General features: G+C 71.5%; 103 protein-coding genes and 3 tRNA genes (1 of these 106 cut by a window edge). 45 read left to right on the forward strand and 61 right to left on the reverse strand.

Translation table 11 applies throughout. The annotated features are described in order from the left end of the window. Positions 1–127: 127 nt before the first annotated feature. Positions 128–631: an SseB family protein gene (locus tag AB0424_RS07485; protein WP_017240309.1), complete on the reverse strand. Its 504-nt coding sequence runs from the start codon at positions 629–631 to the stop codon at positions 128–130. 189 nt (positions 632–820) lie between these two features. Here AB0424_RS07485 and AB0424_RS07490 point away from each other — a divergent pair, with 189 nt between their 5' ends. The 3 genes from AB0424_RS07490 (at position 821) to AB0424_RS07500 (ending at position 4508) form a co-directional block, all read left to right on the forward strand. Further along, positions 821–2650, forward strand: a complete 1830-nt coding sequence (locus AB0424_RS07490; protein WP_366302889.1) for an acyl-CoA dehydrogenase — start codon at positions 821–823, stop codon at positions 2648–2650. A 146-nt stretch (positions 2651–2796) separates the two neighbouring features. Continuing rightward, the gene (locus AB0424_RS07495) at positions 2797–4104 is read left to right on the forward strand and encodes a M18 family aminopeptidase (protein WP_366302891.1); all 1308 of its coding nucleotides are present in this window, start codon (positions 2797–2799) and stop codon (positions 4102–4104) included. 59 nt (positions 4105–4163) lie between these two features. After that, a complete protein-coding gene (locus tag AB0424_RS07500; protein WP_366302893.1) occupies positions 4164–4508 on the forward strand; it encodes a hypothetical protein in 345 nt (114 codons plus the stop codon). Between the two features lie 27 nt (positions 4509–4535). On the opposite strand, the gene AB0424_RS07505 is transcribed toward AB0424_RS07500, so the two are convergent. Further along, entirely contained in the window at positions 4536–6335 is a 1800-nt protein-coding gene (locus AB0424_RS07505) for an NHL domain-containing thioredoxin family protein (RefSeq protein ID WP_366302895.1), read from the reverse strand. Between the two features lie 116 nt (positions 6336–6451). On the opposite strand from AB0424_RS07505, the gene AB0424_RS07510 reads away from it, so the two are divergent. Both AB0424_RS07510 and AB0424_RS07515 read left to right on the forward strand, forming a co-directional pair. Beyond that, positions 6452–6937, forward strand: coding sequence for an LURP-one-related family protein (locus tag AB0424_RS07510; RefSeq protein ID WP_366302897.1), 486 nt, complete (start codon positions 6452–6454; stop codon positions 6935–6937). A 137-nt stretch (positions 6938–7074) separates the two neighbouring features. Continuing rightward, positions 7075–7683, forward strand: coding sequence for a hypothetical protein (locus AB0424_RS07515; RefSeq protein ID WP_366302899.1), 609 nt, complete (start codon positions 7075–7077; stop codon positions 7681–7683). Positions 7684–7736: 53 nt separating this feature from the next. Here the strand turns inward: AB0424_RS07515 and AB0424_RS07520 are convergent, their stop codons facing one another. Continuing rightward, positions 7737–8540 carry a carbon-nitrogen family hydrolase gene (locus tag AB0424_RS07520; protein WP_366302900.1) on the reverse strand — a complete coding sequence of 268 codons (804 nt, stop codon included), beginning with the start codon at positions 8538–8540 and terminating at the stop codon, positions 7737–7739. Between the two features lie 155 nt (positions 8541–8695). Here AB0424_RS07520 and AB0424_RS07525 point away from each other — a divergent pair, with 155 nt between their 5' ends. Continuing rightward, entirely contained in the window at positions 8696–9523 is an 828-nt protein-coding gene (locus AB0424_RS07525) for a maleylpyruvate isomerase family mycothiol-dependent enzyme (protein WP_366302902.1), read from the forward strand. A gap of 5 nt (positions 9524–9528) precedes the next feature. Here AB0424_RS07525 and AB0424_RS07530 read toward each other — a convergent pair whose 3' ends face one another. The 5 genes from AB0424_RS07530 to pdhA (AB0424_RS07550) all read right to left on the reverse strand — a co-directional run bounded on the left by AB0424_RS07530 (position 9529) and on the right by pdhA (AB0424_RS07550) (position 15214). After that, a complete protein-coding gene (locus AB0424_RS07530; RefSeq protein ID WP_366302904.1) occupies positions 9529–10839 on the reverse strand; it encodes an MFS transporter in 1311 nt (436 codons plus the stop codon). Continuing rightward, the gene (locus AB0424_RS07535; protein WP_366302906.1) at positions 10836–11501 is read right to left on the reverse strand and encodes a GntR family transcriptional regulator; all 666 of its coding nucleotides are present in this window, start codon (positions 11499–11501) and stop codon (positions 10836–10838) included. Before AB0424_RS07535 ends, AB0424_RS07530 begins: the two co-directional genes overlap by 4 nt. Positions 11502–11596: 95 nt before the next feature. Further along, a complete protein-coding gene (locus tag AB0424_RS07540; protein ID WP_366303366.1) occupies positions 11597–13006 on the reverse strand; it encodes a dihydrolipoamide acetyltransferase family protein in 1410 nt (469 codons plus the stop codon). A gap of 31 nt (positions 13007–13037) precedes the next feature. Further along, positions 13038–14018, reverse strand: a complete 981-nt coding sequence (locus AB0424_RS07545; protein WP_366302908.1) for an alpha-ketoacid dehydrogenase subunit beta — start codon at positions 14016–14018, stop codon at positions 13038–13040. 2 nt (positions 14019–14020) lie between these two features. Next, a complete protein-coding gene (pdhA, locus tag AB0424_RS07550) occupies positions 14021–15214 on the reverse strand; it encodes a pyruvate dehydrogenase (acetyl-transferring) E1 component subunit alpha (RefSeq protein WP_366302910.1) in 1194 nt (397 codons plus the stop codon). Between the two features lie 343 nt (positions 15215–15557). On the opposite strand from pdhA (AB0424_RS07550), the gene AB0424_RS07555 reads away from it, so the two are divergent. The 3 genes from AB0424_RS07555 to AB0424_RS07565 all read left to right on the forward strand — a co-directional run bounded on the left by AB0424_RS07555 (position 15558) and on the right by AB0424_RS07565 (position 17881). Then, the gene (locus AB0424_RS07555; protein WP_366302912.1) at positions 15558–16217 is read left to right on the forward strand and encodes a response regulator transcription factor; all 660 of its coding nucleotides are present in this window, start codon (positions 15558–15560) and stop codon (positions 16215–16217) included. Positions 16218–16324: 107 nt separating this feature from the next. Further along, positions 16325–16777, forward strand: coding sequence for a pyridoxamine 5'-phosphate oxidase family protein (locus AB0424_RS07560; protein ID WP_366302914.1), 453 nt, complete (start codon positions 16325–16327; stop codon positions 16775–16777). Between the two features lie 108 nt (positions 16778–16885). Next, on the forward strand, positions 16886–17881 hold the full coding sequence (locus tag AB0424_RS07565; RefSeq protein ID WP_366303368.1) for a phosphotransferase: 996 nt from the start codon (positions 16886–16888) through the stop codon (positions 17879–17881). A gap of 25 nt (positions 17882–17906) precedes the next feature. Here AB0424_RS07565 and AB0424_RS07570 read toward each other — a convergent pair whose 3' ends face one another. Continuing rightward, positions 17907–19514, reverse strand: coding sequence for a protein kinase (locus tag AB0424_RS07570; RefSeq protein WP_366302916.1), 1608 nt, complete (start codon positions 19512–19514; stop codon positions 17907–17909). 275 nt (positions 19515–19789) lie between these two features. On the opposite strand from AB0424_RS07570, the gene AB0424_RS07575 reads away from it, so the two are divergent. The 6 genes from AB0424_RS07575 to AB0424_RS07600 all read left to right on the forward strand — a co-directional run bounded on the left by AB0424_RS07575 (position 19790) and on the right by AB0424_RS07600 (position 27516). After that, a complete protein-coding gene (locus AB0424_RS07575; protein WP_366302918.1) occupies positions 19790–21460 on the forward strand; it encodes a protein kinase in 1671 nt (556 codons plus the stop codon). Positions 21461–21595: 135 nt separating this feature from the next. Continuing rightward, the gene (locus AB0424_RS07580) at positions 21596–22366 is read left to right on the forward strand and encodes a hypothetical protein (protein ID WP_366302920.1); all 771 of its coding nucleotides are present in this window, start codon (positions 21596–21598) and stop codon (positions 22364–22366) included. A 95-nt stretch (positions 22367–22461) separates the two neighbouring features. After that, positions 22462–23175, forward strand: coding sequence for a PadR family transcriptional regulator (locus tag AB0424_RS07585; protein WP_366302922.1), 714 nt, complete (start codon positions 22462–22464; stop codon positions 23173–23175). Positions 23176–23274: 99 nt separating this feature from the next. After that, positions 23275–24009, forward strand: coding sequence for an ABC transporter ATP-binding protein (locus tag AB0424_RS07590; protein ID WP_366302923.1), 735 nt, complete (start codon positions 23275–23277; stop codon positions 24007–24009). Further along, positions 24006–26870 (forward strand): ABC transporter permease, encoded by a 2865-nt coding sequence (locus AB0424_RS07595; RefSeq protein WP_366302925.1) that lies wholly within the window; start codon positions 24006–24008, stop codon positions 26868–26870. Before AB0424_RS07590 ends, AB0424_RS07595 begins: the two co-directional genes overlap by 4 nt. Positions 26871–26967: 97 nt before the next feature. Then, positions 26968–27516 (forward strand): bacterial proteasome activator family protein, encoded by a 549-nt coding sequence (locus AB0424_RS07600; protein ID WP_017240334.1) that lies wholly within the window; start codon positions 26968–26970, stop codon positions 27514–27516. Between the two features lie 109 nt (positions 27517–27625). Here the strand turns inward: AB0424_RS07600 and AB0424_RS07605 are convergent, their stop codons facing one another. The 7 genes from AB0424_RS07605 to pdhA (AB0424_RS07635) all read right to left on the reverse strand — a co-directional run bounded on the left by AB0424_RS07605 (position 27626) and on the right by pdhA (AB0424_RS07635) (position 35890). Next, complete coding sequence (locus AB0424_RS07605) at positions 27626–28612, reverse strand: NAD(P)H-quinone oxidoreductase (RefSeq protein ID WP_366302927.1); 987 nt, start codon at positions 28610–28612, stop codon at positions 27626–27628. 39 nt (positions 28613–28651) lie between these two features. Beyond that, entirely contained in the window at positions 28652–29740 is a 1089-nt protein-coding gene (locus AB0424_RS07610) for a potassium channel family protein (protein WP_366302928.1), read from the reverse strand. Then, a complete protein-coding gene (locus AB0424_RS07615; RefSeq protein ID WP_366302929.1) occupies positions 29737–31335 on the reverse strand; it encodes a molybdopterin molybdotransferase MoeA in 1599 nt (532 codons plus the stop codon). Before AB0424_RS07615 ends, AB0424_RS07610 begins: the two co-directional genes overlap by 4 nt. Continuing rightward, entirely contained in the window at positions 31332–32186 is an 855-nt protein-coding gene (locus AB0424_RS07620) for an NTP transferase domain-containing protein (RefSeq protein WP_366302931.1), read from the reverse strand. Before AB0424_RS07620 ends, AB0424_RS07615 begins: the two co-directional genes overlap by 4 nt. 97 nt (positions 32187–32283) lie before the next feature. Next, the gene (locus tag AB0424_RS07625; RefSeq protein WP_366302932.1) at positions 32284–33672 is read right to left on the reverse strand and encodes a dihydrolipoamide acetyltransferase family protein; all 1389 of its coding nucleotides are present in this window, start codon (positions 33670–33672) and stop codon (positions 32284–32286) included. Then, positions 33672–34724 (reverse strand): alpha-ketoacid dehydrogenase subunit beta, encoded by a 1053-nt coding sequence (locus AB0424_RS07630; protein ID WP_366302933.1) that lies wholly within the window; start codon positions 34722–34724, stop codon positions 33672–33674. The genes AB0424_RS07625 and AB0424_RS07630 overlap by 1 nt, the downstream gene beginning before the upstream one ends. After that, positions 34724–35890, reverse strand: a complete 1167-nt coding sequence (gene pdhA / locus AB0424_RS07635) for a pyruvate dehydrogenase (acetyl-transferring) E1 component subunit alpha (RefSeq protein WP_366303370.1) — start codon at positions 35888–35890, stop codon at positions 34724–34726. Before pdhA (AB0424_RS07635) ends, AB0424_RS07630 begins: the two co-directional genes overlap by 1 nt. A 327-nt stretch (positions 35891–36217) precedes the next feature. On the opposite strand from pdhA (AB0424_RS07635), the gene AB0424_RS07640 reads away from it, so the two are divergent. After that, positions 36218–36691, forward strand: a complete 474-nt coding sequence (locus tag AB0424_RS07640) for an Lrp/AsnC family transcriptional regulator (protein WP_366303372.1) — start codon at positions 36218–36220, stop codon at positions 36689–36691. A 230-nt stretch (positions 36692–36921) separates the two neighbouring features. Here AB0424_RS07640 and AB0424_RS07645 read toward each other — a convergent pair whose 3' ends face one another. Together AB0424_RS07645 and AB0424_RS07650 are read right to left on the reverse strand one after the other, a co-directional pair. Then, a complete protein-coding gene (locus tag AB0424_RS07645; protein WP_366302935.1) occupies positions 36922–37515 on the reverse strand; it encodes a TetR/AcrR family transcriptional regulator in 594 nt (197 codons plus the stop codon). Next, positions 37512–39122: a 3-hydroxyacyl-CoA dehydrogenase gene (locus tag AB0424_RS07650; protein ID WP_366302937.1), complete on the reverse strand. Its 1611-nt coding sequence runs from the start codon at positions 39120–39122 to the stop codon at positions 37512–37514. The genes AB0424_RS07645 and AB0424_RS07650 overlap by 4 nt, the downstream gene beginning before the upstream one ends. Positions 39123–39246: 124 nt before the next feature. Between AB0424_RS07650 and paaN the strand changes: the two genes are divergently transcribed. Continuing rightward, the gene (gene paaN / locus AB0424_RS07655) at positions 39247–40944 is read left to right on the forward strand and encodes a phenylacetic acid degradation protein PaaN (RefSeq protein WP_366302939.1); all 1698 of its coding nucleotides are present in this window, start codon (positions 39247–39249) and stop codon (positions 40942–40944) included. Positions 40945–40984: 40 nt separating this feature from the next. Here paaN and AB0424_RS07660 read toward each other — a convergent pair whose 3' ends face one another. Genes AB0424_RS07660 through AB0424_RS07670 form a run of 3 tightly spaced genes read right to left on the reverse strand, consistent with a single transcriptional unit; the run spans position 40985 to position 43820 of the window. After that, positions 40985–41686: a TrmH family RNA methyltransferase gene (locus tag AB0424_RS07660; RefSeq protein ID WP_366302941.1), complete on the reverse strand. Its 702-nt coding sequence runs from the start codon at positions 41684–41686 to the stop codon at positions 40985–40987. After that, positions 41683–42996 carry an HTTM domain-containing protein gene (locus tag AB0424_RS07665; RefSeq protein WP_366303374.1) on the reverse strand — a complete coding sequence of 438 codons (1314 nt, stop codon included), beginning with the start codon at positions 42994–42996 and terminating at the stop codon, positions 41683–41685. The genes AB0424_RS07660 and AB0424_RS07665 overlap by 4 nt, the downstream gene beginning before the upstream one ends. 56 nt (positions 42997–43052) lie before the next feature. Then, positions 43053–43820 carry a DUF5819 family protein gene (locus tag AB0424_RS07670; RefSeq protein ID WP_366302943.1) on the reverse strand — a complete coding sequence of 256 codons (768 nt, stop codon included), beginning with the start codon at positions 43818–43820 and terminating at the stop codon, positions 43053–43055. 112 nt (positions 43821–43932) lie between these two features. On the opposite strand from AB0424_RS07670, the gene paaA reads away from it, so the two are divergent. The 6 genes from paaA to AB0424_RS07700 all read left to right on the forward strand — a co-directional run bounded on the left by paaA (position 43933) and on the right by AB0424_RS07700 (position 48869). Further along, entirely contained in the window at positions 43933–44949 is a 1017-nt protein-coding gene (gene paaA / locus AB0424_RS07675) for a 1,2-phenylacetyl-CoA epoxidase subunit PaaA (protein WP_366302945.1), read from the forward strand. After that, a complete protein-coding gene (paaB, locus tag AB0424_RS07680) occupies positions 44946–45233 on the forward strand; it encodes a 1,2-phenylacetyl-CoA epoxidase subunit PaaB (RefSeq protein ID WP_366302946.1) in 288 nt (95 codons plus the stop codon). The genes paaA and paaB overlap by 4 nt, the downstream gene beginning before the upstream one ends. Further along, the gene (gene paaC, locus AB0424_RS07685; RefSeq protein ID WP_366302948.1) at positions 45230–45967 is read left to right on the forward strand and encodes a 1,2-phenylacetyl-CoA epoxidase subunit PaaC; all 738 of its coding nucleotides are present in this window, start codon (positions 45230–45232) and stop codon (positions 45965–45967) included. The genes paaB and paaC overlap by 4 nt, the downstream gene beginning before the upstream one ends. Next, a complete protein-coding gene (paaD, locus tag AB0424_RS07690) occupies positions 45961–46458 on the forward strand; it encodes a 1,2-phenylacetyl-CoA epoxidase subunit PaaD (RefSeq protein WP_366302950.1) in 498 nt (165 codons plus the stop codon). The genes paaC and paaD overlap by 7 nt, the downstream gene beginning before the upstream one ends. Further along, the gene (locus AB0424_RS07695; RefSeq protein ID WP_366302952.1) at positions 46459–47547 is read left to right on the forward strand and encodes a 2Fe-2S iron-sulfur cluster-binding protein; all 1089 of its coding nucleotides are present in this window, start codon (positions 46459–46461) and stop codon (positions 47545–47547) included. A gap of 188 nt (positions 47548–47735) precedes the next feature. Continuing rightward, complete coding sequence (locus AB0424_RS07700) at positions 47736–48869, forward strand: acyl-CoA dehydrogenase family protein (protein WP_366302954.1); 1134 nt, start codon at positions 47736–47738, stop codon at positions 48867–48869. Between the two features lie 43 nt (positions 48870–48912). Here the strand turns inward: AB0424_RS07700 and AB0424_RS07705 are convergent, their stop codons facing one another. From AB0424_RS07705 to AB0424_RS07720, 4 genes are all read right to left on the reverse strand, one after another. Next, positions 48913–49257, reverse strand: a complete 345-nt coding sequence (locus AB0424_RS07705; RefSeq protein WP_366302956.1) for a rhodanese-like domain-containing protein — start codon at positions 49255–49257, stop codon at positions 48913–48915. 54 nt (positions 49258–49311) lie between these two features. After that, a complete protein-coding gene (locus tag AB0424_RS07710) occupies positions 49312–50130 on the reverse strand; it encodes a hypothetical protein (protein WP_366302958.1) in 819 nt (272 codons plus the stop codon). A gap of 72 nt (positions 50131–50202) precedes the next feature. Further along, the gene (locus tag AB0424_RS07715; protein WP_366302960.1) at positions 50203–51675 is read right to left on the reverse strand and encodes a DUF2252 domain-containing protein; all 1473 of its coding nucleotides are present in this window, start codon (positions 51673–51675) and stop codon (positions 50203–50205) included. Positions 51676–51818: 143 nt separating this feature from the next. Next, the gene (locus AB0424_RS07720; RefSeq protein ID WP_366302962.1) at positions 51819–52904 is read right to left on the reverse strand and encodes a hypothetical protein; all 1086 of its coding nucleotides are present in this window, start codon (positions 52902–52904) and stop codon (positions 51819–51821) included. Between the two features lie 102 nt (positions 52905–53006). Here AB0424_RS07720 and AB0424_RS07725 point away from each other — a divergent pair, with 102 nt between their 5' ends. After that, positions 53007–53474 carry a MarR family transcriptional regulator gene (locus AB0424_RS07725; RefSeq protein WP_366302964.1) on the forward strand — a complete coding sequence of 156 codons (468 nt, stop codon included), beginning with the start codon at positions 53007–53009 and terminating at the stop codon, positions 53472–53474. A 188-nt stretch (positions 53475–53662) separates the two neighbouring features. Here the strand turns inward: AB0424_RS07725 and AB0424_RS07730 are convergent, their stop codons facing one another. The 4 genes from AB0424_RS07730 to AB0424_RS07745 all read right to left on the reverse strand — a co-directional run bounded on the left by AB0424_RS07730 (position 53663) and on the right by AB0424_RS07745 (position 57250). Beyond that, the gene (locus AB0424_RS07730; RefSeq protein WP_366302966.1) at positions 53663–54322 is read right to left on the reverse strand and encodes a response regulator transcription factor; all 660 of its coding nucleotides are present in this window, start codon (positions 54320–54322) and stop codon (positions 53663–53665) included. A gap of 38 nt (positions 54323–54360) precedes the next feature. After that, positions 54361–56145 (reverse strand): histidine kinase, encoded by a 1785-nt coding sequence (locus tag AB0424_RS07735; RefSeq protein ID WP_366303376.1) that lies wholly within the window; start codon positions 56143–56145, stop codon positions 54361–54363. Between the two features lie 170 nt (positions 56146–56315). Further along, the gene (locus AB0424_RS07740) at positions 56316–57020 is read right to left on the reverse strand and encodes a 4'-phosphopantetheinyl transferase superfamily protein (RefSeq protein ID WP_366302968.1); all 705 of its coding nucleotides are present in this window, start codon (positions 57018–57020) and stop codon (positions 56316–56318) included. Positions 57021–57163: 143 nt separating this feature from the next. Then, positions 57164–57250: transfer RNA gene (locus AB0424_RS07745), tRNA-Leu, on the reverse strand. Positions 57251–57693: 443 nt separating this feature from the next. Between AB0424_RS07745 and AB0424_RS07750 the strand changes: the two genes are divergently transcribed. The 6 genes from AB0424_RS07750 to pknB all read left to right on the forward strand — a co-directional run bounded on the left by AB0424_RS07750 (position 57694) and on the right by pknB (position 65826). Then, complete coding sequence (locus AB0424_RS07750; RefSeq protein WP_366302969.1) at positions 57694–58536, forward strand: DUF3662 and FHA domain-containing protein; 843 nt, start codon at positions 57694–57696, stop codon at positions 58534–58536. A gap of 10 nt (positions 58537–58546) precedes the next feature. Further along, positions 58547–59068 (forward strand): FHA domain-containing protein, encoded by a 522-nt coding sequence (locus AB0424_RS07755; protein ID WP_366302971.1) that lies wholly within the window; start codon positions 58547–58549, stop codon positions 59066–59068. Between the two features lie 170 nt (positions 59069–59238). Next, entirely contained in the window at positions 59239–60717 is a 1479-nt protein-coding gene (locus AB0424_RS07760; RefSeq protein WP_366302972.1) for a Stp1/IreP family PP2C-type Ser/Thr phosphatase, read from the forward strand. Positions 60718–60743: 26 nt separating this feature from the next. Next, positions 60744–62186, forward strand: a complete 1443-nt coding sequence (locus AB0424_RS07765) for an FtsW/RodA/SpoVE family cell cycle protein (protein ID WP_366302974.1) — start codon at positions 60744–60746, stop codon at positions 62184–62186. After that, positions 62183–63649, forward strand: a complete 1467-nt coding sequence (locus tag AB0424_RS07770) for a penicillin-binding protein 2 (RefSeq protein WP_366302976.1) — start codon at positions 62183–62185, stop codon at positions 63647–63649. The genes AB0424_RS07765 and AB0424_RS07770 overlap by 4 nt, the downstream gene beginning before the upstream one ends. 155 nt (positions 63650–63804) lie before the next feature. Continuing rightward, complete coding sequence (pknB, locus tag AB0424_RS07775) at positions 63805–65826, forward strand: Stk1 family PASTA domain-containing Ser/Thr kinase (protein ID WP_366302977.1); 2022 nt, start codon at positions 63805–63807, stop codon at positions 65824–65826. Between the two features lie 109 nt (positions 65827–65935). Here pknB and AB0424_RS07780 read toward each other — a convergent pair whose 3' ends face one another. From AB0424_RS07780 to AB0424_RS07805, 6 genes are all read right to left on the reverse strand, one after another. Continuing rightward, on the reverse strand, positions 65936–66613 hold the full coding sequence (locus tag AB0424_RS07780) for a class E sortase (RefSeq protein ID WP_366302978.1): 678 nt from the start codon (positions 66611–66613) through the stop codon (positions 65936–65938). 37 nt (positions 66614–66650) lie between these two features. Beyond that, positions 66651–68015, reverse strand: a complete 1365-nt coding sequence (locus tag AB0424_RS07785; protein WP_366302980.1) for a class E sortase — start codon at positions 68013–68015, stop codon at positions 66651–66653. After that, positions 68012–68650, reverse strand: coding sequence for an aminodeoxychorismate/anthranilate synthase component II (locus tag AB0424_RS07790; protein WP_266967044.1), 639 nt, complete (start codon positions 68648–68650; stop codon positions 68012–68014). Before AB0424_RS07790 ends, AB0424_RS07785 begins: the two co-directional genes overlap by 4 nt. After that, the gene (locus AB0424_RS07795) at positions 68647–68808 is read right to left on the reverse strand and encodes a hypothetical protein (RefSeq protein ID WP_366302982.1); all 162 of its coding nucleotides are present in this window, start codon (positions 68806–68808) and stop codon (positions 68647–68649) included. The genes AB0424_RS07790 and AB0424_RS07795 overlap by 4 nt, the downstream gene beginning before the upstream one ends. A gap of 64 nt (positions 68809–68872) precedes the next feature. Next, the gene (locus AB0424_RS07800; protein ID WP_366302984.1) at positions 68873–69568 is read right to left on the reverse strand and encodes a class E sortase; all 696 of its coding nucleotides are present in this window, start codon (positions 69566–69568) and stop codon (positions 68873–68875) included. A 22-nt stretch (positions 69569–69590) separates the two neighbouring features. Then, positions 69591–70358, reverse strand: coding sequence for a DUF881 domain-containing protein (locus tag AB0424_RS07805; protein ID WP_366302986.1), 768 nt, complete (start codon positions 70356–70358; stop codon positions 69591–69593). Between the two features lie 140 nt (positions 70359–70498). On the opposite strand from AB0424_RS07805, the gene crgA reads away from it, so the two are divergent. Continuing rightward, positions 70499–70750, forward strand: a complete 252-nt coding sequence (crgA, locus tag AB0424_RS07810; RefSeq protein WP_366302988.1) for a cell division protein CrgA — start codon at positions 70499–70501, stop codon at positions 70748–70750. A 303-nt stretch (positions 70751–71053) separates the two neighbouring features. Here crgA and AB0424_RS07815 read toward each other — a convergent pair whose 3' ends face one another. Further along, the gene (locus AB0424_RS07815) at positions 71054–71938 is read right to left on the reverse strand and encodes a rhomboid family intramembrane serine protease (protein WP_366302990.1); all 885 of its coding nucleotides are present in this window, start codon (positions 71936–71938) and stop codon (positions 71054–71056) included. Positions 71939–71960: 22 nt separating this feature from the next. Then, complete coding sequence (locus tag AB0424_RS07820; RefSeq protein ID WP_366302992.1) at positions 71961–72488, reverse strand: peptidylprolyl isomerase; 528 nt, start codon at positions 72486–72488, stop codon at positions 71961–71963. Between the two features lie 227 nt (positions 72489–72715). Here AB0424_RS07820 and AB0424_RS07825 point away from each other — a divergent pair, with 227 nt between their 5' ends. Then, complete coding sequence (locus tag AB0424_RS07825) at positions 72716–73423, forward strand: DUF5324 family protein (RefSeq protein WP_366302994.1); 708 nt, start codon at positions 72716–72718, stop codon at positions 73421–73423. Positions 73424–73788: 365 nt separating this feature from the next. Here the strand turns inward: AB0424_RS07825 and AB0424_RS07830 are convergent, their stop codons facing one another. The 3 genes from AB0424_RS07830 to AB0424_RS07840 form a co-directional block, all read right to left on the reverse strand. Next, positions 73789–74172, reverse strand: coding sequence for a DUF6344 domain-containing protein (locus AB0424_RS07830; protein ID WP_366302996.1), 384 nt, complete (start codon positions 74170–74172; stop codon positions 73789–73791). Between the two features lie 232 nt (positions 74173–74404). Continuing rightward, complete coding sequence (locus AB0424_RS07835) at positions 74405–75505, reverse strand: acyltransferase (RefSeq protein ID WP_366303378.1); 1101 nt, start codon at positions 75503–75505, stop codon at positions 74405–74407. Between the two features lie 215 nt (positions 75506–75720). Next, a tRNA-Ala gene (locus AB0424_RS07840) sits at positions 75721–75793 on the reverse strand. 129 nt (positions 75794–75922) lie between these two features. Between AB0424_RS07840 and AB0424_RS07845 the strand changes: the two genes are divergently transcribed. Both AB0424_RS07845 and AB0424_RS07850 read left to right on the forward strand, forming a co-directional pair. After that, the gene (locus AB0424_RS07845; RefSeq protein WP_366302998.1) at positions 75923–76471 is read left to right on the forward strand and encodes a DNA-binding protein; all 549 of its coding nucleotides are present in this window, start codon (positions 75923–75925) and stop codon (positions 76469–76471) included. 64 nt (positions 76472–76535) lie between these two features. Further along, entirely contained in the window at positions 76536–77918 is a 1383-nt protein-coding gene (locus AB0424_RS07850; protein ID WP_366303000.1) for a protein kinase, read from the forward strand. Between the two features lie 148 nt (positions 77919–78066). On the opposite strand, the gene AB0424_RS07855 is transcribed toward AB0424_RS07850, so the two are convergent. The 11 genes from AB0424_RS07855 to dnaA form a co-directional block, all read right to left on the reverse strand. Beyond that, entirely contained in the window at positions 78067–79359 is a 1293-nt protein-coding gene (locus tag AB0424_RS07855; protein WP_366303001.1) for a hypothetical protein, read from the reverse strand. Between the two features lie 106 nt (positions 79360–79465). Continuing rightward, the gene (locus AB0424_RS07860; RefSeq protein WP_003958712.1) at positions 79466–79600 is read right to left on the reverse strand and encodes a DLW-39 family protein; all 135 of its coding nucleotides are present in this window, start codon (positions 79598–79600) and stop codon (positions 79466–79468) included. 168 nt (positions 79601–79768) lie between these two features. Further along, a tRNA-Ile gene (locus AB0424_RS07865) sits at positions 79769–79842 on the reverse strand. 99 nt (positions 79843–79941) lie between these two features. Beyond that, positions 79942–80511, reverse strand: a complete 570-nt coding sequence (locus tag AB0424_RS07870; protein WP_366303002.1) for a DUF3566 domain-containing protein — start codon at positions 80509–80511, stop codon at positions 79942–79944. Positions 80512–80617: 106 nt separating this feature from the next. Then, entirely contained in the window at positions 80618–83248 is a 2631-nt protein-coding gene (gene gyrA, locus AB0424_RS07875; protein ID WP_366303004.1) for a DNA gyrase subunit A, read from the reverse strand. A 41-nt stretch (positions 83249–83289) separates the two neighbouring features. Beyond that, entirely contained in the window at positions 83290–85320 is a 2031-nt protein-coding gene (gene gyrB / locus AB0424_RS07880) for a DNA topoisomerase (ATP-hydrolyzing) subunit B (protein WP_366303006.1), read from the reverse strand. Between the two features lie 472 nt (positions 85321–85792). Next, on the reverse strand, positions 85793–86371 hold the full coding sequence (locus tag AB0424_RS07885; protein ID WP_366303008.1) for a DciA family protein: 579 nt from the start codon (positions 86369–86371) through the stop codon (positions 85793–85795). Then, positions 86368–87489: a DNA replication/repair protein RecF gene (gene recF / locus AB0424_RS07890; RefSeq protein WP_366303009.1), complete on the reverse strand. Its 1122-nt coding sequence runs from the start codon at positions 87487–87489 to the stop codon at positions 86368–86370. The genes AB0424_RS07885 and recF overlap by 4 nt, the downstream gene beginning before the upstream one ends. 60 nt (positions 87490–87549) lie before the next feature. Then, complete coding sequence (gene gnd / locus AB0424_RS07895) at positions 87550–88428, reverse strand: phosphogluconate dehydrogenase (NAD(+)-dependent, decarboxylating) (protein WP_366303011.1); 879 nt, start codon at positions 88426–88428, stop codon at positions 87550–87552. 110 nt (positions 88429–88538) lie between these two features. Continuing rightward, positions 88539–89669: a DNA polymerase III subunit beta gene (gene dnaN, locus AB0424_RS07900; protein WP_366303013.1), complete on the reverse strand. Its 1131-nt coding sequence runs from the start codon at positions 89667–89669 to the stop codon at positions 88539–88541. A 942-nt stretch (positions 89670–90611) separates the two neighbouring features. Beyond that, complete coding sequence (dnaA, locus tag AB0424_RS07905) at positions 90612–92387, reverse strand: chromosomal replication initiator protein DnaA (protein ID WP_366303015.1); 1776 nt, start codon at positions 92385–92387, stop codon at positions 90612–90614. A 396-nt stretch (positions 92388–92783) separates the two neighbouring features. Between dnaA and rpmH the strand changes: the two genes are divergently transcribed. The 9 genes from rpmH (at position 92784) to AB0424_RS07950 (ending at position 99506) form a co-directional block, all read left to right on the forward strand. Further along, complete coding sequence (gene rpmH / locus AB0424_RS07910) at positions 92784–92921, forward strand: 50S ribosomal protein L34 (RefSeq protein WP_006381191.1); 138 nt, start codon at positions 92784–92786, stop codon at positions 92919–92921. 21 nt (positions 92922–92942) lie between these two features. Then, complete coding sequence (rnpA, locus tag AB0424_RS07915) at positions 92943–93314, forward strand: ribonuclease P protein component (protein WP_366303017.1); 372 nt, start codon at positions 92943–92945, stop codon at positions 93312–93314. Further along, on the forward strand, positions 93311–93637 hold the full coding sequence (gene yidD, locus AB0424_RS07920; RefSeq protein WP_015034858.1) for a membrane protein insertion efficiency factor YidD: 327 nt from the start codon (positions 93311–93313) through the stop codon (positions 93635–93637). Before rnpA ends, yidD begins: the two co-directional genes overlap by 4 nt. Positions 93638–93640: 3 nt before the next feature. Continuing rightward, positions 93641–94951 (forward strand): membrane protein insertase YidC, encoded by a 1311-nt coding sequence (gene yidC, locus AB0424_RS07925; RefSeq protein WP_366303018.1) that lies wholly within the window; start codon positions 93641–93643, stop codon positions 94949–94951. A 29-nt stretch (positions 94952–94980) separates the two neighbouring features. After that, positions 94981–95493, forward strand: a complete 513-nt coding sequence (locus AB0424_RS07930) for a R3H domain-containing nucleic acid-binding protein (RefSeq protein ID WP_366303020.1) — start codon at positions 94981–94983, stop codon at positions 95491–95493. 117 nt (positions 95494–95610) lie between these two features. Next, positions 95611–96327 (forward strand): 16S rRNA (guanine(527)-N(7))-methyltransferase RsmG, encoded by a 717-nt coding sequence (gene rsmG / locus AB0424_RS07935; RefSeq protein ID WP_366303021.1) that lies wholly within the window; start codon positions 95611–95613, stop codon positions 96325–96327. Positions 96328–96563: 236 nt separating this feature from the next. Further along, positions 96564–97640, forward strand: a complete 1077-nt coding sequence (locus AB0424_RS07940) for a ParA family protein (protein WP_366303023.1) — start codon at positions 96564–96566, stop codon at positions 97638–97640. Then, entirely contained in the window at positions 97637–98728 is a 1092-nt protein-coding gene (locus AB0424_RS07945) for a ParB/RepB/Spo0J family partition protein (RefSeq protein ID WP_366303024.1), read from the forward strand. The genes AB0424_RS07940 and AB0424_RS07945 overlap by 4 nt, the downstream gene beginning before the upstream one ends. Before the next feature lie 160 nt (positions 98729–98888). Then, on the forward strand, positions 98889–99506 hold the full coding sequence (locus AB0424_RS07950) for a GNAT family N-acetyltransferase (protein ID WP_366303026.1): 618 nt from the start codon (positions 98889–98891) through the stop codon (positions 99504–99506). A 124-nt stretch (positions 99507–99630) separates the two neighbouring features. On the opposite strand, the gene trxA is transcribed toward AB0424_RS07950, so the two are convergent. The 7 genes from trxA to AB0424_RS07985 all read right to left on the reverse strand — a co-directional run bounded on the left by trxA (position 99631) and on the right by AB0424_RS07985 (position 109421). Continuing rightward, the gene (gene trxA / locus AB0424_RS07955; RefSeq protein WP_366303027.1) at positions 99631–99963 is read right to left on the reverse strand and encodes a thioredoxin; all 333 of its coding nucleotides are present in this window, start codon (positions 99961–99963) and stop codon (positions 99631–99633) included. 47 nt (positions 99964–100010) lie between these two features. After that, entirely contained in the window at positions 100011–100976 is a 966-nt protein-coding gene (gene trxB, locus AB0424_RS07960) for a thioredoxin-disulfide reductase (protein WP_366303029.1), read from the reverse strand. 150 nt (positions 100977–101126) lie between these two features. Then, positions 101127–102071: a hypothetical protein gene (locus AB0424_RS07965; RefSeq protein WP_366303030.1), complete on the reverse strand. Its 945-nt coding sequence runs from the start codon at positions 102069–102071 to the stop codon at positions 101127–101129. After that, positions 102068–102778: an RNA polymerase sigma factor SigM gene (gene sigM, locus AB0424_RS07970; RefSeq protein WP_366303032.1), complete on the reverse strand. Its 711-nt coding sequence runs from the start codon at positions 102776–102778 to the stop codon at positions 102068–102070. Before sigM ends, AB0424_RS07965 begins: the two co-directional genes overlap by 4 nt. A gap of 109 nt (positions 102779–102887) precedes the next feature. Continuing rightward, a complete protein-coding gene (locus AB0424_RS07975) occupies positions 102888–104612 on the reverse strand; it encodes a serine/threonine protein kinase (RefSeq protein WP_366303033.1) in 1725 nt (574 codons plus the stop codon). Between the two features lie 117 nt (positions 104613–104729). Further along, complete coding sequence (gene murJ, locus AB0424_RS07980) at positions 104730–107015, reverse strand: murein biosynthesis integral membrane protein MurJ (protein WP_366303034.1); 2286 nt, start codon at positions 107013–107015, stop codon at positions 104730–104732. 45 nt (positions 107016–107060) lie between these two features. Continuing rightward, entirely contained in the window at positions 107061–109421 is a 2361-nt protein-coding gene (locus tag AB0424_RS07985) for a DUF6049 family protein (protein ID WP_366303036.1), read from the reverse strand. A 179-nt stretch (positions 109422–109600) separates the two neighbouring features. Here AB0424_RS07985 and AB0424_RS07990 point away from each other — a divergent pair, with 179 nt between their 5' ends. Beyond that, positions 109601–111067 carry a CCA tRNA nucleotidyltransferase gene (locus AB0424_RS07990; RefSeq protein WP_366303038.1) on the forward strand — a complete coding sequence of 489 codons (1467 nt, stop codon included), beginning with the start codon at positions 109601–109603 and terminating at the stop codon, positions 111065–111067. An 81-nt stretch (positions 111068–111148) separates the two neighbouring features. On the opposite strand, the gene AB0424_RS07995 is transcribed toward AB0424_RS07990, so the two are convergent. The 3 genes from AB0424_RS07995 to AB0424_RS08005 form a co-directional block, all read right to left on the reverse strand. After that, positions 111149–112408: an MFS transporter gene (locus tag AB0424_RS07995; protein WP_366303040.1), complete on the reverse strand. Its 1260-nt coding sequence runs from the start codon at positions 112406–112408 to the stop codon at positions 111149–111151. Between the two features lie 75 nt (positions 112409–112483). Next, positions 112484–113566, reverse strand: a complete 1083-nt coding sequence (locus AB0424_RS08000) for an inositol-3-phosphate synthase (protein WP_366303042.1) — start codon at positions 113564–113566, stop codon at positions 112484–112486. Between the two features lie 48 nt (positions 113567–113614). Continuing rightward, the gene (locus AB0424_RS08005) at positions 113615–114295 is read right to left on the reverse strand and encodes a helix-turn-helix transcriptional regulator (RefSeq protein WP_366303044.1); all 681 of its coding nucleotides are present in this window, start codon (positions 114293–114295) and stop codon (positions 113615–113617) included. A 369-nt stretch (positions 114296–114664) separates the two neighbouring features. On the opposite strand from AB0424_RS08005, the gene AB0424_RS08010 reads away from it, so the two are divergent. Then, positions 114665–115051: the beginning of a transglycosylase domain-containing protein gene (locus AB0424_RS08010; protein ID WP_366303045.1), read on the forward strand. 2349 nt of this gene lie beyond the right edge of the window; 387 of the gene's 2736 nt are visible here — the first part of the coding sequence; the start codon lies at positions 114665–114667; its stop codon lies beyond the right edge, outside the window.

Genomic DNA, 115051 nt, shown 5'->3' on the forward strand with positions numbered 1-115051 from the left:
CCCCGACCCCCACCCACTTTCGCCCCCCCCCCCCCCCCCCGGGGGGGGGCCCCCCCCCCCCCCCGGGCCCCCCCCCGCCCCCGCCCGACATCGACCCGGCATCGGCCCGACGCCCGTCCAGCCTCCGTCAGCCGTACATCCGCCGCATCGCGAAGTCGACCATCTGCTCCACGGCCTTCGCGTCGAAGACCATGCGGTGGTCGCCCTCCATGTCGAGGACGAAGCCGTAGCCGGTCGGCAGCAGGTCGATCACCTCGGCCCCGGTGATGACGAAGTACTTCGACTCCTTGCCCGCGTACCGCCGCAGCTCCTTGAGCGAGGTGAACATCGGGATCACCGGCTGCTGGGTGTTGTGCAGGGCCAGGAAGCCCGGGTTGTCGCCGCGCGGGCAGTAGACCTTGGAGGTGGCGAAGATCTGCTGGAAGTCCTCCGGCGCGAGCGTGCCGGTGGTGAAAGCCCGTACGGCGTCGGCGAGCGAGGGCGGCGACGGCTCCGGATAGAGCGGCGCCTGCTGCTGCCCGTACCCGCCGCCCGGCATGCCGGCCTGCATGCCGCCCTGCGGCGCGTACTGCCCCTGCGGCGGCGGTGCGTACTGCTGCTGGGCACCCGGATTCTGCTCGTAGCCGTACATGGGGCCAAGCCTATCGAGCCGGGCCGCGACCTCCGCCTGATGGGCCGGATCGACGTCGCGGACGTCACAGATGGCCGGATAGGGGTTGCTTCTTATTACCGGTGGGTAGCATCATCGGAGAGAGCGTGTTGCTACTCGCTGGTACGTGTACGAGGAACCTGCCTCCCCGAGCCTTACGGAGCCGTCGCCATGGGGCACTACAAGTCGAATCTCCGCGACATCGAGTTCAACCTCTTCGAGGTGCTCGGCCGCGACAAGGTGTACGGCACCGGTCCGTTCGAGGAGATGGACGTCGAGACCGCCAAGAGCATCCTCGACGAGATCCGCCGCCTCGCCGAGAACGAGCTCGCGGAGTCCTTCGCCGACGCCGACCGCAACCCGCCGGTCTTCGACCCCGAGACCAACACCGCCCCGGTACCGGCCTCCTTCAAGAAGTCCTACAAGGCGTTCATGGACTCCGAGTACTGGCGCCTCGGCATCCCCGAGGGCATCGGCGGCACCGTCTCCCCGCGCTCCCTCGTCTGGGCCTACGCCGAGCTGCTCCTCGGCTCGAACCCGGCCATCTGGATGTACTCCTCCGGCCCGGCCTTCGCCGGCGTCCTCTACAACGAGGGCAACGACGCCCAGAAGAAGATCGCCCAGATCGCGGTCGAGAAGCGCTGGGGCTCCACCATGGTCCTCACCGAGCCCGACGCCGGCTCGGACGTCGGCGCCGGCCGCACCAAGGCCGTCCAGCAGGAGGACGGCTCCTGGCACATCGAGGGCGTGAAGCGCTTCATCACCTCCGGTGAGCACGACATGGAGGAGAACATCCTCCACTACGTCCTCGCCCGCCCCGAGGGTGCCGGCCCCGGCACCAAGGGCCTCTCCCTCTTCCTCGTCCCCAAGTACGAGTTCGACTGGGAGACCGGCGAGCTGGGCGAGCGCAACGGCGTCTACGCCACCAACGTCGAGCACAAGATGGGCCTCAAGGCGTCCAACACGTGCGAGATGACCTTCGGCGACCGCCACCCCGCCAAGGGCTGGCTCATCGGCGACAAGCACGAGGGCATCCGCCAGATGTTCCTCATCATCGAGTTCGCCCGCATGATGGTCGGCACGAAGGCGATCTCCACCCTCTCCACGGGCTACCTCAACGCCCTGGAGTACGCCAAGGAGCGCGTCCAGGGCACCGACCTGGCCAACTTCATGGACAAGGCCGCGCCCAAGGTCACCATCACGCACCACCCCGACGTCCGCCGCTCGCTCATGACGCAGAAGGCGTACGCCGAGGGCATGCGCTCCCTCGTGCTCTACACGGCCTCCGTGCAGGACGAGATCGCGATCAAGGAAGCGGCCGGCGAGGACGTCAAGGCGCTCCACGGCCTGAACGACCTGCTGCTCCCGATCGTCAAGGGCTACGGCTCCGAGAAGGGCTACGAGCAGCTCGCGCAGTCGCTCCAGACCTTCGGCGGCTCCGGCTTCCTGCAGGAGTACCCGATCGAGCAGTACATCCGCGACGCCAAGATCGACACCCTCTACGAGGGCACCACCGCCATCCAGGGCCAGGACTTCTTCTTCCGGAAGATCGTCCGCGACCAGGGCGCCTCCCTGAACGCGCTGTCCGAGGAGATCAAGAAGTTCCTCGCGGTCGGCACCGGCGGCGAGGACCTGGCCGGCGCCCGCGACGCGCTCGCCAAGGCGGCCGTCGACCTGGAGGCCATCGTCGGCACGATGATCACCGACCTCACCGCCACCGGCGAGGACGTCAGGAACATCTACAAGGTCGGCCTGAACACCACCCGCCTGCTGCTCGCCTCCGGCGACGTCGTCGTCGGCTACCTGCTCCTCAAGGGCGCGTCCGTCGCCGCCGAGAAGCTGGCCGCCGGCGCCACGGGCAAGGACGTCGCCTTCTACCAGGGCAAGATCGCGGCCGCGAAGTTCTTCGCCGCCAACGTCCTGCCCGGCGTCTCCGCCGAGCGCGCTCTGGCCGAGGCCGTCGACGGCTCGGTGATGGACCTGGACGAGGCCGCGTTCTAAGCGACGCACCTGGTCCTTCCGGTACGGCCCGTCCCCGGGGAGGGGGGCGGGCCGTACTCTCTTTCCCGGTCAGCGGGTCGGCCCGCCCGGCCGTTCCATTTCCGGGGCCCCGACGTCGCTATCCGGGCCGTGCGTAAGGTGAACCCATGAGCAGCGCAGCTTCCCGTCCCACCGCCGGCCCCTTCGACCGCGGCCACACCGACGACCTGATGGCCTTCCTCGCCGCCTCGCCGACGCCGTACCACGCGGTCGCCACGGCCGCCGAGCGGCTGGAGAAGGCCGGCTTCCGGCGCGTCGAGGAGACCGCGTCCTGGGACGGGACGACCGGCGGGAAGTACGTGATCCGCGGCGGCGCGATCATCGCGTGGTTCGTGCCGGAGGGCGCCGCTCCGCACACCCCGTTCCGGATCGTCGGCGCCCACACCGACTCCCCGAACCTCCGCGTCAAGCCCCAGCCCGACATGGGCACCCAGGGCTGGCGCCAGGTCGCCGTCGAGATCTACGGCGGCCCGCTGCTCAACAGCTGGCTCGACCGCGACCTCGGCCTCGCCGGACGCCTCACCCTGCGCGACGGCTCCCAGAAGCTCGTGAACATCGACCGGCCCCTGCTGCGCGTCCCGCAGCTCGCCGTCCACCTGGACCGCGGGGTCAACGACGGCATGAAGCTGGAGCGCCAGCGCCACATGCAGCCCATCTGGGGACTCGGCGACGTCCACGAGGGCGACCTCATCGCCTTCGTCGCCGAGGAGGCCGGCCTCGACGCCGAGGACGTGACCGGCTGGGACCTCATGGTCAGCGCCATCGAGGCCCCCGCCTACCTGGGCCGCGACCGCGAACTCGTCGCCGGACCCCGCATGGACAACCTGATCTCGGTGCACGCCGCCGTCGCCGCGCTCGCCGCCGTCGCCGGCCGCGAGGACCTCCCCTACATCCCCGTCCTCGCCGCCTTCGACCACGAGGAGAACGGCTCCGAGGCCGACACCGGCGCCCAGGGCCCGCTCCTCGGCAACGTCCTGGAGCGCTCCGTCTACGCCCGCGGCGGCGCCTACGAGGACCGCGCACGCGCCCTCGCCGGCTCGATCTGCCTCTCCTCCGACGTCGGCCACGCCGTCCACCCCAACTACGCCGAGCGCCACGACCCGACGCACCACCCGCGCCCCAACGGCGGCCCGATCCTCAAGGTCAACGTCAACCAGCGCTACGCCACCGACGGCGCCGGCCGGGCCGTCTTCGCCGCCGCCTGCGAGAAGGCCGGCGTGCCGTGGCAGTCCTTCGTCTCGCACAACGACATGCCGTGCGGCACCACGATCGGCCCCATCACCGCCGCCCGCCACGGCATCAGGACCGTCGACATCGGCGTCGCCTGCCTGTCCATGCACAGCGCCCGTGAACTCTGCGGCGCCGAGGACCCCTACCTCCTCGCCAACGCCCTGGTCGCCTTCCTGGAGGGCTGACCGCCCGCGGGTCCGCCCGCGAAACATCGGCGAAAGCCCTCCCCTGACAGCCTCGCTCCATGCACCGTCACGAGGGCCCGCCCGCACGGAAGTTCGCCCCGCTCGCCACCGCCGCCGCGCTCCTCGCCGCGGCGGTGGCCTGGGGGCTCGTCGACCACTACGCCGACCGCCCCCCGTGGGGCACCGACATCGCCTACGAAGGCGGCTACGTGCAGGCCGCGCGCATCCGCGGCTTCGACGTGGACGGCTCGCGCACCAGGGCCCTGCTCTCCGGCGAGTGCGCCCTCATGGAACGCCAGGGCCTCGGCGGCGCCCGCGCCGCGCACGACCCGGCGGCCTGGGTCGCCGGCTGCCTGGACGGCGCCGCGGGGCGCCCGTCCAGGAACCAGGGGATCGTGCGCTAGCTCGCCCCTGACGCGTGCCGCGCGGCCTCAGCCGTCCATGCCCGCCAGGATCAGCGGCAGCCGGGCGACGCCCTCCGCCGTGACCTTCACCGGGACGCCCCAGTCCTGCTGGTGGACGTGGCAGGCCGGGTACTCGTTGGCCGGGTCGTCGTCGCAGGACGCCGCCATCGCCGAGACGTGCAGCACGCCCTCCGTCAGCTCCGGGTTCAGATCGAGCTCACGGAACAGGTCCGTGCCCGTGCCCTCGCCCGCGAGCAGCAGCTCCGGCGGGGTCGAGGAGACCAGCAGCCGGGTCGAGGGGCCGTAGCGCTCGTCGAGCTTCTGGCCCGTGGGCGCCTGGAAGACGACGTCCAGGCGCAGCCGGCCCGGGGCGACCTCGGTGGCCTCGCGGCGGGTGCGGTGCGCCACCGCGTCCACCCGGACGGCCTCCTCGGGCAGCCGCAGCCGGGTCAGCCGGTGCCGGGCGGACTCGACGACCACGATGTCGCCGTCGACGAGCACCGCGCCGCTCGGCTCGCGCAGGTCGGTGGCGAGCGTCGTGACCTCGCCCGTGGCGGGGTCGTAGCGGCGCAGGGCGTGGTTGTAGGTGTCGCTGACCGCGACCGACCCGTCCGGCAGCGCCGTCACGCCCAGCGGGTGCTGGAGGAGCGCCTGGGCGGCGTCGCCGTCGCGGTGCCCGAAGTCGAACAGGCCGGTGCCGACGGCGGTGTGCACCACGCCCTCCGTGTCGATCCAGCGCACCGCGCTCGTCTCGGAGTCGGCGATCCACAGCCGGTCCTCCGTCGCGGCGAGCCCGGAGGGCTGCGCGAACCACGCCTCGGCGGCGGGGCCGTCCACGAGCCCCTCGTTGGTGGTGCCCGCCGCGACCGCCACCGTCCGGGTCTCCGGGTCGTACGTCCACAGCTGGTGGACGCCCGCCATCGCGATCCACACCTTCCCCTGCCACCACGCCACGTCCCACGGCGACGACAGGTCCACCTCCAGGGCGGGCCCGGACGTGGGCGACCCCTGCCACCACTGCTTCCCGGTGCCCGCGACCAGCTCGATCGCCCCGGTCTCCGGGTCGTACGTGCGCAGGGCGTGGTTCACGGTGTCCGCGACGACGACCGTGCCGTCGGGCAGCAGGGCCAGCCCCTGCGGCTCCCGGAAGACCCCCTCGCCGATCCGCCGCAGCACGGTCTCGCCGTCCGGCGCCATCTCGACCAGCTGGTGCCGGGTCGTGTCGGAGACCAGGAGGTTGCCGTTGCCCAGCACCACGGCCTTGCCCGGGAACCGCAGGTCGGTCGCGACCGGCTCCGGCGCCACGTAGGGCCCGTCCCCCCGCCGCAGCGTCCCCTTCGCCTCGTGCTCGGCCTCCAGCTCCTCCACCAGCGTCCTGATCGCGTTGGCGTGCCCCTCGCCCGCGTGCTGCGCGACCACGTACCCCTCCGGGTCGATCACCACCAGCGTCGGCCACGCCCGCACCGCGTACTGCTTCCACGTCGCGAGCTCCGGGTCGTCCAGGACCGGGTGGTGCACCTCGTACCGCTCCACCGCGTCCACGACCGCCTGATGCTCCGCCTCATGCACGAACTTCGGCGAGTGCACCCCCACGATCACCAGCGTGTCCCGGTGCTTCTCCTCCAGATCCCGCAGTTCGTCGAGCACGTGCAGGCAGTTCACACAGCAGAAGGTCCAGAAGTCGAGAAGGACGATCTTTCCCCGCAGGTCGGCGAGGGACAGGTCGTCTCCGCCCGTGTTCAGCCAGCCGCCCCTGCCGATCAGCTCGGGGGCACGGACACGGGCACGGCGGGGCGCGGGGGTGGGCGCCGAAGAGGCATCGTTCATGCTTCAAGCTTGCCATCCGACCGTGAACGCCGGATCACACGCGTACGGCGGCGCCGGCCGGTGACGGGTGGGCGGCGGCGTGTGAGGAGGGGGGATCGTGGGGCAGGCATAGGGGTATGAAATATCTCGTACGGGACAGGATCTTCTCGATCGGTGACGACTACTGGATCGAGGACGAGGAGGGGCGGCACGCGTTTCTCGTCGACGGGAAGGCGATGCGGCTGCGGGACACGCTGGAGCTGAAGGATCCGGACGGGCAGGTCCTCGTGACCCTGCGGCAGAAGATGTTCAGCCTGCGGGACGCGATGACGATCGAGCGGGACGAGCGGCCCCTGGCGACGGTCCGGCGCAAGAGGCTGTCGCTGCTGCGGAACCACTACCGGGTGACGCTGGTGGAGGGGACCGAACTGGACGTCAGCGGGCGGATCCTCGACCGGGAGTTCACCGTCGAGTACGACGGGGAGCTGCTGGCGCACATCTCGCGGCGGTGGTTCCACGTCCGGGAGACGTACGCGGTGAACGTGCTCCGGGAGGACGCGGACGCCTCGCTGCTCGTCGCGGTGGCGGTGTGCGTGATCCGGATGGCGGAGCGGGAGGACTAGGGGGTCGACGGGGGGGGCGTCGGCTCCGGGCCCGTCCACGGGTCGTCACGCGGGGAGTTGTCGGTGGACCGGGTCGTGGGAGAGGCTGGTCCACCGCACAGGTCCCACCCCGGCCGATCGGTTCGCAGGAGCTGGAGATGCACACGCACGTCACGCCGTTCGACCTCCTCGCGTGGAAGGAGGGGCACCGGCACGACTACCGGGCCGGGTGGAGGGGGGTCTCGCCGGAGTTCGGCGAGATCACGCTGACCTGTCCCCTTCCCCGTACGTCGCCCGAGTCCCTGGTCTCGGAGGTGCGCGGCGGGCAGCTCCCGACGGCCTCGTTCGAGGCTCGGGGGGCGCACGTCGAGGGGATGCGGCTGCCGGGGCTGAACCGGTCGACGCTGCGGGTCGGCGACCGGATGGTGTACGTGACGCGGAACCGTTTCGGCGCCACGCTGGAGCAGCGCGCGCTGGGGATGCGGTACGCGGGCGACCGCTACCGGCTCTCGGCCCTCGACAAGCGCGGATACGTGCTGGGCCGCGCCGCGGACGACGAGGACCCGGGGGTCGCGATCGCCGTCCGCGAGACCGGGCGCGGCAAGGGGCGCAGGCTCTCCGTGCGCGTCGAAGGGCGGGCCGAGGGCGGGGACCTGGCCCTCGCGCTGATCTTCGCCGGCGTGGACCGCTCGGCCCTGACGCGGCTGGGCGCCGTGAGGGCCGGGCTGTCCCGCGTGACCCATTTCTGGACCGAGTCCCAGTACTGACCGTCCGGGGGGCCTGTCCCGGTCGTTCACCGGGTGTCCTGCGACGGACGGGTTCAGCCGCGGCGGGCCGGCGGTGTCGCGAGGCCCAGGACGCGGTCCTTGAGGGCGGGGAACTGCTCGCGGGTGGCGGTCACCTTGGCGGGGTCGAGGACGACGCGGAGGGTCTCCTCGTCGGGGCCGGCCTCGGCGAGGGTCTCGCCCCAGGGGTCGACGACGAGGGAGTGCCCGGCCTGCTCGACGCCGGCGTGGGTGCCGGCGGTGCCGCAGGCGAGGACGTACGCCTGGTTCTCGACCGCCCGGGCGCGGGCGAGGAGCGACCAGTGGGCGCGGCGGCGTGCGGGCCAGCCGGCGGGGACGACGAACGCCTGGGCACCGGCGTCGACGAGGCCGCGGAAGAGTTCGGGGAAGCGCAGGTCGTAGCAGGTGCCGACGCCGAGGGTGAGGTGCGGCAGGTCGACGGTGACGAGGTCCTCGCCGGCGGCCATCATGACGGCCTCGCCCTTGTCGAAGCCGAAGCGGTGGATCTTCCGGTAGGAGGCGACGAGTTCGCCGTCGGGGGAGAGGACGAGCGAGGTGTTGTAGAGCGCACCGCCCTCGGCTTCGACGAAGGAGCCGGCGTGCAGCCAGACTCCGGCGTCGCGGGCGGCGGCGGCCATCGCCCGGTGGGTGGGGCCGTTCAGCGGTTCGGACTCGGCGGCGAACTGCTCGTAGGCGAAGGCCCCCATGGGCCAGAGTTCCGGCAGGACGACGAGGTCGGCGCGGCCGGATTCCTCTCGTACGAGCCGGGCCACTCGGGCCCGCCGGGCGTCGACCGGTTCGTCCGGGTCTACCGCGATCTGGATCAGCGAGGCGCGCACACTACCACCGTCCTGGCATTCGAGCCGTCAACACCGGCCTACGATCGTCACACGAAAGCACTGCCGGGGTGCCTTCGGGCAGCGTAACTTAGCGTCCGAGCCTCCCACCCAGTCGTGTTTTCAGCCCGCGCACCGAAGAACCGCCGAGGGGTCCCGTGACCGTCCATCCCAGCCTCCAGAACTACTCCGATGCCTGGACGCACTCCATCGAGGCGATAGCCGAGCTGGTGCAGCCGCTCGTGGAGGGCGAATGGAACCGGCCAACACCCTGCCCCGGCTGGTCGGTGCGGGACATCGTCTCCCATGTCATCGGCATGGAGACCGAGATGCTGGGCGACCCGCGTCCGATCCATTCGCTGCCCCGGGATCTGTACCACGTACGCAGTGACTTCGCCCGCTACATGGAAGTCCAGGTCGATGTGCGGCGGCACCACACCGCCCCGGAGATGACCTCGGAGCTGGAGTACATCCTCATCCGTCGTGCGCGGCAGCTGCGCAACGAGAACCGCTCCCCCGAGCACCTGATCCGTGCCCCGCTGGGCGCCGAGCAGTCGCTGGAACTGGCCTACCGGACGCGTGCCTTCGACGTGTGGGTGCACGAGCAGGACCTGCGGGCGGCCCTGGGGGTCCCGGGCAACCTGGACTCGGCCGGCGCTCTCGTCGCCCGGGACGTGCTCCTGGAGGCGCTGCCCGACATGGTCGCGAAGGACGCGGGGGCGCCGTCGTCGTCGGCGGTGGTGCTGGACGTGAGCGGTCCGGTGGAGTTCCTGCGGACCGTGCGGGTGGACGCGCAGGGCCGGGGTTCGGTCGACGGCGCGCCTTCCCTGGGTCCCGCGGTGACGCTGGCGACGGACTGGGAAACGTTCGTGCGGCTGGCGTGCGGCCGGGTCCGGCCGTCCGACGTCGCCGACCGGGTCAAGACGGAGGGCGACGCGGACCTGGCGCGGGCGATCCTGGACAACTTCGCGGTGACGCCCCGGTAGGGGCGCTACGCGGGTACGTGGACGGCCTCCACGCGGCTGGCGACGAGCCGTTCGCGTTCCCTGCGGTGGGTGCGTGACTTGAGCCGCAGGATCTGCACGACGCCGACGGCTTCCAGGACGAAGACCGACGAGAACGCGATCCGGTAGTCGCCGCCGGTCGCGTCGAGCAGCACGCCGACGGCGAGCAGGGTCGTCATCGAGGCCACGAAACCACCCATGTTGACGATGCCGGAGGCGGTGCCCTGACGCTCCGGCGGGTTGGCCGGGCGGGCGAAGTCGAAGCCGATCATCGAGGCGGGTCCGCAGGCGCCGAGGACCAGGCAGAGGGTGACGAGCAGCCACATCGGCGCGTGGTCGCCGGGGTAGGCGAGGGTGGTGCCCCACAGCAGGGCGGTGGCCGCGACGGTGCCGAGGGCGAGCGGCGCGCGGGCCGTGTGGTGGCGGGCGATGATCTGCCCGTACGCGAGGCCGATGACCATGTTGGAGAGCACCACGAGGGTGAGCAGTCCGCCGGCCGTGGAGCGGGACAGGCCCTGGGCCTCGACAAGGTAGGGCAGGCCCCAGAGCAGCAGGAAGACCATGGCGGGGAACTGGGTGGTGAAGTGCACCCACATGCCGAGCCGGGTGCCGGGTTCTCGCCATGAGGCGGCGATCTGCCGGCGGACGAAGGCGGCTCCGGCGTGGGTGGCGGGTTCGGGCTCGTAGCCCTCGGGGTGGTCCTTGAGCAGGAGCAGCAGCAGGACGAGGACGACGACGCCGGCCAGGGAGCTGCCGACGAAGGTGGTGGTCCAGCCGAGGCCGTGCAGGGCGCGGGCGATGAAGACGGTGGAGACGAGGTTGCCGGCCATGCCGAAGAGGGCGGCGACCTGGCCGATGAGGGGGCCGCGGCGGGCGGGGAACCAGCGGCTGCCGAGCCGCAGGACGCTGATGAAGGTCATGGCGTCGCCGCAGCCGAGGAGGGCGCGGGAGGCGAGCGCGGTGCCGTACGAGGGGGAGAGTGCGAAGCCGAGCTGGCCGACGGTGAAGAGGACGACGCCGAGGGTGAGGACCTTCTTGGTGCCGAGCCGGTCGACCATGAGGCCGACGGGTATCTGCATGCCGGCGTAGACCAGCAGCTGGAGTATGGAGAAGGTGGAGAGCGCGGAGGCGTTGACGTCGAAGCGTTCGGCGGCGTCGAGGCCGGCGACGCCGAGGGACGTGCGGAAGATGACGGCGACGAAGTAGACGGCGACGCCGACGCCCCAGACGAGCGCGGCCCGGCGGCCGCCGGGGGGATCGCCGGGGAGGGTGACCGCGGAGCCGTAGGAGCGGTTCACCGGTCCTCACCCCGGACCAGGACCTTGACCCAGCTGAGGTGCTGGCGGACGCAGTGGGCGGCGCCCTCGACGTCGCCGGCGCGGATCCGGTCCAGGATCTCGGCGTGTTCGGTGATGTTCTTGGCGACGCGGTCGGGCTGGGACTGCATCACGGCGACGCCCATGCGGAGTTGGCGGTCGCGGAGCTGGTCGTAGAGCCGGGAGAGGATCTGGTTGCCGGCGTGGCGGACGATCTCGGCGTGGAAGCAGCGGTCGGTGACGGCGACCTCGGCGAGGTCGCCGGCCAGGGCGCGCCGCTTCTGCTCCTCCAGGAGCTCTTCGAGGCGGGTGATCAGCGAGGCCGGGGCGGGCACGGCCCGGCGGACGGCGAACTCCTCGACGAGGAGGCGGGTCTCGACGACGTCGGCGATCTCCTGGGCGGAGACGGCGAGGACGAGCGCGCCCTTCTTCGGGTAGAGCTTGAGCAGCCCTTCCATCTCCAGCTTGAGCAGCGCCTCGCGGACGGGGGTCCGGGAGACTCCGACGGCCTCGGCGAGTTCGCCCTCGGTGAGGAGGGTGCCTCCCTCGTAGCGCCGGTCGAGTACGGCCTGCTTGACGTGCATGTAGACGCGGTCGGCCGCGGGGGGCTGCTTCGTGGGCGCCGGGGCTGGGGCGGATGGCATGCGCACAGCATAGATACAACAGAGGTGCAACAAACGGCCCCGTCCACATCGTGGACGGGGCCGGATGTTTCACGTGAAACGGGCGAACCCGCTTACTACGCCCAGGTGATCAGCCGCTTCGGCTGCTCCAGGACCGCGGCGATGTCGGCCAGGAACTTGGAGCCCAGCTCGCCGTCGACCAGTCGGTGGTCGAAGGAGAGGGCCAGCGTGGTGACCTGGCGGGGCTTCACCTTGCCCTTGTGGACCCACGGCTGGAGCTTGATCGCACCGACCGCGAGGATCGCGGACTCGCCGGGGTTCAGGATGGGCGTACCGGTGTCGACGCCGAAGACGCCGACGTTGGTGATGGTGAAGGTGCCGCCCTGCATCGCCGCCGGCGTCGTCTTGCCCTCGCGGGCGGTGGCGACGAGCTCGCTCAGCGACTTCGAGAGCTCGGGCAGGGTCTGGGCGTGCGCGTCCTTGATGTTCGGCACGATCAGACCGCGCGGGGTGGCCGCGGCGATGCCCAGGTTCACGTAGTGCTTGAGGACGATCTCCTGTGCCGCCTCGTCCCAGGCGGCGTTGATCTCCGGGTTGCGCTTGGCCGCGACGAGCACGGCCTTGGCGATCAGGAGGAGCGGGTTGACCCGCAGGCCCGCCATGTCCTTGTCGGACTTGAGCTCCTCGACCAGCTTCATCGTGCGCGTGATGTCGAAGGTCACGAACTCGGTCACGTGCGGTGCGGTGAAGGCCGATCCGACCATCGCCGCCGCCGTGGCCTTCCGTACGCCCTTGATGGGCACACGGGTCTCCCGGGCGTCGGACGACACCACCGGGGTCGCCGTGGGCGCGGCGACCGGGGCGGGGGCCGCCACGGGTGCCGGTGCCTCGACGACCGGCGCGGGCGCCGGAGCAGCCGCCGCGTGGACGTCCTCACGGGTGATGATGCCGTCCGGGCCGGTCGGGGTGACCGTCGCCAGGTCGACGCCGAGGTCCTTCGCGAGCTTGCGGACCGGCGGCTTGGCCAGCGGGCGGTCGCCGGCCAGCGCGTGCCCGTTGAGCTGTTCCGGCACGGAGACCGCGACCGGGGCGGGGGCAGCGGGCGCGGGCACGGTGGCGGACGCGCCCACCGTCTCCGGCACCGCCTTGCGGGCCCGGCGCTTGGTGGAGCTGGCCGTCACGCCGTAGCCGACGAGGACCGGCTGGCGGCCCTTCGGCTCGTCGTCCTCGGCCACCGGGGCGGCGGGGGCCGCCACGGCCGGAGCCGCCTCGGCCACCGGGGTCTCGGCCACGGGCGCGGCGCCGCCGCCGACGTTCACCGAGATGATGACCTGGCCGACGTCGACCGTGGTCCCCTCGGGGAACAGCAGCTCGTGGACCGTGCCGTCGAACGGGATCGGCAGCTCGACGGCGGCCTTGGCCGTCTCGACCTCGCACACGACCTGGCCGTCGGTGACGGTGTCACCCGGCTGCACGTACCACTTGAGGATCTCGGCCTCGGTGAGGCCCTCGCCCACGTCGGGCATCTTGAATTCGCGGATCGTCACGGTGCTCTCCTCAGTACGCCAGCGAGCGGTCGACGGCGTCGAGCACGCGATCGAGACCCGGCAGGTACTCCTCCTCCAGGCGCGCCGGCGGATACGGCGCGTGGTAGCCGCCGACCCGCAGGACGGGGGCCTCCAGGTGGTAGAAGCAGCGCTCGGTGATCCGGGCGGCGATCTCCGCGCCGGAGCCGAAGAACACCGGCGCCTCGTGGACGACGACCAGGCGGCGGGTCTTCTCGACCGATGCCTGGATGGTGTCGAAGTCCAGCGGGGAGATCGAGCGGAGGTCCACGACCTCCAGCGACTTGCCCTCCTCGGCGGCGGCCTCGGCCACCTCCAGGCAGGTCTTCACCATCGGGCCGTAGGCCACGAGGGTGAGGTCGGTGCCCTCACGGGCGACCCGGGCCTTGTGCAGCTCGCCGGGGATGGCCTCGGTGTCGACCTCGCCCTTGTCCCAGTAGCGGCGCTTGGGCTCGAAGAAGATGACCGGGTCGTCGCTCTGGATCGCCTGCTGGAGCATCCAGTAGGCGTCGGAGGAGTTGGCCGGGGTGACGACCTTGAGGCCCGCGACGTGCGCGAAGAGCGACTCGGGGGACTCGGAGTGGTGCTCGACCGCGCCGATGCCGCCGCCGTACGGGATGCGGATGACGACGGGCATCTTCACGGTGCCGAGCGAGCGGGCGCGGATCTTCGCCAGCTGGGTGACGATCTGGTCGTACGCCGGGAAGACGAAGCCGTCGAACTGGATCTCCACGACCGGCCGGTAGCCGCGCAGGGCGAGGCCGATCGCGGTGCCGACGATGCCGGACTCGGCGAGCGGGGTGTCGACGACGCGGTCCTCGCCGAAGTCCTTCTGCAGACCGTCGGTGATCCGGAAGACACCGCCGAGCTTGCCGACGTCCAGGCCCATGATGACGACCTTGGGGTCGGTCTCCAGGGCCTTGCGCAGCGACTCGTTGAGCGCCTTCGCGAGGGGAAGCTTCTGAACAGCCATGATTACTCGGCCTCTCCGTTCGCGAAGGACGCCTCGTAGGCGGCGAACTGCGCGCGCTCCTCGTCGACGAGCGCGTGCCCGTCCGCGTACACGTTGTCGAAGATCGCCATGTGCTCCGGGACGGGCATGGCGCGCACGACCTCGCGGACCTGCTTGCCGAGGGCCTCGCTCTCCGCCTCCAGCTCCTCGAAGAAGGCCGCGTCGGCGTGGCCCTCGTTCTCCATGTACACCTTGAGGCGCTGGATCGGGTCCTTCGCCTCCCACTCCTCGCGCTCCGCGTCGCGGCGGTAGCGGGTCGGGTCGTCGGAGGTGGTGTGGGCCGCCATCCGGTACGTGAACGCCTCGATGAGGGTCGGGCCCTCGCCGCGGCGGGCGCGCTCCAGCGCCGACCGGGTCACGGCCAGACAGGCCAGGACGTCGTTGCCGTCGACGCGGACGCCGGGGAAGCCGAAGCCGCGGGCACGCTGGTAGAGCGGGACGCGGGTCTGCTTCTCGATGGGCTCGGAAATGGCCCACTGGTTGTTCTGGCAGAAGAACACGACCGGGGCGTTGTAGACCGCGGAGAACACGAACGACTCGTTCACGTCGCCCTGGCTGGAGGCGCCGTCGCCGAAGTACGCGAGCACCGCGGAATCCGCGCCGTCCTTGGCGATGCCCATGGCATAACCCGTGGCGTGCAGCGTCTGCGAGCCGAGCACGATCGTGTACAGGTGGAAATTGTTGCTGCTCGGATCCCAGCCACCGTGGTTCACGCCACGGAACATTCCGAGCAGGTTCGTGGGGTCGACTCCGCGAACCCAGGCGACGCCGTGCTCGCGGTAGGTCGGGAAGACGTAGTCGTCGTCCCGCAGGGCACGGCCGGAGCCGATCTGGGCGGCCTCCTGGCCGAGCAGCGAGGCCCACAGGCCCAGCTCGCCCTGGCGCTGGAGGGAGGTGGCCTCGGCGTCGAAGCGACGGGTGAGGACCATGTCGCGGTAGAGGCCGCGCAGCTCCTCGGCGCTCAGGTCGATGTCGTAATCGGGGTGCTGGACGCGCTCTCCCTCGGGCGTCAGCAGCTGGACGAGCTCGGGCTCCACAGCGTCCGCATCGGCGCGCGTGCTCGTCTTCTTGGTGGTGCTGGTGCTCGCGCTAGCGGTGCGCTTGGTGCCGCTGCTGCGTCGCGTCGTCTTGCGCGCGGCAGTGCTCTCCACGGTCACGTGCGTGCTCCTCCGTCGGTCCGGCCCCCGGGTTCGCCGGTAAGGCCAGTGCGGCTCTCCGCCTTATCCGTACCCTTCGCACGGGGTGGGTGCGACGCGGCCGGGGTCGGGCGTGACAGGTGCCCCGGCGAGCGCCCCTGCCATAGGCACGTTACCCACAGCGCAGCATTCCCGCGAAACCCCACTTGACCTGCGATTTTGCTTGGATTTCCAAGTAAATCGAGAAAAGGGGGAACAGCGGCTGGTCAGCGCGTCGGCAACGGCTTGAGGGGACGCCGGAACAACGGGCACGTTATCCCGCGCACCCCGGGCGCGGGAAGAGCCAATATGTGAGACTGGCTCCGTGCGCGAAGATGGAAAAATCCGGGTATTTCTGCTGGACGACCACGAAGTCGTCCGGCGCGGCGTCCACGAGCTGCTCTCCGTGGAGGACGACATCGAGGTGGTCGGCGAGGCCGGCACGGCGACGGACGCGCTGGTCAGGATCCCCGCGACCCGCCCCGACGTGGCGGTGCTCGACGTCCGGCTGCCCGACGGCAGCGGGGTCGAGGTCTGCCGCGAGATCCGCTCGCACGACGAGTCGGTCAAGTGCCTGATGCTCACCTCGTACGCCGACGACGAGGCGCTCTTCGACGCGATCATGGCCGGGGCCTCGGGATACGTGCTCAAGGCCATCCGGGGCAACGAGCTGCTGAACGCCGTACGGGACGTGGCGGCCGGCAAGTCGCTGCTCGACCCCGTCGCCACCGCCCGCGTCCTGGAGCGGCTGCGCGACGGCAACAACCCGAAGGGTGACGACAAGCTCGCCAACCTGACGGAGCAGGAGCGCAAGATCCTGGACCTGATCGGCGAGGGCCTGACCAACCGGGTCATCGGCGAGCGTCTCCACCTCGCGGAGAAGACCATCAAGAACTACGTCTCCAGCCTGCTGTCCAAGCTGGGCATGGAGCGGCGTTCCCAGGCCGCGGCGTACGTGGCCCGGCTCCAGGCCGAACGCCACTGACCCGCCGGGTCTCCGGCCCGCCCCGGTCGTCTTCGGGACCAACGTCCCCGCGAAACCGGGGCAGGGGCCCCTTTTCCGGCAGGGTTCCGGTGGCGGAGAGTGGAACCATGTCCACCGACGAGATCCGCGCCATCGAGCTCCTCCGCCGCGTGTCCTACGGCCGGGTGGCGACGAGCATGCGGGCGATGCCGTTCGTCGCCCCCGCCCGGCACATCGTGGCCGACGACCGCGTGCTGCTCAGGCTGCACCGGGGGCTCGGCTACCACCGCGCCTGCAACGGCAGTGTCGTCGCGTACGGCGCGGACAACTTCGACTCCGGCTCGGAGCACCTCTGGTCCGTGCAGTTCACCGGCACCGCCGAGATCGTCGAGCCGACCGACGGGGAGCTCACGGCCTTCGGGACCGAGCCGGAGTTCGTGGACGGCGAACCCTTCGACCCGGTCTACATGCGGATCGAACCGCAGTTCGTGACCGTGCACGCCCTCGACTACGCGAGCGAGACGCCGACCACCCTCCCCGGTGGTGCTTCCGTAAGGCGACATCTCCACCACGTAGCGTGATCTAACATTTGGTCGGTGCCGCGCTCATCTGAACCCGCTTCCCGGCCCGTCGGCGCCTTATCCCGCGGCCGGCCGCCCCGCCCCTCCGGAGCCCCGCCCGTCGGCGCCCTGCTGCGCCGTCACCGGCATGCCGGAGAGCCACTCTCCTGCCGGCCCGTGACCGAGGGCCTGCTCAACCGGGGTTTCCGGCTCACCACCACCCGAGGCACGTACTTCCTGAAACAGCACCTGGACGCGCCCACCGCCGACCGCGCCACCATCGCCCGGCAGCACCGCGCCACCCAGCGGCTCTACGCCCTCGGACTGCCCGTCGCCCCGCCCCTCGCCGACGCCGCCGGCCGGACGGTCTCCGTCGTGGACGGCCACTGCTACGCCCTGCACCCCTGGATCGAGGGCCGCCACCGCGACGGGGCCCAGCTCAGCGCGGGCTGCTCGCGCCGGCTCGGCACCCTGCTCGGACAGGTCCACACCGCCCTCGACCGGGTGATGGAGCCCTCCGGACCGGACGGCGGCCCCTGCGCCGACGACGGCGGCCGCGCCAGCGCCGACCTTCCGGACACCTTCCTCGCCATCGACGAGCTGATCCGCCTCGTCCAGGCGCACCGCCCCCGCGACAGCTTCGACGCGCTCGCCGAGCACCGGCTCAGGGAGCGGCGCCGACTGCTCGCCCAGCACGCCCATCGCAGGCCGCCGCCCGCCGCCGCCGCGGGCTGGGTGCACGGCGACTTCCACCCGCTGAACCTGCTCTACCAGGGCGCCGAGCCCGCCGCGATCGTCGACTGGGACCGGCTCGGGGTCCGCCCCCGGGCCGAGGAGGCCGTCAGGGCCGCCGCGATCTTCTTCGTACGCCCGGGGGGCGAGCTGGCCCTGGAGAAGGTGCGGGCGTACGCGCGGGCGTACCGCCGGGCGACGGGAGCCTGCGGCGGCGAGATGGCGGCGGCGGCGCACCGGGTCTGGTGGGAGCGGCTGAACGACTTCTGGACGCTGCGCTGGCGCTACCAGCTGCACGACCGGAGGGCCGACCCGCAGTTTCCCGCGGTGTCGGCCCTGGCGGTCTGGTGGACCCGTGAGTACGAGGCGGTCCGCGACGCGTTCGCCGGCTGAGGCGGGCCCCGCCGGACGGGCGGCGTCAGCCCGTGGCGCCCCCGCCGGTCGGCGGGGTGCCGGGGTTGCCGCCGCCGCCCGAGTCGTCCGTGGGGTCGGTCCCCGGGTCGGTGGTGGGGTCGGTCGGCGGCTCGGTGGTCTTCGACGGCGTGCCCGTGGGCGTGATCGTCTTCGGCGGTACGGTCGTGGGCGTGTCCGTCGGCTCGTTCGTCTGCGACTGCTCCCACGTGGGCTCCGTCGTGGGCGGCTGCGTCCACGGCTGCTGCGAGGAGCCGTCGGTCGACGAACCGTCCTGGCTCTGCTCGTCGGAGGGCTCCTCCGACGGCGTGGGCTCCTCGGAGGCCGTCGACGGCGAGTTGGAGACGGTCGTCGGGGTCTTCACGTCCCCGCCCTTGCCGCCCGCCTTGTCGACCGCGTACACGACGCCGGCGACGACCGCGATCAGCGCGAGCGCGATGAAGAGCCACAGCTTGCCGCGGCCTCCGTTGCCGTTGCCCTGCGGGCCGTAGGCGCCGTCCTGGCCGTAGCCCCCGGTGCCGCCCGTGCCGCCGTCGTAGCCGCCGTAGCCGCCGTCGTCGGGGTTCATCGGCGGGAGGATCGGGCCCTGCGCGGTCTCGCCGTGCATCGGGTGGCCCATCATGGCCGTCGCGGCCATGCCGCCGGCCGGGGTGCGGCCGCCGTCGTGCACGTCGACCGGGCCCGTGTTCCAGGTGCCGGTGTGGCCGCCCTGCTGGTGGAGCATCTGCAGGCCGTACTGGATCAGGCCGCGCATCTCCTCGGCGCTCTGGAACCGGTCGTCCGGGTCCTTCGCGAGCGAGCGCATCACCAGGCCGTCGAGCTCCGGCGGCACCCCGTGCGTGACCTCGGACGGCGGGACGGGCGCGTCCTGCACGTGCTGGTAGACCACGGAGAGCGGCGTCTCGCCGGTGAAGGGCGGGCGCAGCGCGAGGAGTTCGTAGAGCAGGCAGCCCGTCGCGTACAGGTCGGAGCGGTGGTCGACGGCCTTGCCGAGCGCCTGCTCGGGGGAGAGGTACTGGGGGGTGCCCATGACCATGCCGGTCTGGGTCATCGTCGACTGCGCGCCGTGCAGGGCGCGGGCGATGCCGAAGTCCATGACCTTCACGGCACCGGTGTGCGTGATGATGACGTTCGCCGGCTTGATGTCACGGTGCACGATGCCGTGCTGGTGCGAGTAGGCCAGCGCCTCCAGGACGCCGGAGACGATGATGAGGGCCTGCTCGGGCCCGGGCGCCTCGGCGCTGAGCAGCAGGTCGCGGATGGTGCGGCCCTCGACCAGCTCCATGACGATGTACGGCACGGGCCGGCCGGACACCAGGTCCTCGCCGGAGTCGTACACGGCCACGATGGCGTGGTGGTTGAGGCCGGCGACCGACTGTGCCTCGCGGGTGAAGCGGGCCTTGGAGACGGGGTCCTCGGCGAGATCGGCGCGCAGCAGCTTCACCGCGACCGTGCGGCCGAGCCGTACGTCCTCCGCGGCGAAGACCTCCGCCATGCCGCCGCGGCCCAGACGGTGCGTCAGACGGTAGCGACCGTCGCCGACGACACCGCCGACGCCCCAGGACTCCGCTGCCGCGTCCGGCACACCTCCGCCTGCTCCGGATTCGGGTGCCATCAGTCCTCGCCGTCGTCTGTCGTGCCGTGTCCAGTCGTCACGCTACAGGCTCCGTGCGACATCACGGTCCGAGATGGACCGGCCATCCAACCCCGCACCCGTACACCTGTGCAAATTCGAGGACATTCCCCGGCCGCCGCGGAAAGGCGGCCGGGGACCTTCCTGTGCGGAGGGTCACGGAACGGGCACCCGGCTTGACGTGACAGTGCCCTCGGGCAGACTTGGCCGAGAAATTCCGGATCAACGCCGCCACGCGCGCGTAGGGGGAAGCACAGATGAGCCAGGACGGCGCACAGGGCCGCTACGCGGGCGGTTCGGTCGCGGGCGGCCGGTACCAGCTGCGCGATCTTCTCGGCGAGGGCGGCATGGCGTCCGTGTACCTGGCCTACGACAGCGCACTGGACCGGCAGGTCGCCATCAAGACCCTGCACACCGAACTCGGCCGGGAACAGTCGTTCCGCGAGCGGTTCCGCCGCGAGGCGCAGGCCGTCGCGAAGCTGTCGCACACCAACATCGTCTCGGTCTTCGACACCGGCGAGGACACCCTCGACGGCGCCGTCATGCCGTACATCGTCATGGAGTACGTGGAGGGGCAGCCGCTCGGCTCGGTCCTGGCCTCCGACGTCCGGCAGTACGGTGCGATGCCGGCCGACAAGGCGCTCAAGGTGACGGCCGACGTGCTGGCCGCCCTGGAGGTAAGCCACGAGATGGGCCTGGTCCACCGTGACATCAAGCCCGGCAACGTCATGCAGACCAAGCGCGGCGTGGTCAAGGTCATGGACTTCGGCATCGCGCGGGCCATGCAGTCCGGCGTCACCTCCATGACGCAGACCGGCATGGTCGTCGGCACCCCGCAGTACCTCTCCCCCGAGCAGGCCCTCGGGCGCGCGGTGGACGCCCGCTCCGACCTTTATTCGGTCGGCATCATGCTCTTCCAGCTGCTGACGGGCCGCCTGCCCTTCGACGCCGACTCCCCCCTCGCCATCGCCTACGCGCACGTGCAGGAGGAGCCGGTCGCCCCGTCCACGGTCAACCGGGCGGTGACCCCGGCGATGGACGCGCTCGTCGCCCGCGCGCTGCGGAAGAACCCGAACGAGCGGTTCCCGAGCGCCGCGGCGATGCGCGACGAGTGCCTGCGGGTGCTGTCGGCCGGCCAGACCGGTGCCCCGATGATCGTCCAGGGCGGTCCGGTCAGCAGCGGCGCCGGCGTCGGTTCGGCGGTCTTCCCGCCCGTCGGCCAGACCCCGCCGCCCGCCCAGCACGGGGTGCAGCAGCCGTACATGGCGCCGACGCCGCAGCCCGGCCCGTACGGTCACGCGACCCCGGCGCCCGGCCCGTCGTACGGGTACCCGCAGCAGGCCCCGACGCCGGCCCCGTACGCCTCGGCCCCCACGCCCGCGCCGTACGCCTCGGCCCCGACGCCGGCGCCGTACTCCACCGGCCCGTCCCCCGCGCCGTACGCTCCGACGTCCGCTCCCTCCGGCGGCGGCTCGCGCCGCAACACCCCGGTGCTGGTCGGCGCGGTCGTCGTCGCCCTGCTGGCCGTCGGCGGCCTGCTGGTGGCGCTCAACCTCGACGACGAGGACCCGGGCGCCGACGCGGGCGGCACCGGCGGCACGCAGACCGGGACGAGCCAGAGCGCGGCCCCCGGCCACAAGGGCCCGGACCTGACCAAGACCATCGACACCAAGAAGTGCACGCAGCCCTCGGAGTCGAGCGAGGACCCGGAGAAGTTCGAGGTCCCCAACTTCACCTACAAGAACATCCAGTCGGTGAAGGACTGCGTGCAGGCGGCGGGCTGGAAGATCACGACCCAGACCCCGGTGGACGAGTCGACCTACGGCGAGGGCACGGTCCTGGAGCAGTACCCGCCGGCCGGTGAGGACATCACCGACAAGGACGCCGAGTTCACCCTGAAGATCTCGACGGGCAACCCGCCGCAGTAGCCCGGCCGCCCCGCCGCGTACGCCGCCCCGGGCGTACGCGGTACTCCCCCCGCGCCCGCCCGGATGCCGGAATCCTCCCGGCATGTGACGCTGAGTCGACAACCACCGCGGCTCGGCACGGGAGGGGGTCACCCGGTGACTCCAGCACTCCGCAGGGCTCGGGCGCGAGCCTTCGGCTCCGCTCTCACCTGCGTGTTCGTCGGGGCGTGCGTCGTCTGCGCCGCGCCCCTCGCCTACGCCACGGACCGGCCGGGCTTCTCGGCGGGCACCACGGACCGGTCGGGCTTCTCGGCGGGCACCACGGCACCGACGACCGACGCGACCGCCACCACCCCGGCGGCGCCCACCGCGTCCCCCTCCTCCACCACGCCGTCCGCCACTCCCTCGGCCACCGGCGGCGGCACCGCCGCGCCCTGGCGCCCGTGGCCCGGGAGGCCCGGGAGGCCCGGGCACCCGGCCCCCGCGCCGACCGGCACGGGCGGCGGCACCGGCAGCGCCCCGAGCCCCGCGGCCGCGCCGGACACCGGCCCGACCGACGCCCCCGCCCCCAGCGGCTCCGCCTCCCTGGCGGGCCGCCCGGCCGGGGAGGGGCGTCCGCGCCCCGGTCGCTCCGAGACCGCCGGGGAGAGCGCCACGGCCCCCTCCCCGGGCCCCTCTCGTACCGAAACCGCTACAGACGAGGACCTGCCCGACGCCGTGGAGGAGGAGGGCGCGGGGGTACGTGAGGAGGAGGCATTCGTGCCCGAGGCGGCGCAGGCGAGCCTGCCCGCCACCGGGGCCCGCATGGCGCCCGAAGCCTCCCCCACCCTCGGCGACCAGCGGATTCCCGTCCTCACGCTGGGCGCGGGGCTGGCGTTGATGGGGCTCGGGATCGGCTTCCTCGGCCTTCGGATGCGCCGCCGCTGAGGGCCCGGGGCACGTCGCGTCCCCCTTGCGACGGACACCCCGCTTCCCCCTCAGGACGGTTGTCCGCGACGGCATACCCGGTATACATACTGAGTATGTCGATCCGCCACGGGCTCCTCGCCCTCCTCGAACGCGGCCCTCGCTACGGCTCTCAGCTCCGCACGGAGTTCGAGTCCCGCACGGGTGCCACCTGGCCGCTCAACGTCGGTCAGGTCTACACGACCCTGAACCGTCTGGAGCGCGACGGCATGGTCGCCCAGAGCGGCGAGGACGCGGCGGGCCACGCGCTCTACGCGATCACCGACGACGGGCGCACCGAGCTCAGGACCTGGTTCGAGAAGCCCGTGGACCGCACCAGCCCCGCCCGTGACGAGCTGGCCATCAAGCTCGCCATGGCCGTGGGCGCACCCTCCGTCGACATCCGTGACGTCATCCAGTCCCAGCGCCGGCACACCGTGAAGGCGATGCAGGACTACACCCGGCTCAAGGCGCAGGCCCTCGCCGCCGTCGAACGCGGCGGGGCCCGGGAACGGGACGACGTGGCCTGGCTGCTCGTCCTGGAGCAGCTGATCTTCCAGACGGAGGCCGAGGCCCGCTGGCTCGACCACTGCGAGGCCCGGCTGATCCGCCTGTCGACGACGGCCGCCGCGGCCGCCGACTCCGGTCACGGCACCGGTCACGCCGACGCCGGTCCCGCCGCCGACAGCCCCACCGAAGCGGCCCTCCCCGGCGCTCCCGCCGGACCGGCCGCCCCACCCGCCTCGACCACTGCGAGCACGACCCACGCCGGTACGCCCCGGGCGCGCTGACCGCACGCTCGCGCCCCGTCCGTACCGCCGACCCACCACCTTCCACCGCACACCCCGTGCCCGGCCGACGCCGCGCACGTCCCAAGGGGGGACCCCTCGATGTCCACACAGCAGCCCGTGCTGCAACTCCAGAACCTGACTCGCGTCCACGGCGCGGGCGCCACCGAGGTGCACGCACTGCGCGGAATCGACCTCGCCGTCTACCCGGGCGAACTCGTCGCCGTCATGGGCCCGTCCGGCTCCGGCAAGTCCACCCTGCTCACCATCGCGGGCGGCCTCGACACCCCCAGCTCCGGCCGGGTGATCGTCGAGGACACCGACATCACCACCGCCGGCGTGAAGCAGCTCGCGGCCCTGCGCCGCCGGAGCATCGGCTACGTCTTCCAGGACTACAACCTCATCCCGGCGCTCACCGCCGCCGAGAACGTCGCCCTCCCGCGCGAGCTGGACGGGGTCTCCGCGCGCAAGGCGCGCGTCGAGGCCCTGGCCGCCCTGGAGGAGATGGGGCTCGGCCACCTCGCCGAGCGCTTCCCCGACGAGATGTCCGGCGGCCAGCAGCAGCGCGTCGCCATCGCCCGCGCCCTGGTCGGCGACCGCCGGCTCGTCCTCGCCGACGAGCCCACCGGCGCCCTCGACTCCGAGACCGGTGAGTCCGTGCTCGCCCTGCTGCGCTCCCGCTGCGACGCGGGCGCCGCCGGCGTCCTCGTCACCCACGAGCCGCGGTTCGCGGCCTGGGCCGACCGCGTCGTGTTCCTCCGGGACGGCGCCATCGTCGACCAGACCGTGCGCAGCGACGCCGACTCCCTGCTGTCGGGCCAGGTGGCCGAAGCGTGAAGACCTGGTTCCACTCCTGGCGGGCCGCGATCCGCATCGCCCGGCGCGACGCCTGGCGCTCCAAGGGCCGCAGCGCCCTCGTCCTCGCGATGATCGCGCTGCCCATCCTGGGCGTCAGCGCCCTCGACCTGACCATCCGGAACTCCGAGCTCTCCGCCGCCGAGAAGGCGGACCGGATGATCGGCGCGGCCGACGCCCGCTTCCACGACCCCCAGTACGGCGGGGTCCCGGTGCTCCAGGACCCGTCCGGCGAGATGAGCACCCCGGCCAAGGACTACAAGAACGAGCCGTGGCCCAGCGGGCCCGCCGATGTCACCCGGGCGATACCGGCGGGCTCCACCGTCCTCACGGACGGGACCGGTTCGGCCAAGCTGACGACGACCCACGGTCTGCTCATGACCGAGGTGCGTGAGCTGAAGGCGGCCGATCCGATGGCGCGCGGCATCATGCCGCTCCTGGAGGGGCGTTACCCGGAGAAGGGCGACGAGGTCATGGCGACCTCGCACTTCCTGGAGGCCAGCGGTCTGTCCGTGGGTTCGACCCTTTCCGCCCGCAACTTCGATCGCACCTATCGGATCGTCGGCGCCTACGAACTTCCCGACTCCCTCGCCACCGATCAGATCAACGCCCTGCCGGGAGCCTTCCTCGCGCCGTACGCGAAGGCCGTCGAGAAGTCCGGTCTGAGCGCGTCCGCGCCCTCCCTCTCATACCTGGTGGGCAAGGCCGGCGGTTTCACGTGGAACGACGTCCAGCAGGTCAACACCAAGGGCGTGACCGTCACCTCCCGCGCCGTGCTGCTCGACCCGCCGGCCAAGTCCGAGGTGCCGATGTACCAGAAGGACGGCTGGCAGGTCTACGAGACCAGCACCGCGGCCCAGGCGGCCGAACTCGCGGCCCTCGGCACCGTCGTCGGCCTGGCGATGCTGGAGGTCTGCCTCCTCGCCGGTCCCGCCTTCGCCGTCGGCGCCCGGCGCTCGCGCCGCCAGCTCGGTCTGGTCGGGGCCAACGGCGGTGCCCGCAGCCACATCCGGGCCATCGTCCTGAGCGGCGGTCTGGTCATCGGCGTCGCGGCCGCCGTCACCGGCACCGTCCTCGCCCTGCTCCTGACGCTGGTGCTGCAGCCGGTCCTGGAAGACGCCATGGGCCAGCGGTTCGGCGCCTTCCACGTCCGGCCCCTCGAACTGCTCGGCATCGCGGCGGTCGCGGTCCTCACCGGCCTGCTCGCCGCGATCGTCCCCGCGATCACCGCCTCCCGGCAGACCGTGCTCGCCTCGCTCACCGGTCGGCGCGGAATCCGCCGCAGCAGCCGCGTGCTGCCCCTGATCGGCCTCGCGGCCCTGCTCATCGGCGGCGCGATCGCCCTCTTCGGCTCGATCGTCAGCCAGCAGTTCGTGATCGTCGCGGGCGGCTCCGCCCTCGCCGAGCTGGGCGTCGTCGCCATGACCCCGGCCCTGGTCGGCCTCTTCGGGCGGACCGGCCGCTGGCTGCCGCTCTCGCCGCGGCTCGCGCTGCGCGACGCCGTCCGCAACCGGGGCCGCACGGCCCCCGCCGTCGCCGCCGTCCTCGCCGCCGTCGCGGGCACGGTCGCCGTCTCCACGTACATGGCCAGCAACGAGGCCGAGAACCGGGCCGCGTACGAGGCCAAGCTGCCGTACGGCGTCGCCTCCGCGTTCGTCACCGACGAGGGGGGCCGGGACGTCCCCGCCGTCCGCGAGGCCGTCCAGCGCGCCTTTCCGGTCGACGTCCGCGCCGACGTCGAGCGCGTCTCGGTCGGCAAGCCCGGCTGCAACCCCTGGGGCAGCGAACGGGGCTGCGGCCGCTACGAGGTCGTCGTCCCCGCGGCGAACGAGTGCCCGCTGTACGCCACGATCCCGGGCGGCGGCGACGCCTCCGAGCGGTACACGCCCGATCAGCGGCGGAAGATGCTCACCGACGACTGGCGGTGCAAGGACTCCGCGAGCAGCGGGATGTACATCACCGACTCCGGCCTGGTCGTCGGCGACGCCAAGCTGCTCCAGGTCCTCGGCATCGACGACCCCGCGACCGTGAAGGCCCTCGCCGACGGCAGGATCGTCGCCTTCAACCGGGCCCTGGTCGGCAAGGACGGCACCATCGCGATCAAGCAGGTCACCGACCTCGCCGCGGCCGACAAGGCGTCCGAGAAGAACCTTCCCGCACCCGGCGAGGTCACCTCCGTCCCCGCCTACCTGGTGCCCGGCGCCGAGAAGTCCTACGGGGTCCAGGCCCTGATGACCCCGGCCACCGCCAAGGCCGCCGGCCTCTCCACCCTGCCGCTGGGCCTGTACGTCAGCACCGACCGGCTCCCGGACGGCGAACAGCGCCAGAAGCTCGACGGCGAGATCGCCAAGCTCGGCAGCGAGGTGGAACTCCACCTGGAGGAGGGCTTCGTCAACAAGAACGGCATCATCCTGCTGTCGCTGGCCATCTTCGCGGGCCTGGTCACCATCGGCGCCGCCGGCATCGCCACCGGGCTCGCCCAGGCCGACGCCGAGGCCGATCTGAAGACGCTCGCCGCCGTGGGCGCCCCTCCCCGGGTCCGCCGCACGCTCAGCGGGTTCCAGTGCGGAGTGGTCGCCGCGATGGGCGTGGTCCTCGGCTCCGCGGCGGGAATCCTGCCCGCGGTCGGCCTGCGGCTGACCGAGGAGCGCGAGCAGATCCGGTTCCACGAGCAGAACCTGGCCCAGGGCTGGAGCGGTGATTCCCCGCTGCCCGACCTGCCGATCGTCGTCCCGTGGGAGACCCTGGCCGGCCTGCTCGTCGCCGTCCCGCTGGGCGCCGCCCTGCTCGCCGCCCTCGTGACCCGCTCGCGCGGTGCGCTGTCCCGGCGCGAGGCGACCTGACCGTCCCCGTTCCCGTCCTGTGCCCCTGTACGAGGGTGGATCACCCTCGTACAGGGGCACACCGTCTGTTGAGGCATGTGTACGAGAGAATGGCGGCATGGAGATGCCGAGGAATGACAGGTCGCAGGAGAGCCCCCAGGTCCTCATCGTGGGACAGGACGGGATGGCGCTCGGCGGCACTCAGGGCGACGACGAACCCCGCGAGGTCCCGGTGACGGAAATGGTCGAGCAGCCTGCGAAGGTCATGCGGATCGGCAGCATGATCAAGCAGCTCCTGGAGGAAGTACGTGCGGCACCTCTCGACGAGGCCAGCCGTGTCAGGCTCAAGGACATCCACGCCAGCTCCGTGAAGGAGCTGGAGGACGGGCTCGCCCCCGAGCTGGTGGAGGAGCTGGAGCGTCTCTCCCTGCCCTTCACGGACGAGGCGATCCCCTCCGAGGCCGAGCTGCGCATCGCGCAGGCGCAGCTGGTGGGCTGGCTGGAGGGACTCTTCCACGGCATCCAGACCGCGCTGTTCGCCCAGCAGATGGCGGCCCGCGCGCAGCTGGAGCAGATGCGCCGGGCACTGCCGCCGGGGGCTTCCCACGACGATGACGACGACGACCGCGGGCACGGCCACGCGGTCCGCTCCGGACCGTACCTGTAGGTCCCGGACACGACCTGCGGGTCCCGAGCGGAACCTGTGGGGCACGGACGGAGGGGCCCGGCACACGCCTGTGTGCCGGGCCCCTCGTCGTCGGGCGACGCCGGTGCGGTCAGTCCCGCGGGGCGCGCAGCAGGACCTTGCCGACGTGGCCGCCGGACTCCAGCGCCCGGTGTCCGTCGGCGGCCTCCGGCATCGGCACCTCCCGGTCGACGACCGGGCGGACCGTGCCCGCGCCGATCAGGGGCCAGACGTGCTCCCGGACGGCGGCCACGATCGCGGCCTTCTCCTCCGCGGGCCGGGAGCGCAGGGTGGTCGCCATGACGGCCGCGCGCTTGGAGAGGAGGGCGCCGAGGTTCAGCTCGCCCTTCACCCCGCCCTGGAGTCCGATGATCACCAGGCGGCCGTTCACGGCCAGCGCCTTCACGTTCCGCTCCAGGTACTTGGCGCCGACGATGTCCAGGATGACGTCCGCGCCCGCTCCGTCCGTCGCCTTGGCCAGCTCCTCGACGAAGTCCTGCTCGCGGTAGTCGATGAGGATGTCCGCGCCCAGCTCGGCGCAGCGCGCCAGCTTCGCGGGGCCGCCGGCCGTGACCGCGACCCGCGCGCCCACCGCCTTCGCCAGCTGGATCGCCATGGTGCCGATCCCGCTCGCGCCGCCGTGCACGAGGAGCGTCTCGCCCGGCCGCAGGTGCGCGATCATGAAGATGTTGGACCAGACGGTGCACGCGACCTCGGGGAGCGCGGCGGCCGTGGCCAGGTCGACACCCTCCGGCACCGGCAGGAGCTGACCGGCCGGGACCACGACCTTCTCCGCGTAGCCGCCGCCGGCGAGCAGGGCGCACACCTCGTCGCCGACGGACCAGCCCGACACCCCGGGGCCGAGGGCGGCCACGCGGCCCGAGCATTCGAGACCGGGGTACGGGGAGCTGCCGGGCGGCGGGTCGTAGAAGCCCTGGCGCTGGAGGAGGTCGGCGCGGTTGACCGCGCTCGCCACCACCTCGACGAGGACCTCGCCCTCGCCGGGTACGGGATCGGGCACCTCGGCCCAGACCAGGGCCTCGGGACCACCGGGTTCCGGAATCGTGATCGCATACATGGCGGCGAGGCTACTCCCGCCGCCTCGCCACCCCCGGGTTCAGTCCTCCGGCGGCGTGGAGAGCGGGGTCACGGGGGCGGCGGCGCGCACGATGGTGATCACCCGGTCGGTCAGCTGGAGCGGGCTGGCCGCGGGGTCGTCGTAACCGAGCAGCCGGTGGCCGCGGAGCACGCTCACCACCAGGTCCTCGGTCTCCCGCACGCTCTTGCCGGCCTCGCTCTTGGTCACCGGGCGTTCGACGAGGTCGAGGCCGGAGCCCTGCTGGATCAGGTCCTCCATCACCGTGCCGGCGCTGGGGCTGAGCACGGAGAGGCCGAGCAGACGTCCGGCGGCGCTGGCGCTGGTGATGACCGCGTCGGCACCGGACTGGCGGAGCAGCGGCGCGTTCTCCTCCTCGCGGACCGCGGCGACGATCTTCGCGCCCCGGTTGAGCTGCCGGGCGGTCAGGGTGACCAGGACCGCCGTGTCGTCGCGCTGGGTGGCGATGACGATCTGGCGGGCCCTCTGCACCTCGGCGCGGAGCAGCACGTCGCTCCGGGTCGCGTCGCCGATGACCCCGACGAAGCCGTCCGCGTTCGCCGTCTCGATCACCTTGGTGGAGGGGTCGACGATGACGATCTGTTCCTTGTGGAGCCCGGTGGCGCAGAGGGTCTGGATCGCGGACCGCCCCTTCGTCCCGAAGCCGACGATGACGGTGTGGTCGCGCAAGGTGGACCTCCAGCGGTTCAGCCGGAACTCCTCGCGGGTCCGCTCGGTGAGGACCTCCAGAGTGGTGCCGACCAGGATGATCAGGAAGAGCACGCGCAAGGGCGTGACGAGCAGGATGTTGGCGAGCCGCGCCGAGTCGCTGTACGGGACGATGTCGCCGTACCCGGTGGTGGAGAGCGTGACGGTCGCGTAGTAGACGCAGTCGAGGAAGTCGAGCGTCTCGTTGGCGTTGTCGTGGTAGCCCGCGCGGTCCACGTAGACGATGAGGACCGTCAGCATCAGCACGCCGAGCGCCATGAGCAGCCGCTTGCCCACCTGGCGGAGCGGCCTCTCCACGACCCGGCGGGGCAGCCTGACCCGCGGGCCCGAGATCCTTTCGTCGGCGTGCCGGGCCATCACGTCACGGCTGGGAAGTTTCACGTGAAACACGCTCCTTGGACCGGGACGGCCCCCGCCGTCGTCGGCCACGGAAGGTCGAGGACGGTCAGCTCCTGGCCGGGCCGCGCGCCGCCGGGCGGGACGACGGCCATGCCGTCGGCACCGGCGATGCCCCGGAGCATCGCCGGTCCGTTGTAGTGGAGGGGGACGGCCCGTCCGTCGCGGCGGAGGACCGGGACGAGCCGGGTGTCGTGCGGATGCCCGTGCACCTCGCCGTCCACGGGCACGCCGGGCGCACCGGAGCCGGGCGTGCCCGGAGCGCGGTACGTCGGCGGGGTATCCGCGCGGGTGAGGGCGGCGAGCAGCGGCTCGGCGAGGGTCAGGAGCCCGGAGACGGCGGCCAGCGGGTTGCCGGGCAGTCCGACGAGGTGGCGGGTGCCCGCGGGTCGCGCGGTACCGCCGTCGAGGCGGGCGAGCAGCATCGGGTGGCCGGGCCGGACCTTCACTCCGTCGACCAGGAGGGTCGCGCCGGCCTTGTCGAGCACCCGGTGGAGGTGGTCCACGGGTCCGGCGGCGGTGCCGCCGGTGGTGACGACCAGGTCGGCGGCGGAGCCGGTGACGGCCGCGTACAGCTCCTCGGCGTCGTCGCCGATCCGGCGGGTGGCGAGCACCTCGGCGCCGAGGGCCTCCAGCCAGGGGCCGAGCATCGGGCCGAGCGCGTCGCGGATCAGCCCCTCGTGGGGGAGTCCCGCCGTGAGCAGCTCGTCGCCGAGGACCAGGATCTCCACCCGGGGGTGGGGCCGTACGGGAAGCTCGTCGTAGCCGGCGGCGGCGGCGAGGCCCAGCACGGCGGGCGTCACGGCCGCGCCCGCCGGAAGCAGTTCGTCGCCCGTACGGCACTCCTGGCCCCGCGGCCGGATGTCCTGCCCCGGCACGACCTCGCGCAGTGCGTGCAGCACGAGCGCGCTGCGAGCGGACGCTGCTCCGGCCTGCCCGGCGGGCTCGGTGCGGGTGTGCTCGCTGCGCAGGACGGCGGTGGTCCCGGACGGGACACGGGCGCCGGTGGCGATCCGCACGGCCTCCCCGGCCACGGGTACGGCGGTGGACACGTGCCCGGCGAGCACGGCCCCGTCCTCGCGGACGGTCCACGGACCGGGGCCCACGACGGCCCAGCCGTCCATCGCGGAGGTGTCGAACGACGGCAGATCGGTGAGGGCCGTGAGCGGTTCGGCGAGGGCCCGCCCGAGCGCCTGCCCGAGCGGAACGCCCAGGCTCCCCCGGTCGGCCCGCGCGGCGGTCCCGGCACGCACGGCGGCCTCCCGCGCCTCCGGCCACGGGGCGGCCCGGTGCGGTCGCCCGGCCCTCCCACCGGCGGAGTCGGCGGATCCGGCCCCGGACGCCGCATCAGCGCCGGATGCCGGGGCGGCTCCGGACGCCGAATCAGCGCCGGACGCCGGGGCGGCCCCGGACAGCGGGGCGGCCCCGGACTCCGGGAACGAAGAGCCTCCGGGGTCCGGCGCGGCTGCGGACGCGGCCGGAGCCGAGGCGGGGGCGGCGGAGGAGGCGGCGACCGGCGCGGCGGAGGCCGGAAGGCCGCCGGGCTTCTCCGCCACGGGGGCGGGCTCCTGGGGGATCATCCCGCCTCGTCCTGCTCGGCGGCCCAGCGCTGGGCCAGCGCCGCGGCCTTCCGGGCGGCTTCGGCGACCGCCTCCGGCCCGGCTCCGGGGCCCGCGAGCGCCGCCGCGTACCCGACCAGGAAGGTGGTCAGGGGTGCGGCGGGGCGCGCCACGCCGTGGGCGGCGTCGCGGGCCAGGTCGAGGAGCACGCCGGTGTCGACGTCCAGCTCGATGCCCAGTTCGTCCTTGACTGCGGTGATCCATTCGTCCAGCACGGTCCCATGCTCCCTGATGCGCGACCGGGCCGTGGCGATGTCCTCCCAGGTGTCGCAGTCGAAGGAGGCGAGGGGGCCGGCCGCGAGCCGGGCGAGCCGGAGGGCCCGGGTGAGCCCGCGCAGCGGCAGGCCGGCCAGAACGCGGTGCTCGTGCGCGAGCCGGGCCAGTTCACGGCGGAGCGGCTCGGCCCGGTAGGCGGCGACGAGGGGCTGGTCCCGGCCGTCCTCGTCGGTGAGGAGGACGGCCTCGGCCTCGGGGTCCGCGGAGAGCGCGTCCAGGAGGCCGCGGACGGCGGCGGCGTCGAGGAAGGGCAGGTCGGCGGAGAGGACGAGGAGCACGGCGGCTTCCGTCTCCCGCACGCCGGCGTCGAGGGCGGCGACCGGGCCGCCGCCGGGCGGCTCCTCCCTCGTCCAGCGGACGGGGCGCACCGTCGGGCGCCGGTCCCCGACCACCACGGTCCGGCCCGCGTCGGGGCAGGCGGCGAGAACCCGGTCGAGGAGGGTCCGTCCCCCCACCCGTACCCCGGGCTTGTCGGAGCCGCCGAGGCGCCGGGCGGCGCCCCCGGCGAGCACGACGGCGTCGTATGCGGTGGTCACCCGAGCAGTATGGGCCGCCGGGCACCACCGGCGTCCGACCCGTCCCACGGACCGGACGCCCGGCCCGTCCCGCGGAGGGGCCGGGCCGGACGGCTCGTCAGACCGTGCGGAGCAGGACCGCGGGCTGTTCGACGCAGTCCGCCACGTACCGCAGGAAGCCGCCGGCCGTGCCGCCGTCGCAGACGCGGTGGTCGAAGGTGAACGACAGCTGCACCACCTGCCGGACGGCCAGTTCGCCCTGGTGCACCCAGGGCTTGGGGATGATCCGGCCGACCCCGAGCATGGCGGCCTCGGGGTGGTTGATGATCGGCGTGGAGCCGTCGACCCCGAACACCCCGTAGTTGTTCAGGGTGAACGTGCCGCCGGTCAGATCCGCGGGGGTGAGCGCGGACTCCCGGGCGGCCTCGGTCAGCCGGGCGAACTCGGCGGTCAGCGACTCGGCCGTCCGCTGTCCCGCGTCCCTGACCACGGGCACGACCAGGCCCCGCGGGGTCTGGGCGGCGAAGCCGAGGTGCACGGACGGCAGCCGGACGATCTCCCGGGCGGCGGTGTCCACCGTGGAGTTGAGCTCGGGGAACCGGCCCAGCGCGTGGACGCAGATCCGGGCCAGGAGCGCGAGCAGGGAGATCTTCGGTCCGCCCGCCGCGTTCATCGCGGTCCGCGCCGCCATGAGTTCGGTGGCGTCGGCGTCGACCCAGCAGGTCGCGTCCGGGATCTCCGTACGGCTGCGCGACAGCTTGTCCGCCACCGCGCCCCGGATCCCGCGCAGCGGAATCCGCTCGGCGCCCGGGGCGGAGACCGTCGCGGGCACGGCGGCCGCCACGGGGGCGGGAGCCGCGACCGCGGGGGTGACGGCCGGCCGCTCCAGGGCGGCGAGGGCCAGCTCCACGTCGGCCCGCAGGATCAGGCCGGCGGGGCCGGAGCCGCGCACCTCCCGCAGGTCGATGCCCCGGTCCCGGGCCAGCTTCCGCACGAGCGGCGAGATGACGGGCACCGGGCCGGTGTGCAGGGCGGGTGCGGGAGCTTCGACGGCCGGAGCCGGCACGGGCGCGACGACGGCGACCGGCGCGGCGGCCGGGCTCGTCTGCCGGACCCTGCGGCGTCGCGCCGCGGGGCCGGCCGTGCCGTACCCGACGAGGACGTTGCCCGAGTACTCCGAGGAGACGGCCTCCTTGGCGGACCCGCCCGCCGTGGGGGCCGCTTCCGGAGCGGCCTCCGCGAGCTCCTCCGGGGCACCCGTACCGCCGACGGCGACCGTCAGGAGCGGTGCGCCCACGGGCAGTTCGGTGCCCTCCTCGCCGTACCGTGCGGTGACGACACCGCCGTACGGGCAGGGCACCTCGACCATGGCCTTGGCGGTCTCGACCTCGACGACCGGCTGGTCGATGGCGACGACGTCGCCGACGGCGACCAGCCAGCGCACGATCTCGGCCTCGGTGAGTCCCTCACCGAGGTCCGGCAGCTTGAACTCCAGCACCTGGGCCATCAGCTCCCCGCCTCCCACTGCAGCCGCGCCACCGCGTCCAGGACCCGGTCCACGCCCGGAAGATGGTGCCGCTCCAGCATCGGCGGCGGATACGGGATGTCGAAGCCGGCGACCCGCAGCACCGGGGCCTCCAGGTGGTGGAAGCAGCGCTCGGTGACCCGTGCGGCGATCTCCGCGCCGGGTCCGCCGAAGCCGGCCGACTCGTGGACCACGACCGCGCGGCCCGTCCGCCGCACCGAGGCGCAGACGGTCTCGTCGTCGAACGGCACGAGCGAGCGAAGGTCGACGACCTCCAGGTCCCAGCCCTCGGCCTGGGCGGCCTCCGCGGCCTCCAGACAGACGGGCAGCGAGGGGCCGTAGGTGAGCAGGGTGGCGCCGGTGCCCCGGCGCCGGACGACGGCCCGGCCGATCGGCTCCACGGGCGCGGGCGCCTCGGGGGACCAGTCGGACTTGGACCAGTAGAGCCGCTTGGGCTCCAGGAAGACCACCGGGTCGTCGGAGGCGATGGCCGCGCGCAGCAGCCCGTAGGCGTCCTCGACGGTGGCGGGGGTGACCACGTGCAGCCCCGGGGTGGCGGTGTAGTACGCCTCGGAGGAGTCGCTGTGGTGCTCGACGCCGCCGATCCCGCCGCCGTACGGGACGCGGATGACGATCGGCATCGGCATCGCGCCGCGCGTCCGGTTCCGCATCTTCGCCACGTGGGAGATCAGCTGCTCGAACGCCGGGTAGGCGAAGGCGTCGAACTGCATCTCGACGACCGGCCGCAGGCCGTACATCGCCATGCCGACGGCCGCGCCGAGGATGCCGGCCTCGGCCAGCGGTGTGTCCGTGCAGCGGTCCTCGCCGAACTCCTTGGCGAGCCCGTCGGTGACGCGGAAGACGCCGCCGAGGGTGCCGACGTCCTCGCCCATCACGTGGACGGTCGGGTCCTCCGCCATCGCGTCGCGCATCGCCCGCTGGAGCGCCTGCGCCATCGTGGCGGGCTTCGTCCTGCCGGCGGCGGCCGTACCGGACTTCGCGGGTCCGGTCGCTCCGGTCGTCGCGGTCGTCATCACGCCTCGCCCTCACCCTCGGCCTCGAGCTCGGCGCGCAGCTGCGCCGCCTGTTCGCGCAGCTGCGTCGTCTGCTCCGCGTACACGTGGGAGAAGAGGTCCATCGGGTCGAGCACCGGGTCGGCGTTCATCCGTTCGCGCAGGTCCGCGGCCATCGTCTCGGCGGCCTCCGCCGCGGATCGCCGGCCGTCCTCGTCGAGGAGGCCGCGCTCGGTCAGCTCCCGCTCCAGGAGCAGGATCGGGTCGTGGGCCCGCCAGGTCTCGACCTCGCCGGCCGCCCGGTAGCGGGTGGCGTCGTCGGCGTTGGTGTGGGCGTCGATGCGGTAGGTGACGGCCTCGACGAGGGTGGGGCCGCCGCCGCGCCGCGCGCGGGCCACGGCCTCGGTCAGCACCTGGTGGACGGCGACCGCGTCGTTGCCGTCGACGAGCCGACCGGGCATCCCGTATCCGACGGCCTTGTGGGCGAGGGAGGGAGCGGCGGTCTGCTTGGCGAGCGGCACGGAGATCGCGAAGCCGTTGTTCTGGACGAAGAAGACCACGGGGGCCTGCCAGACGGCGGCGAAGTTCAGCGCCTCGTGGAAGTCGCCCTCGCTGGTGCCGCCGTCGCCGACCATGGCGAGCGCGACCACGTCGTCGCCCTTGAGCCGGGCGGCGTGGGCGAGGCCCACCGCGTGCGGGAGCTGGGTGGCCAGGGGCGTGCAGAGCGGTGCGATGCGGTGCTCGTGCGGGTCGTAGCCGGTGTGCCAGTCGCCGCGCAGCAGGGTGAGCGCCTGCACGGGGTCGAGGCCGCGGGCGACCGCCGCGAGCGTGTCGCGGTACGAGGGGAAGAGCCAGTCGCGCTCCTCCAGGGCGAGGGCGGCGGCGATCTCGCACGCCTCCTGGCCGGTGGTGGAGGGGTACACGGCGAGGCGGCCCTGCTTGGTGAGCGCGGTGGCCTGCGTGTTGTACCGGCGGCCGCGGATCAGCTCCGCGTACAGCCGCAGCAGCAGTGCGGGGTCGGCGTCGGCCACGGCGTCCGTGCCGAGCACGCGCAGCGGCTCGGCGTCGGGCAGCAGCGGGGCGGGATCGGTGCGGGGACGCCAGGCGGGCGGCGGGGTCGGCCGGTAGGCGTCGACGGCACCGGGCGGCTCTTGGACTGTCGAACTGCGCTGTTGCAACGAGTCCACCTCCTCGTGGGAGCGGGCATAAGACCCGAAGGCGGGTGGCGCGAGTGTGGCGCGCCTCACCTACCGATTGTTCGGTCGTGGAGGCATTTTGGCTACAGGCACCTCCAGCCTGTGGACAAACGGTTCTCCACAGCCTGGGATAGGAGCAGGTCGTCCACCGGAGAGAGGCGGGGGGACATGGCGGATGAACAAATGGCCGTCGGTCGGAGCGGTGCTCCGGCCGGCGCGACGGGCGACACGCCCGGCGAGGCGCTCGACGCCGCGCGCGGCGGGCCGCTCGACACCGAGGGCGAGGTGCCGGGCGAGGCCCTCAGCGCGCCCGTCGGCATGCCCACGGGCGTCCTGCCGGCCCGCCCGCTCGACGCGATCGACCGCGACATCCTGCGGTTGCTCCAGACGGATGGCCGCGCCTCGGTGCGCTCCGTCGCCGAGCGGGTGCACGTCTCCCGGGCCAACGCGTACGCGCGGATCAACCGGCTCATCGACGACGGGGTGATCCGCGGGTTCAGCGCCCGGGTCAACCACGAGCGGGCGGGCCACGGCGCCTCCGCCTACATCACGCTCAAGATCGTCCAGAACTCCTGGCGCACGGTCCGCGAGCAGCTCAGGGCCCTGCCGGGAGCCGCCCACATCGCACTGGTCAGCGGCGACTTCGACGTCCTGCTGCTCGTCCACACCCCGGACAACAGGACCCTGCGGGAGCTGGTGCTCACCCGGCTCCAGTCGATCCCCGAGGTGCTCTCCACCCGCACCCTGCTGGTCTTCGAGGAGACGGACCTCGACGCCGACCCCCGCGTCTGAGCGGCCCGGGGGGGCGGGTGGCACGGCGCGGGGTGCCGCGGTGACGCCCGCGCACTCCCCTGGCGTCAGGGCACGCCCGCACTCTCCCCGGGAGTCAGGGCACGCGGGCGTCCGGGCACGCGGGCGTCCGGGCCCGTCTCGGACGTCTTCGGCGGGTCTGCCGGCACACGGCCGCCGGGACCTCGCCGGCGAGCAGCCCGGCGCGCTCGCCGAGGGGCGCTGCCGGACCCTCAGCGGGCCGTCCGCAGCCCGTCGAAGGCCAGGTGCACCACGGTCTCGGCGAGCTGGTCGCGCTCCGCCAGGGCGTCCGGGTGCGGCCGGTACCACTCGACGAGCGAGTTGATCATGCCGAAGAGCAGCCGGGTGGCGAGCCGTATGTCCACGTCGGCCCGCAGGTCGCCCTCGGCGGACGCGGCCTTCAGCAGGTCGGCCACCCGGTGGTCGAACTCGCGCCGCCGCTCCATCGCCCACCGCTCGGTCGCGGTGTTGCCCCGCACCCGCAGCAGCAGCGTCACGTACGGCAGCTCCGCGATCAGCACCTCGACGGTCCTGCGCGTGACGTACTCGACCCGCTCCACGGCCCGGCCGCGCCCGGCGCCGGGCTCGTCGAGCACGGCGAAGAGGCCGTCGAGCGCGCGGCTGACCGCCCGGCGCAGCAGCTCCTCCTTGCCGGACACGTGGTGGTAGATCGACGACTTGGAGATCCCCGCCGCCTTGGACAGGTGCTCCATGGACGTGCCGTCGTAGCCGCGCTCGTTGAAGACCCGCACGGCGACCGAGAGCAGCGTCTCGGGCGTGTAGGTGTCGCGCTTGGGCGTGGTCATCGGGAGTCCTCCTCGTCGGGGGCCTCCTCGGACCGGCGGACGACGGCCTGGCTCGGCCCGTACCGGCCCGTCGGGTAGCGCTCGTGCAGCGCCCTGAGCAGGTCGTAGACCCGCCGCGGGCCCAGTTTCTCCGCCCACTCCAGGGGGCCCGCGGGATAGTTCACCCCGAGCCGCATCGCCGTGTCCACGTCGTCGGCGGTCGCGACGCCCCGGTCGACCGCGTCGGCCGCGAGGTCGGCGAGCATGGCGACCGTACGGGCCACGATCATGCCGGGCACGTCCCCGATGACGGAGACCTGCTTGCCCAGCGCCTGGAAGAGGCCCACGGCCTCGGCGAGGGTCGCGGGCGCGGTGCGGCGCCCGGTGGAGAGCACCATGCGGGTCGCGCGCGCGTAGTCGAGGGCGAGGTCGAAGTGGACGACCTCGCGGGGGTGGAACTCGAAGGAGCTCTCGCCGCCCGCGAGCATCAGGACGCCGCCGCCCGGCAGCACGAGGTGCCCCTCGCCCCGCTTGCGCCGGACCTTGATCCCGGCCTCCTCGAAGAGGCCCACGAGCGGCTCTGCGGGCCCCAGGTCGCCGCAGACGTCGATCCGGGCGGGGGCGGGGGCCGGCGGCGCCGTGTGCGGCGCGGGCCGTTCGGCGCCGTCCGCGTACGAGAACCAGCCGTGCCCGGACTTGCGGCCCAGGCGGCCCGACTCGACGAGGCGGCGCTGCGCGAGCGAGGGGGTGAACTTGGGGTCCTGGTAGAAGGACTCCCAGACCGAGCGGGTGACGGCCTCGTTCACGTCCTGGCCGATGAGGTCGGTGAGCTCGAAGGGGCCCATCCGGAAGCCGCCGCACTCGCGCAGGGCCGCGTCGATGGTGGCCGGGTCGGCGGCGCCCTCCTCGAAGACCCGCAGGGCCTCGGCGTAGAAGGGGCGGGCGACCCGGTTCACGATGAATCCGGGGGTGTCGGCGCAGCGCACGGGGGTCTTGCCCCAGCGCTTCATCGTCTCGTACGCGCGCGTGGCGACGTCGGGGTCGGTGGCGAAGCCGCTGACGACCTCGACGAGGGGCAGCAGGGGCGCCGGGTTGAAGAAGTGCAGTCCGACGAACCGGCCGGGCAGCCGGAGCCCCCCGGCGATGGCGGTCACGGAGAGGGAGGAGGTGTTGGTCGCGAGGACGGCGTCGTCGGCGACGACCTTCTCCAGGTCGGCGAAGAGCTGCTGCTTGACGGGGAGGTGCTCGACGATCGCCTCGACGACGAGGGCCGCGTCCGCGAGCTCCGCCGGTTCCGCCGCCGCGTGCAGCCGCCCGACGGCCGCCTCGCGCGCGTCGGCGTCCATGCGGCCCTTCTCGACGAGCCGGTCGAGGCGGGCGGTGAGGGCCGCGACGGCCTCCTCGGCCCGGCCGGGGGCGCTGTCGTAGAGGCGCACGGGGTGGCCCGCGACCAGGGCGACCTGGGCGATGCCCTGGCCCATGGTCCCGGTGCCGACGACGGCGACGGTGCGGTCCCGCCCCACGGCGTCCCCGGTCTGCCCGTCCCCTGCGGTCTCCGGGGCTGCCCCCGCGGCGGTCTCGCTGGCGGTCACGTCGTCGCTCCCCCTGACGGTCACGGTGGCGCTCATGGGAGTGATCCTCCCCGATGGGTTCTCCACAGGATCGACGGACTCCCTTGTCCCGACCGATCGTTCGGTTACTCTAACTCCGTACGCGTCTCCCTGCCCAGCTCGACGAGGAGTTGGTCCATCCATGGCCATCGCTCAGCTGACCACCGACCGTCTGGCCGAGAAGCACCGGTCCACGCTCGACCAGGCGCTCGACACCATCCGCACCCGCGCCTACTGGTCTCCGCACCCCGAGCACCCCAAGGCGTACGGCGCGGACGGCTCGCTCGACGCGGCGGCCGGCCTCGCCGCCTACCAGGCCCTGCTCGGCACCCGCTTCGAGCTCGACCAGCCCGGCACCGACGGCTGGACCGGCGCCGAGACCTCGCCGTACGGCCCGTCGCTCGGCATCGAGTACCCGCACGCCGACATCGACGTCCTGCTCCCCGCGATGCGCGCGGGCACGGGCGCCTGGCGCGACGCCGGGGCCGAGACCCGCGCCCTGGTCTGCCTGGAGATCCTCGCCCGGATCTCCGCCCGCACCCACGAGTTCGCCCACGCCGTCATGCACACCAGCGGCCAGGCGTTCATGATGGCGTTCCAGGCCGGCGGCCCGCACGCCCAGGACCGCGGCCTGGAGGCCGTGGCGTACGCGTACGCGGAGCAGACCCGCACCCCCGCGGGCCGGGCCGGCTGGTCCAAGCCGCAGGGCAAGCGCGACCCGCTGGAGCTGAGCAAGGAGTTCACCCCGGTCGGCCGCGGCGTGGCCCTGATGATCGGCTGCAACACCTTCCCCACGTGGAACGGCTACCCGGGCCTGTTCGCCTCGCTGGCCACCGGCAACCCGGTCCTGGTCAAGCCGCACCCGCGCGCGGTGCTGCCGCTCGCGCTGACCGTCCGCGTCGCCCGTGAGGTGCTCGCCGAGGCCGGCTTCGACCCGAACCTGGTGGCGCTCGCCGTCGAGCGTCCGGGCGAGGGCATCGCCAAGACGCTGGCCGTGCGTCCGGAGATCCGGATCATCGACTACACCGGCTCCACCGAGTTCGGCGACTGGCTGGAGACCCACGCCCGCCAGGCCCAGGTCTACACCGAGAAGGCCGGCGTCAACACGGTCGTGGTCGACTCCACGGACGACTACAAGGGGATGCTGTCCAACCTGGCGTTCTCGCTGTCGCTGTACAGCGGCCAGATGTGCACCACCCCGCAGAACCTGCTGATCCCGCGCGACGGCATCGCCACCGACCAGGGCCCCAAGGCGTACGACGAGGTCGTCGCCGACCTCGCCGCCGCGGTCGGCGGTCTGCTGGGCGACGACGCCCGGGCGAACGGCCTGCTGGGCGCCCTGGTCAACCCGGACGTGAAGGCCCGTCTGGAGGCCGCCGCCGGTCTCGGCGAGGTCGCCCTCGCCTCCCGCGAGGTGGTCAATCCGGAGTACCCCGACGCGGTGGTCCGCACGCCGGTGATCGTGAAGCTGGACGGCTCCAAGCCGGACGCGGAGGCCGCGTACTTCTCGGAGTGCTTCGGCCCGGTCTCCTTCGCCGTCTCGGTGGACTCCACCGCCGACGCCCTGGAGCTGCTGCGGCGCACGGTCCGCGAGAAGGGCGCGATGACGGTCGGCGCCTACACGACGTCGGCGGACACCGAGCGCGCGGTGGAGGAGGTCTGCCTGGAGGAGTCGGCACAGCTCTCGCTGAACCTCACGGGCGGGGTGTTCGTGAACCAGACGGCCGCCTTCTCCGACTTCCACGGCTCCGGCGGCAACCCGGCGGCGAACGCGGCGCTGTGCGACGGCGCCTTCGTCGCCAACCGCTTCCGGGTGGTGGAGGTCCGCCGCCAGGCATGACCGGAGGTGGTGCGGGGGCCCCGGGGTCCCCGCACCTCCCTCAGGGGGTCTCGATCTCCGCGTAGCGCTGCACCCACGCGTGCATGGCGATCGCGGCGGCGGCTCCCGCGTTGATCGACCGGGTCGAACCGAACTGGGCGATCGAGCAGACCATCTCCACGTGGGCGCGGGCCTCCTCGGTGAGCCCGGGCCCCTCCTGCCCGAAGAGCAGCACGCAGCGGCGCGGCAGCACGGTCCGCTCCAGCGGCACGGCGCCCGGCAGGTTGTCGATCCCGATGACGGGCAGGCCCTCGGCCGCGGCCCACGAGGTCAGCGACGCGGTGTCCTCGTGGTGCCGGACGTGCTGGTAGCGGTCGGTGACCATGGCGCCGCGACGGTTCCAGCGCCGTCGGCCCACGATGTGGACCTCCTTCGCCAGGAAGGCGTTCGCGGTCCGCACCACCGACCCGATGTTGAAGTCGTGGCCCCAGTTCTCCACGGCCACGTGGAAGTCGTGGCGCCGGGTGTCCAGGTCGGCGACGACCGCCTCCCGGGTCCAGTACCGGTAGCGGTCCACGACGTTGCGCCGGTCGCCGTCGGCGAGCAGCTCGGGGTCGTACCGCTCGCCCTCGGGCCACGGCCGCGGGTGCGGACCGACGCCGATCTCGGGGCCGAACCCCTCGTCGTACTGGGCCGGCTCGGCGGCCCCGGCGGGCTCGGCCGTGACCGGCTCGGTTCCGGGCTTCTGTTCGGTGGTGCTCACCCGACGAGGGTACGGGGACCGCGTTCCTCACCCGTACGGCGCTGCTCGGGCAGGGGCTCCGCGGGGGTCCGCTTCAGCAGCCGGTCCCGGCCTCGCGCGGCCCGGGCCCCGAGCGCCACCAGGAACGCCGTCGGCAGGAACACGGCGTCCGCGGAGATCATCGCGAGCGAGAAGACCGGCAGTCCCAGGAGCAGGGCGATGCCCGCGTGCTCCAGCATCATCGCGACCAGCAGGACGTTCTTCACCCTGCGGTTGAAGAGGGTGAACGGGAAGGCGACCTGGACGATCACGGTGCCGTACGACAGCAGCATCACCATGACGCCGCTGCTGCCGAGCAGCTCGGAGAGGGCCGGCCAGGGCGTGAAGTAGTCGAGGTTGAGCGGGTAGAACAGCGCGGTGCCGTCCTGCCAGCGCGAGCCCTGGATCTTGTACCAGCCGGCGGTGGCGTAGATCAGGCAGACCTCGACCATGATCACGACGAGGACGGCGTTGTGCGCGAGGTGGGCGAGGGCGTCGAGCAGGGTGCGCGGCTCTCCGGGCGCGTACCGGCAGACCACCCACCACAGCGCGTTGCCGAGCCACAGCACCCACAGCAGGACCAGCACCCACCACTCGCCGGTGACGTCGCCGAACCAGGTGGCGGCGAGGAGGAAGCCGCCGAGGACCGTCCACAGGAGCGGGCCGACGCGGTCGTCGGGCGCGGGCTCGCCCGCCCTGGCGGCACGGGCCTCGCGGGCCGCCCGGCGGGCGTCGAGGGACCAGACCTGGCTGCACCGGGTGAAGACGAGGTAGATCGCCATGAGGTGGAGGACGTTGTCGCCGCCGTCGCCCACGAAGACGGAGCGGTTCTGCAGCGACAGCACCCCGACCATGAAGACGACCGACACCGCACGGGTGCGCCAGCCCACGAGCAGCAGCAGGGCGGAGAGCGTGGCGAGTCCGTAGACCAGCTCGAACCAGAGCCGGTCGTCGGACCACATGAGGACGGTGAAGGCGTGGTTGCCGGAGAGCAGCCGGCGGGCCATCTCCCAGGACCAGGGCCCGTCCGGCCCGTACAGCTCGTGCCGGTGCGGCAGCTCGCGCAGCAGGAAGGCGAGCCAGGTCAGCGAGAAGCCGATCCGCACGATCGCGGACTGGTAGGGGCCGAGGGAGCGGCCGGTGACGGTCTGGACGGCGCGGGCGAGCCGCCGGTCGAGGGGTTCGCCGCTCCGCGCGCGGGGCGCGGGCGCCCGGCCGGCGGACGGGGACGCGGGGGCGTCGCCCCGCGGTCCCTCCGGCCCGTTCGCCTCTTCGGTCCTCGGCTCGTTCATCGGCCCGGTCCTCGGCCTGGTCCTCGGCTCGTTCATGGGCTCGTTCACCGGCTCGTTCATCGGCCCGCCTCCGTGCGGCTTCGGTCGGCTCCGGCGGGGCGGTCGGCGTCGGTCACCTTCCACCACGGCAGGTCGCGGTGGGAGGGGGTGGCGTCGTTCTTCTCGGTGCTCCAGCCGGGGGCGGCCACGGGGCGGGTGACGGTCCGCAGCTGGATGCGCCGCACGTCGGAGCCGTGCATGGACGGGTCGGCGTCCAGCCGGAGCATCGCGATCCGGCGCATGTACTGCTCCGAGAGGCGGCCGCGCAGCCCGTTGGGGCGGTTGTCGTCGCCGTGCGAGTTCCGGTAGAAGTCCAGGGCCCGGCGGAGCTCGTTCTGCTGCGAGTGGCTGGGCATGGGGTTGTAGCGGATCGCCGCGGTGTCCTGGGCGGTGAGGTCGATCCAGTCGGTGGTGCGCAGCTCGCCGCCGGTTCCGGCTATCTCGGCGCGCATCTCCACGGAGAGGTTCTGCTGGAGCGGGTTGGGCGCGAACAGCTTCCAGTTCTGTTCGAACTCGGGGTAGATCCACTCGTCCACGGCCTGGCCGTGCCGCTTCGTCAGCGTGTTGGACGGGGCCACGTGCAGGAAGACCATCGCCAGGTGGACACAGGCGAACACCCCGACGACGGCGAGCGCCACGGCGGCCACGACCTGGTAGGGCAGCGACAGGGCCATGATCCCGGTGCCGGCGGGCGCCCCCGCGGTCTCGGCGGGGGACGGCGTCCCCCCGGTCCGGACCCGGTCGTCGGCCACCCCGACCGCGTCCTCTTCCACGTGCGCGTCCATCCCGCCCCGACCCCCATCGGCCCACCTCGGTCATCCACAGGGTTGACACCATACGGGCCGCCGACTCACCATTGAAGTCATTCAACCGAACGATCGGTCGGTAGGGAGTCCGATGACCGCAGTGACGGCAGGGACGGCAGAGACCACGGGCGCGCCCGGCGGCTCGGACGCGGCCACGGCGCCGGAGCAGGCCGCCTACGAGGCCGTGTTCGACGCCGCTGTCGCCGCCGACGAGCGGATCGAGCCGCGCGACTGGATGCCCGAGGCGTACCGCGCCTCGCTCGTCCGGCAGATCGCGCAGCACGCCCACTCCGAGATCATCGGCATGCAGCCGGAGGCGAACTGGATCACCCGCGCGCCCTCGCTGCGCCGCAAGGCGATCCTCATGGCCAAGGTGCAGGACGAGGCCGGCCACGGCCTGTACTTGTACAGCGCGGCGGAGACCCTCGGCACCAGCCGCGACGAGCTGCTCGACAAGCTCCACTCGGGCCGCCAGAAGTATTCGTCGATCTTCAACTACCCCACGCTGACCTGGGCCGACGTCGGCGCCATCGGCTGGCTCGTGGACGGCGCCGCGATCACCAACCAGGTCCCCCTCTGCCGCTGCTCCTACGGGCCGTACGCCCGCGCGATGGTCCGCGTCTGCAAGGAGGAGTCCTTCCACCAGCGCCAGGGGTACGAGGCCCTCCTCGCCCTGTCGAACGGCACCGAGGCCCAGCACGCCATGGCGCAGGACGCGGTGGACCGCTGGTGGTGGCCCTCGCTGATGATGTTCGGCCCCCCGGACGACGAGTCGACCCACACCGCGCAGGCGATGGCCTGGAAGATCAAGCGCCACACCAACGACGAGCTGCGCCAGCGCTTCGTCGACATCGCGGTGCCGCAGGCCGAGGCGCTCGGACTCACCCTCCCCGACCCCGACCTCCGGTGGAACGAGGAGCGGGGGCACTACGACTTCGGACCGATCGACTGGACCGAGTTCTGGGACGTCCTCAAGGGGAACGGCCCCTGCAACGACCAGCGGCTGAGCAGGCGGCGCCAGGCCCACGAGGACGGCGCCTGGGTCAGGGAAGCAGCCGCGGTCTACGCGGAGAAGCACACCGGCACGCACGGAGAGGCACAGGCATGACGAGCGACGGTTGGCCGCTGTGGGAGGTGTTCGTGCGCTCCCGCCGCGGACTGTCCCACACCCACGCGGGCAGTCTCCACGCGCCCGACGCGGAGATGGCCCTGCGCAACGCCCGCGACCTGTACACCCGCCGCAGCGAGGGCGTGTCGATCTGGGTCGTGCCCTCCGCAGCCGTCACCGCCTCCTCGCCGGACGAGAAGGACCCCTTCTTCGAGCCGGCCGCGGACAAGCCCTACCGCCACCCGACGTTCTACGAGATCCCGGAGGGGGTGAAGCACCTGTGAGCACCCCGACCGCCGCGGAGGCCGCCGCGTTCACCGGCGCCGCCCTCGCCCTCGGCGACGACGCCCTCGTCCTCTCCCACAGGCTGGGGGAGTGGGCCGGCTCCGCCCCCGTGCTGGAGGAGGAGGTCGCCCTGGCCAACATCGCCCTCGACCTCCTCGGCCAGGCCCGCGTCCTGCTCTCCCTCGCCGGCGACGAGGACGAACTGGCCTACCTCCGCGAGGAGCGGGCCTTCCGCAACGCCCAGCTGGTCGAGCAGCCCAACGGCGACTTCGCCCACACCATCGCCCGGCAGCTGTACTTCTCCACCTACCAGCGCCTCCTCTACGGCCGGCTGGCCGCCGGCGACGGCCCCTTCGCCGGTCTCGCCGCGAAGGCCGTCAAGGAGGTCGCCTACCACCAGGACCACGCGGAGCACTGGACCCTGCGCCTGGGCGACGGCACCGCCGAGAGCCACGAGCGGATGCAGCGGGCCTGCGACGCCCTGTGGCGGTACACCGGCGAGCTCTTCCAGCCGGTCGACGGCCTCGACCTCGACCACGTGGCCATGGAGAGCGCCTGGCTGGCCTCGGTCACCGACGTCCTCGGCCGGGCCACGCTGACCGTCCCCGCCGGACCGCGTACCGGGGCCTGGGCCGCCGGAGCCGGCCGCCAGGGCCTGCACACCGAGTCCTTCGGGCGGATGATCGCCGAGATGCAGCACCTGCACCGCAGCCACCCGGGTGCGACATGGTGACGATGACCGCCCTGGAGGAGGAGCTGAGCCGGGTCGCCGGCGCCGTTCCCGACCCGGAGCTGCCCGTCCTCACCCTGGAGGAGCTCGGCGTCATGCGGGGCGTCCAGGTCACCGGCCCCGGCCGGGTCGAGGTCGCCCTCACCCCGACGTACACGGGGTGCCCCGCGATCGAGGCGATGTCCTCCGACATCGAGCGCGCGCTGCACGAGCACGGCGTCGCGGAGGTCTCCGTCGTCACCGTGCTCGCCCCGGCGTGGTCCACCGACGACATCAGCGAGGAGGGACGGCGCAAGCTCGCCGAGTTCGGCATCGCCCCGCCCCGCCCCCAGGGCCCCCCGGGCGGCCCGGTGCCGCTGGCCCTCGCCATCCGCTGCCCCCACTGCGGCTCCACCGAGACCGAGCTGCTCAGCCGCTTCTCCTCCACGGCGTGCAAGGCGCTGCGCCGCTGCACCGCCTGCCGTGAACCGTTCGACCACTTCAAGGAGTTGTAGATGGTGTCCTCGGGCTCCGGGCGGGCCGGGTTCCAGCCGCTCCGGGTGAGCGACGTCGAGCGGCTCACGGACGACTCCGTGGCGGTCACCTTCGCGGTCCCGCCCGAGCTCCACGACGCGTACCGCCACCTTCCCGGCCAGCACCTCGCCCTGCGCCGCACCGGCGAACAGGGCGAGGAGATCCGCCGGACGTACTCGATCTGCGCCCTCGCCGCCCCGGCCGGGGAACCGCCCGTCCTGCGCGTCGGCATCCGGCTCGTCGACGGCGGCTCGTTCTCGACGTACGCGCTCAAGGAACTGGCCGTCGGCGACGTCGTCGAGGTCATGGAACCGATGGGCCGCTTCACGCTCGCCCCGCGCCCGGGCCGCTTCGCGGCCGTCGTCGGCGGCAGCGGCATCACGCCGGTCCTCTCGATGGCCGCCACCCTGCTCGCCCGCGAGCCGGAGGCCCGGTTCTGCCTGATCCGCAGCGACCGGACCGCCTCGTCGACGATGTTCCTCGACGAGGTCGCCGACCTGAAGGACCGCTACCCCGACCGCTTCCAGCTGGTCACCGTCCTCTCCCGGGAGGAGCAGCAGGCGGGCCTGCCGTCCGGCCGTCTCGACCGCGAGCGGCTGGCCGGACTGCTGCCGGCGCTGCTGCCGGTCGGCGAGGTCGACGGCTGGTTCCTCTGCGGGCCCTTCGGACTGGTCCAGGGCGCCGAGCAGGCCCTGCGCGGGCTCGGGGTCGACCGCGGCCGGATCCACCAGGAGATCTTCCACGTCGACGACGGCTCGGCCCCCGCGCCGGCCCCCGCCGCCGACGCCCCCGCGCACGCGACGCTGACCGCGACCCTCCACGGCCGGTCCGGCACCTGGCCGGTCGACCGGGGCGAGACGCTCCTCGACACGGTGCTCCGCGCCCGCGCCGACGCGCCGTACGCCTGCAAGGGCGGGGTGTGCGGCACCTGCCGCGCCTTCCTCGTCGGCGGGGAGGTCCGGATGGACCGCAACTTCGCGCTGGAACCGGACGAGACCGACGCCGGCTACGTCCTGGCCTGCCAGTCCCACCCCGTCACCCCGGACGTGGAGCTGGACTTCGACCGCTGAGACCGGACCCCGCCGACGGCATCGACGCCGTCGGCGGGGATCCGACGTCGCGCCCTCCCGCAGCCTCGCTGGGCGGGCGCCGACGAAGTCCGGGCGACGCCATTCCCTTCCCCTAGAACCTGTTCTATCTTGACGACCCGTCAGGAACGTGCGAACAGCAGCGGGTACGGCAACGGGAGGGCAGGACAGTGGACTTCACCTTCACCGAGGAGCAGCAGGCGGCCGTCGAGGCGGCCAAGGCGGTCTTCGCGGACGTCGCACCCGACGCGGTGCCCAGCCCGGCCCTCACCCCGGGCGCCGTGGCCGACGACTTCGACCGGCCGCTCTGGGCGCGGCTCGCCGCCGCCGACCTGCTCGGCCTCGTGCTGGCCCCCGAGCACGGCGGCGCCGGCCTCGACGCCGTCGCGCTCTGCCTCGTACTGCGCGAGTCCGCCCGCGTCCTCGCCCGGGTCCCGCTCCTGGAGACCTGCGCCGTCGCCCTGACCGTCGAGCGGTACGCCGACCCGGCCACGGCCGCGGACCTCCTCCCCCGCGTGGGCAGCGGCGACGTCGTCCTCACCGCCGCCTCGCAGGGACGCACCGGTCACGACGCGGCCGAACTCGCCGTCACCGCACGCCCCGACGGCGCCGGCTGGCTGCTCGACGGCGTCCAGACCGCCGTCCCCTGGGCCCACGGCGCCGACATCGTCGCCGTCCCGGCGCACACCCCCGACGGGCGGACCGTACTCGCCCTGGTGCCCCGCGCCCACGAGGGACTCGGCCTCACGGACCAGTTCTCCACGAACGGCGAACTCCTCGCCGAACTAAGGCTCGACGCCGTCCGCCTCGACCGCGCCGACGTCGTCGACGCCGACGGAGCCTGGGAGGCGCTGAGGGACCTCCTCACCACCGGCACCTGCGCACTCGCCCTGGGCCTCGGCGAGGCCGTGCTCACCATGACGAGCCAGTACACCGGCAAGCGCGAGCAGTTCGGCCACCCGGTGGCCACCTTCCAGGCCGTCGCCGTCCAGGCCGCCGACCGCTACATCGACCTGCGCGCCATGGAGGCGACTCTCTGGCAGGCCGCCTGGCGCGTCTCGACCGGAGCGGCCGGTGCGCTCCCCGCCGCGGGGGACATCGCCGTCGCGAAGATCTGGGCGTCCGAAGGGGTACGGCGCGTCGTGCAGACCGCCCAGCACCTGCACGGAGGCTTCGGCGCCGACACCGACTACCCCCTGCACCGGTACCACGCCTGGGCCAAGCACCTGGAGCTCGCGCTCGGCCCCGCCGCCGCCCACGAGGAGGCACTGGGCGACCTGCTGGCCGCCCACCCCCTCGGCTGACACCCCGCGCGGCCGCGTCCCCCGTGCGTCAGGGGGCGGTGCGTCAGAGCACGAACGCCGGGCTGCCGCCCGCCGTCACCATCGGGCGGCCGGCACCGTCCCACGCCATCATCCCGCCGTCGACGTTCACCGCGTCGAAGCCCTGCTGCACCAGGTACTGGGTGACCTGGGCCGACCGGCCGCCGACCCGGCACATCACGTACGCCCGGCCACGCTCGGCCACGGCCTCCGTCACCTCACCGAAGCGGGCCACGAAGTCGCTCATGGGCACGTGCAGCGCGCCCTCGACGTGGCCGGCCTCCCACTCGTCGTTCTCCCGGACGTCCAGCACCAGGGCATCGGCCGGCACGGAAGCCGCGTCCACCGAGGGCAGCGGGGAGAAATTCATGGGAACGGCCTTCTCTCGTCAGTACCGCCCGAACGGCTCGGGCGCACGGAAAACCTACTCCACCAGCCCCGTCAGCTCGGCCTCCCGCTCGGAGACCTGCGCGAGCAGCTGCTCCGCGATCTCCTCCAGGAGCCGGTCCGGGTCCTCCGGCGCCATCCGCAGCATCGCGCCGATCGCGCTCTCCTCCAGCTCCCGCGCCAGCGCCGACAGCATGTCCTTGCGCTCCGCCAGCCACTCCAGGCGCGCGTACAGCTCCTCGCTCTCGCTGAGCCGCTCCTCGGCGGGGACCGGACCGGCCTCCCACTCGGCGGAGAGCTCGCGCAGCAGCGCCTCGTCGCCCCGCGCGTAGGCGGCGTTCACCCGGGTGATGAACTCCTCACGCCGCTTGCGCTCGTCCTCCTCACGGGCCAGGTCCGGGTGGGCCTTGCGCGCCAGCTCGCGGTAGAGCCGGCGGGCCTCCTCACCGGGCCGGACCCGCTTCGGCGACTGCACCGGCCGGTCCGTGAGCATCGCGGCGGCCTCGGCGGACAGGCCGTCGGAGTCGATCCAGTCGTGGAACAGCTCCTCCACGCCCGGCATCGGCAGGACGGCGGCACGCGCCTCCTGCGCCCGGCGCACGTCCTCCGGATCACCGGTGCGCGCCGCCTTGGCCTCGGCGATCTGCGCGTCGAGCTCGTCGAGCCGCGCGTACATCGGGCCGAGCCGCTGGTGGTGCAGCCGGGAGAAGTTCTCCACCTCGACCCGGAAGGTCTCCACCGCGATCTCGAACTCGATCAGCGCCTGTTCGGCCACCCGCACGGCCTGCTCCAGACGCGCCTCGGGCCGCTCGTCCCCGGGCCTCTCGTTCCCACCCTGGTCCACGCTCACGTCCACGCCCGCCCAGTCCTCGTTCCGCCTCGACCCACCCAGCCTACGGTCCTCCGGGGCCTCCCCGGCGCGCCGGTGTCAGACGCCCGTCTCCGCCGCCGTCCTGCCGGTGCGGATGGCGGTGAGGAGGTCGGCGTGGTCGGCCTCGGTGCGATCGGCGTAACCGACGGCGAAGTCGGCGAGCGCGGTGTCCAGCTCCTCGTTCTTGCCGCAGTAGCCGGCTATGAGGCGCGGGTCGGCGCTGTGCGCGTGGGCCCGGGCCAGGAGCGCGCCGGTCATGCGGCCGTAGTCGTCGAGCTGGTCGGGGGTGAGGGCGGCGGGATCGACGCTCCCCTTGCGGTTGCGGAACTGGCGCACCTGGAAGGGGCGCCCCTGGACGGTGGTCCAGCCGAGCAGGATGTCGCTGACGACCTGCATCCGCTTCTGGCCGAGGACGACGCGCCGTCCTTCGTGGCCGGGGTCCGCGACGGCGAAGCCGACGGCGGGAAGGTGGGGGAGGAGCGCCGAGGGACGGGCCTCCTTGACCTGGAGGACGAGCGGTTCGCCCCGGTGGTCGAGGAGCAGGACGACGTAGGAGCGGGTGCCGACGCTGCCGGTGCCGACGACGCGGAAGGCGACGTCGTGGACGGCGTAGCGCGCGAGGAGCGGCAGCCGGTCCTCGGAGACCGTCTCCAGGTAGGCGCCGAGGGAGAGGGCGACCGCGGCGGCCTCGGCGTCGGGGACCCGGCGGAGGACCGGGGGAGCGTCGACGAATCTGCGGCCGCCGCCCTCGGCGTCGGTCACGGCCTCCGTCGACCGGGCGGCGAAGCGGGCACTGGTGTTGTTGCGGGCCTTGGCGGAGACCCGCTCCAGGGTGCCGACGAGGTCGCGGGCGTCGGTGTGGGAGACGAGCTCCTCGTCGGCGATCGCGTTCCAGGCGTCGTGGGCGGGGAGCCGGGCGAGCAGGCGCATGGTGCGGCGGTAGGCGCCGGCGGTGTCGAAGGCGGCGGCCCGGCAGGTCGCCTCGTCGGCGCCGACCTCGCGGCCGGCGAGGACGAGGGAGGTGGCGAGCCGCTTGAGGTCCCATTCCCAGGGGCCGACGACGGTCTCGTCGAAGTCGTTGAGGTCCATGACGATCCGGCCGCTGGCATCGCCGTAGAGGCCGAAGTTGGCGGCGTGGGCGTCGCCGCACAGCTGGGCCGCTATGCCGGTGACCGGGGTCGTGGAGAGGTCGTGGGCCATCAGTCCGGCGGAGCCGCGCAGGAAGGCGAAGGGGCCGGCCGCCATCCTGCCGACGCGGATCGGCGCCAGTTCGGGGACGCGGCCGCGGTTGGACTCCTCGACGGCGCGGACGGCGTCGGGGCGGTCGGCGGCGAGCGCGGGCCCGGCGTGCGCGGAGCGGGGGATGCGCTCGCGCAGCTGCTTGCCCCGCTCCTTGGGTGAGGGAGCGCCGTCCGCGCCCGCGTCGAGGGCCGCGCGGCGCGCGAACCCCGGTACGTGGGGGACGCGGAGGCCGGCGGGCTCCCCGTCCGTGTCGCGCTGTCCCGGCATGACGGCCCGGTTCTCGGCCATGGGACGTCCTCCCCCGTTGCGGTGTTCCAACATCATCCGGCCCTGACCGTACAGCCGCTCCCGAGCAGCCGTCTCCCCCTGTGGACGACGCCCTGTGGACAACCCGCGCGGGCGGGCTCCCGGGGCGGGTTCCGCGGGCGCGATCAGACCGCGACGGCCTCCTCGACCTCCTCCTCGGCCTCCTCCCGGCGTCCCGCGGGGGCCGCCGGCGCCGCCGACGAGCCGTGCGCACCATGCGCTCCCCGCAGGGCGCCCGCGGACTTCCTGCGTGCCTCGGCGAGGCCCGCCGCGACGACGAGGGCGATGCCGGCGAGGAGCCAGAGGACGAGCGTGAGGACGTGGCCGCCGACCGCGTGGCCGCCGAAGTAGACGTGGCCGCGGACGCCTTCGACGAAGCCCGCGCCGTTCCAGAAGGCGTGCAGGGCGCCGAAGAACCCGGGCTGGAACTCGGGCCGGTAGATGCCGCCGGAGCTCGTGAAGTTGAGCATGACGAAGAGCACCATGACGCCGAGCGTCGTCCAGCGGCGCAGGAAGGTGTGCAGGCCGACGCCGACCAGCAGGATGCCCGCGGTGTACAGCCAGGAGATCGCCCAGACTCCGGCGAGGCCCCGGTCGACGAGGTGGAAGAGGGGCCCGGCGAAGACCGCGCCGATGAGGCTGACGACGAGGGAGGTCGCGGCGGCGAGGAGGACGCGGATCCGCAGGGCCAGGACGGCGCCGGCGCCGCCGATGACGGCGACCGAGGCGTACGCGCCGATGCTGAGGGCGACGAGCAGGAAGAAGATCCCCTGCCCGGTGGGGTCGCCGGAGGCGACGGGGGCGACGTCGGTGACCTTCAGCGGGGCGTCCTGGGCGGCGGCGACCTTGGTGAACACCTTCTCCACGGCCATGGCGCTGGTGTCGGACGAGGCGGAGGCGACGAGGAGTTCGGGCCTCTCGCCGGGCACGTAGGCGCCGAAACTGCCCTGCTCGCGCAGCGTGGCGACGGCGCTCGCCCGGTCGGGGACGGTACGGACGTCGAGGGCGCCCGCGCCCTTGTCCTGGAGGGTCTGGGCGAGGACCTGGGTGGTGGGTCCGGAGCCGACGACGTCGACGCGCAGGTCGTGGGGGGCGGGGGCGTGAAAGGCGCCGAGGTAGGCGAGGCCCATGCCGACGCACATCAGCAGGGGGGTGAGCAGATGCCCGAGGACGTGCCGCAATGCCCCGCCGGTGTTCGGTCCCGCTGACATCAGACCTCCATGGTTGGCTTTTACAACTAAAGAACCGTTGTACTATACAACCGAAAGGGACGGTGGGCGAACGGCTCCCCGCCACGGCAGAGGGAGCCCACCATGACCGGCGGCGACGCAGAGCCGGCCCGCGAGGCGTCCGTGGACGTCATCCAGCGCGAACTCACGGCCTTCGCACGGCGGGCACGCGCGGCGGCCGCCCGGGTCCACCCCGAACTCCCGCTCGTCTCGTACACGCTGCTCGCCCACATCGACGAACAGCGCGGCTGCCGCGCCACCGACCTCGCGACCCACTACCTGCTGGACAAGTCGACGGTCAGCCGCCAGGTCGCCGGCCTGGAGAAGCTCGGTCTGGTCGAACGGCGCCCGGCCCCCGACGACCACCGCGTCCACGTCCTGCACCCGACCCGGGCGGGCTCCGAGATCCTCGCCTCGGCCCGGAACAGCCGCCACGCCGCCTACCAGGAGCGCCTCAAGGACTGGTCCGCCGAGGACCTCGCGCACTTCGCCGCGTACCTGCTGCGCTACAACGCCGCCGGCACCGACGGCGACCAAGCCCACCCGGCATGACCGGCAAGGCCCCCTAGGGCCTGTCGTCACATTCCCCTCTGCCCCGCGACGCCTGGCACGCGCTCTCGCCGCACCGGGCGAAAGCGCGAGTACGCCCCGTACGAGCACTTCCACCCGGCACACCGAGAGCACGCACCAGACGCCGCAGGGCCGCCCTTCGGGCAACGAGGGGATTGTGACGACAGGCCCTAGAGCCCCGCGTCCCGCGCCAGCAGCGCCGCCTGGACCCGGTTCTCGCACTGGAGCTTGGCCAGGATCCGGCTCACGTACGTCTTCACCGTGGCCTCGCTCATGTGCAGCCGCCTGCCCGCGTCCGCGTTGGACAGCCCTTCCCCGAGCAGCGCGAGCACCTCGCGCTCCTTCTCGCTCAGCGCGGCCACCCGCCCTCGCGCCTCCTCGGCCCGGGTCGCCTCACGACCGGAGGCGAGCCGCTCCACCACGTGCCGGGTGGCCGCCGGTGACAGGTACGCATCGCCCGCCGCGGCCGCCCGCACGGCCCCGATGAGCTCGGCCGGCGCGGTGTCCTTGAGGAGGAAGCCGGCGCCCCCGTGCTCCAGCGCCCGCAGGACGTTCTCCCGCTCGCCGAAGGTCGTCAGGACGATCACCCGGGCCGCCGGCGCCGCCCTGCGCAGCTCCGGCAGCGCCGAGAGGCCGTCGAGCACGGGCATCTGGATGTCGAGCAGGACCACGTCGGCGGCGTGCGCCCGGGCCGCCTCGACGGCCTCCCGGCCGTTGGCCGCCTCCCCGACGACCGTGATCTCCGGGTCCGAGGTGAGGATCATGCGGATCCCGGCCCTGATCAGCGGCTCGTCGTCGGCGATCACGACTCTGATGGGCTGCCCTGACACAGCTACTCCCCCACGGCTCCGGTACGGGCGGACCGGCGCTACCGCGCCTTGACCTCGTACGCCTTCTTCTCGATCAGCTTGCCGTCCTTGAAGCAGAACCGGAAAACCGGCTCCTTGTCGGGGATCTCGCCCAGCTCCGAGGACATCAGCACCAGGCAGTCGGAACCGGCAGGCTCCTCGGGCCCCTCCTTGCCCAGGCCGACGGTGGCGATCGTGTCGCCGGAGGGCAGTCGGTCGCGGACCTCCTGCTCGGACATCCCGACCTCCACCGCCTCGTACTGCTTGGGCTCGATCATCCCCTCCTGCAGGGAGCCCATCAGGAAGTAGATGCCGAAGCCCGCCGCCACCACGAGCAGGACGAGCGCGGCGAACGCTATCCCGCAGCCCAGCGCGATCGCACCGCCCGTGCTGCTGCCCGTGCTCTTTCCCCCGCGTACCGCCATGGCCAACTCCCGCTCCGTGTACGTCCAGTCGGCCGGTCCGACCACGACCGGACGACCTTCGCCCACCAGCGGTTTCGTGGTCTGCTGCCGGAAGTCGTCGGCCGCGTCGACCAAAGGCGCGGCGTCCGCGACCGGCGCGGCGCCGTACGGCAGCATCCCGGCCACCCGGAACCCGCCGCCGTCGGCGGGCCCCGCATGGCACATGCCGCCCACGAGCCGGGCCCGTTCGACGAGTCCGGCCAGCCCCTGACCGCCGCTCACCGCGTCCGTCGCCGGCCCGCCCGCCGGAGGCTCGTTGAGGATCTCCACGACGAACGTGTCCGGCTCGTAGCGGAGTTCGACGCCGATCGGCGCTCCTGGCGCGTGCTTGTAGGCGTTGGTCAGGGCCTCCTGCACGATCCGGTACGCCGCGTGGTCGGCGGCCGGGGCCAGCGACCGCGTCTCCCCCAGCCGTCGCATCCCGACCGCGGTGCCGGCCCCCCGCGCGGCCTCCACGAGCCCCTCGATGCCCGCGATCCCCCGCGCGGCCCTGCCCGTCTCGTCACCGGCCAGGGCCGGCGCCACGGGAGCGCCGTGCGCGGCCTCGACGCCGTCGCGGAGTATCCCGACGACCTCCCGCAGTTCGTGCATGGCGGTCACCGACGCGTTCCGCAGGACGCCGACCACCTCGCGCTGCCGCTCGCCCAGGTCCCGGTCGACCTCCAGGGCGCCGGTGTGCACCGCGATGAGCGCCAGCTGGTGCCCGAGGCTGTCGTGCATGTCCTGGGCGATCCGCTGCCGCTCCCGCTGCCGGGCCTGCCAGGCCACCATCGTCCGCTCGCGCAGCAGTTGCGCGTTGCGCTCCTGGAGCGCGTGCAGCAGGGTCCGCCGCTGGGTCCAGTAGCGGTGCGCGAGACCGGGGGCCAGGGTGGTGCCCAGGTAGTAGAGGGTCGCGACGAAGACGACGACGAGGATCCGCTGCCGGTCCCACGACTCCACGAGCGTGCCGCCCACGTTCAGGACGAAGGCGGCGAGGTACGCGGCCAGCGCCTGACCCGCGCCCGCGATGTACCGCCCGGAGGACCAGCCGATCACCAGCAGCACCGGCCCCAGGCCGGGCGCGAACGGCGTCAGCCCGGCCGCCAGGACGAGCGTGCTCGCCGGCAGCCGTCTCCGGACCAGCGACAGCACGGCGGCACCCGCGGCGACCGCGGCCAGCCGCCACCCCTCGCCGCCCAGGATCTCCTCGCTCCCGGCGGCGAGCACCCCCATGACCAGGGCGAGCGCGACCTCACCGGTGGTCCGGCGCCCCGACCACTGCCCGGGCAGCGCGAACCAGGCCCATGAGGCCGAGACCGTTCTCCTGAGGCCGCGCATGCTCCGGGCCCCCGACTTCGACATAGCGTCCACGCTCGCACCCTAGGCAGCGCCCCGGCCCCCGGAGTCCCCCTTTCGTCGCGACCCCCGACGACGAAGGTCGCGACGGCTGCGCACGGCACCGCGCACGAGGGACGCCGGAACCTCACACCGCCCCGACCGGCCTCGCACGGACGGCGCAAGGCGAAGGTGTCTCACACCGACAGGTCGGAGACCCTCGCCAGGGTGACGATGTCGACCTCGGGCTCCGCCACGGTGGTGGCCAGGGCCGCCACGCTTCCGTGACCGAGCGACAGATCGGTGAGGTGGATGGGCTCCTCGGGCCAGCCGTCCGGCGCCCCGTCGACCCGGACGACCGGGCCGTCGACCGACAGCGCGGAGAAGGGCACCTGGAGCAGGCCGTGGCCGGTCAGCTTGACCGTCGCCTCCTTGCGCGCCCAGACACGGAAAAGCGCGGTCCGCAGGGTGTCCCCGTCGAGCCCGTCGAGACTCCGCTGCTCGCTCTCCGAGGCGAGGACGCGGACCATCTCCTCGATCTCGATGGTGCGGCTGCCCAGTTCCACGTCCAGCCCGACCCTGGTGCCGGTCGAGGCGGCGATCACCACGAGGTCGCCGGTGTGCGAGACGGAGAAGTCCAGTTCGGGCGCAGCCGTGAAGTGCGGCTTCCCGTGGTCGCCGTCCCCGCAGTGGGCGCAGGCCCGGCTGATCCCGACCTCGGCGGCGGGCACTCCCAGATGGCGCGCGCCCAGGGCCCGCTGCACCGCGCGGGACGTGACGAACGTCCTCCGCACCTGCTCACGGCCCAGCTCGTCGGCGCGGGACAGCTCCGCCGGAGTCAACAGGCCCCGGGCCTCCGCCTCGGCCGACCGGGCTTCCAGGACCCACATCCGAACGATCATGCGGACACCCTATTTGCTGCCCGCCGCACGCCTCCCGCGCCGGACGTGTGCCACCTCACATCCGCAACGGCCCTGGCCACGGCCGCAGTCGGGACACAAAAGCGAGACGGTCGGCATCGTGATCACGATGCCGACCGTCTCTCTGGTGCGCGAGGGGGGAGTTGAACCCCCACGCCCTTTCGGGCACTGGAACCTGAATCCAGCGCGTCTGCCTATTCCGCCACCCGCGCATTGGGTGTGCTCCGGACTCTCTCACTTTTCGGTGGGAGCGCCTGGCGACATCTGAAGATTAGCACGCCGGAGACCGTGGATTCACATCCGTTGTTTCGGCCCCGCTCCCGGAGAACAAGGTGAGGGGAGGCGCGGACGTGGACGATGCCGGGAGCGGGGAAGGAGGGGTACGGGGAGGCAGGCGGGGGAGGAGGAAGCGGGAAGGGATCGAGGAGCGGAAGGGCGGGAGGAACGGGACGGAGCACCACGGCTTCCGGACCGCGACCCCGGTCCCACAGCCGGGTGCGGGACACTGTCCACAGGCCGCCTCTACGATCCGTGGGGAAAGCCTGTGAGAGGTGACACTCGTCCACAGGGCAGAGAAGGGGAACCAGCCGATTTCCCGACGCGTGGATACGATCAGTAAGCAGTACCAGGACGACAACGACGGAGGAGGTGCCCCATGGGAGTCATGAAGCGATTCGAGCAGCGACTCGAAGGTCTGGTGAACGGCACCTTCGCCAAGGTCTTCAAGTCCGAGGTCCAGCCTGTCGAGATCGCCGGCGCGCTCCAGCGCGAGTGCGACAACAACGCGCAGATCTGGAACCGCGAGCGGACCGTCGTCCCCAACGACTTCATCGTGGAGCTGAGCACGCCCGACTACGAGCGTCTCAGCCCCTACTCGGGCCAGCTCGGCGACGAGCTCGCCGGCCTGGTCAGGGACTACGCGAAGCAGCAGCGGTACACCTTCATGGGCCCGATCAAGGTCCACCTGGAGAAGGCCGACGACCTCGACACCGGTCTGTACCGGGTCCGCAGCCGCACGCTCGCGTCGAGTACGTCACAGCCCCAGCCGCCCGCGGCGGGACAGCAGCAGGGCCAGGCGCAGGGTCGCGGCGGTTACGGGTACCCCCCGGCCGGCGCTCCGCCCATGCCCGCCTCCCCGCCCCCCGGCGCTCCCGGCCACCGGCCGACCGCGCCCGGCGGACGTCCCGCGGGAGGCCCGGTGCCCGGCACCGGCGCGCCCGTGCGACGCTGGATCGAGATCAACGGCAACCGCCACCAGATCTCGCGCCCGACTCTGGTCCTCGGCCGCAGCACCGACGCGGACGTGAGGATCGACGATCCCGGCGTCTCCCGCCGGCACTGCGAGATCCGGACCGGAACGCCCTCGACGATCCAGGATCTCGGATCCACCAACGGCATCGTGGTGGACGGGCAGCACACCACCCGCGCTACGCTCCGCGACGGCTCGCGGATCGTCGTGGGCAGCACCACCATCGTTTACCGGCAAGCCGAAGGGTGAAGCGGGGGCAATGTCAGAGCTGACCCTGACGGTCATGCGGTTGGGTTTCCTGGCCGTTCTGTGGCTGTTCGTCATCGTGGCCGTCCAGGTCATCCGCAGCGACCTCTTCGGTACGCGGGTCACCCAGCGCGGTTCGCGGCGCCAGGAGGCGCGGCCCCAGCAGGCCGCCGCCCGCCAGGCCGCCGCGCCGCCGCAGCAGCGCGGCCAGCAGAGCACGGGCGGGCGCCAGCGCCGCGGCGCCCCGACCAAGCTGGTCGTGTCCGAGGGCACCCTCACCGGCACGACCGTCGCCCTCCAGGGGCAGACGATCACGCTGGGCCGGGCGCACGACTCGACGATCGTGCTGGACGACGACTACGCCTCCAGCCGGCACGCCAGGATCTATCCGGACCGGGACGGCCAGTGGATCGTCGAGGATCTCGGGTCCACGAACGGCACCTACCTCGACCGGACCCGCCTCACGACCGCCACGCCGATTCCGCTGGGCGCGCCGATCCGCATCGGCAAGACCGTCATCGAGCTGCGGAAGTAGTGCTACATCATGAATAGGCGCGAGCGGAGCGAGCGAGCCGGGACGGTCCCCGCCACAGGCCGTGCCGCGCTCCCGACCGGAGCGACTGAAGCGACCGGAGCGACCGGAGGGTGGGCAGTGTGGGTCGAGACCGGCTGTACCCCGATGCAGCGGCGACAGGGCAGGTGCGCATGAGTCTGTCCCTGCGATTCGCCGCGGGCTCGCACAAGGGCATGATCCGCGAGGGCAACGAGGACTCCGGTTACGCCGGCCCCCGCCTGCTCGCCATCGCCGACGGCATGGGCGGACAGGCGGCCGGCGAGGTCGCCTCGTCCGAGGTGATCTCGACCCTCGTCACGCTCGACGACGACGTCCCCGGCTCCGACATCCTCACCTCGCTCGGTACGGCGGTGCAGCGCGCCAACGACCAGCTCCGGATGATGGTCGAGGAGGACCCGCAGCTGGAGGGCATGGGCACCACGCTCACCGCCCTGCTGTGGACGGGCCAGCGGCTCGGCCTCGTGCACGTCGGCGACTCCCGCGCCTACCTGCTCCGCGACGGCGTCCTCACCCAGATCACCCAGGACCACACCTGGGTCCAGCGCCTCGTCGACGAGGGCCGGATCACCGAGGAAGAGGCCACCACCCACCCGCAGCGCTCGCTCCTCATGCGCGCGCTCGGCAGCGGCGACCACGTCGAACCAGACCTCTCCATCCGCGAGGTCCGGGCCGGCGACCGCTACCTGATCTGCTCCGACGGTCTGTCCGGCGTGGTCTCGCACCAGACCCTCGAGGACACCCTCGCCAGCTACCAGGGCCCGCAGGAGACCGTGCAGGAGCTGATCCAGCTCGCACTGCGCGGCGGCGGCCCGGACAACATCACGGTGATCGTCGCCGACGTCCTCGACGTCGACGGCGGCGACACCCTCGCCGGCCACGTCAGCGACACCCCGGTCATCGTGGGCGCCGTCGCCGAGAACCAGGCCGCCCAGCTCAACGACGGCGGGGCCATGCAGACCCCGGCCGGCCGCGCCTCCGGACTCGGCCGCACCGCGCCCCACCACCAGCCCCCGGCCGGCGGCTTCGGCCCGCCCGGCAGCGGCGAGGACCACGGATACGGCGGGATGCCGCCCCAGGGCTCCTTCGAGTCGTACGCGGACGAGGACTTCGAGAAGCCGCGTACCGGCCGCAAGTGGCTGAAGCGCTCCTTCTTCCTCGTCCTGATCCTCGCGCTCCTCGGCGGCGGTGTGTACGGCGGCTGGCGCTGGACCCAGACCCAGTACTTCGTGGGCTCCAAGGACCAGCACGTCGCCCTCTACCAGGGCATCAGCCAGGACCTGGCGTGGATCTCGCTGTCCAAGGTCGAGAAGGACCACCCCGAGATCGAACTCAAGTACCTCCCCGCCTACCAGCGGAAGCAGGTCGAGGACACGATCGCGGGCGGCAGCCTCGGCAAGGCCGAGACGAAGATCTCCGAGCTGTCCGTGCAGGCTTCGGCGTGCAAGAAGACCGAGCAGCGCCGCGAGGCCGCCGAGAAGGCCGCTCCGCCGGCCCAGAAGCCCGGCGGCACCGCCACCCCCGACTCCAAGCCCACCACAGCCGCTCCGACCCCGGGTCCCACCCTCACCGCGGAGGAGCAGAAGCTGGCCTCGAACTGCGGCAAGCAGTAACCACCCGTAGGGGGCCTTTCACCACCATGAGCGTTGTCACCAACACGACCACCATCGGCGCGATCGAGGCGCCGAGCCGCCGCAACACCGAGCTGGCGCTGCTCGCGTTCGCCGTCGTCATCCCGGTGTTCGCGTACCTCAACGTGGGCCTGGCCATCGACGGGAAGGTCCCGGCCGGCATGCTCGGCTACGGCCTGGGCCTCGCGCTCCTCGCGGGCGTCGCCCACCTCGTGGTGCGCAAGTGGGCCCCGTACGCCGACCCGCTGCTGCTGCCCCTGGCCACCCTGCTCAACGGCATGGGCCTGGTGCTGATCTGGCGCCTGGACCAGTCGCCGCGGCTGATCTCGCTGGCCAAGCGTTCGTACGGCGCCTTCAGCCCGTCCGCGCCGAACCAGATGATGTACTCGGCGATCGGCATCGCCATGTTCGCGGGCGTGCTGCTGCTGCTGAAGGACCACCGGGTCCTCCAGCGCTACACGTACATCTCCATGGTGGTGGCGCTCGTCCTGCTGCTGCTGCCGCTCGTCCCCGGACTGGGCGCGGACGTCTTCGGCGCCAAGATCTGGATCCGCGTCGGCGGCTTCTCGATCCAGCCCGGTGAGTTCGCCAAGCTGGTGCTGGCGGTGTTCTTCTCCGGCTACCTGATGGTGAAGAGGGACGCGCTGGCCCTCGCCAGCCGACGCTTCATGGGGCTCTACCTGCCGCGAGGCCGCGACCTCGGTCCGATCCTCACGATCTGGGCGGTCAGCCTCCTCATCCTGGTCTTCGAGAACGACCTCGGAACCTCGCTGCTGTTCTTCGGCATGTTCGTGATCATGCTGTACGTGGCGACGGAGCGGACGAGCTGGGTCGTCATGGGTCTGCTGATGTCCGCGGGCGGCGCCGTCGTCGTCGGGTCGACCGCGAGTCACGTCCAGTCCCGCGTGGCAGCCTGGCTCGACCCCTTCGAGTGCCTGAAGACGGCCCCCGAGGGCTCCAACATGGCCTATGCCTGTGACCAGATGACCCAGGTGCTGATGTCCTTCGGCTCCGGCGGCATCCTCGGCACCGGCCTCGGCCAGGGCAACTCGGACCTGATCCAGTTCGCCGCCAACTCCGACTTCATCTTCGCCACCGTCGGCGAGGAGCTCGGACTGGCCGGTGTGATGGTCTTCCTGCTCTTCTACGGTCTGATCGTCGAGCGCGGTGTGCGCACCGCCCTCGCGGCCCGCGACCCGTTCGGCAAGCTGCTCGCGATGGGCCTGTCCGGCGCGTTCGCACTGCAGGTCTTCGTCGTCGCCGGCGGCGTCATGGGCCTCATCCCGCTGACCGGTATGACCATGCCGTTCCTCGCGTACGGCGGTTCCTCCGTGATCGCCAACTGGGCCCTGATCGGCATCCTGATCCGGATCAGCGACACCGCGCGCCGTCCCGCGCCCGCGCCCGCCCCGTCCCCCGACGCCGAGATGACCCAGGTGGTCCGTCCGTGAACAAGCCGCTGCGGCGGGTCGCGATCTTCTGTGGCCTGCTCGTCCTCGCCCTGCTGCTGCGGGACAACTGGCTCCAGTTCGTCCGCGCCGACGAGCTGAACGCGCACCCCAAGAACCGACGGGTCCAGATCGAGCGCTACGCGAACGAGCGCGGCAACATCATCGTCGACGGCAAGCCCATCACCGGCTCCGTCGACTCGCAGGACACGTTCTACAAGTACAAGCGCACCTACATCGACGGCCCCATGTGGGCCCCGGTCACGGGGTACGCCTCGCAGGCGTACGACGCCAACCAGATCGAGAAGATCGAGGACGGCATCCTCACCGGCAACGACGACCGGCTCTTCTTCGACCGCACCCTCGCCATGTTCACCGGCGAGAAGAAGAAGGGCGGCAACGTCGTCACCACCCTCAGCGGCGCCGCGCAGAAGGCCGCCTTCGAGGGTCTGGGCAGCAAGACCGGCGCCGTCGTCGCGATCGAGCCGAAGACCGGCAAGATCCTGGCGATGGCCTCCACGCCGTCGTACGACCCCTCCTCCTTCGCCGGGTACTCCAGCAAGGACGAGAAGGCATGGGTCGGCCTGGAGAAGGACCCGAACAAGCCCAAGCTGAACCGCGCGATCCGCGAGATCTACCCCCCGGGCTCCGTCTTCAAGGTCGTGACCGCCGCCGCCGCGCTGGAGAACGGCAAGGTCACCGACATCAACGCGCCGACGGACACCCCGGAGCCGTACATCCTGCCGCTCTCCACGGTGCCGATGAAGAACCACGCGTCGGGCTGCAAGGACGCCACCTTGAACCGGGCGCTGGAAGTCTCGTGCAACTCGGTCTTCGCCAAGCTCGGCGACGAGGTCGGCCGCGACAAGATGGTGGAGATGGCGGAGAAGTTCGGCTTCAACGCCGAGCAGTTCGTCCCGGTCCGCTCGGCCGCCTCCGTCTACGACAAGAAGATGGACCGCGGCGGTAACGCCCAGTCGTCCATCGGCCAGTTCAACACGGCGACCACCCCGCTCCAGATGGCGATGGTCGCGGCGGCGATCGCCAACGACGGCAAGCTGATGAAGCCGTACATGATCGACGAGCTGCGCGCCCCGAACCTCGACCTGATCAAGAAGAACGAGCCCTCGGAGATGAGCCGCCCGGTCTCCCCGGAGACCGCGCAGAAGCTCCAGCAGATGATGGAGAACGTCGTCACGGAGGGCACCGGCGGCAACGCCGACCTGAAGATGGACGGCGTGAAGGTCGGCGGCAAGACGGGCACGGCCCAGCACGGCGAGAAGAACGCCAAGCGGCCCTACGCGTGGTTCATCTCATACGCCAAGACCGCCGACGGCTCCCCGGTCGCGGTCGCCGTCGTCGTCGAGGACTCGGCCGGCACGGACCGCGAGGACATCAGCGGTGGTGGCCTGGCGGCCCCGATCGCCAAGGCCGTCATGAAGGCCGTCATGAAGAGCCGGGGCTGATCTCCGGACCCGGTGCACACCAGGTACCGGTCGGGTATCAGCTACCGGCCCCGGGCGGATCGCCTTCCCGGGGCCGGTAGCGTATGCGCGAACAGCACACACCGCCGGACCACCCATGGGTGCGGTCGGGACAGACGGAGAGGGCTGGATTAGCTATGGAAGAGCCGCGTCGCCTCGGCGGCCGGTACGAGCTGGGCTCGGTGCTCGGCCGTGGTGGCATGGCCGAGGTGTACCTCGGACAGGACACCCGGCTCGGCCGCACCGTCGCCGTGAAGACGCTGCGGGCCGACCTGGCCCGCGACCCGTCCTTCCAGGCCCGGTTCCGCCGTGAGGCACAGTCCGCCGCCTCGCTGAACCACCCGGCGATCGTCGCGGTGTACGACACCGGCGAGGACTACGTCGACGGGGTCTCCATCCCGTACATCGTGATGGAGTACGTCGACGGGTCGACCCTGCGTGAGCTGCTGCACTCCGGGCGCAAGCTGCTGCCCGAGCGCACGCTCGAGATGACGGTCGGCATCCTCCAGGCGCTGGAGTACTCGCACCGCGCCGGCATCGTGCACCGTGACATCAAGCCGGCGAACGTCATGCTGACGCGCACCGGCCAGGTCAAGGTCATGGACTTCGGCATCGCGCGCGCCATGGGCGACGCGGGCATGACCATGACGCAGACCGCCGCGGTGATCGGCACGGCCCAGTACCTCTCCCCCGAGCAGGCCAAGGGCGAGCAGGTCGACGCCCGGTCCGACCTGTACTCCACGGGCTGCCTGCTCTACGAGCTCCTCACGGTCCGGCCCCCCTTCATCGGCGACTCCCCCGTCGCCGTCGCGTACCAGCACGTGCGCGAGGAGCCCCAGCCGCCGAGCAACTTCGACGGCGAGATCACGCCCGAGATGGACGCCATCGTCCTCAAGGCCCTGGTCAAGGACCCCGACTACCGCTACCAGTCCGCGGACGAGATGCGCGCGGACATCGAGGCGTGCCTCGACGGCCAGCCGGTCGCCGCGGCGGCCGCGATGGGCATGGGCATGGGCATGGGGATGGGGATGGCGGGCGCCCCGTCGTACGGCGGCGGCTACGGCGGTTACCCGCCGGAGGACCAGCCGACCACGGCGCTGCGTCAGGCGGACCCGGCCGGCCAGACCTCCATGCTTCCCCCGATCAACGCGGACGACGGCGGCTACGGCTACGACGACCGCCCTGACCGTCGGCGCGGCGGTGGCCAGAAGAAGTCGAACACCTCGACGATCCTGCTGGTCCTGGCGGGCATCCTGGTGCTCGTCGGCGCGATCTTCATCGGCGTCTCGCTCTTCGACAAGAAGGAAGGCACCCAGCAGGTCACGGTGCCGCAGCTGGTCGGCCAGGACGTCAAGACGGCGACACAGCTCGCGGGCAACGCCCAGGTGAAGGCCGTGCAGGCCGGCACCGAGCGCTGTGACCAGCCCAAGGGGCTGATCTGCCGGCAGAGCCCGGTCGCGGACAACGTGGCCAAGATGGACGTCGGCGGCACGATCCAGGTCTACGTCTCCGAGGGCGCCCCGCTCCTGGAGGTCCCGGACGTGGTGGAGCAGTCGCAGGAGCGCGCCGAGGAGAGCCTGAAGGCCAAGGGCTTCAAGGTGAAGGTCGAGCAGGAGGAGTCCGACGAGGACCCCGGCACCGTCCTTCGCCAGAACCCGCAGGGCGGCACCAAGGCGGAGAAGAACTCCGAGGTGACGATCACCGTCGCCAAGAAGAACCAGACGACGGTTCCGCCGGTCGTCGGCAACCAGCTCGCGCAGGCCAAGCAGCAGCTCGAGTCGCTGAAGTTCGTGGTGGTCGTCGAGTACGTCGACTCCGAGCAGCCCAAGGACCAGGTCCTGGAGCAGTCGCCCGAGGGCAACTCCAAGTCCCCCGAGGGCTCCCAGGTGAAGCTGAAGGTCTCCAAGGGCCCGCAGCAGACCCAGGTCCAGCTCCCCACGGGTCTGACCGGCAAGAAGTTCAGCGAGGTCCGCGACCAGCTCCAGGGCCTCGGCCTGACGGTGGTCCAGCAGGGTTCGGACAAGGAGGACGCCATGGTCCTCGGCACGACCCCGGGCGAGGGCTCGATGGTCAACTCCACCGACACCATCAACGTCATGACGGTGGGCGGCGGAAACGGGGACAACCGCGGTGGCGGTGGCGGCGGGATCTTCGACTGACGCCCGTCCCCCCGCGTGACGCGACGGGAGAGCCCCGGCATCCAGGACGGATGTCGGGGCTCTCCCGTTTCGTCTTCCGCCCCGGCCGGAGCCAGGGGAAGGCGTGCGGTCAGCGCAGCTCGGCCGGCGGGGTGCGGTCGCGGTCGACCTTCTCCGCGCGCTCCAGCTCGCCCCAGACGATGTAGCGGTAGTCCGAGGTGTACATGGGGGTGCAGGTGGTCAGCGTGATGTAGCGGCCGGGCTTGGTCCTGCCCGATTCCGCGGGGACGGGCTGGAGGACGTCCACGTTGAACTTCGTGGTCTCCGGCAGGGTCTTGTAGACCTTGTAGACGTACCAGGTGTCCTTGGTCTCGAAGACGATGGCGTCCCCGGTCTTCAGCTTGTGGATGTTGTGGAACTTGGCGCCGTGTCCGTCGCGGTGCGCGGCCAGCGTGAAGTTGCCCTGCTTGTCCTGCGGGAGCGCCGACTTGATCGGGTCGGTGTAGTAGCCGGCGACACCGTGGTTGAGGACGTCGGTGCCGGTCCCCTGCTTCACCAGGACCTCGCCGTTGGCCATCGCGGGCACGTGGAGGAAGCCGATGCCGTCCTTGGTGTCGAGCGCGCCGGGGCCCTGGTCGGCCCACTGGTCGCGGACCTGGGCACCGTCCTTGTCGGCGGCGCGGTCGGCGAGGACGTTGGTCCACCACAGCGAGTAGACGACGAAGAGTCCGAGCACCAGGCCCGCTGTGATGAGGAGTTCGCCGAAGACGCTGATGGTCCCGGCGATCCGGTTGCGCGCGCGTGCCACTAGGTCGTCCCGTCGTCCCGTCCGGAGGTGTGGGGTCTCAGCCTACGAGCGCCTGCGGCTTTCCCTTGCTGCGCGGACGCTCCTCGACCAACTTGCCCCACACGATCATGCGGTACGTGCTCGTGAACTCGGGTGTGCAGGTGGTCAGCGTGATGAACCGCCCGGGCCCGGTGAAGCCCGAGCCCTTCGGGACCGCGTCGATGACCGAGACGTTCGACGGCGAGGTCTGGGGCAGGATGCTGGCCATCTCGTACGTGTAGTAGGCGTTCCGCGTCTCGACGACGATGGGGTCGCCGGGCTTCAGCCGGTTGATGTAGCGGAACGGTTCGCCGTGGGTGTTGCGGTGTCCGGCGACCGCGAAGTTGCCCTGCTTGTCGGAGGGCATGGCGGTCTTGAGCTTGCCCTCGCCGTAGTGGCCGACCATGCCCTTGTCGAGGACCTTGCTCTTGCTGATGCCCTCGGCGATGGGGACGACGACGTCCAGCTTGGGGATGTACATGATGGCGAAGCCCTCGCCGGGCTCGAACGCCGCCGGCTTGCTGTCGTCCGGCTTGTCCGTGTCGTGGGCCCAGGTGTCCTCGATGCGCTCCTTGGCCTTGTCGGTCTCCTGGCCGGCGAGGACGTTGGTCCACCACAGCTGGTAGGTGACGAAGAGGAGCATGACGACGCCGAGGGTGATGAAGAGTTCGCCGACGGCCCGGCTGGCGACGACCCCCACGCTGTCCTTGGCGGCGCGGGCGGCTCGCCGCGCCTCGACGCGCGAGAGGGGCCGGTCCTCGGCGGGCCTCCTCGCGGGGGCCCCGGAGGCGGTGCCGCGGCGTCCGCCCCGACCGCCCTTGGCCGCCGCCTTGCGTCGTTCGGCCCGCCCGGGGCCGGGAGGGGTCTCCAGGGCCCGCAGAGCCACCGTCTCGTCCCGCGGGGGCACCGGAGCCTCATCGGCCCCGTACGGCTCGTCCACGGGCGTGTACGGGGCCTCGTGGGCGCTCTCGTACGGGGACTCCGTCTCGGCCTCGTACGGAGGAGCGGGCTGCGGTGCCGGCTGGGCCTCGTAGGTGTGGGTTGGCTGCGGCTCGTACGCGTGGGCGGGCTGCGGCTCGTACGCATGCGCCGGCTGCGGCTCGTGCGCCGACCCGGACGGGTAGGGCGACGCGGGCGCGTAGGGCTGCTCGGCCGTGGTCGGGTAGCCGGGGGTGTAGGCCGCCTCGGTCCCGGCCGGGTACGAGGAACCGGGTTCGACCGGGTAGGTCGCGGCGGGATCCGCCGGGTACGACGCCTCCGGCCCCGGGGCGTAGGGCTGCTCCGGCTCGTACGGGGACGGCTGGGCGTACCCGTACGGGTCCGCGGGTATCGGCTCGGGTTCCGGCGCGTCCGACGCCCGGAACCACGGCGAGCCCGTCGTCACGCGACGGCCTTGCCCACCACCGGCGCGAGCCCCGCGGACCGGCCCACCGCCCCCTTGTCGCCGCACTGCTCCAGCCAGTTGGCGAGCATCAGGTGACCGTGCTCGGTGAGCACCGACTCGGGGTGGAACTGGACGCCTTCGACGAGGAGTTCGCGGTGGCGCAGGCCCATGATGATGCCGTCCTCGGTCCGCGCGGTGACCTCGAGTTCGGCCGGCAGGGCCGCGGGCTCGGCGGCCAGCGAGTGGTAGCGGGTCGCGGTGAACGGCGAGGGCAGCCCGGCGAAGACGCCCTGTCCCTCGTGCGTGACGAGCGAGGTCTTGCCGTGCAGCAGCTCAGGGGCCCGGTCGACGACGCCGCCGTACGCCACGGCCATCGACTGCATGCCGAGGCAGACGCCGAAGACGGGCACGCCGGTGGCGGCGCAGTGTCGGACCATGTCGATGCAGACGCCCGCCTGCTCCGGGGCGCCGGGGCCGGGCGAGAGCAGGACGCCGTCGAAGCCGTCCTGGGCGTGGCTCAGCTCGACCTCGTCGTTGCGCAGGACCTCGCACTCGGCACCGAGCTGGTAGAGGTACTGCACGAGGTTGAAGACGAAGCTGTCGTAGTTGTCGACGACGAGAATGCGCGCGCTCACTGGCCGTCCACCGTCACATCGTTGAACGGAAGCAGCGGCTCCGCCCAGGGGAACACGTACTGGAAGAGGACGTAGACGACCGCGAGGACCAGCACGATCGAGAGCAGCGCGCGGATCCACGCGTTGCCCGGCAGATGCCGCCAGATCCAGCCGTACATGACGTCGACCGCCCCTTCCGTTCGTTACGGGGACCAGAGTACGGGTCGGCGGGGCCGTCCAGGGTCAGCTGTCCAAAGCCTGTGGACGGCCGTCGCCCACCGGCTGGGTGGCGTCCAGGTGCGCCCAGACGACGAGTCGGTGGCTGCTGCCCCACTCGGGGTCGCAGGTGGTGAGGGTGAGATAGCGGCCGGGTCCGTCGAAGCCGGACCTGCGGGGGACGGGGTCGACGACGGCGACGTCGCCGGGCACGGTCCGGTAGGGGCCGCGGTCGACGCGGTAGGTGAACCAGGTCGTCCCGTCGGTGAGGACGACCGCGTCCCCGGCGCGCAGCCGGGGGAAGTCCTTGAACGGGTCGCCGTAGGTGCGGCGGTGGCCGGCGACGGCGAAGTTCCCGGTGGCCCCGAGCCGGGCGGTGGCGGCGTAGTGCCCGAGGCCCTTCTTGAGGACTCCGGTGCCGGTGCCTTCGAGGACGGGCCACTTCCAGTCCGCGCCGAGCCGCGGGACGTACATGACGGCGATGCCCTTGCCGGGGACGTACGGCGGCCGCGCGGGGGCGGACGGGGCCCCGGGCGCGTGCGCGGGTCCGGGCGCGACCGGGGCGGGGGTACTCGCCCACGCGCGCTGGAGGGAGTCGATCTGGGCGGCGCCGGCCAGGTCGGCCTGGACACCGGTCCAGTACAGGACGTACACGACGAAGAGGACGATCAGGGTGCCGACGGTGAGGCACAGCTCGCTGAAGGTCCGCACGACGAGGCGCAAGCGGCCCTCCGCTCTCCCGCTGTCAGCTCACCGGCTTCGCGTAGTGGAGGTCCACTGTGCCCGAGTACCCGGGAAGAGTCACCCGTCGGTGGTCGTCGACTTTCCAGCCGAGCCCGTACGCCTTCACGTACAGCTGGTAGTTCTGGATCGCCGGGGACTCCGCGAGCGCCTTGTTCAGCTTTCCCCGGTCACCGACGGCGGTGATCTTGTACGGGGGCGAGTAGACGCGGCCCTGGAGGATCAGGGTGTTGCCGACGCAGCGCACGGCGCTGGTGGAGATGAGCCGCTGGTCCATGACCCGGATGCCCTTGGCGCCGCCCTGCCACAGGGCGTTGACGACGGCCTGGAGGTCCTGCTGGTGGATGACCAGGTCGTTGGCCTGGGGCTCGGGGTAGCCGGGTGCCGCCTGGGCGTTGGGCGGGGCGTCGTCGAGAGTGACCGTGAGGCCGGAGCCGGAGACCTCGCTGGTCCCCGCCATCGCCTCCAGGGCGTCGAGCTTGGCGTCCTCCGCGCGGGTGGATCCGTCGTCGCGTGCCGCGAGGGAGTCGACCTGGGTGCGCAGGGCGGCGGTGGACTCGTCGAGGCCGGCGTTCTTGTGGCTGCGCTCCTCGATGAGGTCGGAGAGCCTGAGCAGCGAGGCGTCCGTGCGCAGGTTGGTGCCCTTGGCGGTGTTGAAGCTGGTGACGAAGATCAGTCCGGCGAGGGCGAAAACGGCAAGGGTGAGCACCCGGACGGGGCGCCACCTCGCGGTGCGGCCCGGCCCATCGGGAGTGCCGGCGGAATTGCTCAACGTACCCTGATCCCCTTCGGTGCCGCGGAACCACTACGCTAACGGACGCCTGGGGGACGCAGTCGTCCTCCTTCGTCACATCCCGGCGCCAGCCACAGTTCCCTGCGCGGTCACGCAGCGCATCGACAGGAGAGTCCCTCGTGCCGAAGTCACGGATCCGCAAGAAGGCCGACTTCACGCCCCCGCCCGCCAAGGCCACCAGTATCAAGCTGACGAACCGCAGCTGGGTGGCGCCCGTGATGTTGGCGCTGTTCGCCATCGGGCTGGTGTGGATCGTGGTCTTCTACGTCACCGACGGCTCCTTCCCGGTCGAGTCGATCCGCAACTGGAACATCGTGGTGGGCTTCGGCTTCATCGCGGCCGGGTTCGGCGTCTCCACCCAGTGGAAGTAGGGGGAGCGACGGCGGAATAGCGGCCCCGCAGGCTGCTCGTCAAGCTCTCCCCTGAACTTATCCACAGCGTTGTGCACAGCACTGGATAACTTACGAAGATCTGTGGATAACTCGCACGAGGTTGACGCCGGTATGACCGGAATCACCCTCGCCGCCGTACGGCACGCCCCTCGCCCCTCTGGGAAAACACCAGGTCAGAGGCGAGGGGCGCAGTCTTTCCCCACATCAGGGGGAGAATCCGCCCCACACTGTGGATAACTCTGGGGAAAGCTCACACAGGAGCTCTTCCACAGCCCTGTGCGCTCAGGTGAGCGAAGCCGATCGGGCGAACACGATCCCCAGGTCGATCAACAGCACCGCACCGCAGGCCGCGTACTGCACGAGGTTCCGCCGGGCCCGGGGCGCGTGCACCAGCCCGTACGTCACCAGGACGCCCGCGACCAGACCGCCGACGTGCGCCTCCCAGGAGATCCCCGGACGGGTGAAGGTCATCAGCAGCGACAGCGCCACGAACAGCACCACCGGACGCATGTCGTGGCGGCGCCGGCGGGCCAGCACGACCCAGGCGCCGATCAGCCCGTAGACGACCCCGGAGGCCCCCAGCGAGGGCTGGTTGGGTGCGGCGACGAGATAGGCGAGCACGGAGCCCGAGAGGCCGGAGAGCAGGCACAGCACGGCGTAACGGATCCGGCCCAGCTCGGGTTCGACGATCCCGCCGATCACCCACAGGCCGATCACGTTGAAGAGGATGTGCCAGACCTCCTGGTGCAGGACGGTCGAGGTGAGCAGCCGGTACCACTCGCCGTCCGCGACCCCGACCACCTCGCCCAGGAACGGGTTGTAGGCGTAGCCGATGAGCACCAGCTCGTCGACCAGCCGGTCCCCGAACACCAGGACGGCCAGGTACACCGCGAGGTTGATCCCGATGAGGATCTTGGTGACCAGACGGTCGTCCGACGCCACCCGGCCGCCCGCGAGCGTCCGGGGCTGGTTGGCGTCGGGGGCGTGGCCGGTCCCCGAACCGCTGCGCACGCAGTCGGGACACTGGAAGCCGACGGAGGCGGAGATCATGCACCGGGGGCAGATCGGCTTCTCGCAGCGCGTGCAGCGGATGCCGGTCTCCGTGTCCGGATGCCGGTAGCAGCGGGGCAGGCCGGCCTGCGGTGCCCCGGAAGGTCGCGGGTCCATGAAAGGTGCCGTCCCTTCCGCCTCAGCGCTTCTCGATCACCACGGACTCGATGACGACGTCCTGGAGCGGACGCTCGGTGTGCGGGTCGGTCTCGACGGTGGCGATCGCGTCCACCACCGTGCGGCTCTCGCCCTTCACGACCTCGCCGAAGATCGTGTGCTTGCGGTTGAGCCACGTCGCCGGGGCGACCGTGACGAAGAACTGCGAGCCGTTGGTGCCCGGGCCGGCGTTGGCCATGGCCAGCAGGTACGGGCGGTCGAAGAAGAGCTCCGGGTGGAACTCGTCGGCGAACTCGTAGCCCGGGCCGCCCGTGCCGTTCCCCAGCGGGTCGCCGCCCTGGATCATGAAGCCCTTGATCACCCGGTGGAAGCCGGTGCCGTCGTAGAGCCGGTCCGAGGAGACCGTGCCGGTGGCGGGGTGCGTCCACTCGCGCTCGCCCGAGGCGAGCTCGACGAAGTTCCGGACCGTCTTCGGAGCGTGGAACGGCATCAGCCGGACCTCGATGTCTCCCAGGTTCGTCTTGAGGATCGCGTACAGCTGCTCGGCCACGGTCGCCTTCCGTCCACGTCGTGTCGCGTGATGTCGCGTGAGGTCACGTCTGTCACTGGCGAGTCCGATCCTCGCATGCCCGCGTGCCCGGCCCACCCTGTCCCGGTCGCCCGCCGGCCATGCCCCGGATGCCCGCCCCGCATGCCGGACCTCGTCCCGGGGGGCATGATTCCGAAAAGGATGGAAAGGTGAAAAACCGAACACCGCCACCCGACGAGGAGGATCCCGTGACCCGCATGGACAGCGTGCGCTCCGCTACAGATTCGGCGAAGGAGAGCGTCCTGCACGCCGCGGAAGTGGTGGCGCCGTACGCCGGCACGGCCAAGGACCAGGCCGCGCAGTACGCGCACGAGGCGCGGGTGATCATCGCGCCGAAGGTCTCGAAGGCGGCTCGACAGGCCCGCACGCAGGCCCGTGCGCAGTACGACTCGTATGTCGCACCGCATGTACCGCCGCGGGTCGACGCGGCCGCACACCGTGCGGCGGTCAAGACCCGCTGGGCCGCCCGTCAGGCGGCCGACTACACCGTTCCGCGCGTCGAGCACGCGGTCGCCGCCACCGGTCCTGTCCTCGATGAGGCCGGGGCGCGTTCCCTCGCCGCCTGGGCCGCGCTGCGCGGTCAGGTGACGCCGGAGGAGATCAGGAAGATCGCGAAGAAGCACGAGCGTCGGGCCAAGGCCGGACGCGCCGCCAAGGGACTACTCGTCCTCGGCGTCCTGCTGGGCGGCGCTTTCGCCGCCTGGAAGTGGTGGGACAAGCAGGCCAATCCCGACTGGCTGGTCGAGCCGCCCGCTCCCACCGATGTGGACGAGGAGACCGTGCTGACGTCCGTCGACGGCAGTGGGAGTTCCCTCGACCCCGAGGTGGAGGCCAAGCAGACCGAAGCCGAGGCCCAGGCCGAGGCCGAAGCCGCCGAACGCGACAAGCGCCGCTGACCGACCGGGGTCCTGCCGGGTGGAGCTGGTTCCGCTGAGTGGAGCTGGTCCTGCGAGTAGAGCTGGTCCTGCGAGCGGAGCTGGATCCACCGAGTAGAGCCGGTCCTGCGAGCGGAGCTGGATCCACCGAGTAGAGCCGGTCCTGCGAGCGGAGCTGGTTCCGCCGGGTGGAGCTGGTCCTGCTGAGTGGAGCTGGTCCTGCGGGTGGGGCTGGTGGTCCTGCGGGTGGAGCTGATTCCGCCGGGTGGCCGCTCCTACCGGGAACTGCCGTGTCCTGCGGATGCGACGCGATGCGCGTACGGATGCGGAAACGCCTGCAGGTGCGGATACGGGTGCGGGGAGTACGCGTGTCGTCTCCCCGCGCCCTAGACCGCCGGCGCGGCAAGCGCGAGCTCCGTCAGCGCGGCCGGGTCGCTCTCGGCGACGGCGGTCGAGGACGAGCGCTGGCGGGCGGCGGGCGACGAACCGTGGGCCTCGGCGGCGATGCGCTGCTTGATGGTGGGCGGCAGCGAACGGTCGCCGGCGAGCGGCCGGTGGTGTGCCCGCTGTGCCGGTACGGAGGCGAGACCGCGCTCGCCCGTGGCGGCGGCGGACGCGGGAGCGGCGGCGGTGCCGGCCGGCTCCTCGGGCTGCTGCACGGCGGGCTGCTGGGCGGCGCTGGCGGTGCTCGCCAGGCCGACGGAGGCGAGCAGGGCGAAGAGGACGGAGATGAAGGCGGTCCAGAACTGCTTGACCTTGGCGGTGGCCATGACCCCTCACTTTCGTGATGTTCTCGGATGGTTCATTTCGGATTGCGCGCTTTTCGTACCTTCCTCATGATGTGGATGCGCACCCGATATCCGGGGACCGACGCCACCGCCGCGCAGTTCTTCCGATGAACACCACCCGTACGGATCAAAAGCACAGGCCACGCCCCCCGTGCGGGGGCGTGGCCTGTCGGGTTCTTCGGTTTTCTCGGGTCCTTCGAGTTGCCGGAACGGCTCAGAGCTGGGCGAGCTGCCGCTTGAGATACCGGCTGAGCGGCTTCTCGACGAGCTTGTTGACCAGGTAGGACAGCACCAGCATGGCGCCGACGACCAGACCGAGCAGCGCCCACGGGGACATGACCTCGCGCGGCGCGAGGTAGGTGAAGATCTCCCAGCCGATGTACTGGTGCAGCAGGTACAGCGGATACGTCAGCGAGCCCGCGACGGGCAGCCACTTCCACTGGATGCCCGAGAGCTTGCCGGTGGCGATGAGGGTCATGACGCCGAAGAACGAGGCGATCATGGCGACCACGGGCCACGCCGGGCCGGGGCCGAGCCAGGTGAGGCTCTTCCACTCGTCGATGGTGTGGGCGAGCGACGCGCAGAAGGAGAAGCCGACGACGCCGAAGAGCATCGCGTTCGGCCGGAACCGGTACATCAGGTAGAACGCCATGCCGGCGATGAAGAACCAGCTGTACTCGGGGATCAGCAGCATCCGCAGCGGGCCGGGCTCGGTCCGGTAGACCAGGATCGTGGCGGCGCCCCAGACGCAGCAGAACAGCAGCACGCGCTTGTAGGTGAGCCCGAACCAGGCGACGAGCGCGAAGAGCAGGTAGAAGCGGAGCTCGGTGAAGAGCGTCCAGTAGACCGTGTCGACGCTCGGCACCTTGAGCGGCTGCTGGAGCATCGTCAGGTTGGTGAGGATGTCGTTCCACGGGAGGTGCTCGCGCCCTCCGGGAATCACGGCGACGGTGACGCTCGTGGCGATGATCCCGAACCAGTAGGCGGGGTACAGCCGGATCACACGAGAGACGAAGAACGCCTTCACCGGGCGGTCCCAGGCGCTCATGCAGACGACGAAGCCGCTGATGATGAAGAAGAGCTCGACGCCGAGATAGAAGTACTGCGAGACACGGAACGTGTCGGGGAATATCTCCTTGACCGGAGTCGTCCAGCCCCCGCCGCGAGCCGTGAAGTGGTAGATGACCACCATGAGCGCCGCACCCAGCCGGAGGCCGTCCAGCGCGTGGACCCGCCCGGGGCGTCTGGCCCCGAGGTCCGGCGCGAGTCGGGTCTCGGTCCGTATTCGGTCCGCGGGCAGCACGGACGGCTGCATCTGGTTCAACACTCGAAAGATCCCCACCTCGGTCTGCGGCGCGAGTCCGCCCCTGGGTCACAAGAGGTGTCGGCTCGGCGGAGAGAGCATAAGTGGCTCACAGGTTGCTTACAACTTTCGATTTGCGTGATACGCCACTCATCGAGTAGGAGACGCAACGCGAAACAGCCCTCCCCGCTCCGCGTTTCCGCAGTGCAGGAGGGCTGTTCGAGGAGTGGAGCCTAGGGGAGTCGAACCCCTGACATCTGCCATGCAAAGACAGCGCTCTACCAACTGAGCTAAGGCCCCGGAACGAGGACAGCGTACCCGCTCACCCCCCATGCCCGGCAAAAGGATTGGGTCTCCCGGTGGACGACCACTCTCCGTAAGATGCTGATCGAGGTTCGCAGTGGCGAACCGCAGGGATGGGGAGAAGTGATGGACACAGCGCAGCAGGAAGCCACGGCCAGAGCCAGAGAGCTTCAGCGCAGTTGGTACGGAGAGCCGTTGGGGGCGCTCTTCCGCCGACTGATCGACGACCTGGGCCTCAACCAGGCCCGGCTCGCGGCCGTGCTCGGGCTCTCCGCGCCCATGCTGTCCCAGCTGATGAGCGGCCAGCGGGCCAAGATCGGCAACCCCGCGGTCGTCCAGCGTGTCCAGGCCCTCCAGGAGCTCGCCGTCCAGGTCGCCGACGGCAGCGTCAGCGCCGCCGAGGCCGCCGACCGCATGGACGAGGTCAAGAAGTCGCAGGGCGGCTCCGTCCTCACCGGCACGACCCAGGCCACCGCCGGCTCGGGGGCGCCGACGGTGCGCCGGGTGGTCCGCGAGATCCAGTCGCTGCTGCGCTCCGTAGCCGCCGCGGGCGACATCATCGACGCGGCCGACTCCCTCGCCCCCGCCCACCCCGAACTGGCAGAGTTCCTCCGGGTGTACGGGGCCGGGCGGACCGGGGACGCGGTCGCCCACTACGAGGCGCACCAGAACTGACGCGGGCCCGGGCAACCGGGCCGGCACCGCCGAGAGACGACGCACGGGGAGCGGGCGCAGCGCGATGGGTGAGGTCTTCGCTGGTCGGTACGAGCTGATCGACCCGATCGGACGCGGTGGTGCGGGCGCGGTGTGGCGGGCCTGGGACCACCGGCGCCGCCGCTATGTGGCGGCCAAGGTGCTCCTCCAGAGCGACGCGCACACGCTCCTCCGCTTCGTCCGCGAGCAGGCGCTCCGGATCGACCACCCGCACGTCCTCGCCCCGGCCAGCTGGGCCGCCGACGACGACAAGGTCCTCTTCACCATGGACCTGGTGTCCGGCGGCTCCCTGGCGCATGTCGTCGCCGACCACGGGCCGCTGCCGCCGCGGTTCGTCTGCGCGCTGCTCGACCAGCTGCTGTCGGGTCTGGCCACGGTGCACGCGGAGGGGGTCGTGCACCGGGACATCAAGCCCGCCAACATCCTGATGGAGGTGACCGGGACGGGGCGTCCGCACCTGCGGCTGTCCGACTTCGGCATCTCCATGCGCAAGGGCGAGCCCCGGCTCACCGAGACCGACTACGTGGTGGGGACGCCCGGTTACTTCGCTCCCGAGCAACTCATGGGGGCCGAGCCCGACTTCACCGCCGACCTCTTCGCCGTCGGCCTGGTCGCGCTCTATCTGCTCCAGGGCCGCAGGCCGGACTCCCAGGCCCTCGTCGAGCACTTCCTCGCCCATGGCACCCCCGGAGCCCCCGAGGGCCTCCCGGAGCCGCTCTGGCAGGTTCTCGCGGGGCTCCTCCAGCCCGATCCCCAGGCTCGCTTCCGGACGGCCACCGGCGCGCGCAAGGCGCTCAGCGCCGCCGTCGAGATGCTCCCCGACCGGGTCGACGGCGAGCCCCCTGTCGACATCCGCGACCAGCTCGGCCCGCTGCCCCCCGGCTTCGGCCCCGAGGGCCCGAGCGCGCCCGCCCCCGTGGACGCCGACCCCCGCGTCGTCGCGTCCGGCACCGTACGCGAACCCGTACCGGCGCCCGTGCCGACGTCCGTACCGGCGCCCGCGCCCTCGCCCGTGCCCCTCCCCGGACCGCCCGCGCACCTGCCCGCCCCGCCGCAGGCACAGCCCTACCGGCAGCCGGGCCACCAGCCGTATCCCCACCACCAGCAGCCACATCCCGCGCAGAGCCTGCCGGGTGCCTCCGAGACGGGCAGTTTCCACCTGCCCCCGCCGGTCCCCCATCCGTCCCCCTCCTTCGACCAGGCCCCCACGTCGGCGTCGCCGTACGGACAAGCCCCTACTCATCCATACACCGCTCGACCCGATCAGGTTCCCGCTCACCCCGCGCCCACCGCGCCGCCCCTCGCCCCCGTACGCCGACCGGGACCGCCCCCGAAGGTGACGGTCCCGGTGCTGCTGCTCGCGCTGGTCTGCTTCGCGGTCGGCTTCTGGGCCCTCTCCCGGACCTGAGCCGCCCGGGAAGCCGGCAGGCGGTCTCCTGAGCCCGGGGAGCAGGCGCGCAGTCTCCTGAGCCCCGGGAAGCCGGCGCGCAGTCTCCTTGGCCCGGGGGAAGCCCCTGCGCCGCGGCCTTGGCCCGGGGAAGCCCCTGCGCCGTCTCCTAGGCCGCCTGACGCCGTGCCAGCAGGGTCCAGGCGCCGAGCCCGAGGAGCAGCAGGGTGCCGCTGCCGATTCCGGCCGCCGCGACGATCCGCATCGAGTCGCCGCGGTCGGCGGCCGACGCCCCGCTGGCCCCGTTCGCGGCCGCGTCCCGGTCGCCGGCGGTGACCGTGAAGGGGCCGGGGTCGCCGTCGTAGCCGGGGCCGGGCTTCTGCGCGCCCATGAGGTTCACCCGGAGCGTCAGCGGCACCGGGTCGTCCCCGTACTCCCGGGCGACCGCCGGGCTGAGCGTGGCGGACAGGTAGTACCAGCCGGCGAAGCGCATGCCGCTCGTCGCCTCGTCGTACGCGGTGCGGTTCTCGTGGGCGACCGGCCGCTGGGGTCCCAGGTCGACGGTCGCGGGCTTCCCGTCGTAGCTCCCGGTGTTCTCGTCGACGTGCCCGAGCGCCGGGTTCTCCAGGGAGAGCACCAGGGCGTTGCCGACGTACGCGTCGCCGGCGGCGCTGCTGCCGAGCTCGGCGGTCGCGTAGAGCTGCTGTCCCCAGTCGACGGGCACCCGGTAGAAGAGCGTCTGGCCCGGCCGGATGTCGGTACGCCATTCGCCCTGTGCCAGCGAGGTGGCGTCGTGGACGCCGGAGCCGCCCTGGCGCGGCGTGGGGCCGCCCGTCGGCGGCGCGGGCGTGCCGGAGGGCCAGGTCTCGGGGAGCGTGGTCGGCCCGGCCTTCCTCAGCGGCGGCTCGGACAGGTGGCGGATCTCCAGCTCCCAGTCGTCCGCGGAGGAGACCGGCTTGGACTCCCGCTCGACGAGGACGAAGAAGGCGCCCGCCCGTTGGCAGGTCGAACTGTCCGCGTCGACGATCCGGCGGGCGTAGGCGGCGAGGGGACGCGGGTAGGAGGCCGACGAGAAGGACACCTGCTGGTAGCCGCACTCGGTGCCGTTGCCGTCCTGCATGCTCACCCGGACGCCGTCGCCGTACTCGACCTTGCCACCGGGCTTCGGGACGGCGACCACGGACACGTACGCGTTCCGCCGGTCGTCCAGGTCGACCCGGTAGTAGACCTTGCCGTTCTTCGCGAGGGTTCCGCGGTAGGTCCGGCCGGCCTGCAGGGGGGCCGCGTCCGAGCTCGACACGGCTCCCTCGACCCGCTGGGCGGTGCCGTCGAAGGTGTAGGGCGGCAGCGGGGCCACCTCGGCCGCGCGCGCCTGACCGGGCAGTGCGGCGACGGCGCCCACCGCGGCGGCCGCCGCGATCAGGGCCCCCGCCCTCCGGCCGATGCCGGCCTGCGTCTTCACGCGAGCTCCTCCACTTCACGTAAGCAAGTGATCGATTTGCCCAGGCAAAGCAAAGCCCCGGCCCGCTCACGCGCGGCCGGGGCTTCACCCTCAAACGGTCTTCGTCTCACACACCCGAACCTGCGGGCACGGAGTCGGTCGCCTCCGTCCACAGATCCTGCTCGGCGCGATCCGCCTGGATCTGGCGGTACACGAGGAGCCCGCCGATGGCGGCCAGTGCGACCAGGAGAAGCTTCTTCACCGCGCGACCTCGTCTTTCGTTGACGTAGGAGACTTCTGACGCCCACTCTACACATCGACCGATACCGATCGGTGACCTGTGCGAGCTTCAAACCTCCGACGAGCTCCATATCCGCCCGGACAGAGAAAATCGACCCGGACGGAGGAACCGTCCGGGTCGATCGTTCTGTGGGGCTAACAGGATTTGAACCTGTGGCCTCATCCTTATCAGGGATGCGCTCTAACCAACTGAGCTATAGCCCCGCCGCGCTTTGCGGTGTGTGTCCCGCGCGCTGACTCCTGAAGATTAGCGCACGTGGGGGCCAGTCCCAAAATCCGTATGCCCGGACGGCCCCCGGGCGCCTACTCGTCCTCGGCCAGCGTCAGCTCGACACCGCCCACGAACCCGGCCGACAGGTTGTAGATGAACGCGCCCAGCGTCGCCAGGGCGGTCATCAGGACCACGTCGATCACGGCGATCACCGAGGTGAACATCAGCACCCTCGGCAGCGACAGGAACGACTGCAGGTCGAAGCCGTTGGACTCGTTCGAGCCCGTGGCCTCGCTGATCGTGCCGCCGACGGTCGAGAAGACGCCCATGGCGTCCATGACCATCCACAGCACCGACGCGGCCACGATCGTGCAGATGCCCAGTGCGATGGAGAGCAGGAAGCTCACCTTCATCACCGACCACGGATCGGCCTTCGCCACCCGCAGCCGCGCCTTGCGCGTCCGGGGCGTGGTGCGTGCCCCCGTCCGCGGCCGGCGCACGGCGCCCGTCTGGCCGCCCGCCGTGCCGCCCGACGCCGGAGCGCCGTACGCCTGTGGCGGGTGGTACGGACCGGCCGACGCCTGCGCTCCCGCGCGCTCGCCGGGCAGCGGCCCGTTGTACGTCTCGTACGACGAGGGCTGCTGCCCCCGAGTGTCCGTCACCGCTACCCCCTGGGAGTCCGTGGCGGGGCCACGGGCGCCGTTCGCTCCAGCACCAGCAGAAGCTCCGGCGGCCGCCGATCCGGCGCCCGTGGCTCCACTCACGCTCTTACTCCTCGTGCTCCCCGGCCGAGGGCTCCGTGCCCTCGACTGCCTCGGTCTCGGCCGCTTCGGCCTCGACCGCCGTGACCTCGGTCGCCTCTGCGGCGCCCTCGGCATCGTCGGCGTTCTCGACGAAATCGTCGTCGCTGCCGGCCTCGGCGTTCCGTGCGATGCCGACGACGGCATCGCGCTTGCCCAGGTTGATCAGCTGGACGCCCATGGTGTCACGGCCGGTCTCCCTGACTTCGTTGACTCGCGTACGAATCACACCGCCGGACAGCGTGATGGCGAGGATCTCATCCGTCCCCTCGACCACCAGCGCGCCCACGAGCGAGCCGCGGTCCTCCACGATCTTGGCGGCCTTGATACCGAGGCCGCCACGGCCCTGGACGCGGTACTCGTCGACGGGGGTGCGCTTCGCGTACCCGCCGTCGGTCGCGGTGAAGACGAAAGTACCGGGCCGGACGACATTCATCGAGAGCAGCTCGTCGTCCTCGCGGAAACTCATGCCCTTCACGCCCGAGGTGGCGCGTCCCATCGGACGCAGCGCGTCGTCCGTGGCGGTGAAGCGGATCGACTGCGCCTTCCTGCTGACCAGCAGCAGATCGTCCTCGGCCGAGACCAGTTCGGCGCCGATCAGCTCGTCGTCGGTGCCGTCCTCCCGCTCGCGCAGGTTGATGGCGATGACGCCGCCGGAACGGGGCGAGTCGTAGTCCTTCAGCACGGTCTTCTTCACCAGACCGGCCTTGGTGGCGAGCACCAGGTACGGCGCGGCGTCGTAGTCGCGGATCGCCAGGATCTGGGCGATCTGCTCGTCCGGCTGGAAGGCGAGCAGGTTGGCCACGTGCTGGCCGCGCGCGTCCCGGCCGGCGTCCGGCAGTTCGTACGCCTTGGCCCGGTAGACCCGGCCCTTGTTGGTGAAGAAGAGCAGCCAGTGGTGCGTGGTGGACACGAAGAAGTGGTCGACGATGTCGTCCTGCTTCAGCTTGGTGCCGCGCACGCCCTTGCCGCCGCGCTTCTGCGAGCGGTAGTCCTCGGTCTTCGTCCGCTTCACGTAGCCACCGCGCGAGATGGTGACGACGATGTCCTCCTCGGCGATCAGGTCCTCGATGGACATGTCACCGTCGAAGGGCACGAGCTTGGAGCGGCGGTCGTCGCCGAACTTCTCGACGAGCGCGGCCAGCTCCTCGCTGACGATCGACCGCTGGCGCTCCGGAGAGGCCAGGATGGCGTTGTACTCGTCGATCTTGGCCTGGAGCTCGTCGTGCTCGGCGACGATCTTCTGGCGCTCCAGGGCGGCGAGCCGGCGGAGCTGCATCTCCAGGATCGCGTTGGCCTGGATCTCGTCGATCTGCAGCAGGTCCATCAGGCCGCCGCGGGCGACCTCGACCGTGTCGCTGCGCCGGATGAGCGCGATGACCTCGTCGATGGCGTCCAGGGCCTTGAGGAGGCCGCGCAGGATGTGGGCGCGCTCCTCGGCCTTGCGCAGCCGGAACCGGGTCCGGCGGACGATGACCTCGATCTGGTGCGTCACCCAGTGGCGGATGAACGCGTCCAGCGAGAGGGTGCGCGGCACGCCGTCGACGAGCGCCAGCATGTTCGCGCCGAAGTTCGTCTGCAGGTCGGTGTGCTTGTACAGGTTGTTCAGGACGACCTTGGCGACGGCGTCGCGCTTGAGCACGATGACCAGGCGCTGACCGGTCCGGGAGGAGGTCTCGTCGCGGACGTCGGCGATGCCGCCGACCTTGCCGTCCTTCACCAGGTCGGCGATCTTCTGCGCGAGGTTGTCCGGGTTGGTCTGGTACGGCAGCTCCGTGACCACCAGGCACTGGCGGTTGTGGATCTCCTCGACCTCGACGACCGCGCGCATCGTGATCGAGCCACGGCCGGTGCGGTACGCCTCCTCGATGCCCTTGCGGCCGACGACGAGCGCGCCGGTCGGGAAGTCCGGGCCCTTGATCCGCTCGATGAGCGCGTCGAGGAGCTCCTCGTGGCTGGCGTCGGGGTGCTCGAGCGCCCACTGCGCACCCGCCGCGACCTCGCGCAGGTTGTGCGGCGGGATGTTGGTCGCCATGCCGACCGCGATACCGGCGCTGCCGTTGATCAGCAGGTTCGGGAAGCGGGACGGCAGGACCGTCGGCTCCTGGTTGCGGCCGTCGTAGTTGTCCTGGAAGTCGACGGTCTCCTCGTCGATGTCCCGGAGCATCTCCATCGACAGCGTCATGAGCTTGCACTCGGTGTAACGCATGGCGGCGGCCGGGTCGTTGCCCGGGGAGCCGAAGTTGCCGTTGGAGTCGACGAGCGGCATGCGCATCGACCAGGGCTGGGCGAGGCGGACGAGCGCGTCGTAGATCGAGGAGTCGCCGTGCGGGTGGTACGTACCCATGACGTCACCGACGACGCGGGCGCACTTGTAGAAGCCCTTCTCGGGCCGGTAGCCGCCGTCGTACATCGCGTACAGCACACGGCGGTGGACGGGCTTGAGGCCGTCACGGACGTCGGGCAGCGCGCGGGACACGATGACGGACATCGCGTAGTCCAGGTAGGAGCGCTGCATCTCGGTCTCGAGCCCGACGGGCTCGATCCGCAGCACGGGCTCCTGCTCTTCGGTGGTGCCAGGGGTGTTTTCGTCGGCCATTGCTGGTCGTCAGTCCTTTCGTACGGTCAGCTGGGACCGACTCAGATGTCGAGGAAGCGAACGTCCTTGGCGTTGCGCTGGATGAACGAGCGCCGTGCCTCGACGTCCTCGCCCATCAGCACCGAGAACAGGTCGTCGGCCTGGGCCGCGTCGTCCAGGGTGACCTGGCCGAGCACGCGGTGCTCGACGTCCATGGTGGTCACGCGCAGCTCCTCGGCGTTCATCTCGCCGAGGCCCTTGAAGCGCTGGATCGAGTCTTCCTTGATCCGCTTGCCGTTCTGCTTGCCCAGCTCGACGAGCGCGTCGCGCTCCCGGTCCGAGTACGCGTACTCGAAGTCGTCCCGGCCCCACTTGATCTTGTAGAGCGGCGGGCGGGAGAGGTAGACGTGACCGGCCTCGACCAGCGGACGCATGAAGCGGAAGAGGAAGGTCAGCAGCAGGGTGTTGATGTGCTGGCCGTCGACGTCGGCGTCCGCCATCAGGATGATCTTGTGATAGCGGAGCTTCTCGATGTCGAAGTCCTCGTGCACACCGGTGCCGAAGGCGGAGATCAGCGCCTGGACCTCGGTGTTCTGCAGGATCTTGTCGATCCGGGCCTTCTCGACGTTCAGGATCTTGCCGCGGATCGGCAGGATGGCCTGGTACATCGGGTTGCGGCCGGACTTGGCCGAGCCGCCGGCGGAGTCGCCCTCGACGATGAAGATCTCGCACTTGGACGGGTCGTTCGACTGGCAGTCGGACAGCTTGCCCGGCAGCGAGGCCGACTCCAGCAGGCCCTTGCGACGGGTCAGGTCGCGCGCCTTGCGGGCGGCCACGCGCGCGGTGGCGGCCTGGATCGACTTGCGGATGATGTCCGCGGCCTCGAGGGGGTTGCGGTCGAGCCAGTCGTTGAGGTGCTCGTAGACCGCCTTCTGGACGAAGGTCTTGACCTCCGTGTTGCCCAGCTTGGTCTTCGTCTGGCCCTCGAACTGCGGCTCGCTCAGCTTGACCGAGATGATCGCCGTCAGACCCTCGCGGATGTCGTCGCCCGTGAGGTTGTCGTCCTTCTCGCGGAGCAGCTTCTTGTCGCGCGCGTACTTGTTGATCAGCGAGGTCAGCGCCGCACGGAAGCCCTCCTCGTGCGTGCCGCCCTCGTGGGTGTGGATGATGTTGGCGAAGGAGTACACGCCCTCGCTGTAGCCGCTGTTCCACTGCATCGCGACCTCGAGGGACAGGGACTTCTCCTTGTCCTCCGCCTCCAGGTCGATCACCGTGGGGTGGATCAGCTCGCCCTTGCGCGAGTTGAGGTACTTCACGAAGTCGACGATGCCGCCCTCGTAGTGGTACCTGACCGTGCGCGCGGCCGGCTCGGCGGTCGCCTCGGCGTCCGGGTCGTCGGCGCCGACGGTCGCCTTCGCCGACTCGCGCTCGTCGGTGAGCGTGATCGTGAGGCCCTTGTTGAGGAAGGCCATCTCCTGGAAGCGCCGCGAGAGCGTCTCGAAGGAGTACTCGGTCGTCTCGAAGATGTCCGGGTCGGCCCAGAAGGTCACCGACGTGCCGGTCTCGGCGGTCGCCTCGTGCTGGGCGAGCGGGGCCGTCGGGGCGCCCATCTTGTAGTCCTGCGTCCAGCGGTGGCCGTCCGTCTTGATCTCGACCGAGACCTTGGTGGACAGGGCGTTCACGACGGAGACGCCGACACCGTGCAGACCGCCGGAGACGGCGTAGCCGCCGCCGCCGAACTTGCCGCCCGCGTGCAGCACGGTCAGCACGACCTCGACGGCCGGCTTGCCCTCGGAGGCCACGATGCCGACCGGGATGCCACGGCCGTTGTCGACGACGCGCACGGCGCCGTCGGGAAGGATCGTCACGTCGATGGTGTCGGCGTGGCCGGCCAGGGCTTCGTCGACCGAGTTGTCGACGACCTCCTGCACCATGTGGTGCAGACCGCGCTCACCGGTCGAGCCGATGTACATGCCAGGGCGCTTGCGCACGGCATCCAGGCCCTCGAGTACCTGGATGTTGCTGGCGGTGTACTGGTTGTTCTCGTTGGGGTCGCCGGAATCGGCCACGAAGCGCCCTTTCTGGCACAGCACAAGCCGTTCTCCGGGCATACGGGAGCGGCTGCGTCGTTCGACATGTTCCGCAGGGTGGCGGGATTGTCTCCCAGTCTACCGGTAGCGCCGACACTCATGGGGGTTTGCCGGTACCTGAGTCCGCATGTGCCGCCCTGCGCGGCACCGAGACGACTCCCCATATCCAGACAGGGGCTCCAGAGGCCCCAGACGGCCACCTAGCGCTTCGGCCCGTGACCCGTTGTGGGCATGCGCCCCCCAGGGTGCCGAGGCACCCCGGAAGAAGGCGGGGGAGGGGGGACGCCGCGACCGCGCGCGGGGGCGGAAGGAACGGCCGCGCGACCGCGCGCGAAGGCGGGGCGGGGGCGGGGGGAGCGAACGGCCGCGCAGGCTTCCCCGCCGGCATCGGCGATGCGGGAGCCGCCCGCCGCACCGGGTCCCGCCGTGGGCATCGGCGCCGCCGGGACCCGCCCGCCGCACGCCCGACCGCGTCCTACCCGTACGTGTCGCCGGGTCCGACGCTTCCGGGGGCCCTGAGCGGCCCGTAGCCGCGCCGCGGGGCCCCTGGACCCAGAACCTTGATCATCCGGACCGTCCCGTGCCCCAGGTCCTCGTTGAGGCGGGCCACTAGCCGCGGCGCCAGCAGCCGCAGCTGCGTCGCCCAGGCCGTCGAGTCGCACTGGACGGTCAGCACGCGCGCGTCCGGCTCGTCGTCGAACTTCAGCGGCACGCAGTGCTTGGCCAGGTCCTCGCCGACGATCTGCGGCCAGCGGCCCATGACCCCGCCGACCGCCGCGGGCGTCTCCCAGCCGCGCTCGGTGATCAGCCGGTTGATCGCCGCGCCGAGCGCCATCGGGTCGCGCCCGTCGGCGCGCGCGCCGGAGCGCAGGCCGCCGCCGCGGCGGGCCTGCTTCTTCTGCTGGGCGGCCGCGCCCCGCGCCTTCGCCTGTTCCTTGGCCGCGCGCAGGGCGACGCGGGCGAGGTCGACCCCGGAGTGCTCGGGCACCTTGGGGGTCTCGGCCGCGCGGGCCGGCTCCGGGTTTCCGGCCCCCGGGGACCGCTGCTCGCTCATACCCGCTCCACCGACCCTCCGGCGACCGCGTACCGCGTGCCGGCGAGAACGCCCGGCACGTCGTCGTCGACCGCGGCCGTCACGAGCACCTGCTCGCCGCCCGCGACCAGCTCCGCGAGCCGCTCGCGCCGTCGGGCGTCCAGCTCGGCGAAGACGTCGTCGAGGACGAGGACCGGCTCGTTGCCCTCGGAGCGGAGCAGGTCGTACGAGGCCAGCCGGAGCGCCAGCGCGTACGACCAGGACTCGCCATGGCTCGCGTACCCCTTCGCGGGGAGGTCGCCGAGCTTGAGGAGCAGCTCGTCGCGGTGGGGTCCGACGAGCGTGACGCCCCGCTCGATCTCCTGCTTGCGGACCTCGGCGAGGGCGGCGAGCAGCTGCTCGTACAGCTCCTCGCGACTCTGCCCGGCGCCCGGTGCGGAGGGGCGGTACTCCAGCAGAATCGGTCCGCCGCCGGGCGCCAGCTGTTCGTACGCCTTGTCCGCGAGCGGCTGCAGGGTGTGGATGAGGTCCAGCCGCTGGGCGAGCAGCTCCGCGCCGGCCCGGGCGAGGTGCTGGTCCCAGACGTCGAGGGTGGACAGGTCCATGCCGCGGCCGCCGTGCCGGCGGGCCATCGCCGCCGACTTGAGGAGCGTGTTGCGCTGCTTGAGGACCCGCTCGTAGTCGGAGCGGACGCCCGCCATGCGCGGCGTGCGCGCCGTGATCAGCTCGTCGAGGAAGCGCCGGCGCTCACCGGGGTCGCCCTTCACCAGGGCGAGGTCCTCCGGGGCGAACAGCACGGTCCGGACGATCCCCAGCACGTCACGCGGCCTGACCTGTGAGGACCTGTTGATACGGGCGCGGTTGGCCCGGCCCGGGTTGAGTTCGAGCTCGATCAGCTGGGAGCGCTCGCCCTGGGTGACGGCGGCGCGGATGACCGCGCGTTCCGCTCCCATCCGGACGAGCGGGGCGTCGGAAGCGACGCGGTGGCTGCCCAGGGTCGCCAGATAGCCGACGGCCTCGACCAGATTGGTCTTGCCCTGGCCGTTGGCGCCCACGAAAGCCGTGACGCCCGGGTCGAGCGGGACCTCGACCCGGGCGTAGGAGCGGAAGTCGGCCAGCGAGAGATGCGTGACGTGCATGGTTGGGCGCCGACCTTCTTCCCCCGGCGGCTGTGCACCGCGGGGTGCACAGCCTGTGGATTACTTCTTCGTCTCGACCGCGTGGCCGCCGAACTGGTTGCGCAGCGCGGCGATCATCTTCATCTGCGGGGAGTCGTCCTGGCGGGAGGCGAACCGCGCGAACAGCGAGGCGGTGATCGCCGGCAGCGGGACGGCGTTGTCGATGGCGGCCTCGACCGTCCACCGGCCCTCGCCGGAGTCCGACGCGTAGCCGCGCAGCTGGTCCAGGTGCTCGTCCTCGTCCAGCGCGTTCACGGCGAGGTCCAGCAGCCAGGAACGGATGACCGTGCCCTCCTGCCAGGAGCGGAAGACCTCGCGCACGTCGGTGACGGAGTCGACCTTCTCCAGGAGCTCCCAGCCCTCGGCGTAAGCCTGCATCATCGCGTACTCGATGCCGTTGTGGACCATCTTCGCGAAGTGGCCGGCGCCGACCTTGCCCGCGTGGACCGAGCCGAACTCGCCCTCGGGCTTGAGGGCGTCGAAGATCGGCTGGACCCTCGCCACGTCCTCGACGGAGCCGCCGTACATCAGCGCGTAGCCGTTCTCCAGGCCCCAGACGCCGCCGGAGACGCCGCAGTCGACGAACCCGATGCCCTTGGCGGCGAGCTCCTCGGCGTGCTTCTCGTCGTCCGTCCAGCGCGAGTTGCCGCCGTCCACGACGATGTCGCCGGGGGAGAGCAGGTCGGCCAGCTCGTCGATCGTGGACTGGGTCGCGGCGCCCGCCGGGACCATGACCCACACGACGCGCGGACCCTTGAGCTTGCCCACAAGCTCTTCGAGGCTGTGGACATCGGCGAGGTCCGGATTGCGGTCGTATCCGATGACGGTGTGGCCTGCGCGGCGGATGCGCTCGCGCATGTTGCCGCCCATCTTGCCGAGACCGACGAGACCGAGCTCCATCAGAGATTCCTTAAGCGTCGTGTGCGGTTTACCCGGGTCCGAGCCTACGCCCGGACCCGGGTGCACACCTGTGGGGTCAGCCGCTCAGGCGATGCCCCGAAGAACCGGGATCAACCGGACAGTCGCACCGGCATGATCAGGTACTTGTACGCCTCGTCCGCCTCGGCGTCCAGAGCGGGCTTGCCGCTCAGGAGGGCCGGCTTCGTGGAGGTCGTGAAGGAGAGCTGGGCGACCGGGGAGTCGATGGCGCTCAGGCCGTCGAGCAGGAAGGTCGGGTTGAAGGCGATCGAGATGTCGTCGCCCTCCAGCTGCGCGTCCACACGCTCCACAGCCTGTGCGTCGTCGCTGGAGCCGGCCTCCAGGATGAGCACGCCCTGCTCGAAGCTCAGCCGGACCGGGGTGTTGCGCTCGGCCACCAGGGCCACACGCTTGACGGCCTCGACGAAGGGGGCGGTCTCGATCACCGCGACGGAGTTGAACTCGGTCGGGAAGAGCGTCCGGTACTTCGGCAGGTCGCCCTCGAGCAGCCGGGTCGTGGTGCGGCGGCCCGCGCCCTCGAAGCCGATGAGGCCCTCGCCCTGGCCGGAGCCGGACAGCGCCAGCGTGACCGTGTCGCCGCTGGTGAGCGCCTTGGCGGTGTCCAGGAGGGTCTTCGCGGGCACCAGGGCGACCGCGGAGGCGTCGGGGGACTCCGGCTTCCACAGGAACTCGCGGACCGCGAAGCGGTAGCGGTCGGTGGAGGCCAGGGTGACCGTGTCGCCCTCGATCTCGATCCGCACACCGGTGAGGACGGGCAGCGTGTCGTCACGGCCGGCGGCGATGGCCACCTGCGCGGCGGCGGAGGCGAAGACCTCACCGGGGACGGTGCCGGTCGCGGTGGGCATCTCCGGCAGCGCCGGGTACTCCTCCACAGGCAGGGTGTGGAGGGTGAAGCGGGAGGAGCCGCAGACGACGGTCGCCCGTACACCGTCTGTGGAGATCTCCACCGGACGGTTGGGGAGGGCGCGGCAGATGTCGGCGAGCAGGCGGCCGGAGACGAGGACGGTGCCGTCCTCCTCGACCTCCGCCTCGACGGAGACGCGGGCCGAGACCTCGTAGTCGAAGCTCGAGAAGCTCAGCGCGCCGTCCTCGGCCTTCAGCAGAAGGCCCGCGAGCACGGGCGCCGGCGGACGGGCCGGGAGGCTGCGGGCCACCCAGGCCACCGCCTCCGCGAGTACATCGCGCTCCACCCGGATCTTCACCGGAACCGCCTCCTGCTTGTTGCTGGCTCTTCGTCGACTGCGGGAACCAGTCTGACGTACGCCGCCGACACTCGGTGCTGCTCGGGGTCAAGTCGCGACAAGAGCGCGTCGGAGCTCCGGCGCCGAGTTGTGCACAGGTCCCACTTCGAAGCGGATTCCTAGCTAACTCTAAGTGGGAGTAGTAGTAGGGCCTGTGGAAACCGTGGATAACGTCGTTTCTGCAGGTCAGGCCCAGTTTTTTGTCCACCGACCCTGTGGGTGGACCCCGTGGAAAACCAGGGGTCTCTGTGGACATACGAAAGTTCTGCACACCCCATGCACAGGGCACAGGGAGTTCTCCCCAGCGCTGTCCCCAGCTTTCCCCACGTTCCCCACAGCCCAAACGTCTCCCTTGGTGTGACCGCTTTCACTCGGGCCGGTGAGCGGGGGTGTTTTGTTGCCGAACAGTGGACAGCGGTGTGGAGAAGCTGTGGGCAACCGGCCGCCCCCTGTGGGTTGCCAGTGGACAACGTTCAGGGCTCCCTGTGGACGAAGGATTCGTCCACAGGCTGTGGAGATCGTTTGCCAACAATTCCACAGGGTCCTGACCTGGGGTGATGATCTGTCAACAGGTCGGCCTGTGGACACGATCCGGATAACTCGACAGTCCCCACCCTGTGGACGGGAGATCATCCCCCAATCTGTGGAGAACCTGCCACCGGAACGGAGTAATCGAACAGCGGGCGCTCGTCCCCCGCTCGTTCCGGGCTCGTCGCCGGCTCGTCGACCGCTCGTTTCCGGCACTTTCCCGGCCCGTGGCAGCCCCGTCCGGCCCCTCGTCGGCCTCCGCAGGACGCCTCCTGGAGACGCCGGAGACCGGGCCCGGGGAAACGCCGAAGGGCGCCCCGGGAGGTGTCCCGGGGCGCCCTTCGGAGCCGTGCAGGCCGTCGCCGCTGCCCTGTGTCAGCCGTTCTTGATGCGGTTGGTGAGCTCGGTGACCTGGTTGTAGATGGAGCGGCGCTCCGCCATCAGGGCCCGGATCTTCCGGTCCGCGTGCATCACCGTCGTGTGGTCGCGGCCGCCGAACTGCGCGCCGATCTTCGGCAGCGAGAGGTCCGTGAGCTCGCGGCACAGGTACATGGCGATCTGCCGCGCCGTCACCAGGACCCGGCTGCGCGAGGATCCGCAGAGGTCCTCCACCGTCAGCCCGAAGTAGTCCGCCGTGGCCGCCATGATCGCGGGCGCGGTGATCTCCGGCGAGCTGTCCTCGCCGCCGGGGATCAGGTCCTTGAGGACGATCTCGGTGAGCCCCAGGTCCACCGGCTGGCGGTTGAGGCTCGCGAAGGCCGTCACCCGGATCAGCGCGCCCTCCAGCTCACGGATGTTCCGCGAGATCCGCGAGGCGATGAACTCCAGGACCTCCGGCGGGGCGTTGAGCTGCTCCTGCACCGCCTTCTTGCGGAGGATCGCGATGCGGGTCTCCAGCTCCGGGGGCTGGACGTCGGTGGTCAGACCCCACTCGAAGCGGTTGCGGAGCCGGTCCTCCAGCGTCACCAGTTGCTTGGGCGGCCGGTCGGAGGAGAGCACGATCTGCTTGTTCGCGTTGTGCAGGGTGTTGAAGGTGTGGAAGAACTCCTCCTGCGTCGACTCCTTGCTCGCCAGGAACTGGATGTCGTCGACGAGCAGGATGTCCACGTCGCGGTAGCGCTTGCGGAAGGCGTCGCCCTTGCCGTCGCGGATCGAGTTGATGAACTCGTTGGTGAACTCCTCGGAGCTCACGTACCGCACGCGCGTGCCGGGATAGAGGCTCCGCGCGTAGTGCCCGATCGCGTGCAGCAGGTGGGTCTTGCCGAGACCCGACTCCCCGTAGATGAAGAGCGGGTTGTACGCCTTGGCCGGCGCCTCGGCCACCGCGACCGCGGCCGCGTGCGCGAAGCGGTTCGAGGAACCGATGACGAAGGTGTCGAAGAGGTACTTGGGATTGAGCCGAGCGTGCTGCTCGCCCGGAGCACCGGCCGCGCCGCCCTGCCCGGACGACCCGCCGTGGCCTCCCGGGGGACCGGGGACCGGACCGCCGCCCGGCCGGGAGCCGGGACGGGAGCCGTGGCCCTGCGGGTCGGGCAGCTCGGCGCGCTCGGGCCGCTGCTGCTGCTCGTAGCCGCGGGCCGGCTCGTCGTAGCGGGGCTGCCGCGACTGGTCCGGGCCCGTGTAGGGGGCGCGCTCCTGGTAACCGCCGAGGCGCGGCTGCTGCCAGGAGAGGTCCTCCTGCGTGCGCGGCCAGGCGCCGGGGTCGGGGCGCTGCTGCCCGTAGTCGGGGTAGGCGGGGCGCGCGGTGGGCAGCCCGTCGTCGGGCATCGGCCGGTGGCCGTAGCCGTCGTACTTCTCGTACGGCTCGGGCCGGGCGCGCTCGTCGTAGCGGGGCTGCTGCGGCTGCTGTGCCGGGGGCGCCGGCGGAGTCGGCTCGCCCACGGAGTCGTCGACCGTGATCGCGATGCGGATCGGGCGGCCGCACTCACGGCTGAGGGTCTCGCTGATCAGCGGGGCGAGCCGGCCCTCCAGGACGCGCTTGCCCCACTCGTTCGGCACCGCGAGGAGCGCGGTGTCCGCGACCAGGGCGAGCGGCTGGCAGCGCTCGATCCACTGCTTGTCCTTGGACTCGATCCCCTGCTGGCCCTCGGCGAGAAGATGCTCGAGGACCCGTGGCCACACTGCGGCAAGATCGGCAGGTACGTCAGCCACAGGGCACGCTTTCTCGCAGGTCCCCACGATGGTGTGGTTGTCGGGGACGGTGGGTCGAAGTCCGTGAGGACGGGTCCGGGAGGACAGGAGAGGACAGAACGGAAAAGATTGTGGAGTCCAACCACGGTAGTCGCGCCGCCTGACGTGGTTCAAGTTGTTGTCCACAGCCTGTGCACAATGGAGGCCGGCGACAGGTCGGTTTGACCGGATGGCGTAGCCGCGCGTACCGTAACCAGGTCGAGTTGTCGATGGCTGCTGCCGCCTGCCTCCGATGGGCGAAGATCACGATCTGTGGTCGCGAAGCGGTGCACTCGAGCGAATACGAGCTACTCGTGGGCGCACGGTGACAGCCAGGCGATGTCCCGCCAACACCCGAATCATTTCTGGAGCCCCCGAGTGAGCAAGCGCACCTTCCAGCCGAACAACCGTCGTCGCGCGAAGACCCACGGCTTCCGCCTGCGCATGCGCACCCGTGCCGGCCGCGCCATCCTGGCGAACCGCCGTGGCAAGGGTCGCGCGAGCCTGTCCGCCTGATCCACTTAAACAGGTCATGACGTGCTGCCTACCGAGAATCGGCTGAGGCGGCGCGAGGACTTCGCAACCGCGGTACGCCGAGGTCGCCGGGCCGGTCGCCCGCTCCTCGTCGTCCACCTACGCAGCGGTGCAACGGACCCGCACGCGCCTGGGGAGAGCGCTCCCCCGTCGCGTGCGGGTTTCGTCGTGAGCAAGGCCGTGGGCGTTGCGGTCGTCCGCAACAAGGTGAAGCGTCGCCTGCGTCACCTCGTCCGCGACCGACTCGCCGAGCTTCCCCCCGGTAGCCTGGTGGTCGTACGGGCGTTGCCCGGAGCCGGCGACGCCGACCACGCACAGCTGGCCCGAGACCTGGACGCCGCTCTTCAGCGGCTGCTGGGAGGGGGCACGCGATGAAGTACCCGCTGCTGGCTCTCATCAAGCTGTACCAGTGGACGATCAGCCCGCTTCTCGGGCCCGTCTGCCGGTACTACCCGTCGTGTTCCCACTATGGATTCACGGCCATCGACCGGCATGGCGCGATCAAGGGCACGGCCCTGACCGCCTGGCGCATCCTCCGGTGCAATCCGTGGTCGCCCGGCGGTGTGGACCATGTCCCCCCGCGCAAGCGCCCTCGCTGGCACGAAATGCTGAGGAACGCGCTGCGTGGCGACAAGGGCGGGTCCACCGCCGAGACGAGCCCGGCCGCAGAGACTTCGCCCAATGCTCAAGGAGCCTGATTAGTGGACACGATTGCCAGTCTGTTCAGCTTCATCACCTGGCCCGTTTCCTGGGTCATCGTCCAGTTCCACAAGGTGTACGGGGCGATCTTCGGCCCTGACACGGGCTGGGCCTGGGGCCTGTCCATCGTGTCTCTCGTGGTGCTGATCCGCATCTGCCTGATCCCGCTTTTCGTCAAGCAGATCAAGTCGACGCGGAACATGCAGGCGCTCCAGCCGAAGATGAAGGCGATCCAGGAGCGGTACAAGAGCGACAAGCAGCGTCAGTCCGAAGAGATGATGAAGCTGTACAAGGAGACGGGCACCAACCCGCTCTCCTCGTGCCTTCCCATCCTGGCGCAGTCGCCGTTCTTCTTCGCGTTGTACCACGTGCTCTCCGCGATCGCCTCGGGCAAGGAGATCGGTGTCATCGACGGCCCGCTGCTCGCCAGCGCCCGTCAGGCCCACATCTTCGGTGCCCCGCTCGCGTCGAAGTTCACCGACTCGGCCGCCGAGGTCGCCGCTCTCGACGCCTCGCTGACCTCGGTCCGCATCGTCACCGCGGTCATGATCATCATGATGTCGGCCTCGCAGTTCTTCACCCAGCGCCAGCTGATGATGAAGAACGTCGACCTCTCGGTGAAGACCCCGTACATGCAGCAGCAGAAGATGCTCATGTACATCTTCCCGGTGATCTTCGCCGTCATGGGCATCAACTTCCCCGTCGGTGTCCTCGTCTACTGGCTGACCACCAACGTGTGGACCATGGGCCAGCAGATGTACGTGATCAACCAGAACCCGACCCCGGGCAGCAAGGCGCAGGACTCCTACCTCCAGCGGCTTCTGAAGGGCATCACGCAGCACGGTGAGGTCCGCGGCCGTCGGCGCAAGAACATCGTCAAGGTGATCGTCGCCAAGGGCAGCGACCGCAACGAGAACGAGCGCCGCTTCTTCACGGGTCTGGCCAAGGCCGGCTTCGCGGCTCAGGCCGACGGCACCGTGATCAAGAGCGACACGATCGAGGCCGAGGCCGAGGGCGGTGCCACGGCACGTCGCCAGCAGCCCAAGCGCCAGACCAAGGCGCAGCGTCAGGCATCCGCGCACAAGGACACCGAGGAAGTCTCCGAGCCCGCCGCCGAGCAGTCGGCCCCCTCGCTCGAGAAGAAGCCTCAGGGTCCGGCCGAGACCGGCGCGAAGGCCGAGGCCAAGGACGACGCTCAGGGCGACAAGCCCGCCCGTCCGAGCCGTGCCAACTCCGGAAACTCCCGTCAGGGCAAGTCCACCGGTCAGCGCAAGGGCCAGCAGCGGCCCAAGCACCCGTCGTCCAAGAAGTAAGCCTCCACGAAGCAAGAAGGAGTCCATCCGTGACGGAAGGCACCACCTCCGCCGCCGCCGAGGGTGGCGACACCCTGACCCGCCTGGAGCAGGAGGGTGAGATCGCGGCCGACTACCTCGAGGGTCTGCTCGACATCGCCGACCTCGACGGCGACATCGACATGGACGTCGAGGCGGACCGGGCCGCGGTCTCGATCATCAGCGACTCCAGCAGCCGTGAGCTGCAGAAGCTCGTGGGTCGCGACGGTGAGGTCCTGGAGGCTCTGCAGGAGCTGACCCGCCTGGCCGTGCACCGGGAGACGGGTGACCGCAGCCGACTGATGCTCGACATCGCCGGCTTCCGCGCCAAGAAGCGCTCCGAGCTCGCCGAGCTCGGCGCCAAGGCGGCGGACGAGGTGAAGTCCTCGGGTCAGCCGGTCAAGCTCGACCCGATGACGCCGTTCGAGCGCAAGGTCGTCCACGACGCGATCGCCGCCGCCGGTCTGCGCAGCGAGTCCGAGGGCGAGGAGCCGCAGCGCTTCGTCGTCGTGCTCCCGGCCTGAACCCTCACGTAGTCTCGGCCCCGTCTGTTCGCAGGCGGGGCCGATCTTTGTCAGCCTGATAGTCAGCCACCACAGTGCGCGCGCACGCGATGCGCACGGTACGGAAGGACGGTTCCCGTGACGGAGGCAGCGGAGCTCCCCGAGGCGCCGGAGCAGGCGCGGACAGTCTTCGGTGAGTACTTCCCGGAGGCCGTGCGGTACGCGGAGCTCCTCGCGGACGCGGGTGTGAAGCGCGGTCTGATCGGCCCGCGTGAGGTCCCGCGACTGTGGGAACGCCACCTGCTGAACTGTGCCGTCCTCTCGGAAGCCGTCCCCGAGGGCGTCACGGTCTGCGACGTGGGCTCGGGCGCCGGCCTTCCCGGCATCCCGCTGGCCCTGGTCCGGCGCGACCTGAAGATCACGCTCCTGGAGCCGCTCCTTCGCCGGACGAACTTCCTCCAGGAAGTCGTCGAGCTGCTCGGCCTCGATCATGTGACCGTGGTCCGGGGGCGTGCCGAGGAGATGCTCGGCAAGATCACGCCGGTGCACGTGGTGACCGCCCGCGCGGTGGCGCCGCTCGACCGGCTGGCCGGCTGGGGCGTTCCCCTGCTGCGCCCGTACGGCGAGATGCTGGCGCTCAAGGGCGACACCGCCGAGGAGGAGATCAACGGTGCTCGCGCCGCGCTCTCCCGGCTCGGTGTGGTGGAGACCTCGGTGCTGCAGGTCGGCGAGGGTATCGTCGATCCTCAGACCACGGTCGTCCGGGTGGAGGTCGGGGAGAGCCCGGGCGGTGTGCGCTTCGCGGCCAAGCGAGCCAAGGCCGCCCGGACGAGCAAGACCCGCCGGCGACGCTGAACGTCGCATACGTACCATTTCGGAGTGTCGAGCGGTCCCGGCCGTGCGGCAGGGGCATGGTGTTTCACGTGAAACGTCGCTCACTGCTGCAGGGGATCATCAGCCGCGGTCGCGCGGCTGCCGCGCCCCGGGACCGTAGACCCCGCGTGAAGCCACTCGCGAGGGTTACGGAGTTGTCCACAGAGGTGGATTCACCCACAGAACCACCGGCCTCGCTGGTTCACGACCCCGAAAGCATGGCAGGCTCTGCTCATCGCGAGCCTGAAGCCGAGGAGAGTGAATCCTTGCGGTCCGACGCCAACATCGCGGGACCGATGACCGACCCGGTCCCCGGTCCCCGAACCGAATCGGTGGGGGAGGATGTTTCACGTGAAACACCGCCCCCGATGGACGACACCCCCATTGGTCGTGCTGCCCAACTGGCAGTAGAGGCCCTGGGTCGTGCCGGTGAGGGGCTTCCCCGACCGGCTCAGACGCGCGTGATGGTGGTCGCCAATCAGAAGGGCGGCGTGGGCAAGACGACCACGACGGTCAACCTTGCCGCGTCTCTCGCCCTGCACGGGGCCCGGGTGCTGGTCATCGACCTGGACCCGCAGGGCAACGCCTCCACGGCGCTCGGCATCGACCACCACGCCGAGGTCCCCTCGATCTACGACGTCCTGGTCGACAGCAAGCCGCTCTCCGACGTGGTGCAGCCCGTTCTGGAGGTCGAGGGGCTCTTCTGCGCCCCGGCCACGATCGATCTCGCCGGTGCGGAGATCGAGCTCGTGTCGCTGGTGGCCCGTGAGAGTCGTCTTCAGCGAGCGATCCAGGCGTACGAGCAGCCGCTCGACTACATCCTGATCGACTGCCCGCCCTCCCTCGGGCTGCTCACGGTGAACGCCATGGTGGCGGGCGCCGAGGTGCTGATCCCGATCCAGTGCGAGTACTACGCGCTGGAGGGGCTGGGCCAGCTCCTGCGGAACGTCGACCTGGTGCGCGGGCACCTCAACCCCGAGCTCCATGTCTCGACGATCCTGCTCACCATGTACGACGGCCGGACGAGGCTCGCCTCCCAGGTCGCCGACGAGGTGCGCACCCACTTCAGCGAAGAGGTGCTGCGGACCAGCATTCCCCGCTCCGTCCGCATCTCCGAGGCTCCGAGCTACGGCCAGACGGTCCTCACCTACGATCCGGGCTCCAGCGGTGCCCTGTCGTACCTCGAAGCGGCCCGTGAGATCGCCCTGCGGGGGGCCGCCGTCTATTACGACCCCCAGCACGCCCATGTCGGGCACCAGAACAACCAGCGCAGCATGTCGGAGGGGATCCAGTGAGTGAGCGACGCAGGGGATTGGGGCGTGGGCTCGGTTCGCTGATCCCTACGGCTCCCCAGGAGCGGCAGGCACCGGTCGGTGTCGGGACAGGCGCGTCCTCTCCCGGTGCGCCCGTGCTGACGACGGAGCGCGGCGTGGCAGCCGCGAAGCTGGCGACCCTGCCGCAGAGCCCCCAGTCCCCCGACTCGGTGGTGTCGTGGAGCGAGCCCGAGGCGGCCACCGTTCCGGAGTCGCCCGCCGGCGCCCACTTCGCGGAGCTGCCGCTCGACGCGATCACGCCCAACCCGCGTCAGCCGCGTGAGGTCTTCGACGAGGATGCCCTCGCCGAGCTGGTCGCCTCCATCAAGGAGGTCGGCCTCCTCCAGCCCGTGGTCGTGCGCCAGGCGGGTGCCGAGCGCTACGAGCTCATCATGGGTGAGCGGCGCTGGCGCGCCTGCCGTGAGGCCGGCCTGGAGCGCATCCCGGCGATCGTCCGGCACACCGATGACGAGAAGCTGCTCCTGGACGCGCTCCTGGAGAACCTCCACCGGGCCCAGCTGAACCCGCTGGAAGAGGCCGCGGCCTACGACCAGCTCCTCAAGGACTTCAACTGCACCCATGACCAGCTGGCGGACCGGATCGGACGCTCGCGTCCGCAGGTCTCCAACACGCTCCGGCTGCTGCGGCTCTCCCCGCCGGTCCAGAGCCGGGTCGCCGCCGGGGTGATCTCCGCCGGTCACGCTCGCGCCCTGCTGGGTGTCGAGGACCCGGAGGCCCAGGACAAGCTGGCGTACCGGATCGTGGCCGAGGGGCTCTCGGTGCGGTCCGTCGAGGAGATCGTCACGCTGATGGGCTCCGAGCCCGGGGCACCGGTCAAGCCCAAGGGTCCCCGTGCGGGTGCCCGCGTGTCGCCCGCGCTGACGGACCTCGCCTCCCGGCTCTCGGACCGCTTCGAGACCCGGGTGAAGGTCGACCTGGGGCAGAAGAAGGGCAAGATCGTCGTCGAGTTCGCCTCGATGGACGACCTGGAACGGATCCTCTCGACCCTGGCTCCCGGCGAGGGACGGGTCATGGAGTCCAGGAGCGGCGAGCAGGACGAGCAGGGCTGAGGCCACACGCTCCACGACTCCGCAGAGGGCGGGCCGTGCTCCGGTCTTCACCGGAACGCGGTCCGCCCTTTGCCGGTGAGCGGTGTCGCCCTGATCGCCCGATGGATACGATTCCGAGAGGCGTGTCCGTGCTCAAGGGCGAGGGAAGCGAGGAGAAGCCGTGGGGCGTCGGCTGGTACCGCTCACGCTGGACAACCTTCCGGATCTTCCCAAGCGGTGCCGCTCCTGCGTCTTCTGGGAACTCGACCCGGTCAGCGGGGAAGCGGCGGTCAAGGCGGGGCGCTCCGAGCCGGAGAAGGAAGCCTGGATCTCCGCCGTCCTGCTGGAGTGGGGTTCCTGCGGCCGGGTCGTCTACGTCGACGAGGTACCGGTCGGCTATGTGCTCTACGCTCCCCCGGCCTATGTGCCCCGGTCCACGGCCTTCCCGACGAGCCCCGTGGCAGCGGACGCCGTTCAGCTGATGACGGCGTGGATCATGCCCGGCTACCAGGGCCAGGGGCTGGGCCGGGTGGTCGTGCAGACGGTCGCCAAGGACGTGATGCGGCGGGGCTTCAAGGCGATCGAGGCATTCGGTGACGCCCGCTGGAAGGAACCGACGTGTGTGCTGCCCGCCGACCATCTGCTCGCCGTGGGCTTCAAGACCGTCCGGCCCCACCATGCCTTCCCGCGCCTGCGCCTGGAGCTGAGGACGACGCTCTCCTGGAAGGAGGACGTCGAGATGGCTCTGGACCGCCTCCTCGGCGCCGTGCAGAAGGAACCCGTTCTGCGGCCTCTCTGACGAGGCACGGAGAAGCATTCCGGGAAACGGAGCAGCCGTCCGGGAAACGGAAAGGCCCGCCCCCTCAGGGACGGGCCTTCGCTGTACTGCGTGTCGCTGTTTCACGTGAAACAGCGAGAGATCATCACGCCTTGGTGGGCTCGACGAAGCCCTCGAGGTCGCGCAGGATCGCGGCCTTCGGCTTGGCGCCGACGATGGTCTTCACGACCTCGCCGCCCTGGTAGACGTTCAGCGTCGGGATGGACATGACGCCGTACTTGGCAGCCGTGGCCGGGTTCTCGTCGATGTTCAGCTTCACGACCTCGATCTCGCCGTGCTCGGCGGCGATGGCCTCCAGCGACGGGGCGATCTGGCGGCACGGTCCGCACCAGGCGGCCCAGAAGTCCACCAGGACGGGCTTGTCGCTCTTGAGGACGTCCTCTTCGAAGGAAGCGTCGGTCACAGTCTTGAGGGCCACAGCGGCCTCCTTGATCTCGCGGGGTGTGGGGTGGGGAGCGGGGTGGATCAGACCGCGGGGGTCTCGGCCAGCTTCTCGCTGTCGGCCAGAGCGGAGAGGAACCGCTCGGCGTCGAGAGCGGCGGAGCAGCCGGTGCCGGCAGCCGTGATGGCCTGACGGTAGGTGTGGTCGACGACGTCGCCGGCGCCGAAGACACCCGTGAGGTTGGTGCGGGTCGACGGAGCGGCGACCTTGAGGTAGCCCTCCTCGTCGAGCTCCAGCTGGCCCTTGAAGAGCTCGGTGCGCGGGTCGTGACCGACGGCGATGAAGAGGCCGGTGACGGGGAGCTGGCGGGTCTCACCGGTCTTGGTGTCGCGCAGGGTCAGACCGCTGAGCTTCTGCTCGCCGTGGATCTCGGTGACCTCGCTGTCCCAGGCGAAGGAGATCTTCGGGTCGGCGAAGGCACGCTCCTGCATGGCCTTCGAGGCACGCAGGGTGTCGCGGCGGTGGACGATCGTGACGGACTTGGCGAAGCGCGAGAGGAAGGTCGCCTCCTCGATCGCGGTGTCGCCACCGCCGACGACGGCGATGTCCTGGTCCTTGAAGAAGAACCCGTCGCAGGTCGCGCACCAGGAGACACCGCGGCCGGAGAGCGTGTCCTCGTTGGGGAGGCCGAGCTTGCGGTGCTGGGAGCCGGTGGTGACGATCACGGCCTTGGCGCGGTGCACGGTGCCGGCGGTGTCGGTGACGGTCTTGATCTCACCGGTCAGATCCACGGCGACGATGTCGTCGGGAACCAGCTCGGCACCGAAGCGCTCCGCCTGGGCGCGCATGTTGTCCATGAGGTCGGGCCCCATGATGCCGTCACGGAAGCCGGGGAAGTTCTCGACCTCGGTCGTGTTCATCAGGGCGCCACCGGCGGTGACGGCACCCTCGAAGACCAGAGGGTTCAGCGACGCTCGGGCCGTGTAGAGCGCTGCGGTGTACCCCGCGGGCCCGGAGCCGATGATGATCACGTTACGGACGTCGCTCACGGGTTTCTTCCTCGTCTCTGCAGACTGCCACTGCCTACGGGGGCGGTTGCCTCGGTCGCTCTCACCCCACCCAACGGATCCTAAGGGGCGAGCATTCCCGAGACCGCCGCGCGGCTCCGTAGGCGTGCGAGGAGACGAGGCGGGAAGACGTCAGGAGCGGGGGTAGGTCTCCTGGAGCAGGACCTCGGCGACGGCCTTGCCGCCGTCCGCGCTCCGGTCGGCGCAGGAGGCGTCGAGGACGAATGCCTGGACCCTCGTGCTGTCGGACGGGTCCGGCAGCACCACCAGATAGGCGGGCATGCCTTGGTAGTCGCCCCGTTCCTGTCCGAGCACGGCATCGGTACGACCGGTGCCGGCCAGGACACAGCCGGGGACGGCACCGTCCCTGTTGCGCTGGGGAGCCGTGGGGGTGGTCTCGGCGGACATCGATTCGGGGCTGACCCCCTGGGGGGTCCTGGCCGTCCCCGGGGCGGCGAGGAGGGCGTGGACCCGCTCTTCGACGGGAGCTCCGGAGAAGCCGCCGAGTGCTGTCGCGGCGGAGGCGTCGGCTTTCTTGGTGTCGGCTGCGCTGTCTCCGGCGGTCAGGTTTCCCGTCTGGCTCAGATAGAGGCTCGTGCCCAGGATCACAGCGCCGAAGGCGGCCCCGAGGGTGGAGAGCAGAGCGATCCTGCGGCGGCGCGGCCTGCCCGTCGGCCGTCCGGGGCCGGTCGCGGCGCGAGAACTGCCGGCAGGACGGTCCTGGGCCCTGGAGGGTGCGCGGGCCGGGGCCTCGGCGTCGGTGGAGCGGTGCGATGTTTCACGTGAAACAGCGGCTTCGCTCTCGGGCGAGGTGGAGTTGAGGAGGGCTTCCGCGGCGAGTGCGGCGTCGATGCGGCCGGCGATCTCCGCCGGCATGCGGGGTGGACCGGGAAGGGTCCCCAGCAGGCCCCGGATCTCCTCCAGGGAGGACAGGACGTCCGCGCAGAGAGGGCAGCCGTCCACGTGCCGACGCACGGCGGAGGACCGGGTGGGTGAGAGCAGCCCCTCGGTCAGATCGGAGATCTCCGATACGTCCGGGTGCTGTGTGGTGTCGGCCCTGCCGGCCGTGGAAGTCACGTGCGCCCACCTCCGCCCTTCACAGCAGCTGGATCAGTCGGTCCGGTGTCCGTCGGCCCCGGCACCGGTGGGACGGATGTCCCCGGCGTCCGGTTCCTTCCCCCTTCGGCGGCCTCGTTACCCACGGTGTCGGCGCGCAGATGAGTGACCATCGGCAGGAGGCGGGACCGCCCGCGTGCGCAGCGGCTCTTCACGGTGCCGGTCGGGACGCCGAGGATACGGGCGGCCTCCGCGACGGGGTAACCCTGCATGTCGACGAGGACGAGCGCGGCCCGTTGGTCGGCCGGGATGTTGGCGAGTGCGGCCAGCACCTGGCGGTGGAGGTCCTGGCGCTCGACGGGAGCCTCGGCCGATTCGTGGGTGCCGAGGAGCTGTTCGAAGCGGTCGGCGTCGTCGACGGGGGACGTACGGCGGGAAGCGGCCTTGCGAGCCCGGTCGAGACAGGCGTTCACGGTGATGCGGTGCAGCCATGTCGTGACGGCCGACTGGCCTCGGAAGGTATGGGCGGCCCGGAAGGCCGAGATCAGGGCGTCCTGGACGGCGTCAGCGGCTTCCTCGCGGTCCCCCAGGGTCCGCAGGGCCACCGCCCACAGTCGGTCGCGGTGACGGCGTACGAGCTCACCGAAGGCGTCGGGGTCCCCGGCGACGTGGCTCGCGAGGAGTTCCTCGTCCGTCGCCGTCCGGGGGTCGTCAGCCGCAGGCGCCACGGGTCCCCTCCTCGTTCGGCAGCCGTGCAGGCAATTCAATCCGGTCCGTGCCCGTAAGTAAATGAGCGCCGAGCTGGGCTCGGCGCTCATGGAAGGTGTCGCTCCGCGGTTACGGGGCGGTTCCCTCGAAGGAGACGTTCGTGATCGCCTGCTTGTAGCCGGCTCCGAAGTACTCGTCACCGCCCGAGTACGGCACGGAGGTCAGCCACAGGAGCACGTACCGGGTCTTCACCGGGGGCGTGGTCTCCGGCTTCGCCGACGAGCCGGAGGTCTCCGCCGTGGCGATCTTCTTCATGGACTCCACGCCCCCGGAGGGGGTCAGCGAGTCCGTCGCATAGAGGGTGACCGCGGTCTGCGGGCCTCCGTAGCGGAACGCTATGGAGGCGGACGAGACGTTCTGCTCGCTCCCCAGGTCGTAGACGATGCCGACGCCCTGCTTGTAGGGAGCGAGGACGGGGCCGGCCCTGAAGGTCTTGGTGCGCCAGTACGAGGAGCTGTCGCTGTCGTACGTGTCGCCCACCCCGGAAGCGTTCTGCGGATTGCCGTCCGGGGCGTACTCCTCCGCCGACCGGATGGTGAGCGGCTTCGGGGGCTCGGGCTTCTCGTCGTCGACCGTGGGGGTCGGGACCGGGTTCTTGTTGGAGTTGTCCTGGCCGAGGAGCCGGTCCGCGATCTGCCAGCTTCCGAGTCCCAGGGCGGCGATCAGGAGGGCCGACACGGCCCACTTCAGCGCCCGCCCGGTACGGCTCTGGAGCGGCGGCGGCGGGATGACCACCGGCTGGGTCGCGGCCGGACGCGGCTGGGGCCGTCCGTACGTGCCCTGCTGATAGGTCGTGCGCTGGTACTCCGGCGGGGCGGTGTACTCCGGCTCCGGCGGCTTGACGCGGGGCATCGCGGCGACGGCCTTGGCCAGCTCGTCCGGGGTCGTGCACGGCGGTTCCTGCCGCGAGGCGGTGGCCCCGTCGTTGGCGAGGGCGCGCATGGCGATCTCGGAGAGCCCGCGGTGCACGCCGGCACGGACCTGGTCGGGCGGGAGCAGGCCGACGTCCTTGGGAAGCCCGGAGAGTCCGTGGGCGTCGCTGTCGTACGGCCAGCGCTGGGTCAGCGCGGCGTACAGCAGGGCGCCGATGGCCTCGGTGTCGCTGCGCTGGGGACGCTCGGCGGTGATGCCGCGCAGGGCGGCGTTCACGGCCAGGCCGCGAATCCGGTACTGGCCGGTGGAGCTGCGCAGCACCGCGCTCGGGGTGAGACGGAGGTGGGCGAGGCCCTCGCGGTGGGCGGCCGCCATCGCCTGGGAGACCTGCGTGACGAGCTGGTAGGCGTCGTGCGGCTCCAGAGGGCCGGACGCGAGCAGCGCGGTCAGTTCGGTGGAGTCGGGCAGCCACTCGTGCACCACGTACACGAGGTCGTTCTCCTCGACGGCGTCGAGGACCTGGACGAACCGGGGGTCGCCGAGCAGGGCCGAGGAGCGGGCCGCGGCCAGGACCGAGCGGGCCCTGGGATGGTCGGCGGGCAGCAGGTGGACCCCGACGGCACGCCGGAGTTTCTCGTCGACGGCACGCCAACTGCTGAAGCCGTCCAAACGGGTGACGCACTCCTCCAGCCGGTAGCGTCTCGCCAGCTTGTGCCCGCTGTGCAGTTCGGGTGCCGTGAGGGAGGGCTGTTCGCCGCTCTTCCGTTCGACCGCCTTGTTCTCCGTGGCCTCGGCGGACTTCTCCGCCGTCTTCTGCTCTTCCGCCACCCCGTCGGTCGCGGCCGTGTCCGCCTTGGCGGTCAGCGGGTCGTCACCGCTGTTGTCGGCCACGTCGACGGCAGCCGTGCTACGTTCCGCCACCGTCGTTCCTGCCTCCCCATCCGTTGCGCCACATCCAACAGCCATGCCAATTGTGCCCACAGTCCGACGCTATGCACGACACGCGGTTCCCGCCGATGGTTGTGCGGGACCGCCGAATCAGCGACCGAGGCGTCCGCGGACCATACCCACCAGAGTGTTCAACTCCGTAATGCGCATGCGCTTCGCGGCGACGAAGAAGACTCCGAGAAGGACCGCACCGCCGACCAGAAGTGCGACGAGGGAGCCGAGCGCACCCTCGCCCAGCAGCTTCAACAGGCCGAAACCGACGGCGCCGGAGACGATCGCGGCGGGCACGGAGGCCATGCAGAGGCGTGCGTAGGTCCGCAGGACGTGGGTGCCGTCCAGGTCGCCTCCGAGGCGGTTGCGCAGGCGGCGCCAGGCGATGCCGACACCGACGGCGTAGGCGAGCCCGTAGGAGGCGGCCATGCCCACGACGGCCCACTGGGCGGGCAGGACGACGTAGCAGACGGCCGAGGCGGCCGCGTTGACGGCGGCGACGATGACCGTGTTGTAGAAGGGCGTCCGGGTGTCCTCGTAGGCGTAGAAGCCGCGGAGGACGACGTACTGGACGGAGTAGGGGATCAGACCGAGGCCGAAGGCCATCAGGATGAAGCCCATGCCCTGGGCCGCCTCGACGCCGCTGGAGGCGTAGAGCAGGGTGCACATCGGGACGCCGAGCGCCAGGAAGGCGAAGGAGACCGGGACGATCGCGACGGCCGAGTTGCGCAGGCCCTGGGAGATGTCGTCCCGGACGGCCCCGGGGTCGTTGTCGTGGGCGGCCCGGGAGATGCGCGGCAGCAGCGCCGCCATGACGGAGACGGTGATGATGGCCTGCGGCATGCCCCAGATGAGCTGGGCGTTGGAGTAGGCGAGGAAGCCCGCGCCGTTCTTCCCGGACGCCTCGCCGGCGGCGGTGGCGAGCTGGGTGACCACCAGGACGCCCGCCTGGTTGGCGAGGACGAAGAGGACGGTCCACTTGGCCAGCTTCACCGTCTTGCCGAGCCCGTGGCCCTTCCAGTCGAAGCGGGGCCGGAAGCGGAAGCCCGTCTCGCGGAGGTACGGGATCATCGCCAGCGCCTGGACCACGAGGCCGAGGAGGGTGCCGATGCCGAGCAGGCGGATGCCCTCGTCCGGGATGGTCTGCACGCCCATGTGGGACTCGGCGGAGGTGCCGTAGACCCAGATGAACAGGCCGAACGTGACGATCATGACGATGTTGTTGAGGACCGGGGTCCACATCATCGCGCCGAACTTGCCCCGGGCGTTGAGGATCTGACCCATCACCACGTGCACGCCCATGAAGAAGATGGTGGGCAGGCAGTAGCGGGCGAAGGTCACGGCGACGCTGTTGGCCGCCGCGTCGTCGGCGATGGTGTTCGACATCAGGCGGATGAGCAGCGGTGCCGCGAAGACGGCGACGGCCACGATCAGGCCGAGCGCCACCATCACGAGAGTGAGCAGGCGGTTGGCGTAGGCGTCGCCGCCGTCCTCGTCGTTCTTCATCGAGCGGACGAGCTGGGGGACGAAGACCGAGTTGAGGCCACCGCCGACGGTGAGGATGTAGATCATCGTCGGCAGGGTGTAGGCGATGGTGAAGGTGTCACCGAGCAGGGCCGCACCGAGCGCACCGGTGATCACCAGGCTGCGGACGAATCCGGTGAGCCGGGAGACCAGGGTGCCGGCCGCCATGACGGCGCTCGACTTCAGCAGCCCCGAGGCGCGGCCCGACTTCTTCGGGGCCGGCGCGGGCAGGGGGTCGGGTTCCGGAGCGGGCGGCGGTACCTGGCCCGGCGTCTGCTGGTCCCGGTAGAGGTGGGCGAAGGCGTCCGGCTCGGGCTCCTCCTCGCCGGCCCGGGTCACCAGGTCGTCGACACCGGTGAACTGGACCGTACGGGCGTCGTCGCCGTACGGCAGGTGCCGGGACGGGCCCTCGGGCTCGGGAGCGGGCGTCTGGGCCCACACCCGGGGGTCCGGGGCGTGCTGGGGCGCCACGGGCTGCTGGTAGAGCGCCTGGGGCTCCTGGTAGGTGCCGGGCGGGGGCGGCGGGTGCGCGGCGCGGTCGTAGAGCGCCTCGCCCACCGGGTCCTGCGCGGAGAGGTCCTGGGCCCGGTAGGGGTCGTGCGCGAAGGCGTCCTGGACGTAGGGGTCCTGGGCGTACGGGTTCTGCCCGTAGGGGTCCTGCCCCTGCGGGTTCTGACCGTAGGCGGCGTGGCCCTGCGGGTTCTGCGCGTAGGGGTCGTGGCCCTGGGGGCCCGGGGCGCCCTGTGGCGCGGGCGGCGGCACCGGAGGGTGGCCGGAGCCGGCGGGTGCCGTGGGCGTCCCACCGTCCGGCGCGGTGTTACCCGCGCCCTGGCCGCGGTCACCGTCGTACGGCGCGTTCATGGTTACCCCACCTCATCGTCCCCGGCCGACCGGCCACGACATCGCTCAACGGTCCACTTTCTCACCCGGGCCCGACGGGTCGCCGCTTTCGGAGGCGGTGTCCGGTGTCGGGTCACTCGGCTGCTCGGGTTCACCCTCGGAGGGTTCGTCCCCTGTCGGCCCGTCCGCCGCCTCGTCCGTCGCCGTGTCCGTCGTCTCGTCCGCTTCCGCGGCTTCGGCCTCGGCGTTCCGCGCTGCCACCCGCTTGCGCTGGCTGTACATCCGGACGCCGGCGAGGACCAGGAGCAGGACGCCTCCCGCGATCACGAGCATGACCGTCGGGGTGATCTCGGAGACCTTCACCGTGAAGGTCATCGGCTGCCCGTAGGGGGTGCCGTCCTCGGTGTAGAGCTGGGCGATCATCGGCACCTGGCCGTTGACGTTGGCGGAGGCGGTGAACTTCACCGACTGGCTGTGCCCGCCGTTGATCTTCACGGGGAGCTCGGCGAATCCTTCGCCGTTGACCGTCAGCCGGTTCTTGTTGGTGGACGTGAGGCGCAGCACCAGGTTGTTCACGCCCTGGAGCAGCTTGTTCTGGACGGTCACGGGGATCGTCGCGCTGCGGCCGGAGAGCGTGAGGTCGGACTTGTCGACCAGCTGGACGCCCTTGGTGAGTGTCTGCAGGTAGTCCAGGACGTCGGTCCGGTAGATCGCGGCCGCGCGTGCCTCGCCGCGCCAGGAGACCGACATCTCGCGGTCGATCGCGTTGCCGAACGGCGTCACGACGCGCTCCGGCAGCTCCAGGATGACCTTGAAGTCGTCCAGCTCGTCGCGGGTGGTCTTCATGTCGCGGAACGCCTGGACGGGCAGCTCCCGGGCGCGGAGCTTCTTCGGGTACCGGGAGGCGCTGGGCACCCGCGTGGACGCCTCGGGGTCGGGCTTGGCCGCCGCGGCGGCGACGAGGTCGACGGGGTCGCTCCAGCGCTTGCCGGAGAGGCCGTGGAGCGCCGTGGCCATGGCCTGTGCCTGGGAGACGCTCGGCATGCGCTGGGGGGCGACCACCACGCTGCGCTGGTCCTGCGGCTGCTCCAGGGTGATCGCGAGCGACTGGGCGAGGAACTCCTGCACGGCGAGCGTCGAGCCCTCCGAGCGGACCATGTCCCCGTCGAAGGCGGTGGAGAGGACCGCGTCGCTCACCACGGCGGTGGTGCTGCCGTCGCCCAGGGGTCGGGCCGCCGTGGGCGTGTACGCGAGGTCGTCGCGGACGCTGTCGCTGCGGGCGATCACCTTGTCGGCGCCGGCCGACGTGGCGACCGCCACGATGGAGGGGTCGACGGCTCCGTCGACCGGCCAGGCGAAGTCCGTGGACGCCTCCACGTGGAGCACGGTCTCGACGGTCATCCCCGCCAGGTCGGTCGCCGACTGGAGGTGTCCCAGCGAGCCGGGGACGTCCTTGCCGTGGTGGGCGAGGGAGGCGAGGTCGGGGTCGGCGAAGGGCAGGGCGACGACCTTGTGCCCCTGGATCGCCCGCTCCAGGGAGTTCAGCCACTGCTCGGCGACGGCCTTGTTCTTCCCGGGAACGTGCAGGGCGCCGCCGTCCTTGACGCGGTAGCCGTTCGCCATGGCGTCGACGGTCGCCAGCAGGTCAGGATCGATCACCCAGGTGACCGGCAGGTCCTTGCCGAGCGAGACGAGCTGGTCCAGGCGCCCGCCCGGACGGAGCTCCTCGGCCAGCTCGTCGTCCTCGAACACCGGGGTCTGCTGGTCGTCCGTGGCGGTCTCGGCCGAGACGTGGGCGGAGGAGATCAGCGGCCACAGGTAGGTGAGCTGGGTCTTCTTCTTGGCGGCCTCGGGCTGGTACGGCAGGAAGGTCCGCTCGATGCCCAGGACCCGGTCGTACCCCTGGTCGGGGGTCTGGCCGGTGAGGGAGACGCCCAGCTGATAGACGCCGGCCTCGTCGAACCCCAGGTCGGCGACCGGGACGGAGAACGAGAAGTCCGCGCTGAGCCCGGCGGCCAGCCGGGGGATCTTGACGGTTGGGGCGTCCTCGAGCGGCGCGGGGTCGCTGTCGGACCGGTACCCGGTGCGCCCCGACACCTGCTCGATCTCGCTGCGGCTCGTCATCCTGGGCCCGACCCGCAGATTCACGGTCGCGTCGGTGACGGCCTTCTTGCTCTTGTTGGTCACCGTGCCGGTGACCGTGACGGTGTCACCTTCGACGGGCGCGCTCGGTGCCAGAGTGTCGAGCGACACATCGACGGTCTTGGAGACCGTGGAGTCCTCGGCCGCGACGGCCGGCGACGCGGCCCCCGGAGCCTGGAGCAGGCCGGCGAGGAGCGGCGCCCCGAAGGCCACGGTGATCGTGCGCCGCAGCCATCGGCGGGCAGGTGAGGCACCGGTTCCCTGGATGTCTGCCGCCTCGGCCACGCGTTCGCCCGTCCTCGTCGTTGTCTGAGATGCCAGTGGTGTGGATGGTTCCCGGTTGCTGTGTCCAGGCATGGTAACGAGGCACGCTGGGAGCAAGTGCCGGGGACTGCTCCAGGCGATCTTCACCCATGGGAAAACGGGGACGTCGCGGCGATCCGGGGCACGTACCCTTTTCTGTTGTGCCGAACGCCAACGAAGACACCCCGACTGCACTGAGCCAGGTGCAACGCCGCGCGGTCAGTGAACTGCTGCGTGTGTCCCCTGTCGCCGACGACCTCGCCCGCCGCTTCCAGGATGCCGGGTTCAGCCTCGCGCTGGTCGGTGGCTCGGTCCGGGACGCATTGCTCGGCCGGCTCGGCAACGACCTCGACTTCACCACCGACGCCCGCCCCGAGGACGTCCTGAAGATCGTCCGTCCGTGGGCCGACGCCGTGTGGGAGGTCGGAATCGCCTTCGGGACGGTCGGCTGCCAGAAGGACGCCCGCGTCGGGGACGTCGACCAGCGCTTCGAGATCGAGGTCACCACCTACCGCTCGGAGGCGTACGACCGGACCTCGCGCAAGCCCGAGGTCTCCTACGGCGACTCCATCGAGGCGGACCTCGTCCGGCGCGACTTCACCGTCAACGCCATGGCCGTGGCACTCCCCGAGAAGACCTTCATCGACCCGCACGGCGGCCTGGAGGACCTCGCCGCCCGGATGCTGCGCACCCCGGGCACGCCCGAGGAGTCGTTCTCCGACGACCCCCTGCGGATGATGCGGGCCGCGCGTTTCGCCGCCCAGCTGGACTTCGAGGTCGCTCCCGAGGTCGTCACGGCGATGACGGAGATGTCCGGCCGGATCGAGATCGTCTCCGCCGAGCGGGTCCGTGACGAGCTCAACAAGCTGCTGCTCTCCTCGCACCCGCGCAAGGGCCTCGGCCTCCTCGTGGACACCGGGCTCGCCGACCACGTGCTGCCCGAGCTGCCGTCGCTGCGGCTGGAGAGTGACGAGCACCACCGGCACAAGGACGTCTACGAGCACTCGCTGACCGTGCTCGACCAGGCGATCGACCTGGAGGAGGACGGCCCGGACCTGGTGCTGCGTCTCGCCGCCCTGCTGCACGACATCGGGAAGCCGCGCACCCGTCGCTTCGAGAGCGACGGCCGTGTCTCCTTCCACCACCACGAGGTGGTGGGCGCGAAGATGACCAAGAAGCGCATGACGGCGCTGAAGTACTCCAACGAGATGATCAAGGACGTCTCGCGGCTGGTGGAGCTGCACCTGCGCTTCCACGGCTACGGGACGGGCGAGTGGACGGACTCGGCCGTGCGCCGCTACGTCCGGGACGCCGGTCCGATGCTCTCGCGTCTGCACAAGCTGACCCGCTCGGACTGCACGACGCGGAACAAGCGCAAGGCGAGCGCGCTCTCCCGTGCCTACGACGGCCTGGAGGACCGCATCGCCCAGCTCCAGGAGCAGGAGGAGCTGGACTCGATCCGCCCCGACCTCGACGGCAACCAGATCCAGGAGATCCTCGGGATCGGCCCCGGACCGGCCATCGGCCAGGCGTACAAGTTCCTGCTGGAGCTTCGCCTGGAGAACGGGCCCATGGAGCACGACCAGGCCGTCGCCGCACTCAAGGAGTGGTGGGCCGCGCAGGGCTGAGCAGGACCGAGGCGGGGCGTTGTTTCACGTGAAACAACGCCCCGCCCGTGCGGGGAGAGGGGTGATGTTTCACGTGAAACATCACCCCTCGGCGCGTTCGCCCCGCAGGGCCAGCGCGATCGCCGCGTAGATCAGAGCCACCAGCACGACCAGAAGTGCGGAACGGCCGTCCGGTGGCAGCATCAGGGCGGCGACCCCTGCCGCGCCCACGAAGGCGACGTTGAACAGCACGTCGTAGAGGGAGAAGACGCGTCCCCGGTAGGCGTCGTCCACGGCGGTCTGCACCACCGTGTCCGTCGCGATCTTGGCTCCCTGGGTGATGAGCCCCAGGACGAAGGCCGCGACGAGGAAGGGGACCGGCGCGAAGGTCAGGCCGAGGGCCGGCTCGACGACGGCGGCCGCCGCGGCGCACAGGGTCATCCACCCGAAGGGTCCGAACCGCCCCACCGCCCAGGGGGAGAGGAGGGCGGCGGCGAAGAAGCCCGCCCCGGAGGCGGCGACGGCGATCCCCAGGAGGCCGAGCCCCTCGGCGTCGGTGGAGCTCCAGGTGTAGCGGCAGAGCATGAGCACGGTGACGAGCAGGGCGCCGTAACAGAAGCGCATGAGGCCCACCGCGACGAGCGCCCGGGCCGCCGGGCGCCGCTCGGAGAGGTGCCGCAGCCCGGCGGCCAGCCCGCGGGCGGTGGAGGCGACGGCGGAGCGGAGGCGCTGCGGGACGAGGAGCGGGTCGGGCCCCAGCAGCGCCCGGGGCATCCGCAGGGACGCCAGGGCGGAGCAGAGGTAGAGAAGGGCGCCGAAGGCCACCACGACCGCGTCGGAGTCGTCGGCGATCAGTCGGACGCCGAAGGCGAGGCCGCCACCGAGGGTCGCGGCGAGCGTGCCGGCGGTCGGGGAGAGCGAGTTCGCCACGACCAGCCGTTCGTCGTCGACGACACGCGGCAAGGAGGCGGAGAGCCCCGCGAGGACGAAACGGTTGACGGCGGTGACCGAGAGCGCGGAGGCGTAGAAGAGCCAGTCGGGCACGGAGGCGAGGATCAGGACGGCGGTCCCGCAGGCGAGCAGGGCGCGCAGCAGGTTCCCGTACAGGAAGACCTGGCGCCGGGGCCACCGGTCGAGGAGGACGCCGGCGAACGGCCCGACGAGCGAGTAGGGAAGGAGGAGGACCGCCATGGCCGACGCGATGGCGGCGGGGGAGGTCTGCTTCTCGGGGGAGAAGACGACGTACGTGGCCAGGGCCACCTGGTAGACGCCGTCGGCGCACTGGGAGAGCAGCCGGACGGCGAGCAGGCGGCGGAAGTTCGTCAGGCGCAGGAGTACGCGCAGATCACGTACGACGGACATGGCAGCAAGACTCACATACGAAGAGGGCCCCCGGGCAGTGCCTCGGGGACCCTCGATCGACAAGCGTGCGGCGCTTTAGCGCTCGACCTCACCCTTGATGAACTTCTCGACGTTGGCCAGGGCCTCGTCGTCGAAGTACTGCACCGGCGGGGACTTCATGAAGTACGAGGACGCGGAGAGGATCGGGCCGCCGATGCCCCGGTCCTTGGCGATCTTCGCGGCGCGCAGGGCGTCGATGATGACACCCGCGGAGTTCGGGGAGTCCCACACCTCGAGCTTGTACTCGAGGTTCAGCGGGACGTCGCCGAAGGCGCGGCCCTCGAGGCGCACGTACGCCCACTTGCGGTCGTCCAGCCAGGCCACGTAGTCCGACGGGCCGATGTGGACGTTCTTCTCGCCCAGCTCACGGTCGGGGATCTGCGAGGTGACGGCCTGCGTCTTCGAGATCTTCTTGGACTCCAGGCGCTCGCGCTCGAGCATGTTCTTGAAGTCCATGTTGCCGCCGACGTTGAGCTGCATGGTGCGCTCGAGACGGACACCGCGGTCCTCGAACAGCTTCGCCATCACGCGGTGCGTGATGGTCGCGCCGACCTGGGACTTGATGTCGTCGCCGACGATCGGGACGCCCGCCTCGGTGAACTTGTCCGCCCACTCCTTGGTGCCGGCGATGAAGACCGGGAGAGCGTTGACGAACGCGACCTTCGCGTCGATGGCGCACTGCGCGTAGAACTTCGCAGCGGCCTCGGAGCCGACGGGCAGGTAGCAGACGAGAACGTCGACCTGACGGTCCTTGAGGATCTGGACGACGTCGACCGGCTCCTCGGCGGACTCCTCGATGGTCTGGCGGTAGTACTTGCCGAGACCGTCGAGCGTGTGACCGCGCTGGACCGTGACGCCGTTGCTCGGGACGTCACAGATCTTGATGGTGTTGTTCTCGCTGGCGCCGATGGCGTCCGAGAGGTCGAGGCCGACCTTCTTCGCGTCGACGTCGAAGGCGGCGACGAACTCGACGTCACCGACGTGGTAGTCGCCGAACTGGACGTGCATCAGGCCGGGCACCTTGGCCGCCGGGTCGGCGTCCTTGTAGTACTCGACGCCCTGCACCAGCGAGGCGGCGCAGTTGCCCACGCCGACGATGGCTACGCGAACCGAACCCATTCCGGTTGCTCCCTGTGTGATCGTGGAAGCCCTGCTGTGCGCAGGGTTTCACTTTGCGGTGTCGTCGGACGGATCCGGCCGGGTACTGCCCCCGTGCCGGGGCAGGCCGCCCGTTTCTCCAGAATCGTTGTCGTGCAGAGCGGGGGCGTCGGAGCCGGATCGCTGATCCCGCCCTGCCCGCTCGCTCTCGATGAGCTCGTTCAGCCAGCGCACTTCGCGCTCCACGGACTCCATGCCGTGGCGCTGCAGCTCAAGCGTGTAGTCGTCCAGGCGCTCACGCGTCCGGGCCAGGGAGGCGCGCATCTTCTCGAGGCGCTCTTCCAGCCGGCTGCGGCGACCCTCCAGGACCCGCATCCGCACCTCGCGTTCGGTCTGACCGAAGAAGGCGAAGCGGGCGGCGAAGTGCTCGTCCTCCCAGGCGTCCGGGCCGGTGTGGGAGAGGAGCTCCTCGAAGTGGTCCTTACCTGCCGGCGTCAACCGGTAGACGATCTTGGCTCGGCGTCCTGCGAGTGAAGCGGCGAGCGCCTCCTCGGGCGCGCTGCCCGGTTCCTCGATCAACCAGCCGTTGGCGACCAGCGTCTTGAGGCAGGGGTACAGCGTTCCGTAGCTGAACGCCCGGAAGACGCCCAGCGAGGTGTTGAGGCGCTTGCGCAGCTCGTACCCGTGCATCGGGGCCTCGCGGAGCAGTCCGAGGACGGCGAACTCGAGGATGCCGGAGCGCCTGCTCATCCGTCGCCTCCTCTGCTTCCGTGGGCCTTATGCCGTGCTGATGTATCGACTCGATACATCAGCACGATAGAACGGCCGAACTGTCTCGACAAGCGGGACCGCCGTGACCGGCGTCACATCATCAATTCACAGCGTTCGACTTGCCGGATTTGGGTGGAAGTCCGGGTCTCCGTGGGTTTTGGCCGTGCGTAGTCTGTGCGGCATGCAGACCACCGGGAACCGAGCGATGCCGTGGGGCGTCAGTGCTGCGGGTGACCGGCTGCGGTACGGATGGGCCTCCGATGGGGTGCCGTACGTGCACATTTCGGGGGGACCGGAACTCAACTGCCGCTTCCAGGCGTACGCGCCTGCCCGAGGAGTAGTCGTTCGATGAGCGAGCATCGTCGCAAAATGCCGCCGCAGCAGCCGCCGACGGGTGGGCGCGCGGCGGCACGGCGCGCTGCCCAGCAGCCGGTGGGCCGCAGGTCGGCCACGGCCCATGAAGCCGGTACGGGAGCCCCTGCGGCCTCGTACGGGCCACCTTCCTCCGCTGGGGAGGAGCGTCCCTACGGAGGTCGCGCGGAGGCCCGCCGGGCCGCCCAGCGCGGCAGCCGCCGTAAGGGTGCCGAGACCGGTCCCGGCGGCCCCGGTGGTTCCGGCGGGGGCCGTCGTGGCGGTGGCGGCGGCGGTCGGGGAAGCGGGCCGGGGCGCGGCTCCGGCGGCCCTCCGCCCGGCAAGAAGCGGGTGATCGACTACCCGAGGTACGGCAAGTACGGC

It is taken from the genome of Streptomyces sp. NPDC051180, from assembly GCF_040689545.1.
GTDB lineage: Bacteria > Actinomycetota > Actinomycetes > Streptomycetales > Streptomycetaceae > Streptomyces.

Excerpts from the sequence above, each read along its gene's own strand:
- AB0424_RS07885 (WP_366303008.1), bottom strand. The coding sequence starts at position 86,371 with ATGAGCGAGCAGCGGTCCCCGGGGGCCGGAAACCCGGAGCCGGCCCGC.
- AB0424_RS07760 (WP_366302972.1), top strand. The coding sequence starts at position 59,239 with ATGAGTCTGTCCCTGCGATTCGCCGCGGGCTCGCACAAGGGCATGATC.
- pknB (WP_366302977.1), top strand. The coding sequence starts at position 63,805 with ATGGAAGAGCCGCGTCGCCTCGGCGGCCGGTACGAGCTGGGCTCGGTG.
- AB0424_RS07665 (WP_366303374.1), bottom strand. The coding sequence starts at position 42,996 with ATGAACGAGCCGAGGACCGAAGAGGCGAACGGGCCGGAGGGACCGCGG.
- recF (WP_366303009.1), bottom strand. The coding sequence starts at position 87,489 with ATGCACGTCACGCATCTCTCGCTGGCCGACTTCCGCTCCTACGCCCGG.
- AB0424_RS07645 (WP_366302935.1), bottom strand. The coding sequence starts at position 37,515 with ATGACCACGCCCAAGCGCGACACCTACACGCCCGAGACGCTGCTCTCG.
- AB0424_RS07740 (WP_366302968.1), bottom strand. The coding sequence starts at position 57,020 with ATGATCGTTCGGATGTGGGTCCTGGAAGCCCGGTCGGCCGAGGCGGAG.
- AB0424_RS07605 (WP_366302927.1), bottom strand. The coding sequence starts at position 28,612 with ATGTATGCGATCACGATTCCGGAACCCGGTGGTCCCGAGGCCCTGGTC.
- AB0424_RS07535 (WP_366302906.1), bottom strand. The coding sequence starts at position 11,501 with ATGCCATCCGCCCCAGCCCCGGCGCCCACGAAGCAGCCCCCCGCGGCC.
- AB0424_RS07515 (WP_366302899.1), top strand. The coding sequence starts at position 7,075 with ATGCACACGCACGTCACGCCGTTCGACCTCCTCGCGTGGAAGGAGGGG.
- murJ (WP_366303034.1), bottom strand. The coding sequence starts at position 107,015 with ATGAACGCGCCGTACGACGGTGACCGCGGCCAGGGCGCGGGTAACACC.
- AB0424_RS07725 (WP_366302964.1), top strand. The coding sequence starts at position 53,007 with ATGACCGGCGGCGACGCAGAGCCGGCCCGCGAGGCGTCCGTGGACGTC.
- AB0424_RS07545 (WP_366302908.1), bottom strand. The coding sequence starts at position 14,018 with ATGGCTGTTCAGAAGCTTCCCCTCGCGAAGGCGCTCAACGAGTCGCTG.
- AB0424_RS07940 (WP_366303023.1), top strand. The coding sequence starts at position 96,564 with ATGGCAGGCTCTGCTCATCGCGAGCCTGAAGCCGAGGAGAGTGAATCC.
- AB0424_RS07850 (WP_366303000.1), top strand. The coding sequence starts at position 76,536 with ATGGGTGAGGTCTTCGCTGGTCGGTACGAGCTGATCGACCCGATCGGA.
- AB0424_RS07625 (WP_366302932.1), bottom strand. The coding sequence starts at position 33,672 with ATGGCCCAGGTGCTGGAGTTCAAGCTGCCGGACCTCGGTGAGGGACTC.
- AB0424_RS08000 (WP_366303042.1), bottom strand. The coding sequence starts at position 113,566 with ATGGGTTCGGTTCGCGTAGCCATCGTCGGCGTGGGCAACTGCGCCGCC.
- AB0424_RS07750 (WP_366302969.1), top strand. The coding sequence starts at position 57,694 with ATGGGAGTCATGAAGCGATTCGAGCAGCGACTCGAAGGTCTGGTGAAC.
- gyrA (WP_366303004.1), bottom strand. The coding sequence starts at position 83,248 with ATGGCCGACGAAAACACCCCTGGCACCACCGAAGAGCAGGAGCCCGTG.
- AB0424_RS07485 (WP_017240309.1), bottom strand. The coding sequence starts at position 631 with ATGTACGGCTACGAGCAGAATCCGGGTGCCCAGCAGCAGTACGCACCG.
- AB0424_RS07995 (WP_366303040.1), bottom strand. The coding sequence starts at position 112,408 with ATGTCCGTCGTACGTGATCTGCGCGTACTCCTGCGCCTGACGAACTTC.
- paaA (WP_366302945.1), top strand. The coding sequence starts at position 43,933 with ATGACCGCAGTGACGGCAGGGACGGCAGAGACCACGGGCGCGCCCGGC.
- AB0424_RS08005 (WP_366303044.1), bottom strand. The coding sequence starts at position 114,295 with ATGAGCAGGCGCTCCGGCATCCTCGAGTTCGCCGTCCTCGGACTGCTC.
- paaN (WP_366302939.1), top strand. The coding sequence starts at position 39,247 with ATGGCCATCGCTCAGCTGACCACCGACCGTCTGGCCGAGAAGCACCGG.
- AB0424_RS07830 (WP_366302996.1), bottom strand. The coding sequence starts at position 74,172 with ATGGCCACCGCCAAGGTCAAGCAGTTCTGGACCGCCTTCATCTCCGTC.
- AB0424_RS07600 (WP_017240334.1), top strand. The coding sequence starts at position 26,968 with ATGGAGATGCCGAGGAATGACAGGTCGCAGGAGAGCCCCCAGGTCCTC.
- paaD (WP_366302950.1), top strand. The coding sequence starts at position 45,961 with ATGGTGACGATGACCGCCCTGGAGGAGGAGCTGAGCCGGGTCGCCGGC.
- AB0424_RS07765 (WP_366302974.1), top strand. The coding sequence starts at position 60,744 with ATGAGCGTTGTCACCAACACGACCACCATCGGCGCGATCGAGGCGCCG.
- AB0424_RS07845 (WP_366302998.1), top strand. The coding sequence starts at position 75,923 with ATGGACACAGCGCAGCAGGAAGCCACGGCCAGAGCCAGAGAGCTTCAG.
- AB0424_RS07630 (WP_366302933.1), bottom strand. The coding sequence starts at position 34,724 with ATGACGACCGCGACGACCGGAGCGACCGGACCCGCGAAGTCCGGTACG.
- AB0424_RS07495 (WP_366302891.1), top strand. The coding sequence starts at position 2,797 with ATGAGCAGCGCAGCTTCCCGTCCCACCGCCGGCCCCTTCGACCGCGGC.
- AB0424_RS07560 (WP_366302914.1), top strand. The coding sequence starts at position 16,325 with ATGTCCACCGACGAGATCCGCGCCATCGAGCTCCTCCGCCGCGTGTCC.
- AB0424_RS07695 (WP_366302952.1), top strand. The coding sequence starts at position 46,459 with ATGGTGTCCTCGGGCTCCGGGCGGGCCGGGTTCCAGCCGCTCCGGGTG.
- AB0424_RS07795 (WP_366302982.1), bottom strand. The coding sequence starts at position 68,808 with ATGTACGGCTGGATCTGGCGGCATCTGCCGGGCAACGCGTGGATCCGC.
- AB0424_RS07585 (WP_366302922.1), top strand. The coding sequence starts at position 22,462 with ATGTCGATCCGCCACGGGCTCCTCGCCCTCCTCGAACGCGGCCCTCGC.
- AB0424_RS07540 (WP_366303366.1), bottom strand. The coding sequence starts at position 13,006 with ATGCCCGACGTGGGCGAGGGCCTCACCGAGGCCGAGATCCTCAAGTGG.
- AB0424_RS07670 (WP_366302943.1), bottom strand. The coding sequence starts at position 43,820 with ATGGACGCGCACGTGGAAGAGGACGCGGTCGGGGTGGCCGACGACCGG.
- AB0424_RS07510 (WP_366302897.1), top strand. The coding sequence starts at position 6,452 with ATGAAATATCTCGTACGGGACAGGATCTTCTCGATCGGTGACGACTAC.
- AB0424_RS07505 (WP_366302895.1), bottom strand. The coding sequence starts at position 6,335 with ATGAACGATGCCTCTTCGGCGCCCACCCCCGCGCCCCGCCGTGCCCGT.
- AB0424_RS07835 (WP_366303378.1), bottom strand. The coding sequence starts at position 75,505 with ATGCAGCCGTCCGTGCTGCCCGCGGACCGAATACGGACCGAGACCCGA.
- AB0424_RS07615 (WP_366302929.1), bottom strand. The coding sequence starts at position 31,335 with ATGATCCCCCAGGAGCCCGCCCCCGTGGCGGAGAAGCCCGGCGGCCTT.
- AB0424_RS07500 (WP_366302893.1), top strand. The coding sequence starts at position 4,164 with ATGCACCGTCACGAGGGCCCGCCCGCACGGAAGTTCGCCCCGCTCGCC.
- gnd (WP_366303011.1), bottom strand. The coding sequence starts at position 88,428 with ATGGAGCTCGGTCTCGTCGGTCTCGGCAAGATGGGCGGCAACATGCGC.
- AB0424_RS07650 (WP_366302937.1), bottom strand. The coding sequence starts at position 39,122 with ATGAGCGCCACCGTGACCGTCAGGGGGAGCGACGACGTGACCGCCAGC.
- AB0424_RS07640 (WP_366303372.1), top strand. The coding sequence starts at position 36,218 with ATGCCCACGGGCGTCCTGCCGGCCCGCCCGCTCGACGCGATCGACCGC.
- AB0424_RS07590 (WP_366302923.1), top strand. The coding sequence starts at position 23,275 with ATGTCCACACAGCAGCCCGTGCTGCAACTCCAGAACCTGACTCGCGTC.
- AB0424_RS07490 (WP_366302889.1), top strand. The coding sequence starts at position 821 with ATGGGGCACTACAAGTCGAATCTCCGCGACATCGAGTTCAACCTCTTC.
- AB0424_RS07570 (WP_366302916.1), bottom strand. The coding sequence starts at position 19,514 with ATGGCACCCGAATCCGGAGCAGGCGGAGGTGTGCCGGACGCGGCAGCG.
- paaB (WP_366302946.1), top strand. The coding sequence starts at position 44,946 with ATGACGAGCGACGGTTGGCCGCTGTGGGAGGTGTTCGTGCGCTCCCGC.
- AB0424_RS07735 (WP_366303376.1), bottom strand. The coding sequence starts at position 56,145 with ATGTCGAAGTCGGGGGCCCGGAGCATGCGCGGCCTCAGGAGAACGGTC.
- AB0424_RS07720 (WP_366302962.1), bottom strand. The coding sequence starts at position 52,904 with ATGTCAGCGGGACCGAACACCGGCGGGGCATTGCGGCACGTCCTCGGG.
- AB0424_RS07715 (WP_366302960.1), bottom strand. The coding sequence starts at position 51,675 with ATGGCCGAGAACCGGGCCGTCATGCCGGGACAGCGCGACACGGACGGG.
- AB0424_RS07575 (WP_366302918.1), top strand. The coding sequence starts at position 19,790 with ATGAGCCAGGACGGCGCACAGGGCCGCTACGCGGGCGGTTCGGTCGCG.
- yidD (WP_015034858.1), top strand. The coding sequence starts at position 93,311 with ATGAAGTACCCGCTGCTGGCTCTCATCAAGCTGTACCAGTGGACGATC.
- AB0424_RS07755 (WP_366302971.1), top strand. The coding sequence starts at position 58,547 with ATGTCAGAGCTGACCCTGACGGTCATGCGGTTGGGTTTCCTGGCCGTT.
- AB0424_RS07705 (WP_366302956.1), bottom strand. The coding sequence starts at position 49,257 with ATGAATTTCTCCCCGCTGCCCTCGGTGGACGCGGCTTCCGTGCCGGCC.
- AB0424_RS07815 (WP_366302990.1), bottom strand. The coding sequence starts at position 71,938 with ATGGACCCGCGACCTTCCGGGGCACCGCAGGCCGGCCTGCCCCGCTGC.